General features: G+C 61.0%; 107 protein-coding genes and 8 pseudogenes (1 of these 115 only partly in view). 54 read left to right on the top strand and 61 right to left on the bottom strand.

The window, feature by feature from the left end; genetic code table 11:
- From M6D32_RS02675 to M6D32_RS02660, 4 genes and pseudogenes are all read right to left on the bottom strand, one after another.
- Positions 1 to 510 (bottom strand): annotated as a pseudogene (locus tag M6D32_RS02675) (beta-ketoacyl-ACP synthase) (it extends 763 nt beyond the left edge of the window).
- Positions 511 to 566: 56 nt separating this feature from the next.
- Entirely contained in the window at positions 567 to 1757 is a 1191-nt protein-coding gene (locus M6D32_RS02670) for a beta-ketoacyl-ACP synthase (RefSeq protein WP_298253064.1), read from the bottom strand.
- Positions 1757 to 2530 (bottom strand): class I SAM-dependent methyltransferase, encoded by a 774-nt coding sequence (locus M6D32_RS02665; RefSeq protein WP_298253062.1) that lies wholly within the window; start codon positions 2528 to 2530, stop codon positions 1757 to 1759. Before M6D32_RS02665 ends, M6D32_RS02670 begins: the two co-directional genes overlap by 1 nt.
- A gap of 73 nt (positions 2531 to 2603) precedes the next feature.
- The gene (locus M6D32_RS02660; RefSeq protein ID WP_298253060.1) at positions 2604 to 2921 is read right to left on the bottom strand and encodes a hypothetical protein; all 318 of its coding nucleotides are present in this window, start codon (positions 2919 to 2921) and stop codon (positions 2604 to 2606) included.
- A gap of 331 nt (positions 2922 to 3252) precedes the next feature.
- Here M6D32_RS02660 and M6D32_RS02655 point away from each other — a divergent pair, with 331 nt between their 5' ends.
- From M6D32_RS02655 to M6D32_RS02645, 3 genes are read left to right on the top strand one after another with little or no spacing between them, the layout of a single operon-like run.
- Complete coding sequence (locus M6D32_RS02655; protein WP_298253058.1) at positions 3253 to 3573, top strand: helix-turn-helix transcriptional regulator; 321 nt, start codon at positions 3253 to 3255, stop codon at positions 3571 to 3573.
- 42 nt (positions 3574 to 3615) lie between these two features.
- Complete coding sequence (locus M6D32_RS02650) at positions 3616 to 4491, top strand: SMP-30/gluconolactonase/LRE family protein (RefSeq protein WP_298253056.1); 876 nt, start codon at positions 3616 to 3618, stop codon at positions 4489 to 4491.
- A 54-nt stretch (positions 4492 to 4545) separates the two neighbouring features.
- The gene (locus M6D32_RS02645) at positions 4546 to 4944 is read left to right on the top strand and encodes a DUF983 domain-containing protein (protein WP_298253054.1); all 399 of its coding nucleotides are present in this window, start codon (positions 4546 to 4548) and stop codon (positions 4942 to 4944) included.
- Between the two features lie 113 nt (positions 4945 to 5057).
- Here M6D32_RS02645 and M6D32_RS02640 read toward each other — a convergent pair whose 3' ends face one another.
- The 11 genes from M6D32_RS02640 to M6D32_RS02590 all read right to left on the bottom strand — a co-directional run bounded on the left by M6D32_RS02640 (position 5058) and on the right by M6D32_RS02590 (position 16364).
- Positions 5058 to 5549 (bottom strand): hypothetical protein, encoded by a 492-nt coding sequence (locus tag M6D32_RS02640; RefSeq protein ID WP_298253051.1) that lies wholly within the window; start codon positions 5547 to 5549, stop codon positions 5058 to 5060.
- 329 nt (positions 5550 to 5878) lie between these two features.
- Complete coding sequence (locus M6D32_RS02635) at positions 5879 to 7477, bottom strand: phosphoenolpyruvate carboxykinase (protein ID WP_298253266.1); 1599 nt, start codon at positions 7475 to 7477, stop codon at positions 5879 to 5881.
- Positions 7478 to 7502: 25 nt separating this feature from the next.
- Entirely contained in the window at positions 7503 to 8255 is a 753-nt protein-coding gene (locus tag M6D32_RS02630) for a methyltransferase domain-containing protein (RefSeq protein ID WP_298253046.1), read from the bottom strand.
- Positions 8256 to 8394: 139 nt separating this feature from the next.
- Positions 8395 to 8745 (bottom strand): hypothetical protein, encoded by a 351-nt coding sequence (locus tag M6D32_RS02625; RefSeq protein ID WP_298253044.1) that lies wholly within the window; start codon positions 8743 to 8745, stop codon positions 8395 to 8397.
- A gap of 143 nt (positions 8746 to 8888) precedes the next feature.
- Positions 8889 to 9422 carry an NADH-quinone oxidoreductase subunit B family protein gene (locus M6D32_RS02620; RefSeq protein ID WP_298253042.1) on the bottom strand — a complete coding sequence of 178 codons (534 nt, stop codon included), beginning with the start codon at positions 9420 to 9422 and terminating at the stop codon, positions 8889 to 8891.
- A 12-nt stretch (positions 9423 to 9434) separates the two neighbouring features.
- On the bottom strand, positions 9435 to 10946 hold the full coding sequence (locus M6D32_RS02615; RefSeq protein ID WP_298253040.1) for an NADH-quinone oxidoreductase subunit C: 1512 nt from the start codon (positions 10944 to 10946) through the stop codon (positions 9435 to 9437).
- 19 nt (positions 10947 to 10965) lie between these two features.
- Positions 10966 to 12417: a hydrogenase 4 subunit F gene (locus M6D32_RS02610; RefSeq protein ID WP_298253038.1), complete on the bottom strand. Its 1452-nt coding sequence runs from the start codon at positions 12415 to 12417 to the stop codon at positions 10966 to 10968.
- A complete protein-coding gene (locus M6D32_RS02605; RefSeq protein ID WP_298253264.1) occupies positions 12414 to 13076 on the bottom strand; it encodes a hydrogenase-4 component E in 663 nt (220 codons plus the stop codon). Before M6D32_RS02605 ends, M6D32_RS02610 begins: the two co-directional genes overlap by 4 nt.
- A 5-nt stretch (positions 13077 to 13081) precedes the next feature.
- Positions 13082 to 14038 carry an NADH-quinone oxidoreductase subunit H gene (locus M6D32_RS02600; protein ID WP_298253036.1) on the bottom strand — a complete coding sequence of 319 codons (957 nt, stop codon included), beginning with the start codon at positions 14036 to 14038 and terminating at the stop codon, positions 13082 to 13084.
- Positions 14029 to 16044: a hydrogenase 4 subunit B gene (gene hyfB, locus M6D32_RS02595; protein WP_298253034.1), complete on the bottom strand. Its 2016-nt coding sequence runs from the start codon at positions 16042 to 16044 to the stop codon at positions 14029 to 14031. Before hyfB ends, M6D32_RS02600 begins: the two co-directional genes overlap by 10 nt.
- Positions 16044 to 16364: a helix-turn-helix transcriptional regulator gene (locus tag M6D32_RS02590; protein ID WP_298253032.1), complete on the bottom strand. Its 321-nt coding sequence runs from the start codon at positions 16362 to 16364 to the stop codon at positions 16044 to 16046. The genes hyfB and M6D32_RS02590 overlap by 1 nt, the downstream gene beginning before the upstream one ends.
- A gap of 154 nt (positions 16365 to 16518) precedes the next feature.
- Between M6D32_RS02590 and sdhA the strand changes: the two genes are divergently transcribed.
- From sdhA to M6D32_RS02575, 3 genes are all read left to right on the top strand, one after another.
- Positions 16519 to 18312, top strand: a complete 1794-nt coding sequence (gene sdhA, locus M6D32_RS02585) for a succinate dehydrogenase flavoprotein subunit (protein ID WP_298253030.1) — start codon at positions 16519 to 16521, stop codon at positions 18310 to 18312.
- Between the two features lie 209 nt (positions 18313 to 18521).
- Positions 18522 to 19997: an amidase gene (locus tag M6D32_RS02580; protein WP_298253028.1), complete on the top strand. Its 1476-nt coding sequence runs from the start codon at positions 18522 to 18524 to the stop codon at positions 19995 to 19997.
- Positions 19998 to 21162: 1165 nt separating this feature from the next.
- On the top strand, positions 21163 to 21321 hold the full coding sequence (locus tag M6D32_RS02575; RefSeq protein WP_298253026.1) for a hypothetical protein: 159 nt from the start codon (positions 21163 to 21165) through the stop codon (positions 21319 to 21321).
- Between the two features lie 348 nt (positions 21322 to 21669).
- On the opposite strand, the gene M6D32_RS02570 is transcribed toward M6D32_RS02575, so the two are convergent.
- The 13 genes from M6D32_RS02570 to M6D32_RS02510 all read right to left on the bottom strand — a co-directional run bounded on the left by M6D32_RS02570 (position 21670) and on the right by M6D32_RS02510 (position 35871).
- A complete protein-coding gene (locus M6D32_RS02570; RefSeq protein ID WP_298253024.1) occupies positions 21670 to 21888 on the bottom strand; it encodes a hypothetical protein in 219 nt (72 codons plus the stop codon).
- 121 nt (positions 21889 to 22009) lie between these two features.
- A complete protein-coding gene (locus tag M6D32_RS02565) occupies positions 22010 to 22729 on the bottom strand; it encodes a peptidylprolyl isomerase (RefSeq protein WP_298253022.1) in 720 nt (239 codons plus the stop codon).
- Positions 22726 to 23445, bottom strand: a complete 720-nt coding sequence (narI, locus tag M6D32_RS02560; RefSeq protein ID WP_298253020.1) for a respiratory nitrate reductase subunit gamma — start codon at positions 23443 to 23445, stop codon at positions 22726 to 22728. The genes M6D32_RS02565 and narI overlap by 4 nt, the downstream gene beginning before the upstream one ends.
- Before the next feature lie 16 nt (positions 23446 to 23461).
- The gene (gene narJ / locus M6D32_RS02555; protein ID WP_298253018.1) at positions 23462 to 24097 is read right to left on the bottom strand and encodes a nitrate reductase molybdenum cofactor assembly chaperone; all 636 of its coding nucleotides are present in this window, start codon (positions 24095 to 24097) and stop codon (positions 23462 to 23464) included.
- Positions 24098 to 24107: 10 nt separating this feature from the next.
- Positions 24108 to 25640, bottom strand: coding sequence for a nitrate reductase subunit beta (gene narH / locus M6D32_RS02550; protein ID WP_298253016.1), 1533 nt, complete (start codon positions 25638 to 25640; stop codon positions 24108 to 24110).
- The gene (locus tag M6D32_RS02545; protein ID WP_298253014.1) at positions 25637 to 29419 is read right to left on the bottom strand and encodes a nitrate reductase subunit alpha; all 3783 of its coding nucleotides are present in this window, start codon (positions 29417 to 29419) and stop codon (positions 25637 to 25639) included. Before M6D32_RS02545 ends, narH begins: the two co-directional genes overlap by 4 nt.
- Positions 29420 to 29440: 21 nt before the next feature.
- On the bottom strand, positions 29441 to 30667 hold the full coding sequence (locus tag M6D32_RS02540; RefSeq protein ID WP_298253012.1) for a nitrate/nitrite transporter: 1227 nt from the start codon (positions 30665 to 30667) through the stop codon (positions 29441 to 29443).
- A 61-nt stretch (positions 30668 to 30728) separates the two neighbouring features.
- A complete protein-coding gene (locus M6D32_RS02535) occupies positions 30729 to 31547 on the bottom strand; it encodes a c-type cytochrome (protein WP_298253010.1) in 819 nt (272 codons plus the stop codon).
- A complete protein-coding gene (locus tag M6D32_RS02530) occupies positions 31547 to 33169 on the bottom strand; it encodes a b(o/a)3-type cytochrome-c oxidase subunit 1 (RefSeq protein ID WP_298253008.1) in 1623 nt (540 codons plus the stop codon). Before M6D32_RS02530 ends, M6D32_RS02535 begins: the two co-directional genes overlap by 1 nt.
- Positions 33156 to 33716: a cytochrome C oxidase subunit II gene (locus tag M6D32_RS02525; protein ID WP_298253006.1), complete on the bottom strand. Its 561-nt coding sequence runs from the start codon at positions 33714 to 33716 to the stop codon at positions 33156 to 33158. Before M6D32_RS02525 ends, M6D32_RS02530 begins: the two co-directional genes overlap by 14 nt.
- Positions 33713 to 33892: a hypothetical protein gene (locus tag M6D32_RS02520; protein ID WP_298253004.1), complete on the bottom strand. Its 180-nt coding sequence runs from the start codon at positions 33890 to 33892 to the stop codon at positions 33713 to 33715. Before M6D32_RS02520 ends, M6D32_RS02525 begins: the two co-directional genes overlap by 4 nt.
- Before the next feature lie 7 nt (positions 33893 to 33899).
- Entirely contained in the window at positions 33900 to 35159 is a 1260-nt protein-coding gene (locus M6D32_RS02515; protein WP_298253002.1) for a cytochrome c, read from the bottom strand.
- Between the two features lie 10 nt (positions 35160 to 35169).
- Positions 35170 to 35871 carry a c-type cytochrome gene (locus tag M6D32_RS02510; protein WP_298253000.1) on the bottom strand — a complete coding sequence of 234 codons (702 nt, stop codon included), beginning with the start codon at positions 35869 to 35871 and terminating at the stop codon, positions 35170 to 35172.
- Between the two features lie 276 nt (positions 35872 to 36147).
- Here M6D32_RS02510 and M6D32_RS02505 point away from each other — a divergent pair, with 276 nt between their 5' ends.
- Positions 36148 to 36621: a hypothetical protein gene (locus tag M6D32_RS02505; RefSeq protein ID WP_298252998.1), complete on the top strand. Its 474-nt coding sequence runs from the start codon at positions 36148 to 36150 to the stop codon at positions 36619 to 36621.
- A 174-nt stretch (positions 36622 to 36795) separates the two neighbouring features.
- On the opposite strand, the gene M6D32_RS02500 is transcribed toward M6D32_RS02505, so the two are convergent.
- The 6 genes from M6D32_RS02500 to M6D32_RS02475 all read right to left on the bottom strand — a co-directional run bounded on the left by M6D32_RS02500 (position 36796) and on the right by M6D32_RS02475 (position 41336).
- Complete coding sequence (locus M6D32_RS02500; protein ID WP_298252996.1) at positions 36796 to 37329, bottom strand: TetR-like C-terminal domain-containing protein; 534 nt, start codon at positions 37327 to 37329, stop codon at positions 36796 to 36798.
- A gap of 260 nt (positions 37330 to 37589) precedes the next feature.
- Entirely contained in the window at positions 37590 to 38450 is an 861-nt protein-coding gene (locus tag M6D32_RS02495; protein WP_298252994.1) for an SUMF1/EgtB/PvdO family nonheme iron enzyme, read from the bottom strand.
- Positions 38451 to 38506: 56 nt separating this feature from the next.
- On the bottom strand, positions 38507 to 39634 hold the full coding sequence (gene nirK, locus M6D32_RS02490; RefSeq protein ID WP_298252992.1) for a copper-containing nitrite reductase: 1128 nt from the start codon (positions 39632 to 39634) through the stop codon (positions 38507 to 38509).
- 228 nt (positions 39635 to 39862) lie between these two features.
- Positions 39863 to 40060 carry a hypothetical protein gene (locus M6D32_RS26900; RefSeq protein WP_366145804.1) on the bottom strand — a complete coding sequence of 66 codons (198 nt, stop codon included), beginning with the start codon at positions 40058 to 40060 and terminating at the stop codon, positions 39863 to 39865.
- A gap of 497 nt (positions 40061 to 40557) precedes the next feature.
- Positions 40558 to 40839 (bottom strand): DUF2249 domain-containing protein, encoded by a 282-nt coding sequence (locus M6D32_RS02480; RefSeq protein WP_298252990.1) that lies wholly within the window; start codon positions 40837 to 40839, stop codon positions 40558 to 40560.
- Positions 40836 to 41336, bottom strand: coding sequence for a hypothetical protein (locus M6D32_RS02475; RefSeq protein ID WP_298252978.1), 501 nt, complete (start codon positions 41334 to 41336; stop codon positions 40836 to 40838). The genes M6D32_RS02480 and M6D32_RS02475 overlap by 4 nt, the downstream gene beginning before the upstream one ends.
- Before the next feature lie 70 nt (positions 41337 to 41406).
- Between M6D32_RS02475 and M6D32_RS02470 the strand changes: the two genes are divergently transcribed.
- From M6D32_RS02470 to metB, 4 genes and pseudogenes are all read left to right on the top strand, one after another.
- Entirely contained in the window at positions 41407 to 41766 is a 360-nt protein-coding gene (locus tag M6D32_RS02470) for a DUF6522 family protein (protein ID WP_298252976.1), read from the top strand.
- Between the two features lie 16 nt (positions 41767 to 41782).
- Positions 41783 to 42601 carry a class I SAM-dependent methyltransferase gene (locus M6D32_RS02465; protein WP_298252975.1) on the top strand — a complete coding sequence of 273 codons (819 nt, stop codon included), beginning with the start codon at positions 41783 to 41785 and terminating at the stop codon, positions 42599 to 42601.
- 50 nt (positions 42602 to 42651) lie between these two features.
- Positions 42652 to 43026, top strand: a complete 375-nt coding sequence (locus M6D32_RS02460) for a PAS domain S-box protein (RefSeq protein WP_298252974.1) — start codon at positions 42652 to 42654, stop codon at positions 43024 to 43026.
- Between the two features lie 162 nt (positions 43027 to 43188).
- Positions 43189 to 44350: pseudogene (gene metB, locus M6D32_RS02455) on the top strand (cystathionine gamma-synthase).
- A gap of 38 nt (positions 44351 to 44388) precedes the next feature.
- On the opposite strand, the gene M6D32_RS02450 reads toward metB, so the two are convergent.
- Positions 44389 to 45111, bottom strand: coding sequence for a Crp/Fnr family transcriptional regulator (locus M6D32_RS02450; protein WP_298252973.1), 723 nt, complete (start codon positions 45109 to 45111; stop codon positions 44389 to 44391).
- Positions 45112 to 45640: 529 nt separating this feature from the next.
- On the opposite strand from M6D32_RS02450, the gene M6D32_RS02445 reads away from it, so the two are divergent.
- The 17 genes and pseudogenes from M6D32_RS02445 to fixJ all read left to right on the top strand — a co-directional run bounded on the left by M6D32_RS02445 (position 45641) and on the right by fixJ (position 64349).
- The gene (locus tag M6D32_RS02445; RefSeq protein WP_298252972.1) at positions 45641 to 46819 is read left to right on the top strand and encodes an NnrS family protein; all 1179 of its coding nucleotides are present in this window, start codon (positions 45641 to 45643) and stop codon (positions 46817 to 46819) included.
- 10 nt (positions 46820 to 46829) lie between these two features.
- Positions 46830 to 48173 carry a hypothetical protein gene (locus M6D32_RS02440; protein ID WP_298252971.1) on the top strand — a complete coding sequence of 448 codons (1344 nt, stop codon included), beginning with the start codon at positions 46830 to 46832 and terminating at the stop codon, positions 48171 to 48173.
- Positions 48174 to 48196: 23 nt separating this feature from the next.
- Positions 48197 to 48700, top strand: a complete 504-nt coding sequence (locus M6D32_RS02435) for a DUF2249 domain-containing protein (RefSeq protein ID WP_298252970.1) — start codon at positions 48197 to 48199, stop codon at positions 48698 to 48700.
- Positions 48697 to 49011 carry a metal-sulfur cluster assembly factor gene (locus M6D32_RS02430; RefSeq protein ID WP_298252969.1) on the top strand — a complete coding sequence of 105 codons (315 nt, stop codon included), beginning with the start codon at positions 48697 to 48699 and terminating at the stop codon, positions 49009 to 49011. Before M6D32_RS02435 ends, M6D32_RS02430 begins: the two co-directional genes overlap by 4 nt.
- 9 nt (positions 49012 to 49020) lie before the next feature.
- A complete protein-coding gene (locus tag M6D32_RS02425) occupies positions 49021 to 49326 on the top strand; it encodes a hypothetical protein (RefSeq protein WP_298253286.1) in 306 nt (101 codons plus the stop codon).
- Positions 49269 to 50447 carry a cytochrome c oxidase accessory protein CcoG gene (gene ccoG, locus M6D32_RS02420; RefSeq protein WP_298253262.1) on the top strand — a complete coding sequence of 393 codons (1179 nt, stop codon included), beginning with the start codon at positions 49269 to 49271 and terminating at the stop codon, positions 50445 to 50447. Before M6D32_RS02425 ends, ccoG (M6D32_RS02420) begins: the two co-directional genes overlap by 58 nt.
- 130 nt (positions 50448 to 50577) lie before the next feature.
- Positions 50578 to 51423: a copper chaperone PCu(A)C gene (locus M6D32_RS02415; protein WP_298252968.1), complete on the top strand. Its 846-nt coding sequence runs from the start codon at positions 50578 to 50580 to the stop codon at positions 51421 to 51423.
- 571 nt (positions 51424 to 51994) lie between these two features.
- Positions 51995 to 52270, top strand: coding sequence for a hypothetical protein (locus M6D32_RS02410; RefSeq protein ID WP_298252967.1), 276 nt, complete (start codon positions 51995 to 51997; stop codon positions 52268 to 52270).
- 236 nt (positions 52271 to 52506) lie between these two features.
- Positions 52507 to 52707 (top strand): annotated as a pseudogene (locus M6D32_RS02405) (helix-turn-helix domain-containing protein); the annotation flags it as partial.
- Between the two features lie 1490 nt (positions 52708 to 54197).
- On the top strand, positions 54198 to 55244 hold the full coding sequence (locus M6D32_RS02400) for a helix-turn-helix domain-containing protein (RefSeq protein WP_298252966.1): 1047 nt from the start codon (positions 54198 to 54200) through the stop codon (positions 55242 to 55244).
- A gap of 98 nt (positions 55245 to 55342) precedes the next feature.
- Positions 55343 to 56860, top strand: coding sequence for an aldehyde dehydrogenase (gene adh / locus M6D32_RS02395; RefSeq protein WP_298252965.1), 1518 nt, complete (start codon positions 55343 to 55345; stop codon positions 56858 to 56860).
- Positions 56861 to 56933: 73 nt separating this feature from the next.
- The gene (locus tag M6D32_RS02390) at positions 56934 to 57284 is read left to right on the top strand and encodes a DUF779 domain-containing protein (RefSeq protein ID WP_298253260.1); all 351 of its coding nucleotides are present in this window, start codon (positions 56934 to 56936) and stop codon (positions 57282 to 57284) included.
- 147 nt (positions 57285 to 57431) lie between these two features.
- Positions 57432 to 59380: pseudogene (gene acs, locus M6D32_RS02385) on the top strand (acetate--CoA ligase).
- A gap of 24 nt (positions 59381 to 59404) precedes the next feature.
- On the top strand, positions 59405 to 59992 hold the full coding sequence (locus M6D32_RS02380) for an adenylate kinase (RefSeq protein ID WP_298252964.1): 588 nt from the start codon (positions 59405 to 59407) through the stop codon (positions 59990 to 59992).
- A gap of 1243 nt (positions 59993 to 61235) precedes the next feature.
- Positions 61236 to 61845, top strand: a pseudogene (locus M6D32_RS02375) (response regulator).
- A 463-nt stretch (positions 61846 to 62308) separates the two neighbouring features.
- Positions 62309 to 63751, top strand: a complete 1443-nt coding sequence (locus M6D32_RS02370; RefSeq protein WP_298252963.1) for a PAS domain-containing sensor histidine kinase — start codon at positions 62309 to 62311, stop codon at positions 63749 to 63751.
- Positions 63741 to 64349 carry a response regulator FixJ gene (gene fixJ, locus M6D32_RS02365; protein WP_298252962.1) on the top strand — a complete coding sequence of 203 codons (609 nt, stop codon included), beginning with the start codon at positions 63741 to 63743 and terminating at the stop codon, positions 64347 to 64349. The genes M6D32_RS02370 and fixJ overlap by 11 nt, the downstream gene beginning before the upstream one ends.
- Before the next feature lie 7 nt (positions 64350 to 64356).
- Here fixJ and M6D32_RS02360 read toward each other — a convergent pair whose 3' ends face one another.
- Positions 64357 to 64842, bottom strand: a complete 486-nt coding sequence (locus M6D32_RS02360) for a CBS domain-containing protein (protein ID WP_298252961.1) — start codon at positions 64840 to 64842, stop codon at positions 64357 to 64359.
- Positions 64843 to 65003: 161 nt separating this feature from the next.
- Between M6D32_RS02360 and M6D32_RS02355 the strand changes: the two genes are divergently transcribed.
- On the top strand, positions 65004 to 65219 hold the full coding sequence (locus tag M6D32_RS02355; RefSeq protein ID WP_298252960.1) for a DUF2892 domain-containing protein: 216 nt from the start codon (positions 65004 to 65006) through the stop codon (positions 65217 to 65219).
- 26 nt (positions 65220 to 65245) lie between these two features.
- Positions 65246 to 66454 (top strand): cyclic nucleotide-gated ion channel, encoded by a 1209-nt coding sequence (locus M6D32_RS02350; protein ID WP_298252959.1) that lies wholly within the window; start codon positions 65246 to 65248, stop codon positions 66452 to 66454.
- A gap of 19 nt (positions 66455 to 66473) precedes the next feature.
- Here the strand turns inward: M6D32_RS02350 and M6D32_RS02345 are convergent, their stop codons facing one another.
- Together M6D32_RS02345 and M6D32_RS02340 are read right to left on the bottom strand one after the other, a co-directional pair.
- Positions 66474 to 66722 carry a hypothetical protein gene (locus M6D32_RS02345; RefSeq protein WP_298252958.1) on the bottom strand — a complete coding sequence of 83 codons (249 nt, stop codon included), beginning with the start codon at positions 66720 to 66722 and terminating at the stop codon, positions 66474 to 66476.
- Between the two features lie 210 nt (positions 66723 to 66932).
- Positions 66933 to 67690, bottom strand: a pseudogene (locus tag M6D32_RS02340) (IS5 family transposase).
- A gap of 246 nt (positions 67691 to 67936) precedes the next feature.
- On the opposite strand from M6D32_RS02340, the gene M6D32_RS02335 reads away from it, so the two are divergent.
- From M6D32_RS02335 to M6D32_RS02270, 14 genes are all read left to right on the top strand, one after another.
- Positions 67937 to 68083, top strand: coding sequence for a hypothetical protein (locus M6D32_RS02335; protein ID WP_298252957.1), 147 nt, complete (start codon positions 67937 to 67939; stop codon positions 68081 to 68083).
- A gap of 22 nt (positions 68084 to 68105) precedes the next feature.
- Positions 68106 to 68333 carry a hypothetical protein gene (locus tag M6D32_RS02330; protein WP_298252956.1) on the top strand — a complete coding sequence of 76 codons (228 nt, stop codon included), beginning with the start codon at positions 68106 to 68108 and terminating at the stop codon, positions 68331 to 68333.
- A 13-nt stretch (positions 68334 to 68346) separates the two neighbouring features.
- Positions 68347 to 69681 carry an oxygen-independent coproporphyrinogen III oxidase gene (hemN, locus tag M6D32_RS02325; RefSeq protein ID WP_298252955.1) on the top strand — a complete coding sequence of 445 codons (1335 nt, stop codon included), beginning with the start codon at positions 68347 to 68349 and terminating at the stop codon, positions 69679 to 69681.
- A gap of 63 nt (positions 69682 to 69744) precedes the next feature.
- Positions 69745 to 70194, top strand: coding sequence for a DUF6455 family protein (locus tag M6D32_RS02320; protein ID WP_298252954.1), 450 nt, complete (start codon positions 69745 to 69747; stop codon positions 70192 to 70194).
- A 70-nt stretch (positions 70195 to 70264) separates the two neighbouring features.
- The gene (ccoN, locus tag M6D32_RS02315; protein ID WP_298252953.1) at positions 70265 to 71920 is read left to right on the top strand and encodes a cytochrome-c oxidase, cbb3-type subunit I; all 1656 of its coding nucleotides are present in this window, start codon (positions 70265 to 70267) and stop codon (positions 71918 to 71920) included.
- 8 nt (positions 71921 to 71928) lie between these two features.
- On the top strand, positions 71929 to 72663 hold the full coding sequence (gene ccoO, locus M6D32_RS02310) for a cytochrome-c oxidase, cbb3-type subunit II (protein WP_298252952.1): 735 nt from the start codon (positions 71929 to 71931) through the stop codon (positions 72661 to 72663).
- Between the two features lie 11 nt (positions 72664 to 72674).
- Positions 72675 to 72839, top strand: a complete 165-nt coding sequence (locus M6D32_RS02305) for a cbb3-type cytochrome c oxidase subunit 3 (protein ID WP_298252950.1) — start codon at positions 72675 to 72677, stop codon at positions 72837 to 72839.
- A 3-nt stretch (positions 72840 to 72842) separates the two neighbouring features.
- Positions 72843 to 73715, top strand: a complete 873-nt coding sequence (ccoP, locus tag M6D32_RS02300; protein ID WP_298252948.1) for a cytochrome-c oxidase, cbb3-type subunit III — start codon at positions 72843 to 72845, stop codon at positions 73713 to 73715.
- Positions 73716 to 73805: 90 nt separating this feature from the next.
- A complete protein-coding gene (gene ccoG / locus M6D32_RS02295; protein ID WP_298253258.1) occupies positions 73806 to 75266 on the top strand; it encodes a cytochrome c oxidase accessory protein CcoG in 1461 nt (486 codons plus the stop codon).
- 19 nt (positions 75267 to 75285) lie between these two features.
- Positions 75286 to 75783: a FixH family protein gene (locus M6D32_RS02290; RefSeq protein WP_298252946.1), complete on the top strand. Its 498-nt coding sequence runs from the start codon at positions 75286 to 75288 to the stop codon at positions 75781 to 75783.
- Positions 75784 to 75794: 11 nt separating this feature from the next.
- Positions 75795 to 77984 carry a heavy metal translocating P-type ATPase gene (locus M6D32_RS02285; protein ID WP_298252944.1) on the top strand — a complete coding sequence of 730 codons (2190 nt, stop codon included), beginning with the start codon at positions 75795 to 75797 and terminating at the stop codon, positions 77982 to 77984.
- Complete coding sequence (gene ccoS, locus M6D32_RS02280) at positions 77984 to 78151, top strand: cbb3-type cytochrome oxidase assembly protein CcoS (protein ID WP_298252942.1); 168 nt, start codon at positions 77984 to 77986, stop codon at positions 78149 to 78151. Before M6D32_RS02285 ends, ccoS begins: the two co-directional genes overlap by 1 nt.
- A 544-nt stretch (positions 78152 to 78695) precedes the next feature.
- Positions 78696 to 79268 (top strand): hemerythrin domain-containing protein, encoded by a 573-nt coding sequence (locus M6D32_RS02275; RefSeq protein WP_298252940.1) that lies wholly within the window; start codon positions 78696 to 78698, stop codon positions 79266 to 79268.
- A gap of 143 nt (positions 79269 to 79411) precedes the next feature.
- Complete coding sequence (locus M6D32_RS02270) at positions 79412 to 79828, top strand: hypothetical protein (RefSeq protein WP_298252938.1); 417 nt, start codon at positions 79412 to 79414, stop codon at positions 79826 to 79828.
- Between the two features lie 88 nt (positions 79829 to 79916).
- Here the strand turns inward: M6D32_RS02270 and M6D32_RS02265 are convergent, their stop codons facing one another.
- The 4 genes from M6D32_RS02265 to M6D32_RS02250 form a co-directional block, all read right to left on the bottom strand.
- Positions 79917 to 80528, bottom strand: a complete 612-nt coding sequence (locus M6D32_RS02265; protein ID WP_298252936.1) for a c-type cytochrome — start codon at positions 80526 to 80528, stop codon at positions 79917 to 79919.
- A 55-nt stretch (positions 80529 to 80583) separates the two neighbouring features.
- Positions 80584 to 81003, bottom strand: a complete 420-nt coding sequence (locus M6D32_RS02260) for a c-type cytochrome (RefSeq protein WP_298252934.1) — start codon at positions 81001 to 81003, stop codon at positions 80584 to 80586.
- Between the two features lie 24 nt (positions 81004 to 81027).
- Complete coding sequence (locus tag M6D32_RS02255; protein ID WP_298252932.1) at positions 81028 to 81561, bottom strand: cyclic nucleotide-binding domain-containing protein; 534 nt, start codon at positions 81559 to 81561, stop codon at positions 81028 to 81030.
- 255 nt (positions 81562 to 81816) lie between these two features.
- Positions 81817 to 84114, bottom strand: a complete 2298-nt coding sequence (locus tag M6D32_RS02250) for a heavy metal translocating P-type ATPase (protein WP_298252930.1) — start codon at positions 84112 to 84114, stop codon at positions 81817 to 81819.
- Positions 84115 to 85481: 1367 nt separating this feature from the next.
- On the opposite strand from M6D32_RS02250, the gene M6D32_RS02245 reads away from it, so the two are divergent.
- Complete coding sequence (locus M6D32_RS02245) at positions 85482 to 85889, top strand: hypothetical protein (protein ID WP_298252928.1); 408 nt, start codon at positions 85482 to 85484, stop codon at positions 85887 to 85889.
- 59 nt (positions 85890 to 85948) lie between these two features.
- Here the strand turns inward: M6D32_RS02245 and M6D32_RS02240 are convergent, their stop codons facing one another.
- From M6D32_RS02240 to M6D32_RS02205, 8 genes and pseudogenes are all read right to left on the bottom strand, one after another.
- Complete coding sequence (locus M6D32_RS02240) at positions 85949 to 86338, bottom strand: cytochrome c family protein (protein WP_298252927.1); 390 nt, start codon at positions 86336 to 86338, stop codon at positions 85949 to 85951.
- A 36-nt stretch (positions 86339 to 86374) separates the two neighbouring features.
- On the bottom strand, positions 86375 to 87370 hold the full coding sequence (locus M6D32_RS02235) for an FAD:protein FMN transferase (protein WP_298252925.1): 996 nt from the start codon (positions 87368 to 87370) through the stop codon (positions 86375 to 86377).
- 10 nt (positions 87371 to 87380) lie between these two features.
- Positions 87381 to 87932, bottom strand: coding sequence for a nitrous oxide reductase accessory protein NosL (locus tag M6D32_RS02230; RefSeq protein ID WP_298252924.1), 552 nt, complete (start codon positions 87930 to 87932; stop codon positions 87381 to 87383).
- Positions 87929 to 88759, bottom strand: a pseudogene (locus M6D32_RS02225) (ABC transporter permease). Before M6D32_RS02225 ends, M6D32_RS02230 begins: the two are co-directional and overlap by 4 nt.
- Complete coding sequence (locus M6D32_RS02220; RefSeq protein ID WP_298252922.1) at positions 88756 to 89676, bottom strand: ABC transporter ATP-binding protein; 921 nt, start codon at positions 89674 to 89676, stop codon at positions 88756 to 88758. Before M6D32_RS02220 ends, M6D32_RS02225 begins: the two are co-directional and overlap by 4 nt.
- Positions 89673 to 91058, bottom strand: coding sequence for a nitrous oxide reductase family maturation protein NosD (locus M6D32_RS02215; protein ID WP_298252919.1), 1386 nt, complete (start codon positions 91056 to 91058; stop codon positions 89673 to 89675). The genes M6D32_RS02220 and M6D32_RS02215 overlap by 4 nt, the downstream gene beginning before the upstream one ends.
- A gap of 2 nt (positions 91059 to 91060) precedes the next feature.
- Positions 91061 to 92986: a TAT-dependent nitrous-oxide reductase gene (nosZ, locus tag M6D32_RS02210; RefSeq protein ID WP_298252917.1), complete on the bottom strand. Its 1926-nt coding sequence runs from the start codon at positions 92984 to 92986 to the stop codon at positions 91061 to 91063.
- Positions 92987 to 93002: 16 nt separating this feature from the next.
- Positions 93003 to 95228 (bottom strand): NosR/NirI family protein, encoded by a 2226-nt coding sequence (locus M6D32_RS02205; protein WP_298252915.1) that lies wholly within the window; start codon positions 95226 to 95228, stop codon positions 93003 to 93005.
- A 256-nt stretch (positions 95229 to 95484) separates the two neighbouring features.
- Between M6D32_RS02205 and M6D32_RS02200 the strand changes: the two genes are divergently transcribed.
- Both M6D32_RS02200 and M6D32_RS02195 read left to right on the top strand, forming a co-directional pair.
- Positions 95485 to 96363, top strand: coding sequence for a ferritin family protein (locus tag M6D32_RS02200; protein WP_298252913.1), 879 nt, complete (start codon positions 95485 to 95487; stop codon positions 96361 to 96363).
- 690 nt (positions 96364 to 97053) lie between these two features.
- Entirely contained in the window at positions 97054 to 97296 is a 243-nt protein-coding gene (locus M6D32_RS02195) for a hypothetical protein (protein WP_298252911.1), read from the top strand.
- 68 nt (positions 97297 to 97364) lie between these two features.
- Here the strand turns inward: M6D32_RS02195 and M6D32_RS02190 are convergent, their stop codons facing one another.
- The 4 genes from M6D32_RS02190 to M6D32_RS02175 form a co-directional block, all read right to left on the bottom strand.
- Positions 97365 to 97973, bottom strand: a complete 609-nt coding sequence (locus M6D32_RS02190) for a cytochrome b/b6 domain-containing protein (RefSeq protein ID WP_298252909.1) — start codon at positions 97971 to 97973, stop codon at positions 97365 to 97367.
- Positions 97974 to 98122: 149 nt separating this feature from the next.
- Positions 98123 to 98335, bottom strand: coding sequence for a hypothetical protein (locus tag M6D32_RS02185; RefSeq protein WP_366145803.1), 213 nt, complete (start codon positions 98333 to 98335; stop codon positions 98123 to 98125).
- A gap of 140 nt (positions 98336 to 98475) precedes the next feature.
- Positions 98476 to 99696 carry an acetate/propionate family kinase gene (locus tag M6D32_RS02180; RefSeq protein ID WP_298252907.1) on the bottom strand — a complete coding sequence of 407 codons (1221 nt, stop codon included), beginning with the start codon at positions 99694 to 99696 and terminating at the stop codon, positions 98476 to 98478.
- Positions 99697 to 99731: 35 nt separating this feature from the next.
- On the bottom strand, positions 99732 to 102152 hold the full coding sequence (locus M6D32_RS02175; RefSeq protein ID WP_298252905.1) for a phosphoketolase: 2421 nt from the start codon (positions 102150 to 102152) through the stop codon (positions 99732 to 99734).
- Positions 102153 to 102476: 324 nt separating this feature from the next.
- Here M6D32_RS02175 and M6D32_RS02170 point away from each other — a divergent pair, with 324 nt between their 5' ends.
- Positions 102477 to 102815 carry an anion permease gene (locus tag M6D32_RS02170; RefSeq protein ID WP_298252903.1) on the top strand — a complete coding sequence of 113 codons (339 nt, stop codon included), beginning with the start codon at positions 102477 to 102479 and terminating at the stop codon, positions 102813 to 102815.
- Between the two features lie 385 nt (positions 102816 to 103200).
- A pseudogene (locus tag M6D32_RS02165) lies at positions 103201 to 103549 on the top strand (copper-translocating P-type ATPase); the annotation flags it as partial.
- Positions 103550 to 103626: 77 nt separating this feature from the next.
- On the opposite strand, the gene M6D32_RS02160 reads toward M6D32_RS02165, so the two are convergent.
- Entirely contained in the window at positions 103627 to 103764 is a 138-nt protein-coding gene (locus M6D32_RS02160) for a hypothetical protein (protein ID WP_298252901.1), read from the bottom strand.
- 15 nt (positions 103765 to 103779) lie between these two features.
- Complete coding sequence (locus tag M6D32_RS02155) at positions 103780 to 104022, bottom strand: hypothetical protein (RefSeq protein WP_298252899.1); 243 nt, start codon at positions 104020 to 104022, stop codon at positions 103780 to 103782.
- Positions 104023 to 104231: 209 nt separating this feature from the next.
- Between M6D32_RS02155 and M6D32_RS02150 the strand changes: the two genes are divergently transcribed.
- Together M6D32_RS02150 and M6D32_RS02145 are read left to right on the top strand one after the other, a co-directional pair.
- On the top strand, positions 104232 to 104909 hold the full coding sequence (locus M6D32_RS02150; RefSeq protein ID WP_298252897.1) for a helix-turn-helix domain-containing protein: 678 nt from the start codon (positions 104232 to 104234) through the stop codon (positions 104907 to 104909).
- 32 nt (positions 104910 to 104941) lie between these two features.
- Positions 104942 to 105139, top strand: coding sequence for a hypothetical protein (locus tag M6D32_RS02145; RefSeq protein ID WP_298252895.1), 198 nt, complete (start codon positions 104942 to 104944; stop codon positions 105137 to 105139).
- 355 nt (positions 105140 to 105494) lie between these two features.
- Here the strand turns inward: M6D32_RS02145 and M6D32_RS02140 are convergent, their stop codons facing one another.
- The 3 genes from M6D32_RS02140 to M6D32_RS02130 all read right to left on the bottom strand — a co-directional run bounded on the left by M6D32_RS02140 (position 105495) and on the right by M6D32_RS02130 (position 107608).
- Entirely contained in the window at positions 105495 to 106247 is a 753-nt protein-coding gene (locus M6D32_RS02140; RefSeq protein WP_298253256.1) for a CBS domain-containing protein, read from the bottom strand.
- An 86-nt stretch (positions 106248 to 106333) separates the two neighbouring features.
- Complete coding sequence (locus tag M6D32_RS02135; RefSeq protein ID WP_298253254.1) at positions 106334 to 106600, bottom strand: cytochrome c; 267 nt, start codon at positions 106598 to 106600, stop codon at positions 106334 to 106336.
- An 81-nt stretch (positions 106601 to 106681) separates the two neighbouring features.
- A complete protein-coding gene (locus M6D32_RS02130) occupies positions 106682 to 107608 on the bottom strand; it encodes a universal stress protein (RefSeq protein WP_366145802.1) in 927 nt (308 codons plus the stop codon).
- A gap of 52 nt (positions 107609 to 107660) precedes the next feature.
- Between M6D32_RS02130 and phbB the strand changes: the two genes are divergently transcribed.
- The gene (phbB, locus tag M6D32_RS02125; RefSeq protein WP_298253250.1) at positions 107661 to 108386 is read left to right on the top strand and encodes an acetoacetyl-CoA reductase; all 726 of its coding nucleotides are present in this window, start codon (positions 107661 to 107663) and stop codon (positions 108384 to 108386) included.
- 31 nt (positions 108387 to 108417) lie between these two features.
- Positions 108418 to 108831: a hypothetical protein gene (locus M6D32_RS02120; protein ID WP_298252893.1), complete on the top strand. Its 414-nt coding sequence runs from the start codon at positions 108418 to 108420 to the stop codon at positions 108829 to 108831.
- A gap of 101 nt (positions 108832 to 108932) precedes the next feature.
- Here the strand turns inward: M6D32_RS02120 and mgtA are convergent, their stop codons facing one another.
- Entirely contained in the window at positions 108933 to 111695 is a 2763-nt protein-coding gene (gene mgtA / locus M6D32_RS02115) for a magnesium-translocating P-type ATPase (protein ID WP_298252891.1), read from the bottom strand.
- 120 nt (positions 111696 to 111815) lie between these two features.
- Here mgtA and M6D32_RS02110 point away from each other — a divergent pair, with 120 nt between their 5' ends.
- Entirely contained in the window at positions 111816 to 113570 is a 1755-nt protein-coding gene (locus M6D32_RS02110; RefSeq protein ID WP_298252889.1) for an alpha/beta fold hydrolase, read from the top strand.
- 127 nt (positions 113571 to 113697) lie between these two features.
- Here the strand turns inward: M6D32_RS02110 and M6D32_RS02105 are convergent.
- The coding region (locus M6D32_RS02105; protein ID WP_298252887.1) for a hypothetical protein at positions 113698 to 114042 on the bottom strand (345 nt) is incomplete at its 5' end.

Raw genomic sequence — 114042 nt, 5'->3', positions numbered from 1 at the left:
TGACACCGAGATGGGCGATCCCTTTGTGCCGAAGGTCGCGCAGAGATGGTCCGCAACCGAGCCGAACAGATAGCGGGCGTGGACCTGCGTGAAACGGCCGCCGCCGCTGGTTCGCAGCAGGATGTCGTAATCCATCGAGCCCGCTTCGCCGGAGGCCCGTGCGATTTCTTCGCGCTGCGGCCACTCGACTTCGACCGGCGCCAGACCGAGAAACAACGGGCCTGGAAAATCGCCCTTTCGTCCAATTCCCGATTGGCCGACAGCCTCTTCGATGACGATATCTGCCAGACGCTCGGCCAGCGTTGTCGAGGAGAACGGCTTCACCTCAACGAAGTCGATGGTGCCGGCGATGCGCGTCTTTAGTCCGTGGGTGGAGAAGCGCCGGATCGCGCTTATTCCAGACTCTCCGGCGGTAATTTTCGTCCAATTCTCAGTTTTGCCCTCACCAAGCGACGTGATCACGCCCATGCCGGTAACGACGACGACAGGACGATTGTGGCCGTCACGCATTGTCGTCTTCGCGTTACGCAGCTTTGTGGATGCCGAGCCGGTTTCAAGGAGCGTCGTCATGAGACAGCCTCTACGAGCGCCATTCCTTCGCCGCGCCAATGACCGACGCCGACGGCCACTATCTGGGCCGGTATCGCGTCGATCTCGGTCTCTCGACCGGATGTATCGTTTGGAGGGACCAACGCACCGCTGGATAGGCTCAACGAAGCAAGAGCCAATGTTAACGGGAATTGCGCTTCACTGAGATGTCCGAAGGACGTGCCGACTGCCCGGACGGGGATATCGCCGTGTGCCGACAGAAAGGCAGCCTCTTCCCTGGTGGCAACCGCAGCGCCTGTCGCTGCAGTGTAGATCGCGGTTGTATTCTCGGTGACCCCTAGCGATTCCCAGAGACCTCCCAGCGCTCTTTCAACTCCGCCCGGCGCAGTTCTGGAGGAATGACCGGAAACGACGTTGACGAGCCGTGCAAACGGCTTGGCGCCTCGGCGCTCCGCATGAGGTCTCGACTCAAGCACCAGGAACACGCCACCCGACCCCAAAGCAAAGCCACCGCCGTTGCGCGACCAGACCGATGCGAAGTCCTTCTTGAGATTGAAGCCGCCACATTCGTAGAGCATCAGCATTTCCTTGCGCTCGCCGTTGTGCGCGGCGCCGACCAAAACAATCTCGCTCTGGCCGGAGGCGATCTTCACCCACGCAATCCGAACGGCGTCCACGCCGGCGGCTTCCTCGCCCATAAAGGTCCGTGACGATCCGGACACGCCATGGACGATCGATATGTTGCCGGCGAGCATATTGGATAGCTGCGCGAGGAACAGGGTCGGGCGCAGGCCGTTCATCAGCCGCTCATTGAGAGCCCCCGACCTTCCGTCCGCACGCGCGGTCAAAATCGCGGCGTCGACATCGAGATCGCGCTCACCGCCGCCCGCAGCGACGATCATGTCGGTCCGAGCCAGGATTTCCTTGTCGTGCTTGATGCCGGCCGAATCCAGGGCAAGGCCGGCTGCGTAGGCGCCGATGCGCTGCCATGCTTCCATCTGACGCTGGTCGCCCTTTTTCGGAATCTGGCTGTCCAGGTTAAGCGGCACCAATGGGTGGATCATCCACGGTGCATATCTCTCCAGGTCGATGTTTACACGGCCACTGCGGAGAGCGTCCCAATTTCCTTCCAACCCGTCCCCCAGCGAGGAGACGAGCCCGATGCCGGTTACCCACGTCTCGCGTCGATCTGCCGGAAGCCGCACCATTAGCGCAATCCAACGGCGAGATCCCGGCTTCGCGATCTTCCGCGGCGGATCGCCCACCGTTCGTGGCTATGGCGCATCACGCGATCAAGTGCCGCCCGGGAACGCAACGTCCTTTCGGGCATGCATGTGATGACGGCGTTGCGATCCTCGATCCCTTGTTCGTCGATGATCCACGTCCGCATATCCTCACCGGCGAGTCTGGCCGCAATCCGGTCAGGGGTCGGATCAATGTCGTTTGCCACCATCACATTCATTACGATCCGGCCGCCCGGTGCCAAACGGGCGCGGATAGCGTCGCAGGTTACCGCATCAAACTCCTCCGTGAAACGGAATCCCGGTCCACCGACGTCGATCGCAATGCCGTCGTAGTATGCGCGGTCATCGAACACGAATTTTCGAAAATCAGAGACGATGCAAGTCAGTTCATCCGGCAGATCGAAATACCTTTGCGCGAGCACGAAACTGATCGGATTAATGTCGACTATGGTCAGTCTCTTGCCGAGACGCGACAGCCGTGTCGCAAGATTCCCGCCACCACAGCCCAGGACAAGGACTTGGTCGGAGCGAGACAGGAGCTCGTCCATGAGCTTAACGTAGGTAAATACGCTTTCGCCGTCTGGCGTCGCCTGGCTCTGTCTTATCCCCTCTTCGAAATATACGCGTGTACCGTCCCAAGAACACTCGACGATATCGATCTGTCCGTTCCTTCCTTGATAACGCCCCAAAAGTTTCAAGGTCGAATACTCCAACATCCAGTTGAGACTAGAAAACATGCTTCATCCGTGAGTTTCGCGGAGAGGATTTGCCCCGACAACAGGAGCGCCGATACCGCCGATCACTAGAGGCTCAACGCCTCGGTCGGTCGTCGCGGACGCCAGGGACATTGTCTTTCACCAGCGCGCAAACGGTTATCAGAATTGCCCCGCCGATGAATGCGCCGATGATGCTGCCCAGGATGCCGCCCAACGAGCCTTTGGTGATTGCGTTCGCAAGATCCGGCAAGGTGTTGTGCAGCAGATAGCCAACCGTGACTCCGCCCACGAGTCCAATGATGGAATTAACGGGGTTGCCGAAACTAGAGCCGTTCAGGCTTCTTCCGATGATTATTCCGCCAATGGCGCCAGCGATTGCTTCCCCAATTATGAGAACACTTGACACGCCCATTAGGCAGCTCCTCACGGGCCGCAGAGTAGATGTGGCGTTAAAGGCCCTTACCGTGCGCAGCGCAGCGCTAAGACCGAACGCCGCCAAACATAATATGAAAAAGCTAAGGCTAAAAGTGGAAAATGCATGCTAGTCGTTGGTTTCATAATTTTAGCATTGCTGTACTGATGTTTGATACTTCATTTTTCATTCCCTACATAGAGGATTCCGGTGCACCATTATCTCGACGGCAGTGCATCGATGATATCTTGTGCATTTAAGTTGATGCTTGATACCATAGTTCATATGGTGTAGATGTATTTGTGCGTGTCGCATTGGAGCTTGCCGATTCATGATTTCCGCTAATCAACTCAGGGCTGCCCGCGCGCTCCTGAATATCGATCAACGGCAAACAGCTGAACTGGCCGACCTTTCAGTCCCGACCATTCAACGCATGGAAGCAAGCGACGGCGTCATCCGCGGCAATGTCGATTCCCTGATGAAGCTGGTTTCGGCTCTGGAGAATGCGGGAATCGAGTTGATCAATCCGGATGGTCAGAGCTTGGCTGGCGGTCGAGGCGTCCGGCTCAAGGAACACGTCACGAAACCAAAGATGAAGAATATAAAGCAAACTAAGCCTTCGTCGTCGCGGACCCTGGAACGAGCTCGATGAATACAAGGGTTTTCGGGACGATGGATTTCCCGATCGAAGGTGATGAAAACGCTGAAGACAAATGTTCTTGCAAGCGGATTCTGGCGTCTTAAGGCGCCTAGATGGCATTTGGGTGCCCTATGGGTATCCGACGTGCGCGCTGGAAAGGTCTTCCGCATCGATCTGGACGGCAAGGTTATGATCGTTGCCGACGTACCGGGTCGACCGTTCGGTTTGGGCTTTTTGCCTGACGGGGATTTATTGGTCGCCTCGATGACCCAACGGCTGATCCTGAAATTCAGTGCCGAGAAGCCGGCGATCCATGCCGACATGGCCGACGTCGCATCGGGATATCTACGGGAATTGGCCGTCGCTCGCGATGGAAGCGCCTATGTGACTTCATTCGACGCGGACACTTCCGGACCCGACTGCTTCGCGTCGGCTCGCGTTCTTCTGGCAACCCCGGATGGCAACATTCGATCGGTTGCCGACAACGTCGCGCATCCGAACGGGTTGGCAATCACAAGTTCGCATGACCTGCTGGTTGCGGAAACGCTCGGCAACCGGCTTCTCGCATTCGAGATCGACAGCGACGGAACATTGCGGCATCGAAAGGTCTTCGCAAACTTCGAGGGAATGAGCCCGCTCGGCATCTGTGCGGACTCCGAAGGCGCCGTCTGGGCAGCGGCTGCCCGACAGCCGCTTTTTGTGCGTGTGCAACAGGGCGGGCGCGTCACACATCGGGTTCACGTACCCGGTCGTCATGCGGTCGCGTGTCAGTTGGGCGGACAAGACGGTCGGACGCTTTTCTGTCTGACGGTAGCCGCCAATCTTGACGACTATCCCAACCGCGAGCAGACGGCCCGCGTCGAGATAATGACGGTCGACGTACCGGGAGCCGTGAGTTCGATACGGTTGGCGGAAATTGGCTCGCACTAGCGTTTCGAGTTGGCTTGGTCGGTCGCCACACAATCGAAGCGCAGAAAGCTAAAGATGGAACTCTCGGACAAGAATATCTCAAAAAAAGCGCCATCGCCATATATCGCTGGCCTTCTGTGTCGATGTCCGCGTTGCGGCAAGGGAAAGCTGTTTGAGGGGTTCTTGACCCTGAGATCCAGGTGCGACGTGTGCGGCCTAGATTTCAGCTTTGCCGACGCCGGCGACGGGCCTGCTGTATTCGTCATCATGATCGCTGGCGCTATTGTCGTAGGAGCCGCCCTGGTAACGGAGGTCAGATATCAACCGCCGTACTGGGTCCACGCGGCACTGTGGATTCCGTTGATCCTGATAGTCACGCTATGGCCCTTACGAGGCCTGAAAAGTCTTTTGATCGCGTTGCAGTACCATCACAAGGCATCGCAGGGAAAACTTGTTCCGCGAGCCAAGGAATAAGCCGCCTTTGCAGATCATGCGTCGGCCGGCGGCAACTCACGCGCGGCAAGCCATATATGCTCGGCCGCACTCTCGTTCACATATAGAATACCAAGGGCGGCGAGCAGATCCGGTCACATGGTTCCTGATGCCCAGGTCAAAAACGCGGCCAGAACGATGACCGTGTTCATGATCGCATGATTGCGAACGTCGGAGAGCGACTCGGCCAGATGCGGGAACCTGCCGTGCCTTAGCAAGACAAGACAGGCGATGTTGGTCAGCAGGAGTGCCGCGCCGGTTGCGGCCAGCGGCGTCGCGGACGGGATCGCCGCGCCGTAATAGTTCGCCGCGATCATCCAAGACAGAAAGCAGGTCGGAATGAGGATGATCGTCCTGGAGAATCGCACAAATGCCTCCCGGCCCGGCGTGCTCCCGTTGCGTCCGGACGACAACAGAACGCTCACACTCGCTGCTTCGAGAAAGGCGATACTGTCCGCAAACAACGACGCGGATCGAGCTTCGATGGCCAATATGAATTCGAGGCAGAAAAACAAGAGATTGGCCGCAGCCAGAAGCGGAAAAGAACCTAAGACACTCCTTTGCTTGCCGTCCATGTCATCGGCCATGTCGAGCAGACCTTAAAGCTTGCTTGTTTCAGCTGGGACCCGCTGTCAAAACGCTCAAGCGAGATTTTTGAGAGACAGGCAGCAAATGCAGAAGCAGCGAATACGCTGCTCGACAATCCTCCCCTCGAACCACGATCCGACGAGTTTTATGCTTTCAGGCGCATCATTCGAAATCCGGAGCCTTCGTCGCTCAGATTGCTGCGATGAACGCCCCTTTTTTCGGCAGCATAGCCAACATCAACGCCATCAGCGGCAAGACCGTTATGCTCACTCCGAGGGCCTGCCGAAAACCGTCTCGGCATCCAATGTCCACGGTCCTACCATCGAACCTAGGCGGACATTGCGGCTGCCCCGATGTCCGCCTGGACGACGCTCTTGAACTTTGCAAAATTGTCCTGAAACATCTGCACAAGCTTGGCCGCAGCGGCGTCGTAGGCCTCCTTGTCGCTCCATGTCTCCCGGGGCGTCAAGATGCGGCTGTCGACGCCCTTGACCGATGCGGGTACCTGAAAGCCGAAATGCTTATCGATGTAGAATTCGCCGTCGTTGAGCGTGCCATCGAGTGCGGCCGTCAGGAGAGTACGGGTCACCTTGATGGGCATCCGTTGTCCGACCCCGTATTTTCCCCCGGTCCAACCGGTATTTACCAGCCAGCAGTTGACGTTGTGCTTTGCAATGAGCGAGCGCAACAGATCGCCGTAGACCGCGGGCGGCCGGGGCATGAACGGGGCACCAAAACAGGTCGAGAAGGTGGCTTCGGGTTCGACCACGCCCTTCTCCGTTCCGGCAACCTTGGCGGTGTACCCCGACAGGAAATGAAACATGGCTTCCGCCGCTGTCAGCTTGGCAATGGGCGGCATTACGCCGAAGGCGTCCGCGGTCAGCATGACGAGATTTTTCGGGTGCCCAGCGCGCCCGGTCTTTGAAGCGTTGGGAATGAAATGCATCGGATACGCAGCGCGCGTATTCTCCGTTTTCGAGCTATCGTCGAAATCGCAGATCCGCGTGATCGGGTCGAAGGCGACGTTCTCCAGCACCGTTCCGAAACGCTGGGTGGTCGCATATATGGCCGGCTCGGCTTCAGCACTGAGCTTAATGGCTTTCGCGTAGCAACCGCCCTCGAAATTGAAGATGCCCTTGGAGCCCCAACCGTGCTCGTCGTCGCCGATCAGCGTGCGCCCCGGATCGGCAGACAGAGTTGTTTTCCCCGTTCCAGACAAACCGAAGAAGATGGCCGCGTCGTCCTGCGGGCCGACATTTGCAGAACAATGCATCGGCATGACGTTTTGAGCGGGAAGAAAGTAATTCAACGTCGTAAACACAGCCTTCTTGATCTCGCCTGCGTACGAAGTTCCCCCGATCAAGACGATCTTTCGCGAAAAATCGATCGCAATCACCGTATCGCTGCGCACGCCGTGGCGCTTGGGATCCGCCTTGAAGGTCGGGCAGCAGTAGATCGTGAGTTCCGGCAGGAATGTCGAGAGTTCGCTGCGGTTGGGTCTGAGCAACAGAGTACGGATGAAAAGCGAATGCCATGCAAGCGCCGTGAAGACGCGCGTACGCATTCCGAATTCCGGATCAGCGCCGGCGTATAGATCCTGAGCATACAAGGTCTTGCCGGCGGAGTGAACAATGAAGTCCTGATACAATCGCGCAAATTGCGCGGGGGTCATTTTGCCGTTGTTTGCCCACCAAACGGTCTGCTCCGTCTGGTCATCACAGACGATATATTTGTCTTTTGGACTGCGGCCGGTGTGCACGCCGGTTTCGGCGCAGAGCGCACCGCCGGACGTGACCTGCGCTTCGCCGTCCTTGAGGGCGCATTCGTACAGTTCGGGTTCGAGGAAATTCCAGTTCACCCGTCTGAGATCTCTGAATCCGAATTTGTCTGCCCCGAAATCCGGGTTGCGTGTGCCTTGTTCCAACATTTCGTTTCTCCCTGGGCGCGGCGGGTTAGGACGTGCAAGTGTCGACGACGACGGGTTTATTGCCATGCGAAGGCTGACGCGGGCGCCGCAACGCCCAACCACAGCCGACGGTCTTGGAAAATTTCGCCATGCAACGCCGGTTAGCGGCCCGGCGCAGCCTCGGCAGGCAGGCGATGAGGACATTTCGGTTTAGACGACCCGGATGGTCGAATATCCAAGAAGTCATGTGACCATCGGAAAGATCGCCACCGATCATGTCAGGCGCCGCGTCGAAATCGGTCGCGACAAGCATGTTCAGGATTGCGCGCCCGCTGGGTTTCAGCCGTGCCGTGATCGACTGACAGGTTGCCGGATCGAACTGCTCCTCGAAGCAAAATCCGGGTCCGCCGACGTCGATCGCCATACCGTCGAAAATACGTGTCTCGGCCAAGAGATATTCCCTAAAATCCGCGACTATGCAGAGAATTTCCTTTGGCAATCCGAAGAAGCGCTTGGCGAGGTCGAAGCTGACTGGGTTGTGGTCGACGACGGTTACGCTCTTGCCTTGGCGTGCCAGCATCGTCGCGAGGTTACCTCCGCCACATCCGAGGAGCAGGACACTGTTGGCGTCGCTTAAAAACGCTTCCATTATCTTTACGTATGGGAATCGACTCTCCCCGGACGCCGAGCTTTGGCTCTGGAAAATTTCGCCTTCGCGATAGAAGCGGTCGCCCGTCTGTTCGCTTTCCCAGATCGCGATCTCACCCAGCCTGCCTTTGTATTTGCCGATGATCTTCAATGCTACTCTCGTTAGATGTGATGTATTGAACATCAGTAGCGATCTTCCATAGATGTATGCCTAACGATCATGTTTTAGTCTAGCCGCATCTCCGAGGCGACGAACCGCTTAGTTCCGAGATTAAGCGCCACCCTCAGGATCAGTGCGTGGCGTCGACGGCGGCATGCGCGTTTGCTCCGAAACTGGCCACGCAGACGCTCAATACTGCCGACCACAATATGGGTGCAGCCGCGTGGGAGCCGAGATGCCAGTTCATCGAAGCCAGGATGGCGGGAGGCGGCTGCAGGGCAAGCGATGCGCACCCGATGGAAGCAAAAAAGAGACAGACGGCGAGCGTACTGGCTGTTCGATCAGGCTCGGAGGTCGACATCAGCCGCGATGCGTGGCGGATTCGCGTGCTCGTCAACGTAACGTAGCGGTGCTTTGTCAGAGCCACCCCCGCTGCGAGCACCAGATAGATCAATGGCAGCAACGAGACCACTGACAGCATTGGATCGCGACTAGACGTGCTGGAATCATCGTCCCGATATTGTGCGAAAAGGATTACCAACGGCGTCACCGCAAGGACTACTCCGGTTTGAACGCACCCAGCGATCAAGCCGGCTTGGAAGAGCCGAAGGCGTCCCCAGAGCCTCAAATGGAGCTGGCGTTTTTGGCCGCTCGATCGAGCAGGGCGAGAAGGCCCTGCAAGATCATGGTGGGCGGCGGAGGACAGCCGGGAATATGAAGATCGACGGGAATTACCTGCGAGACCCCTCCTACCACTGCATAGCTGCCGGCAAAACAGCCGCCATCCCGGGCGCAATCTCCCACGGCGACGACCCATTTCGGGTTGGGGATCGCATGATAGGTGCGCTCCAACGCCTCGCGCATGTTCTTCGTCACCGGTCCGGTCACCATCAACACATCAGCATGACGCGGCGACGCAACGAACCGGAGGCCGAAGCGCTCGACATCGTAGTAGGCGTTGTTAAGCGCGTGGATTTCAAGTTCGCATCCGTTGCAGGAGCCTGCGTCGACCTCGCGTATTGAGAGGCTTCGGCCGAGACGCCGCCGGACCGCGCGACCGACGGCCGTGGCGAGTTCGGTTACCGCGATGTCGTGCGGCGACGGTGCCTGTTCTGTGAAGGGCCGGCGAAACAGACTTTCCAAAAGCAGCTTGCGCATCTTGTGCCGTCCTTAGAGATCGTGACCCGAGTAGGAGCAATTGAACGACTTGTTGCAGAGCGGAAAATCCGCAACGATATTACCCTCGATCGCTGCCTCTAGAAGCGGCCATTGAAACCACGACGGGTCGCGCAGATGGCATCGTTCGACCCGGCCATCCCGCAAGCGGAGCCAAACCAGAATGTCGCCGCGAAATCCCTCGACGATCGCCATGCCTTCCCGCGGCTCACGAAGTTGGCCCGCCCTTGCCCGCGGTGGGCCTTCGGGAATCCGGTCCAGTATCTGGTCGATCAGGGAGAGGCTCTGCTCAACTTCACGCACTCGGATCCAGATGCGCGCATTGACATCACCCTCATTCAGGACGGGTACCTCAAAGCGCAAGTCATCATACGGCGGATAGGCAAGGGTCCGGCGCGCGTCGAAGGATCGGCCGGAGGCGCGGCCGACGTAGCCGCCCGCGGCATATTGTTTGGCCAATGCGGGGTTGAGCACACCGGTATCGACGGTGCGATCCTGGAGCGATGCTGTGTTGTCATAGAGTTCGACCAAAGCCGGAAAGCGGAGGCGGACATTATCCAGTGCCATCTGGATAATTTCTTTGCCTTCGTCGCTGAGGTCGTGGGTCACCCCACCGGGCACGATAATATCCCGCATCAAGCGATGACCGAATGCCGTATTGGATGCACGCAGCACGCTCTCGCGCAACACGCTGCAGTGCGCGTGCATCAACGCGAAAGAGGCATCGTTGCAGATCGCCCCGACGTCGCCGAGATGATTGGCGAGCCGCTCAAGCTCCGCAAGGAGAGCACGCAGCCAGATTCCGCGATCCGGCACGACAAGCTGTAAGGCCGCTTCGGCCGCCCGCGAAAAGGCAAAAGCATAGGCGACGGTGCTGTCGCCTGACACGCGTCCGGCGAGTTGGGCAGCACTTTCGACGCTGGCGCCAATCATGAGCCCCTCGATACCCTTGTGGGTATATCCGAGCCGCTCTTCCAAGCGGACCACGGTCTCTCCGCTTGCCGCAAACCGGAAATGCCCAGGCTCGATCGTTCCCGCATGCACCGGACCGACCGCGACCTGGTGCAGGCCGCCGCCTTCCGCCGGCAGGAAGCGATACGGCGGCGCCTTCGGCAATGCGTTGATACGGTTGCCCAAGGGGAAGCGGACGCCCCAACGATTGTGATCAAGCCACGGGCGAGTGTCGGGCAAGCCTTCCGCCGACAATCCAAACAGATCGTTGATGGTGCGCTCCAATCGAAGCGCCGGCGGGTGGTGCTTGCCGACTGACGGGTAAACGCAGTCGGGACAATCCAGGCTGACAACAACGATATCTGCCGCATATCCGTCCATGATCGCCATGTGCACCGTGGAGGGTTCTCCCCAGAGGCCGAGTAGGCTCCAGCGTCCCTGTGCCAGCTCGCTTGCCGCAAATGTCCAAACCGAAGCATCGACTGTAGCTCGCGGCCACGGCCTGTGTTGCTGGACCTGACGGCCCTCAAGCATGACGTCGATTAGCGATGGCATATCCGGCTAATTCCCCCAACTATCCCAAAAGGCGAGCCACATGCTGGAACCAGACGACGAGCGGCGCGGGAAGATAGATTCCCGCAACCAGAACCAGCGAGAGATGGGCAAACATCGGCACATAGGAAGCCTCGGCTGACTTGGTGCTGCCGCGAGGCTCACCGAATGCGACGCTGGTCATGCGCAAGGTCAATGCGCCAAAGGCAAGCAGAAGCCCGAACACCAGCACGATAGCAAGCAAGGGAGCCCGGGCGAAGGTGGAGCTGACGACGAGAAATTCGCTCATGAAGATGCCGAGCGGCGGCAAGCCGGAGATCGCGACGACGCCCATCACCAGACCCCAGCCCAGCGCCGGATGGGTCACCGTCAAGCCCCGGATCCTGGAGATCCGCTGCGTGCTCTTGATCTGCGAAATATGGCCGACCGCATAGAAAATCGCCGATTTGGTCAAGCTGTGCATCACCATGTGCAACAGCCCGGCAAAATTGGCGAGCGGGCCGCCCATGCCGAACGCGAACACGATGATGCCCATGTGCTCGATCGAGGAATAGGCGAACAGCCGTTTGATGTCGCGCCGGCGGTAGAGCATGAACGCTGCAAAAACCAAGGACACGAGGCCGATCGTCACCATCAGGGGGCCGGGCGCAATCGCTGCCGGATTGGCGGCCAACAATATCTTGAAGCGCAATAGCGCATAGAGCGCGACATTCAGCAGCAGCCCCGACAGCACCGCCGATATCGGCGTCGGACCTTCGGCGTGGGCATCGGGCAGCCATGCGTGCAGCGGCGCGAGACCGACCTTGGTGCCGTAGCCGAGCAGAAGGAATATGAAAGCGACGTTGAGAAGCGCAGGATCGAAATTCGCGGCATGTTGGATCAGAAGCGTCCAGACCATGCCGTCCTGCCCTTCGCCTACGACCGGGCGCGCCGCCATGTAGACCAGGATCGTGCCAAACAGGGCGAATGCGATGCCGACACTGCCCAGAATGAAATATTTCCACGCAGCTTCGAGGGCGGCGTGCGTCCGATAGATCCCGACCATCAGCACCGTGGTCAGGGTAGCGATTTCCAGCGCGACCCACATCAAGCCGATATTGTTCGACACGAAGGCGAGGTTCATGCCGAACATCATGGTCTGATACATGGCGTGGTAGAAACGCAGGTACACCGGGGTCAACCGCCCGGTCTCGAGTTCGTGCGCGATATAGCTTGCGCTGAAGATGCTGGTCGTGAAGCCCACGAAGGTGTTGAGCACGATGAAGACGATGTTCAAGTCGTCGACCAGCACATACGGCCCCGGCAGCGGACGTTCGACCACGAACAATGAGAGCGCCGACAGGAATGTCGCGAGACTAGCTACAACATTTAGCCGCGCCGTCAGCCGGTAACCTGGCAGTATGGCCAGCAACGCTGCCGAGCCGATCGGAATTAGCAGGACAGCCGCCACTGGATCGAAGGAAGGCACGTTCATCGCCGTTCGCCCCGGAAATCGTCGAGTGCGGACACGTCCACGGAGTCGAAGCGTTCGCGGATTCGGAACAGGAAGATGCCGATGACGATGAACGCGATCAGGATCGAGAAGGCGACACTGATCTCAACGACGAGCGGCATTCCTTTAGCGCCGGTAGCTGCCAGCACTAGTCCGTTCTCGAGCGACATGAATCCCACGACCTGACTGACGGCATTGCGGCGCGTTACCATGACCAAAAGTCCGAGCAGCACAACCGACAGGGCGAAGGCGAGGTCCTCGCGCGCCAGCGGGTCGGCATCGGCGGTCACCCTCAGCATCAGGACCATGGAGAGGGCGACCAGTGCCATCCCGGCCAGCATGGTTGGCCCGATACCGACGGCCGACTCGATGTCGCGATGAATGCCAAGCTGCTTGATGATGCGATGCAGCGCCACCGGAATGACGATCGCCTTGAAGATGAGGGCGATTGCTGCCGTGATGTAGAGATGGGGCGCGTTCTGGACATAGGCTTGCCAGGCGACGGAAAGCGCGAGCACTACGGCATGGAGCGCAAAGACGTTGAGCAGCGAATAAAGCCGGTCCTGGTACAGCATCATGAAGCTGATCAGGACGAGCCCGCCTGCGAGCGTATGCGAGATATCGAAGTCGAGGCTGTGCATCTGCATCAGAAGCTCTTTGATACGAACAGCAGGAGGGTGCCGAGCAGACCCAGCATGAGAGCCGCACCGAGAAATTGCGGAACGCGAAAGACCCGCATTTTCGCCGTGGCGGTCTCGAACAGTGCAAGGAAAAAGCCCGCAGCCGCGAGCTTGACGAGGTAGGCGACGGCGCCGATGGCGTAGGACAATGGGCCGGCACCGAAGACTGCTATCTTCCAGGGTAGGAACACGCACGCGATCAGCGAGATATAGAGCAATAGTTTTAGGAAAACGCCGAATTCGATCATTGCGAGGTGGCGACCGGAATATTCGAGAACCATCGCTTCATGCACCATGGTGAGCTCCAGGTGCGTGGCCGGATTGTCGACCGGAATTCGCGCGTTCTCCGCGAGTGCCACCATGATGAGCGCGATCATCGCCATTCCCAGCGACACCCGTAAGCCGACATAGGACGAGGCCATGAAATTTGCGACCGTCGAAAGTTGGGTCGAGCCGGCAACCAGCGCTATGCAAAATACAAACAGGAGCATCGCCGGCTCCGCGAGAGCGGCGATCATGACTTCGCGGCTCGAGCCGATGCCGCCAAAACTGGTGCCGACGTCCATTCCGGCAAGCGCTAGAAAAAAGCGTGCACTTCCGAGCAGCGCCACGATGGCAATCAGATCCGCAGTCCAGTTGAAGAGGAGGCCGGTGGCGAACGTCGGCACCAGGGCGGCGGCAACCCAGATCGCGGCAAAGGTCACATAGGGCGTCACGCGGAACAGCCAGGAGGCGTTGTCCGCCAGTACCACTTCCTTGCGGAGCAATCGCAGGAGATCGCGATACGGTTGAAAGACCGACGCTCCCTGGCGACGCACCAGGCGGGCCTTCATCTTGCGCACAAAGCCGGTCAGCAGCGGCGCCAGCAGCAACACCAGAAGCATCTGCCCGCCTTGCACAAGAATGTCCGATATCAAGACCATATCGCGAGGACCAGAAGGAGCGCGACGAGGGTCGCAAAAACCAGGCTGAGATACCGCCGGATGGTTAGGAACTGCAGGCGGTTAAGCCATGCGGAGGAGAGGCCGACTGCACCTGCGATCGGCTGATACATTCCCTCCCAGATCAGATCGTGCAATTCGATTCGCAGGCGCGCCGGCCTGATATCTCCGGGGGTCGGCATCTCGACATGATCGCGGGCGTGGAACACGAGCGTACCGAAAACGCGGCGAATAGGCTGAGCGAAGCTTCCGCCCGAATATTGAGCCGCGGGTGTCGGATCGGAAAAGCCGCAGCCCCAGGCCGGACCCCGCCGTAACGCACGAGAGGCAAAGCGATGAATAAAGACGACGGCCGATGAGGCGGAAATCGTAATGAACACCATCACAAGCAATCCATTGTATGAACTGCGACTCTCAGCAATCGGCGCGATTGAAAGCCAGGGCTCGTTGATCTGAATCGGCATGCGGCCACCGAGGATCTGGAGCGTGATCGGCGAAAGCGCGTCGATGACCAGCCCAGGCAGAATTCCGGCCAGCAAGCAAAGCGCGGCGAGGACGAACATTGCCGAAAGCGAGTAGCGGTCGACTTCCTCTGCGGTTTCTGCCGCCACGCCGCGCGGCCGCCCGAGAAAGGTCACGCCGTATGCCTTGACGAAACACGCCGCTGCCAACGCAGCAGCCAAGGCCAATAGAGCGCCGACCGCAGGCACGGTGACCTTCAACGCCCATTGCGGCAACTCCGGACTGTGCAGCACGGCCTGAAACATGAGCCATTCCGAGACGAAGCCGTTGAAGGGTGGAAGCGCAGAGATCGCGACACAACCCATGAGAACGGCGAAACTTGTAAAAGGCATGCGGTGAATGAGGCCGCCCAGTTTGTCCATGTCCCGCTCGCCGGTCGCAGTCAGGACGGCGCCGGCGCCGAAGAAAAGCAGGCTCTTGAAGAAGGAGTGATTGAGAACATGAAACAACGCCGCGGTGAAGGCGAGCGCTGCCAGTAGTTTCAGCCCGTTGGCCTGGAAAGCCAATGCAAGGCCGAGGCTCGCGAAGATAACGCCGACATTTTCGATCGTACTGTAAGCGAGCAGGCGTTTGAGGTCATTTTCCATCATGGCGTACAAAATCCCCATGACGGCGGTGATACCGCCAAGGATGAGGACGACTACGCTTGCCGGCCATAACGGCTGTCCCAGCAGATCGAACACGACGCGAATGAAGCCGTAGATCGCGACCTTGGTCATGACGCCGCTCATCAGCGCCGAGACGTGGCTCGGAGCAGCTGGATGAGCGAGCGGCAGCCAGACATGCAACGGCACCAGGCCGGCCTTTGAACCGGCTCCGAGCAACATCAGGATCAACACCAACGTAGCCACGTAGGGCGTATGTTGAGCCGTGCGAATGGCTGCAAATCCGTAATCGCCAGCCGGTCCCGCCAGCAGGCCGAAGGCCAGCAGGAGTGCGAGCGTGCCGAAACTCGCCATCACCAGGTAGACGTAGCCAGCCTTTGCGTTGCCCGCTTCACGGTGGTGCGCCATCACCAGCGCCCAAGAGACCAGCGACATGAATTCCCAGCACAGTAGATAGGAAAACGCATCATCCGCTAGCACCACGAGATTCATTCCTGCTAGGAAAGCGGGGAAGAAGGGCAGCACGCGCTGCGGCGCCTCCTCGTGATGACCGTAGCCGAGACCATAAAGGCTTGCTGTGGCTCCCCCGAGATTGACGACAACAAGGAAAAACGAGGCCAGCGCGTCGAGTCGGAAATGGGCGCCAAGCCATGGCAGTCCGATCGGGAAGGTCAGATCGGTGGCGTTCGCCGTATCGCCGAGCAACCAGTGGATGGACGCAATTAACGCAATCGCAGACGCGGCCAACGTCGCGCTATAGATGATGGGCGTGGCGATCTTTGAGCGGCTCAGAACAATCGCCAGAACTGCCGATCCAAGCAATCCAGCGACACAAAGCATTTGCAAAACGATAGCCGGCATTACGTGCGTGCCTTCGTTCCGCTTGATGCTTGGTTTTCTATCCGATTGTTCAAATAGATTTTTGCCGATCCGGAATTGTGTTTCAGCCGCACCCCGCGTCCCTCGGCGCTACTGACAGCCCCTTCGTCTATCAATTCAATGCCGGCGGCGGCGAGAGCAGCAATCAACTTCACGAGCGAATCGACATTGCCCCGAACCATGGCCTCACTCGCCTCCATACGCTGGATCGTTGGCACAGAAAGCCCGGACAGTTCTGCGAGTCGGCGCTGATCGAGGCCGAGGAGCACCCTGGCCGCCCGCAATTGAGCTGCTGTGATCATCGGATTGCCCCACCACCCAGATTCGAACGACTACTAAACATCATCCTTGCATCCTAATTAATCATGTTATATTGTCAATAAGTGATATCTAAAACATCTAATCTAAGTATCGCGATGAATTGTCGGCATCCAATCCGAGGCGTCGAGGGACAACGTGAGTTCGACACGCGCTTACGAATTCATCGACCATACGTTTGATGTGGTCGTCGTCGGCGCGGGCGGTGCCGGTTTGCGGGCCACCCAGGGCGCCGTCGAAGCTGGTTTAACGACTGCCTGCATCACGAAGGTGTTTCCGACACGCAGCCATACGGTCGCAGCCCAGGGCGGCATTGCAGCCAGTCTCGGCAACATCGGCGAAGACAGTTGGCAATGGCATATGTACGACACGGTCAAAGGGTCCGACTGGCTCGGCGACCAAGATGCCATCGAATATATGTGCCGGCAGGCCGTCCCCACCGTCATCGAACTGGAACATGCGGGGATGCCCTTCTCCCGTACTGATGATGGAAAAATCTATCAGAGGCCGTTCGGTGGTCACATGAGTGACTTCGGCAAAAATCCGGTCCCCCGCGCATGCGCTGCGGCGGATCGAACGGGACACGCCTTGATTCACACGCTTTATGGGCAAGCCCTGCGCGTCGGTGCCGAGTTCTTCGTCGAATATTTTGTCCTCGACCTCATGATGGTGGAGGGCGAGTGCCGCGGCGTCATTGCCTGGTCGCTGATGGATGGAACGCTGCATCGCTTCCGTGCACAGACCGTCATCCTGGCGACTGGTGGTTACGGCAGAATCTATTTTTCCTGCACGTCTGCGCACACCTGCACCGGCGACGGAGGCGGTTTGGTCTTGCGCGCCGGCCTGCCATTGCAGGACATGGAGTTCATGCAGTTTCATCCGACCGGAATCTATGGGGCAGGCTGCCTGATCACGGAAGGTGCGCGCGGAGAAGGCGGCTTTCTCGTGAATTCCGAGGGCGAACGCTTCATGGAACGCTACGCTCCTTCCGCCCGGGATCTCGCGTCACGCGACGTCGTCTCTCGGGCCATGACGATGGAAATCCGCGAAGGGCGCGGCGTCGGTCCGAAAAAAGATCACATCTACCTGCATCTTGATCACCTGGACCCGGTGATGCTGCATGAACGGCTGCCGGGCATATCTGAATCGGCGCGCGTTTTCTCCGGCGTGGACGTCACGCGACAACCGATCCCTGTGCTACCGACCGCCCACTACTGCATGGGCGGCATCCCCACGAACTATCACGGAGAGGCGGTCCAGCCTTCCGACAGCAATCCTGACGCGATTGTGCCCGGCTTGATGGCTGTCGGGGAAGCCGCCTGCGTTTCTGTGCATGGAGCTAACAGGCTTGGCTGCAACTCACTTCTCGATATCGTCGTCTTCGGTCGAGCCGCCGCGCTGCGCTGCGCCGAAACATTGATCGGCAAAGCTGCGCAGCCCAAGCTGCCACCCGATGCCGGAGAAGCGACGTTGGTCAGGTTCGATAAGCTGCGCAACGCGAAGGGCGGAACGCCCACCCCCGCTCTCCGGCTCCGGATGCAGCGCGCGATGCAAACTTACGCAACGGTGTTCCGGACTGGAAACATCTTACAGGAGGGCCAAGGAGCTTTGCGCGAAGTCTGGAACGGCCTGTCCGACATCGCCGTGTCGGACAGATCGATGATCTGGAATTCCGATTTGGTCGAAACCCTTGAATTCGAAAATCTCCTTCTTCAGGCGACAGCTCTGGTGGATTCGGCCATCGCCCGCACCGAGAGCCGCGGGGCTCACGCGCGCGAGGATTTCTCCAGGCGCGATGACCAAAATTGGATGAAGCACACGCTCGCCTGGGTGGATCAAAATGGAGATGTCCGCTTGGACTATCGGCCCGTCCATACCTTCACCTTGAGCAAGGACATTCAATATATCGAGCCGACGGCCCGCGTGTACTGAATCGCCTAGCCGTGTTTGAGCTTGGAGACTCGATCAACGAATTGACAAGACCGGTCGAGACCGACGAACCTTGGCACCGATGGTTAGGAAGCTCGGTTGAGCATCGTGCCGGCCTGAGGCCATGCCTTCTACAATCGTGGCGCTATCGCCTTTGAGCGCCCGGCCTGTCGCGAAACTAAGGTGTCGTCGCACCGAAGGAAATGAATTGCATGACTTCGTCGATGAGCTGGGACGAATGGGAGCAGCACGACGGTGTAGCGCTGGCTGAGCACGTCAAAAATGGCGAACTGACGGCAGCTGAACTGGCGCGCCAGGCTGCCACGGGCATTGCGAAGGTCAACCCAAGCCTGTCGGGCGTCGTCGAGGTGTTTGAGGATGCAATCTCCGATCCCGGCGCGGACGGTGCGAATCTCGCAGGACCGTTCGCCGGCCTACCCTTCCTGATGAAGGATCTGGGCCCGACGATGAAGGGGCGCCTACAGGAAATGGGCTCGCTCTTGATGCGCGGCAATCGCGCGACCGCCGATGCGTTCCTGACGACGAAGATGCGCCAGGCGGGACTGAACCTGATTGGGCGGACGACGACGCCGGAGTTCGGCGTTTGCAGTTCGGCCGACAATCCTGCCGTCTACGTCACGCGCAACCCCTGGAATACGGACTACACCACTTGCGGTTCATCGGCTGGCAGCGCGGCCATGGTCGCCGCCGGCGTCGTGCCGATCGCCCATGCGACCGACGGCGGAGGCTCGATCCGCATTCCGGCCGGTGTCAACGGCAACATCGGCCTGAAGGTCTCGCGCGGCGTGTTCTCACTCGCGCCGCATCTGTCGGATCTGACTGGGCTCGTATCGATACAAGGCTGCCAATCGCGTTCAGTGCGCGATACCGCGGCCTTCGTCGATCATTGCCGAGGCCCAGCGCCCGGTGAATTCATGCCGTTCTGGACGTCCGCCGATCCCTACACCGAGACCATCAACCGCGATCCGCGACAGCTCAGAATCGCGCTCTCACCACAGTGCGGCGACTATCGTGCGACGCTGCACATTGCGGCAGAACTCACGAGAGTTGGGCGCTTCCTCGAAGGTCTCGGCCATTATGTGGACTATGCGTTTCCCGCGATCGATTGTCGCGCGGCCTTTGACGCCCAGACCACGTGCTACATAAGCAATTTCGCAATCGTGATCGACAATATGCTCGCGGCGCGCGGGCTGGAGAGGCCGCCTTCGGATCTCGTCGAACCCGTCAATATCAGGATCTGGGAAGCCGGCCGGCACACGAGCTTTGCCGAGCGGGCGCGCATGCAGGCGGTCTTCAACACTACCTCGCGCGGCTTCGGGGCGTTTTTCGAGGAATGGGATATCATCCTGACGCCGGTCACCGCGCTGCCAACCCCGAAAGTCGGCACGAAGGAATTCCTGACGATATCAGACAATCCGTCGGTACTGGATTGGTTCGGCAATCTATGGCGCAACTTCGCCTTTACACCGCTCGCCAACCTCTGCGGTGTCCCAGCGATCTCGCTGCCGCTTGCCGAACATGAAAATGGGCTGCCGCTCGGCATCCAGGCGATCGCCAGGCAGGCCAATGATGGGCTGCTGCTGCAATTCGCAGCCCAGATCGAGCGGGCGATCAACGGCAAATGGAACGCGGGACGGAAGCCGAAGGTGCGCGTGACGAACGGCTGAACGACGATCTCGCTCGTTTTTCTGCTATGCAGACGTTGTTGACACCGGCACACTTTTCCCCTTCCCCAGGGCCCGGTCTGTCGAACATCCGGGGCCGTTTTGTTTTTTTTGGAGCGGCAGGCCTGCAAAAAAACACCGGAGGGAGCCACGCTTTCTTGACCATGTTTGCCACCGAGTACTTTGATCAGCCAGCTTGTCACAATTAACTGCGCGACGATAGCGGCTTAGTTGTTTGTTCGACACTAGCCCTAGCAACCGACATGACCAGTTAGATTTCTTCGGTACGGGTGACATTCGAAATGAGAGAGGCCGCCAACTGAGCCAGCCCTATCGGCACGTATCGACGCTAGTCAGATTATTGCAGCCGTCCGTGCGATATTCGATACCGAAGCGGCGTGAACTCCAAAACGCCCTCGACGGGCTCGCCCCAAAACACCTCATCAGCGCTCTTGTTCGGTTCAAGCCTCTCGATTCTGGAAGATCGATGCCCCTACGCCTTGGCGCGAAGGATGGAGCACAGCTCCGCTACGGAGCCCCTTCCTATGAATGGCTGCCTACGTCGCGGCGTGTGGAACTCTTCGGCGTGATGTTCGCCAATAGTTCAACTGTTGCGCGCGCGGCTGAGTTGTTAACCTTCCAGCGCGGGACGGAAACCAGACGATGAAGCAATCGCTAGCTTACTTGGCGACCGCTGCGGCAATCGCACTTGGCGTTTGGGCAATAGCGGGCGCGCCAATGCCTTCGCATCCTGACTCACGCGTCGCACAAAGCACCGCTCATCATTGACCGCGCACACCGGCCGTCAGCGTGTGCCGTTCCGAAATTAACCTCCGTCGCAGACATCAAGCTTAACAAGCGACTTCAATTGCTAGGCAGCGCGTCCGCCTTAGAGCCACGCGGGGTCAAAAGCTTTGAGAGGTTTGTTGAAAACGGGCGTATTATCTTCAGCCTGTACTTCCGGCGACTTAGCGAGCCGCGCAGGTCGGCGAGGAAAAAACCGCGCGAGAGAGAGCAGCGACGCTGCACGCTGTCTTTCTGCCAGGACTATCTCAATCAGTTAAGTGTTTCGCGGTATGCGCATGTCGTGCCACTTATGTTGGGAAAGACCATGCGGGCGTTGGGGCAGGTGCTATTCCGAGGCGGTGTCACCTTCGGGATCTGCGCCGTGACCGCGCTCTGCATCGCCGGGTTCCTTTCCCTGATTGCGACCAGTTTTCAGCCGAAGAAGCAAGTCGCCGCCGCATCGATCCCGACCGGCTGCATCCCCAGTCACTGCCATGCAAAGATCAGCGGCCGGCAGGTTGTCGCCACCAAGCTCCAATAGGCTCGGTTCCGCGCTGCAGCAACGCTACGGCAGGCCATAAAGATGCTTCCCAGCGATCCTAGACTGCCCGCCAATAACAAAACAGGGGCTTCCCGCCAAGTGGGTTTTCGCGACGTAGCGAACCTCCGGACAACGTGCCAAGCACTCACGCCACCATACCAAGGACAAACAGCGGTTCGTCGTGTCGGTGGTTGCGTATGATTCCCTCCGCCGGAGCGGATTCGGGGCATCTCTTCGTACCGGTAAGCTGCCCAAGTTTCTCACGCGGACGCTTTGTCTCCGGTTCGGTCGACAGAGTGGAACTTTCTCTAATCCGGCCTCACCGATGCATTCTTTGGAACGCTCCGACTATCGCTCCGTGACGGCCCACGTCAAAATCGTCTGCACGGCGGAAAGCCCAGGATCGCTGGATTTCCGGATGATCGTGAGTAGTTGAAACCACAGATCATCGTCGGCACTTTCGAGGAATTCACGAACCGCACCTGCCACAAAATCCGTCACCGGCATGCACGCCACGGTTGCCCGACGCTCGATCTGCCGTGCGACATCAAAATGAAGCGTCGCCATGACGCCCTTTGCGACGTCAGGACGGTCAAGTTGCGCGATTAGCTCTCCAAGCACGGTGCACCGATTCTCCTGAGCGACTTCCGCAATAGCCGGGCCCTACCAGGCCGAGCGACGCAAGCTCTTATTGAACCAGGGGTATCTCCGTTCCATTGAGGTCGGCGCCCTGTATGTCGGCCTTTCCTGCCAGAACGCTGATGTATTGCCGGAGCGCCTTTTCTTCGACCATGGCGCGGAGGCGTTCGGCGATTTCGTCCCGTACCACGTCGAATGGCAGCCGCTTTCCAGGGATGCGTTGATCGATGGCCACGATGTGGAAGCCATGACGAGTTTTTACCAACTCCCGCAGCAGGCCGGTTAGCCCCAACCGAAAAATCGCCCTCTCGAACTCCGGCACCGTGTCACCACGGCCGATCTGCCCCAGATTGCCCCCGTGCTGACCAGAAGGGCAGTTTGACATTTCGGCCGCCACGGATGCGAAGCGCTCGGGCTCCCGCAACAACTCGTTCAGCGTCTGTTCCGCGCGCTCGCGAATCTCGGGGATGCTCACCGCAGGGGTCACCTGGAATAGAATGTGGCGGGCATGCACCAAATCACCGCTTTCGAAATCCCGCGGATATGCGTCGTAATAGCGTCGGCATTCCTCATCCATCGGAGTCGGCGTCACGATCTCGCGTGCGAGCAGCTCTTCGATTGCTTGATCGATGGTCCCTTCGTCGGTCGATGTGGCATCGAGAATGCCGACAGCGACCGCCCGTTGTCTGAGCAATTCCCGTGCCGCGCTGAGCTCGCTGGTAGTTTCAGCAGCCGCGGCTACGTCGACGCCATTCACCGAGACGCTCATGACCGGATCGGCTCCTTCGCACGCGTCTTCGGCGTCCGCACGACCTGGTAGGGCCTGAACAGATAGGCGAGTGCGCCGGCGCCGCTCCAGATATGGATCATGCGCGTGAAGGGCGAGACGAGGAAGAGCGTGAAGCCGAGTAGGATGTGCAGCTTGTAGGTGAGCGGCACGTCGACCATGAGTGCCGCAGACCCGGCATTGAGCGTCACGACGCCCTTGACGTAACTGCACAGCGTTTCGAACAACCCGCCATCCATATGATAGGCCGAGAGCGGCACAGTAAGAAGGCCGAGCAAAAGCTGTAGCCACAGCATGAAGGTGATGGCGATGTCCCATTTGCGGCTGTTCAGCCGGATGCGCGGGTCGGCGAGCCGCCGGTGAATTAAAATAGTCAAGCCAATGATGGCGACGAGACCGGCGATGCCGCCGACCACCATCGCCAGCAGCTGGTGCGCAACAGGCGACAGGGCCCAGTCGACCGCCCAGTTGGGCGCGAGGAATCCAGCAAAATGACCGAGGATGACGATGATGACGCCGTAATGGAAAAAGTTGGAGCCGAGGCGCAGTTCGCGCTTGCGCAGCATCTGCGAGGAATCGCTTTTCCATGTATATGGCTCACGGTCGAAGCGGATCAGACTGCCGATCAGGAGCACCACGAGGCAGATATAGGGATAGACCCCGAAGAGGAGCGTATTCACGTAGGAATTGGTGAGCATCAGAAAATCTCCCCTCTCAGGATAGACGCCCGCGGGAGGCAGGCGTCGATATCTCGGGCGCTCCAGCGAAGGCCGGTTGCTCGACCCAATCGCGGTCGAGGGCCTCGGGTTCTTCGCGGACGAACTTGATATCAGACGCGTCGATCGGCTTTTCCCCAGCGATAACCAGAAGTGCCTGCGGCACGGCCGCGTAGCGACTTTGTCTGGCGATCAGCGAGCGCGCGATGGAGTTGAGGATGTGGGCGCAATCGGCGAGCATGTCGCGCGCCTCTGCCACGGCGCGCTGGCTGAGATATTCCAATACGACCGGCAGGTAGTCCGGCAGTTCAGATGTCGCGAGATCGAAGCCGGCGGCGGCATAGAGCGCCTTCAGCTCGACCATGGCCGCGCCGCGGTCGCGTCCGTCGCCATGTAGATGCTCGAACAAATGTAGAGACAGCGCCCGCCCCCTGTCAAACAAATCAACATAGCGTTCCTCCGCCGCCAGCAAATCACCTTCGCGGAGTTCGGCGATCAGATCGATAAGCTGCTGCCGCTCTCCTGCCGCGACCAGCGGCGAACTGGTTATGACAGCGGAAATCTCCGGCAGCGCCTGACGCATCTCTACGCTCGGATAGGAAAGCAGCGCGCTAAAAGCCCTGAAGATCAGCATGGTACAGCCCTCACGTGTCGAGCGGCCGCATCGGGTTCAGCTTGCGCCGCCCCATCTTGCCGCCGAAAAGGGTCGAATGCGGTGGCCCGAAGTCGCAGCCATTGCCGAAGGTGAAGCCGCACGAGCCCTTCAGGCCATAGGCGTCCTCTGCCTCTTCGCGGTGGCTGGTTGGAATGACGAAGCGGTCCTCATAGTTGGCGATGGAGAGATAGCGGTGCATCTCCTCCACCTGCGCCTTCGACAGTCCCGCCTGCGCCAGCGCCGCCTCGCCGTCGCCCTCGCCGAGCTGACGCTGGCGGTAGTAGATGCGCATGGCCAACATCCGCTCCAGCGCCAAGACGATCGGCGCTTCGGCGCCGGCGGTGAGTAGGTTGGCGAGATAGCGCACCGGGATGCGCAGCGAGCGCACATCGGGGATTTCGCCGACCGTCTCGATCGCGCCGGCGTTGGCGTGGGACTGGATGGGCGAGAGCGGCGGCACGTACCAGACCATCGGCAGTGTGCGGTATTCGGGATGGAGCGGGAAGGCGATCTTCCAGTCTACCGCCATCTTGTAAGTGGGTGAGCGCCTGGCAGCCTCGATCCAGTTGTCAGCAATGCCGTCGGCACGTGCCTGCTCCACTACGGCGGGATCGTTCGGATCGAGGAAAAGCTTTAGCTGGGCCTCGTAAAGGTCCTGCTCGTCTTCGACGGAAGCCGCCTTCTCGATGCTGTCGGCATCGTAGAGCAGCACGCCGAGATAGCGGATGCGGCCGACGCAGGTTTCCGAACAAACCGTCGGCTGCCCGGCCTCGATGCGTGGATAGCAGAAGATGCACTTCTCCGCCTTGCCGGAGGTCCAGTTGTAATAGATCTTCTTGTAGGGGCAGCCCGATACGCACATGCGCCAGCCGCGGCACTTGTCCTGGTCGATGAGGACGATACCGTCCTCCTCGCGCTTGTAGATGGAGCCGGAGGGGCAGGAGGCGACGCAGGCCGGGTTGAGGCAATGCTCGCAGAGCCGCGGCAGATACATCATGAAAGTGTTTTCGAACTGCCCGTAAATGTCCTTCTGAACGGCTTCGAAATTGTAGTCCTTCGAGCGCTTGTCGAATTCGCCGCCGAGGATTTCCTCCCAGTTCGGGCCCCACTCGATCTTTTCCATTGGCCGGCCGGTAACGAGCGAAAGCGGCCGCGCGACAGGCGCGGTTTCAAGTTCAGGCGCCTTCTGCAAATGTTCATAGTCGAAGGTGAACGGTTCGTAATAGTCGTCGATTTCCGGCAGGTTCGGATTGGCGAATATTTTCGAAAGCAGCGCGAGCCGGCCGCCCTGCTTCGGCACGATTTTGCCGTTCTTCTTGCGCTTCCAGCCGCCGTTCCAGCGCTCCTGGTTTTCCCAATCCTTGGGGTAGCCAATGCCGGGCTTGGTCTCGACGTTGTTGAACCAAGCGTATTCCATCCCTTGGCGGGAGGTCCACACTTGCTTGCAGGTGACGGAGCAGGTGTGGCACCCGATGCATTTGTCCAGATTCATCACCATTGCGATCTGAGCACGGATTTTCATGATACGGGCTCCTGCTGGCGAGCCCGGTCCACCGGGTTCGAGTGATCAAGCCACTTGATCTCGTTGAGCTTGCGCACGATGACAAACTCGTCGCGGTTCGAACCCACCGTGCCGTAATAGTTGAAGCCGTAGGAGAGCTGGGCGTAACCGCCGATCATGTGGGTCGGCTTCAGCAACGTGCGGGTGACGGAATTGTGGATGCCGCCGCGCTGACCGGTGATCTGCGAGCCCGGCACGTTCACAATCTTCTCCTGTGCGTGATACATCAGGCACATGCCCTCCTTGACGCGTTGGCTGACGACGGCGCGGGCGGAGATGGCGCCATTTACGTTGAAGAGTTCGATCCAATCATTGTCGACGATGCCGGCCTTCTTCGCGTCCACCTCGGAAATCCAGACGATCGGCCCGCCGCGCGACAACGTCAGCATGATCAGATTGTCGGTATAGGTGGAGTGGATGCCCCATTTCTGGTGCGGCGTGATGAAGTTGAGGACGATTTCCTTCTCGCCGTTGGAGTGCTTGCCGAGCATGGCGTTGACGGTCTGGGTGTCGACCGGCGGCCGGTAGAGCGCGAAAGCTTCGCCGAAATCGCGCATCCATTGGTGGTCCTGGTAGAACTGCTGGCGGCCGGTGAGCGTGCGCCAGGGGATCAGTTCGGTGCGGTTCAGATAGCCCGCATTATAGGTCTGCTCCTCGCTCTGGATGCCTGACCAGGTGTGTGATGTGATGACCTTGCGGGGTTGGGCGACGATGTCGCGGAAGCGGATCTTTTCGTCCTCGCGCTGCTTCGCCAGATGGGTGTGGTCGCGGCCGGTCTTTTCGCCGAGCGCCTCCCACCCCTTCACGGCAACCTCGCCATTTGTCTCTGGAGCGAGATAAAGAATGGTTTCGGCCGCATCGATGTCGGTATCGATGCGCGGCCGCCCCTTTGTCGGCCCGTCTTCTGTTACCGTGCGGTTCAGTTCGCGCAGCCCCGCGACCTCTGCTTCCGTCTCCCACTCGACGCCCTTTTCCTCGTTCCCGAGAGTGTCGATCAGCGGCCCGAGCGCTGTGAAGCGTCGCCAGGTATTGGGATAATCCCGCTCGACTATCGTCACCTGCGGAGCGGTCACACCCGGGATCGGGTCGCATTCGCCCTTCTTCCAGTCCTTGACGCCGAAGGGTTGGGCAAGCTCGCCCGGCGTGTCGTGCTTGATCGGGCTCAGCACGAGATCGCGCTCGACGCCGAGATGACCCTCGGCGAGTTCGGAAAAGCGTTTGGCGATCGCCTTGTAGGTTTCCCAGTCGCTCTTCGATTCCCAGACCGGATCTACTGCTGCCGACAGCGGATGAATGAAAGTATGCATGTCGGTGGTGTTAAGATCGTTCTTCTCATACCAAGATGCCGTCGGCAGCACGATATCGGAATAGAGGCAGCTTGACGACATGCGGAAGTCGAGCGTCACCACCAGATCGAGCTTGCCTTCCGGTACCGGATCGCGCCAGACGATCTCCTCGGGCTTGACCGCGCCCGTCTCGCCGAGATCCTTGCCCTGCAGCCCGTGCCTGGTGCCAAGGAAATGCTTTAGGAAATATTCGTGACCCTTGCCGGACGAGCCGAAGAGGTTCGAGCGCCAGATGAACAGGTTGCGCGGGAAATTGACGGGATTGTCCGGATCCTCGCAGGAAAGTTTCAACGCGCCCGATTTGAGGCCATCGGCGACGAATTCGCGTGGCTCGAGCCCGGCCTTTTCCGCCTCGGCCGCAAGCCCCAGCGGGTTGGATGCCAATTGCGGCGCCGAAGGTAGCCAGCCCATGCGCTCGGCGCGTACATTGAGGTCGATGAAGCTGCCCTTGTAGTTGTCCGGATCGGCGAGCGGCGAAAGAAGGCCGGACACATCGAGCTTCTCATAGCGCCACTGGTCGGAATGGGAGTAGAAGAACGACGTGCCGTTCATCTGGCGCACCGGCCGCACCCAGTCCCGCGCAAAGGCGAGTGTCATCCAACCGGCAAGCGGGCGCAGCGCCTCCTGGCCGACATAATGCGCCCAGCCGCCGCCGGAGACGCCGATCGTGCCGCACAGCATCAGGACATTGATGATGGAACGATAGGTCATGTCCTGGTGATACCAATGGTTCACACCCGCACCGATGATCACCATAGAACGGCCATTGGTCTTTTCCGCATTGTGGGCAAACTCGCGCGCGACGCGGATGGCACATTCGGCGGGGACGCCGGTGATTGTCTCCTGCCAGGCCGGCGTATAGGGCACGTCGTCGTCATAACCCGATGCGCAGGCGCCGCCGAGCCCGCGGTCGAGCCCGTAATGGGCGCACATCAGGTCGAAGACGCTCGCAACGATCCCCTCGCCATCGACCAGCGCCAGCCGTCGCACCGGCACGTTGCGGACGAGTATGTCGCCGCCCTGGTCGTTCTCGGCGAAACGCTCATGCAGTTGACCGCCGAAATAGGGGAAAGCCGCCGGAACGATGTCGTCACATCGGTCGAGGGCGCTCAGTGCCAGCCGTATGGGCTCGCCGCTCTCGCCATCTTTTTCCTCGAGGTTCCAGCGGCTCTGCGGCTCGCCGTCCTTAGGCCAGCGATAGCCCATCGAACCCTGCGGAACCACCGGCTCACCTGTCTCCTCTGAAAAGGCAATCGTCTTCCAGTCGGCGCTGTCGGATTTTGCCGTCTTAGCGCGCGATTTAGTTCCGCCGGCGAGATCGCTCTGGCGCAGATAGCGATCGGGGACCCATCGATCACCGTCCTTCTTCAGCTTTACCAGCATTGGCAGATCGGTATAGCGGCGCGCGTAATCCTCGAAATAGGGCACCTTGCGGTCGATGAAGAACTCCTTCAACACGACATGGCCAAGCGCCATGCCGAGGGCCGAGTCGGTTCCCTGCTTGGGATGCAGCCACAGATCGGAGAGCTTCGCGACCTCGGAATAGTCGGGCGTGACCGCTACCACCTTGGTGCCGTTATAGCGGGCCTCGGTGAAAAAATGCGCGTCCGGCGTGCGCGTCTGCGGCACGTTGGAACCCCAGGCGATGATGTAGCCGGAATTGTACCAGTCGGCCGATTCCGGCACGTCGGTCTGCTCGCCCCAGGTCTGGGGAGAGGATGGCGGCAGGTCGCAATACCAGTCGTAGAAGGACAAAAGCGTGCCACCGATCAGACTGAGATAGCGCGCGCCGGAAGCATAGGAGACCATCGACATGGCCGGAATCGGCGAGAAGCCGACGACCCGGTCCGGCCCCCAGTTTTTGATGGTGTGCACATTGGCGGCGGCAATGATCTCGGTGGCTTCATCCCAACTCGCGCGCACGAAGCCGCCGCGCCCGCGTATTGCCTTGTAGCTTGTCGCCTTCTCCTGATCGCCGACGATCGAGGCCCATGCCTCGACCGGCTCTAAAGTCTGGCGCGCTTCCCGCCATGCCTTGATCAGCCTGCCGCGTACCAATGGGTATTTGATGCGGCTGGCGCTGTAGAGGTACCAGCTGTAGGAGGCGCCGCGCGAGCAGCCGCGCGGCTCGTGGTTGGGGATGCCGGGGCGGGTGCGCGGATAGTCGGTCTGCTGCGTCTCCCAGGTGACGACGCCGCTCTTGACGTAGATTTTCCAGCTACAGCCGCCGGTGCAGTTCACGCCGTGGGTGGAGCGCACGATTTTATCGTGCTGCCAGCGCTGTCGGTATCCTTCCTCCCACATGCGGTCCTCGTCGCGCAATTCGCCGAGGCCGTCGGCGAAAGGTTCGCGCCGCCGGGAAAGGTAGGTGAGGCGTTCGAGGAAATGGCTCATTTGGCAGTTCCTTCCCAGATTCTATCGCAACATCTTGGTGATGGTCGTTCCCGTTACTTCGCCCATCACGGGTGCGCGCCGCACCTCGGTCAGGTAGCTCAGCGTCAACGACACCCAGACAATGCCGTAAAGCAGCATGAAGCAGCTCGAGTTCACGCCCAACCGATCCAGGATCGCGCCGAACATGATCGGCAGGAGGAACCCACCAAGGCCGCCGGCCATACCAACAATACCGGAGACTGCGCCCATGCTTTCCGGAAAATCGTCCCCGATGTACTTGAAGGTAGATGCCATACCGCACGCGAAGGCGATACCGAGCACCATTAACAACCCGGTGAACAGCCAAGCAGGCAGCGCGATGCCAAAACTGGCTGGCCCATTGACGGTATGCACGATCAGCTCGGTTCTCGGGTAGGACAGCAGGAACAAAGCGATCCAGGCCGCCCATAGCACCCACCAGGTGACGCCGTGAGCGCCAAAGCGATCCGACAACCAGCCGCCGACCGCACGAAACGCACCGCCTGGAAGGGAAAAGCAAGCCGCGAGCAGCGAGGCCTGAGCGATCGAGAAGCCGTATTCGTTCTTGAAGTATTGCGGCATCCAGATCGACAGGGCTGTGAAGCCTCCAAACACAATGGAATAGTATTGGCAGTATTTCCAGACTCGAGGATCGCGCAATACCGACAACTGCTGTCGCATCGAAGGCGCGCTGCCCGCACCCGTCCCAGGATCAGGGGCAGATAGGAACCAAAACAATACCGCCGTCACAAGAAGAGCGACCGCATAGACCTTCGGCACGGACTGCCAGCCGTAGCTGCCCACCAGAAACGGGGCGACGAACATGTTCAGCGCGGCCCCTGTGGTGCCCGCGCCAAAAAATCCCATGGCGAACCCGCGTCTCTCTTTTGGAAAGAAGCGCGCCACATAGGGCGTTCCGACGGAGAAGGAAGCGCCGACCAGCCCGAGAGCGAGGCCGAGCAACAGGAACTGCCACAGCATTGTCGCATACGACGAGATCCACAGCGGGATAGCGCAACCTACCAGCAAGAGCAGCATGATGGCTCGTCCGCCGAAGCGATCTGTCCAGATACCGAGTGGCAGGCGGAACAGTGCCCCGGTCAAGACTGGCGTGGCCGTGAGAAGCCCCACCTGGGTTGAATCCAAATTGAGCTGAGCACGGATTGGGATGCCCGTGACTCCGAACATCGTCCACACTGCGAAACAGGCGGTGAATGCCCAAGTGGTCACGAGCAAGACCAAAAGATTTCTAGACTTCGGCATTTCCAGCATCCTCAGGATGGTCCGCCCGTCAATCCGTCGTCTTGATGATGTCGGGCGGCTGCGAGGCGTAGTAGGCTGCAGCCTGGTCGATCTCCTGGGACGTCAGTGCGCGCGCGACGTTTCGCATCTGCTGACTGATGTCGTTCGTGCGCTGACCGGCCGCGAATGCCTGAAGCTGCGCCTTAAGATACGCTTCGGATTGCCCTTCCAGCCATGGACTGCCGGCCTTGTTGTCGAGGCTGCCGTGGCAGGAGCCGCAGGGCGCGATGCCGCGCATCGGCGCGCCATAGATGACCACCCGCGGCCTCGGAAGCTGCTCCTGCGGGTGATAGGCCGGTAGGCGAGGCAGGTACGCATAGTAGGCGGCGAGATCCTTGATGTCTTGGTCGGACAGGTTTGCTGCGAACGGCGACATCACGGCGTTGGTCCGCGCGCCCGAACGGAAGTCCAAAAGCTCCTTGTAGATGACGCTTGCGTACTGACCCGCCAGATTGGGGGAGTCAGCCCTGCTGATACCCGTCGGCCCGTGGCAGATTGCGCAGCGCTGGGCGAGTGTCGCCCCGCGGCCGATCGATTCCTGGGTCGGACGGGCAAGCGTTGTCGGCGTAAGGACCGCCTCGGACAACCGGTGCGGGGATTTTGGTATTTCTCCGGAGGAGACGCTCCGCCGCGGCAGGCCGGCCGCGCTGCAAAAGGCGTCCCAGAGGTCCGCGTATTTCAATTCCGGCTGCAGACGGGGCAGGAGGACGAATCCGGTGATGGCAGCCAGCGCGAACACGCCGGCAGCCACTCCCACGCCTATCGAGAAGTAGGTGTTGCGGAACGTGAAGAGTTCGCGGGCGCTCATCACTGCGCCCCCACATAGACCGCCGGCACCGACGTGTCTTGGCGCGCGGCCAGCATCAGGATCGGGTAGCCGTAGTTCGTGACGGTCAACCCGATCATCAGAGCAACCCAGATGCCGAAGCTATTCAACGCGAGCGGCACCGAGCGGACGGGATGCACGGGCATGCTGAAGCGGTATTCGCCCGCCTCGGTCGCCGGCTGCGCGTGTGCGCGCGCCAGGATGAATAGGAAGAGAAGACCAGAGATCAGAAGGATGAGTGCGCCGAACGCCGACAGGCTGACGTAGAGCGCTTCCGGGGCAATCGCCGGATTCGAGTAGTCGTAATAGGCCATCCGGCGCGGCATGCCGAGAATGCCGACCCAGTGCCAGGGGAAGGTCGTCACGATCATGCCGATGAACCATAGCCACAACTGCGTTCGTGCCAGAGCAAGATTGGGCAACGCACGGCCGGTCAGATGCGGCCAGAGGTCATAGGCAATGGCGAAATACATGATGACGATGGCGCCACCGAAGATCAGGTGGAAATGGCCGGTGATCCACTGCGTGTTGTGGATGGTCGTATCGAGTTGATAGCTCATATTGATCAGACCGCCGGCGCCGCCGAATCCGAGCATCACGAAGGAGAATGCGACTGCCAGCATGATCGGATTTTGCCACGGCAGCGCTCGGATCCAACCAAGCGCGCCACGGCCGCCGCGCAGGCGAGCGGCGATCTCGACGGATGCGCAGATCGTGAAGACGGTCAGCAGTGTCGGCAATGCGACCAGCGCGGTGAACGTCGAGTGGATGAATTTGAAGCCGGCGCCGACCTGCGGGTCGGCGAAAGTGTGGTGGATGCCGATCGGCATCGCGACAACGAGGAACAGGATGAAGGAGAGGCGGGCCATCGTGTCGCTGTAGAGCCGGCCGCCGATCGCACGCGGCACGATGGTGTAATAGGCGATGTAGGTCGGAATCAGCCAGAAATAGACGATGGCGTGCAGTGTCCACGAGAAGAAGACGCGCGCCAGGCCGGCGTCGATCGTTGTCTTCAGGCCGAGCGCGACGGGAATGATCTGCAGCAGCAGTTCGAGCGCGGCGCCTACTGCTGTCCAAGCCCAGAGATACGATCCCGCTACGTTCGCGAACATCGCAAGCGGCACCGGTTCACCGGGGTGAGCGCGTCTCCAGACCCGCAGGTTGATGGACATCAACGCGACCCAGATCCAGGAGCCAACCACGACCAGCACGACGCCGATGTAATAAAAGGCATTGCCGATCAGCGGGGGATAGAACGTGTAGAGCACCGACGCGCGGCCAAGCGCCACCGGGACCATCGCCATGATCGCGCCGATGACGATCAGCCAGAATCCCGCCCAAGCCCAGCGCACTCCGACTAAACGCTGCTGCAGCGCGGACTCGGTGATCGCATAACCGAAGCCCATCGCGACCAGCGTCGGGAAGACGTAACCCATCACCGTGCCGTGCGCGGTCAGCGAGCGATAGTACCATTCCGGATTGCTGATCCAGGTATAGAGCGGGCTGCGCACGAACATCTGCCAGGCGCCGAGACACAGGGCGAGCCCGAACACGACGAAGGCCAGCCAGAAGTGCGCGAGGATGAGCTTCCTATTCACCAACACAGCTCAACCTCCCACCATTTTTTGCGCGCGATGCGAACTCGGCCTTGTCGATCACCCTGACCTTGCCCCACATGCCTTCATGGCCGAAGCTGCAGAACTCCTGGCATGGCATCAGATGGTCGCCCGTCTTCTCGAAGCGCATGAACTGCTCTGAAACGTAGCCGGGTACCAGCATGGTGTTGACGTTAGTACCCTGGATGAGGATCCCGTGGACCACGTCTGCGCTGGTGGCTCGCAGCTTGATCGGCGTGTCGACCGGCACGAGGATGCAGGCCGGCGTGAACGAGTATTGCTGGCCGATCGCCCGGACCGTGACGGTCCCGTCGGCCTCGTTCGCCGTGCCCAGATTGGATTCGACGAACTCGCCGGAGAGGTGCAGCCGGGTCGGATCGATGGTCTCGACGCGTCCCTGCGGCATGGTCGCCTGGTGGATGCCGGCGAACGCCGCCAACAGGATGAGAACAACGATGATGACGACCGAGATCGTTGCCCAGCGGCGTTCGGTGCGGACGATCGTGGCGTCATCGTGAGCATCCTCCGCGGTCATTGCAGAGCACCGCGGGGGAGAAACACGAAGAAGTAGAACGCCAGCCAGAGTGCGATCACCATTGCCGTCGTGATGCCCGCAAGGGTCAGCGCCCCTCTCGGGCCGCCGGCGACGATCCTGTCGACGCGCTCATCGAGCCGTTCAGCCGCCTGTTCGGGCAGGTCCGAGTTTATCATGTTCACCTCAATCGAGCGGCGCTGAGCGCAGCTCGTTCGCCTCGCGCGCACTGACGGCCGTGCCGCGATTACCCCAGGCAGTGCGGATGTAACTTACGACCGCCGCGACCTCGTTGTCGGAGAGCTGACCGGCGAAGGGTGGCATGCCGTAGGGTTTCGGGTTGCCTGCAGTTCCCGGCGGATAGCCGCCGTTCAGCACCATACGGATCGGGTTCACGGCGGATTCCATCTCGATCGACTGGTTTCCCGCGAGTGGGGGCCAGCCAGGCGTTTTGCCCTCGCCTTGCGCGCCGTGGCAGGTCGCGCATTTGTTGTCGTAGACCGTCTTGCCGAGACTGATGAGTAGACTACTCTCGGTCGATGGAAGTGTCGTGGCGGCGGGCGGCCTCGGTGCCGGTTCGGCGATTCCCTTCAGATACACCGCCATTGCCCGTGTATCTTCGTCCGTCAGGTATTGCAGGCTATTGAAGACGACCTCCGCCATGGGGCCGTAGACGACGCCGCGCGCTGAGACGCCCGTTTTCAGAAGATCGACGATCTCCTGGATGCTCCAGTCGCCGAGCCCCGCCTCGCGATTGGAGGTGAGCGAGGGCGCGTACCAGTTCTGCATCGGGATCAGGCCGCCCTTGAACGCATCCGACTGGGACGTCCCGCCGAGCGCATTGATCGGCGAGTGGCACATGCCGCAATGGCCCAGGCCCTCGACCAGGTAGGCGCCGCGATTCCATTCCGCCGATTTCCCAGGATCGGGCTTGAACTCGCCTTCGGTGAAGAACAGCGTGCGCCAGCCAAGGATCAGTTCGCGGTTGTTGTAGGGGAAGCGGAGGTCGTGCTCCCGGTTCTTCTGGTTCACCGGCGGAATCGACTTGAGGTAGGCGAAGATCGCGTCGCTGTCGGCACGCGTGACCTTGGTGTAGGACGCGAACGGCATCGCCGGATAAATCAGGCCGCCATCGGGAAAGCGGCCTCTGTGCATGGTGACGTAGAAGTCATCGGCGGTCCACTTGCCAACCCCGGTCTCGCGGTCTGGCGTGATGTTGGACGAGTAGAGCGTTCCGAATGGCGTCGGCATGGCCCGACCGCCGGCGAAGGTGCGTCCCTCGGGCGCCGTGTGGCAGGCGATGCAGTCGCCCGCGCGAGCGAGGTACTCGCCGCGTTTGACGATATCGCTCGGGCCGGTCGCGGAGTTCTGTTGCTGCGCGTACGCGGCTGATCCCGCGAGGAACGAAAGCAGGAGCAAGCCAAGGATTCGTGCACGTGATCGCATGACCGTCTCCTCAGTCCGGCTCGCTTCCGCATGCGAAGGGCAATACGTAGGAGCCCTTCGGGGCGGGGGCGGCGTTGATGGGGACGGGTCGGCTCGCAAGATATGCAGCCACTGCAGTGACGTCGGCTTCGGTAAGACGCGCGGCCACCTGTTGCATGCAGTCCGGACCCTTCGCCGTTCGGGTGCCGTAGCGCCACGCGCCCAATTGCGCGCTCACGTAATTCGGCCGAAGACCGAGGAGCCCAGGGATGCCTGGCTCCATGCCCGTGAGGCCCGGCCCGTGACAACTGCCGCAAGCCGGGATCTGTCGCGCAGGGTCGCCGCGGCTGACCAAAGCTTGGCCCTGCTGCAAGATCTGGGGGCTGACGTCGCTCGCGGCAGGAGCCGGAAACGGTGGACGCTGTTCGGCGAAATACCCGGCCATGTCCTGCAAGTATGGATCGGAGAGATACTCCAGCAGATAGTTCATCGGGGGGTACTTCCGCCGCCCGTTCTTGAAGGCGAGGAGCTGATTATAGAGGTACCCTGCCGGCTTGCCGGCCAGACGCGGGAAGTAGACGTCGCTGGTGCCTTGGCCCTCCTTGCCATGGCAAGGGGTGCAGGCCTCCACCCGAGCCGCCATCGTGTCCGGTGGCTGGCCAGATGTCTGAGCAGAAACGGGAAAAGCCTGGATGGAGAGCCCCCACGCTAACCCGACGATCGCGCTTCTCATCCGCACGCGGCGCCCCAATGCTGCGCAAAGAACGGACACAACTCCGATTGCCACCATTTTGTTCCAAGGCCGACGCCGAGCTGCGATTCGAGATCGTCCTTCGGAATTGATCAAGCTCATTGCCTCGGACTCGCAGCGCGCGGTGCATGCGATCCAACCATGTTGTCACTACTCCATCAACAGGCGATTTCAAGCGAGTGTTTGTCGCAAGACAAAGTCCGGGCGTACTCATTTTGAGTAGGTTCGTTCCGTTCTTGGACGGCGCGGACGACGGTGATGATTTCAGACAGAAAAAGAGGCGATCTGGCGAGGGCAGTGTCGAGACACATTCTCGCGTACGGGCTGTACTCCATAAGCGAGCTGCTCAGGCATTACGACTTCGATCCGGTCGATCTGTTGCTGGTGCACGCGGTGATGAATGCGAACGTCGCCGCGATAATGAAGGATCCAGCTCTGGACCGGAGGTTCGCCAGCCTCGAGGCGAGCGAACCGGATTCCTTCAAAAAAGGGATATCGCGGGCGGCACTTGCTCGTTTCTTGAATCTGCCTTTCGAAACCGTGCGGCGGCGGGTCGCCCGATTGAAGAAACGCGCGATACTGTTCGAGCGGACGGACGGTCTGATCGTGACGCAAGGAAACGAATTCCGATTCGGCGACAATAGGCTGCTTCAGCGGACCAACGTCATTCTGTTGAGCAGGCTGCTGCGCGATTTGGCGCGCGTGGGCGTGAGAAAGGCCGAAGATCTTTGAAGCGCAAGGCTGGCACTGAAGGACCGCGTTTGCAGCGCGCCGAATCGACGCTGCCTTGCGCAGCGGCAAGGCTGCCGCGACTTGTGTTTCGAATTCGTGCCGCGACGGATCGACGGTTCGGGCGACAGAGATGCGGATGAGGCTGCTGGCCCGCAACGCTTACCTGAACAAGCCTCAAAGCCTGGTTCCCGGGCGCGGTCCGCCCAAGGCCGGGAGACCGGCGACAAACACCCGAATCGCGCTGTCGAAAGAGTCTTCGTACGAATAAACTCCGATCAAACAGTGCATCATTTCGTTCAGGACGAAACCGCGAACCAGGCTTCTGAGCATGTTGAGCGCATCCTCTGCTCCTTCGCCGGCCACACCGCAGTCGCCCAGAACGTCGATCATAAACGAATGCAGCTCATCGTGCGCGGCGCGCCATTGCGGGCAGTCGACGGCCGCGCTGCGGAAGGCAGCCGCTGAGAGTGCCGGTCGTTGCAGCGCGTATTTGCGCATCTCATGCGCGATGGCACGGAGGGCCTCTTCGGAGTCCTTGCCGTCGCGCGCGGTCCGGAGGCACTGCAGCAGCTCCCGATAACCCTTCACGGCCAGAAATCGGCGCATTTCCTCGACGGTCTCGCGCTTGTCGCCGGTGCAGGCCTCGATTTCGGCGGCCAAATCCTTCGAAAGCTTCCGGTCCCAGGAACTGGCCAGAATCTCGTCCACGGAGAAGTCGCGTGAATGTCCAAGCTCGATTACGTTCGTGTTCAAACGAGCCTCCCGAGCCCGCGAAGTCTTCGATGCACATTGCAATTTCAAAACTACTCGTTTCGTCGCAAGTCGACGTTGTCGCGGCGCAAGCAAGTCGGAGCAATCTTTCGGTCGACAGATTCGGCGGTAGCGTCTCCTAACGGAATGGAAGAGACCGTAAGCGACAAGTCTGCGGCCTTTCGGCCGCTTGACCTCGATTCCTTCGACCCTGCTCGTCAGCCGCGAGGAATAAGCCTTAGCGCGCCTTGGAAGATGGCGACTGCCGGGGAGGCGCCCTCGACCACCAGTCTGAAGCCGAGATTGGACGGCGGCACACCGGCGGCGCAGCCGCCCACCTTCGGATCGCGGATGAAGTCCGTCATGTAGGTGCGGTGGGCGCCTTCGACGACGCGGACTCCGCAATTGACGTTGCTGACGCGCTCCGCACCCCCGTCGAGCGAGACCCGCAGAAAGCAGGAGTTTGTCCATTCCCAGACGTTGCCGCCGACGTCGGCAAGCCCGTTGCTGTTGGTGCCGAAAGTGCCGGGCGGCTGGGGCGTCGCGATCGCAGGGCGTCCGCGCGCGGTTTCTGCTTCGTAACGCGCGATCCAGGCCTGCGCCGGATCCGCGGGGTCGACCAAGGGAAGGGCCTCGTCCCGTGCCCTCTCGGCCGCGGCGAAAGACCATTCCTCGTCGGTGGGAAGGCGGTAGCGGAAGCCGGTCTTGCGCGAGATCCACTCCGCGTAGGCCGTGGCGTCATGCCATGAAATGCCGACCATCGGCACGTCCTGCGATCCGGCCGGCATCGCGACGCGCGGGCAGGCACCCTCGGCCGCGCAGTGCGCGTACTCGGCAGCCGTCACCTGGTTCTTCATGACAACGAGAGTGCCTGTCAGACGGACCTCCCGCAGCGGAGCCGAAACCGGCCGGCCTTCGCGAGAGAAGTCGCCGGCGACCCGGTAGCTGAAGGAGGAGGCCGGAAGTGAGACCGTGCCGCCCACCGCCGGTGGGGACGATGGCGCAAGCGACGCGGCAAGGAGGGGACCTGCCACGGCCGCCCCGAGAGCAGCGGCCTTCAGTTTCAGCGCGATCAGCATGGCTCTCGACTCCCAAAATGGAAGAGCCCGCCTGCGGCGGGCCCCCGTCAGGATTTCTATCGCGTAATCACGGCATCAGCCGGCGCCGCGGCGCCGAGCTTCTGCGGCGGGATCGGGCCGGGAGGCGAGATCGACTTCATCAGATCCTCGTTCCACTTCCCCTCGACCTTGATGTGCGCGGTCGCGCCGAGCTCCACCGCCTCGATCAGGTTGTGGTTGACGTAGGCGTAAACGCCGGGTTCGCGGAAGGTATAGAGCGCCGCGCCTGCCGAACCGCCGCGGACGAACCAGGTCTCGAGATCGAGCTCCGGCGGGTTGTTGAACTTGCCGGTCTCCCAGACGTAGTCGCCATGGCCGCCGATGATGTGCGGGCGGGTGTCGCGGTTGGCCTCCGAATGGACGATCAGCACGGTCTCGCCGACGTTGGCAGTGAGCGCGTTCTTGCCGGTCAGCGCCCCGACTCGTCCCTCGAACACGACGTGGCTCGGGACGAGCTTGCGCATGACATCCATGGTGTCGCTGTAGGATTCGCCGACGGAGTCGTAGGTCTTGTACTTGCCGTTCTCGTCCTTCGGCACGTAGAGATCGTTCTCGCCGATGTAGAAAACCTTGTCGTAGTGCAGCGGCTTGCCGCTACCGTCCTTCAGCCCGTCGCGCGGCAACACCATGACGACGCCGTGCATGCCGGAGACGACGTGCCAGGGGATCATACCCTCCGGCGCGCAGTGATAGATGAACACGCCGGGCCTGGTCGCCTTGAAGCGCAGCACCGTCTGCTCGCCCGGATTGACGTGGGTCAGCGCGCCGCCACCGAGACCCCCGGTCGCGGCGTGCAGGTCGATGTTGTGCGGCATCGTGTTGGTCTCGGGATTGACCAGCGTCAGCTCGACGTAGTCGCCCTCATGAACGACCATCATCGGGCCCGGCATCGAACCGTTGTAGGTCATTGCCCACATCTTGGTGCCGGCGTCGTCGATCACGACCTGCTTCTCCTGCACCGTGAGCTTGAACTCCACGATCTTCGGGCCGGCCTTGGTCGCCTGTTCGTGCGGATGGACGAAGGGCGGCGCGACCAGGTCGACCTTCTCGCGCGGCAGCTTCAGATCGTCGGCGAACGCCGCCGGCGCCATCGCCACCATCGCCGCGATTGCGGCGCCCATTAAAGCGGTCCTGCGCGTAAGCATGGTGCTCTCCACTCGTTTGCTTTGATGGGGAGATCATGCTGCGGTGCCACACAAATCTCTTTGCGCTGCAACAAAGTTGGTCGGTACTAGAACTGCAGAGTTTGCTCTGACGCAAGGAAGAAGGATGAGAGCGTCTCGCGCGGCTTTCAGGAGCTAGTGAACTGAGAGGCCGGGTCTGGAGGCTTGACCTTAATTAACGTTACTCAAAGCCTGCTGTGATCGGTTTCGTTACGTCGCGGGCCATACGCCGAAGTCCTTGGGTCGCAGCATCAGGTCCGCCAGCGTGTACTTGTCGAGCCCGGCGTCGAACGCGTCCAGTCCTTCGTGGAGAATTCCGCGCAGGCGGCAGGAACGCGTGATGACGCACTCGCCGCTGGCGCCGAAGCATTCGACGAGGGCGAAATCCGGCTCGGACGCGCGGATCACCTCGCCGAGTCCGATCTCGCCCGGGGGTCTTGGCCAGCATCAAACCGCCGGACCGGCCGCGTACCGCCTTGAGGTAACCGGCCCTGGTCACCGTGTTGGCGACATTCATCAGATGGCCGCGCGAGACATCGTGATCTCGAAACCTCCTCGATCGTGATCAGACGATCTTTCCTCGCGGCCGCGTAGATCAGGAGCCGGAGGCAATAGTCGTAGAAATTTGTCAATGCATGATGGTACCTGATTGCCTGATATTCAGGATTCGGCCGCGACTCGGCGATTCGCCGAAGCGCTCGTTGCTTGATGCCTCGCGACACGACCGGCCGCAACCGCCATCCAGTCCCGAAGCAGTCCCTTGTCCTCCTTCGAGAAAGCGGCCCGGCGCCTGAGGTCTTCCAGCGTCTCGCCAGGATGACACCTCGCGAAATCCTCGCGGATCAGCGCTTCAAGAGATGCCCATTCCGCCTCACCGTCAGACAGAACGTGGTAATGCGAGTTGCTTAACATTCCGGCTTCCCTTCCTCGCGAGCGTCTCCGTGCGCAAGCAGGCGCAAGCGAACGCGCCAAAGATCGGGGCCCTGCTCCAGATAAGACCAGCCGCAGCGCGACCCATGAAGCGCCTCGAGCTGCAGGCGGAGCCGCCTCGGATCGTGATCCACGACGATCTGCAACGATTCATTCGGCGCGAGATGCTCGAAGAGGCGAAAGAGGATCGCATGACGATGTTGCGGATCGATGTCGGCAACGTTGATCACGCGCTCGTCAACGCGGGACTCGGTCATGCCGTCTCCTTGGAGGGGGCACACGAAGCGGTCGCCGGCGCCGGCTGCTCGGCCTTCCTTTCGAGCTCAGGAGGAAGCGCTTCGATGTGGCGGATCAATCGTTCTGCTTCCACCGATCCAAGCAGCCGGTGTAAAGCTGCGTGGAAGTAAGGTTTGAGGATCTTCCCGGTGATACCACGCTCGGCGCACATCAGATCGATGATGTTGTGCGCCAGCGGGGAAAGTTCGTCGGTGGTCGCCGTCGGATCGAGAATGACGTTGAGCGCGCGTTCCACCTGGGTCCAGTTCGAGCGCGAAATGTGCGTCAAAACGTTGTTGATGTGCGGGTGAGCGCGAAAGGTCGCAAAGATTCGGAATGCGAGATCGGCGGTGGAAAGATGAACGGACGTTTCGAAGGTGCGACCAATCGTCGTCCGGAGCGGAAGCGCCTGGTAGAGGGAAGGGCTCTGCGTGGGACGTGAGTTCGCCTGGACTTCCATTCGAACGGGAATGGTCATGGGTTGACCTCCGAGTTAAAAGATATATTCTATATATATCTTTTATCGTGCCTCGACAAGGAGAATTGCGATGATCGAGAGCCAGGACATCAGCTCGGCGGCAGCCACCCGACGCGCGGTCGATATCCGCGACGATACGTTCATGGTGGACGCAGCGCTCGTCGGCGAGCTGCTGCATGTTCCTGCTTCGCACGTGCGGAGGCTGATGCGCTTGGGAAGGATCACCAGCGCTTGCGAACGCGGGGTCGACGAGCACGCCGGAAAATTCCGTCTCAGCTTCTTCTACCGCAATCGCCGTGCGCGCCTGAGCACGGATACGGAAGGCCGCATCCTGCGCAAGTCAACCATCGATTTCGGCGACCGTCCGATGCCGGACGCGCGAGGTCGAGCGATGACCGCAGACGAGGATCCGATGGACCAGGACACGTAAATTGAGGAGACCGCAGATGAGCGATGTTCATTCGACGCAAGGCTTGGACTTGCCGGGCACGGAGCTCGATGTCACAAAAATGCCGGGACACTGGCTGCTCGCCCGTCTCGGCAAGCGCGTGCTGCGTCCGGGCGGGCTTAAGCTCACGCGCGCGTTGCTTGACGGCCTGGCTATCGGGCCGGACGATAACGTGGTGGAGTTCGCGCCAGGCCTCGGCGTGACCGCCCGTATGATCCTGCTGCGTGGGCCTCGGCGCTACACCGGGGTCGAACGGGATGCGAGGGCGGCGCAATGGACAAGCGGGCAGCTTCCGTCCGATTCTCGGATCACGGTTGCGGTCGGACGAGCCGATCGAACGACGCTTCCCGCGGAATCGGCGTCGGTGGTCATCGGCGAGGCGATGTTGAGCATGCAAACTGCCGAGCACAAGCGCTCGATTGTGGCCGAGGCGTTCCGGCTGCTGCGGCCCGGCGGCCGCTACGGCATCCACGAACTCGCGGTCGTGCCCGGCGACATGGCGGCCGACCGTCAGCGCGAAATCGACCGGGCGCTCTCTTCGGTGATTCACGTCGGCGCGCGTCCGCTCCCGACTCGAGAATGGAAATCGCTGCTGGAAGAGGTTGGTTTCCGTGTCGTCGCCATTGATCACGCACCGATGCATCTTCTTCGTCCATTGCGGTTGCTTCAGGATGAAGGCATCGTAGGCGCGTTGCGGCTCGGGAAGAACCTCGTTCTCGACGGCCCGGCTCGGCGGAGGGTTCTCGCGATGCGGCAGGTATTCGAGCGGTATCAGCGGAATCTGAGCGCAATCTACATTGTTGCGCAGAAGGACTAGCCGCACGAAAAGGTGAATCCGTGGGAGAACGCTCGCAATTGGCGGAACGAATGCTTGATGACGCGGGCGATGCGATCATCTATGCCGATCGCTCTGGCAGGATAGAGCGCTGGAATGCCGCAGCATCCGAGTTGTTCGGCTACTCGTCGGAGGAGGCGCTTGGCCAACGTCTCGATCTGATCATTCCCGAACATCTGCGCGCCGCGCACTGGCGCGGCTTCGACGCCGCGATGACCAACTGCATAATGAAACTCCAGGGCCGCCCCACGCTGACCCGCGCATCGCACAAGAGCGGACGAAAGCTTTACGTCGAGATGACGTTCGCGATCGTCAAGGACAGCGGTGAAGTGCTTGGCTCGGTTGCCGTCGCGCGAGACGTGACCGAACGCGTCGAACGGGAACGAGCCGCGGCCCAGCGCTCTTGATAGCCGGGAGGTGCGTCTCCCGCTCCGCAGGCTGTGTCGATGCATTCGTGAAATCGATGTTCCTTGTTGGCGGGTCCGGTGGCGCGACGGTCGGTTGCGGCATAAGCAGGGGAGTTCGCTTGCGCGTGACGCTGAGCCTTCTTCCAATCGAGGATGACGATAATGCCGGATTCTAGAGCACCTCAGACCATTGCCGCGGCGAATGGCGTTGCCGCCGACGACGCGTTCGGCGCGGTTGTGCCGCCTATCCACCTGTCGAGCACCTTTGCTTTCGCCGGGTTCGAGCGGCCCCGAGCCTACGAATATGGTCGTGCTGGAAATCCGAGCCGGGACCCTGCTTGGAGACACGCTTGCCAAACTCGAGGGGGGCGTCGGTGCCATCATGGTGGCGTCGGGGATGGCCGCGGTCGATCTGGTATTGTCGCGGCTGACACCGGGCGATCTGGTCGTTGCCCCGCATGATTGCTACGGAGGCACATATCGACTGCTCGCCGCGCGGCGTGACCGGGGGCAGTTCAAACTGTCCTATGTCGATCAAGGCGACGAGGACGCACTGTCTGCGGCGTTCGACCGAAGGCCGGCTCTGGTACTGATTGAGACGCCGAGCAATCCGCTCATGCGCGTGGTGGATATCCGCGCCATCGCCGATCGCGCCAAAGCCGTCGGCGCCAAGACGGCCGTCGACAACACGTTTCTGTCGCCCGCGCTGCAGCGACCGGTCGCGCTTGGCGCCGATTTCGTCATTCATTCGACCACGAAGTATCTCAATGGGCATTCGGACGTCGTGGGAGGCGCCGTCATTGCTGCCGACCGCGCCGACCTCGACGTGCTTTCCGACTGGGCTAACCTCACCGGCGTCACGGGCGCTCCCTTCGACGCCTATCTGACGCTGCGGGGCCTGCGCACACTGTTTCCTCGCATCGAGCGGCAGCAGGTGACCGCGTTCGCCGTGTCAAAGGTCCTGCAAGCGGACCCGCGCGTGCGGGTCGTCCATTATCCCGGACTGAACTCGCATCCCGGTCATGCGACCGCAAAAGCCCAGCAGGCGGGATTTGGCGCTATGTTGAGCTTCGAGTTGGTCGGCGGAGTCGCCGCCGTCCGCCGGTTCTTGGAAGCGCTTCATATTATTACGCTTGCCGACTCCCTCGGAGGCGTCGAAACCTTGATCGCTCATCCGGCGACCATGACACACGCGGGAATGGGCATCGAGGCGCGCCATGCTGCTGGCATCGACGACGGTCTGTTGCGGCTCTCGGTCGGCCTGGAGGCAGAGGCGGATCTGATCGCCGATCTAAAAGTCGGTCTCGCGGCGGCTGATGAATGACCGGCCTTGTTTTCTATCGGATTTCGCGACGGCTCGGCTCAGGGTTTCGGAGCGCGAGGGCGGTTCTCCTCGGCGCCTTCTGCCAGAAGATGAAGTCGGTGCGGGTCCCGCAGCACGATGCGCTGTCGTCCGCCTTCGACGAGGCCTTGCGTTTCCCACGCACTTAAGATGCGGCTCACCGTGTGCAGCGTGGTCCCCGTCATCTCGGCGACGTCTTGCCGGCTGATCGGGAAGTCGATCTCGATGCCGGCCTCCACCTTGCGGCCTGCCTGCTTGGCGAGACGCAGCAGCGCATGGGCGACGCGCTGCTCGACCTGCTCGTTGGATATCTCGATGACGCGTGCCTGGGTGTCCTGGAGCCGGCTGCCCACCGTCTGCAGGGCGCTACTGGCGAGGCTCGGATACTTGGCGATAAGCCTGGCCCACGACGACGACGGCCAGGCGAGCGCGACGCTGTCGACGGCGGCGACGGCCGTCGCCGGATAGTGCGACAGGTTCATGGCCTGCGCGACGCCGAACAGTTCGCCGGCCGACACGTAACGTACGACGGTCTGCTGGCCTTGGGGTGTCGTCTTTTCGACCCGCAGGTGGCCGTGCAGCAGCACGAAGAAGCGGTCGGCCTCGGCGCCCTGCTCGAACACGGCCGAGTCTTTGGGATAGCGGACCGAACGGGCCTCGCGCAGCAGTTCCTCCTGTTCGGCGGGAGCGAGCCCCGCGAACATGGAAAGATTGGCGACCAGGGAGCGGTCGACGGCGGCCATGGATTCCTCTCCTCGAAGCGCAGCGGGACACTACCTGCGGCGATTGCTTGTCACAACCACCGATCTCTGCGCGCCCGCGCGAGCCTGCATGCTTGTTGCGCTGGCGCAAGGTCGAAGCTGGCCTCTCCGAGATGACGGGAACCAAGGTTTGGGCATTTGCCAGCTTGCAGAGGAGCAGGAATAGACGAAGCTGATCCGGCCTGTCGCGCCCGCGATGGCATGCCGCCTTACGTCCGCGGGTCTGGCCCGATAGAGCAGAAGGGGCAGCTGTCAGCGCGGTCCTCTGCCAAAAGTTCGTACTCGGCTCCCTCTTGCGCCTCTTTTTCGTGTGCAGTTCCATGAGCTGCCAGAGTGGGTGCCGCAGTGCGGCTGCGCTCCCGTAGCCGTTCGAAAATCCTCATCTCCCGTACTCCGCTATCTGCTCGATGAGGATTTATCGCGCCTTGGAACCTCGCGGTCTTTGCGGCATCACAAAGACGTCGATGGCTCGCCCGCTTAGCTTATCAGAAATGAAATTCGAGGAGTTCTCATGGGAACGATGACACGGGCGCGCGCGTATCGCGGGCCGGCGCTGTTCTCCTACGGCTTCAGGCCGTTCTTCCTGTTCGGTGCCATTCAAGCCGGCGTCATGATCCCGCTTTGGCTTGCCGTGTTCGCCGGCGAAATCTCGCTGCCGACCGCCTTCGCGCCGCTAGACTGGCACGTCCACGAAATGCTGTTCGGCTACGTCGCCGCCGTGATCGCGGGCTTCTTGCTGACGGCAGTCCCGAACTGGACGGGGCGGCTGCCGATCCAGGGACTGAGGCTCGCGGTCCTGTTCTCCACATGGTTCGTCGGACGCCTTGCTGTGGCTTTTTCGGGTGAAATCGGATGGAGCACGGCGATGGCGGCGGATTCGCTGTTCCTCCTGCTGCTCGCCGGCGCGGCCGCCCGCGAGATCGTGGCGGGCCGCAAATGGGGCAACCTGAAGGTCGTCGGCATCGTCATCCTGCTCGCGCTGGTCAACATCGCGTTTCACCTGGAGTCCCATCTGGCCGGCGTGGCGGCCTACTCGGCGCGTGCCGGCATCGCGCTCGTCGTCACTCTGATCGGCGTCATCGGCGGCCGGATCGTGCCGAGTTTCACTCGTAATTGGCTGGCTCGCCAAGGGGAAGGACGGATGCCGGTTCCGTTCGGGAGATTCGACGCGGTTGCGATGGCGGTCGGCATCGTGGCGCTTGTGTCCTGGATCGTCATGCCGTCGGCTCGCATCGTAGCGGCTGCGCTCGGGCTTGCCGGCGCCCTGCACCTAGTCCGTCTCGCAAGGTGGGCTGGCGAGCGGACCCTTTCGGATCGGTTGGTCCTGATCCTTCACGTCGCCTATGCTTTCGTTCCCGCCGGCTTTTTTCTTGCGGCGCTTTCCGCGCTTGATCTGGTCGCGCCAGGGGCCGGCGTGCATGCGTGGACCGGAGGCGCCATCGGGACAATGACGGTCGCGGTCATGACCCGCGCGACGCTCGGGCACACTGGCAAGCCGCTGGCGGCCTCGCCCGCAACACAAGCACTTTACCTCGCGGTTGTGACCGCGGCGCTCACACGAGTCTGCGCGGCGCTCGAGCCATCGCATGCGGACATCCTGCTGCCGATCGCGGGCGCGGCCTGGACCGTCGCGTTTCTCGGCTTCGCGCTGACCTATGGGCCGCTGCTCTGCGCGGCGCGCAAAGGATGACGAGGCGATCATGATTGGCGGCACTCTCTCGAAATGGACGATGAGCTACTTCGCGATCGCGATCACCTGGCTGATCGCGGCCGAAGCGCTGATGGCGGCCGGCTTCGGCTTTCCGGCTGCCGACGTTGCGGCCGCGGATACCCTGGTCATTGTGCACATGGTCTGCATCGGTTGGCTCAGCATGGCAATGTGCGGAGCCCTGTTCCAGTTCGTCCCGGTCCTCGTCGGCAAGCCGCTATTCGACGAGCGATGGGAGCTGCCTGCGCTGGTGCTGCTCACGGCAGGCCTCACGGCGCTTCTCGCGGGCTTTCTGGTCCTGGGCGGGCGCCTTCCGGCAGGGTTGTGGCTGCTGCCCCTTGCAGCGACCCTTCTGGCCGCGGGCTTCGCCCTTGTGGTCGCCGATCTCGGTCTGACGGTCTGGCGCGCCCGTCCGCCGGTCGGACCCGCTCACTTCGTGCTCGCGGGTCTCGTCTCGCTCTGTGCGACGGTCGCGCTCGGGACCGGATTCGCCTGGTCGCTGTCCGGCCACGGTGGTGAAGAGCTAGGCAAGGTACTTGCGACTGGCGTGCCTCTTCACGCCATCGCCGGGCTCGGCGGCTGGTTGACGCTCACGGCGATGGGCGTGAGCTATCGGCTGCTCTCGATGTTCATGCTGGCACCGGACGTCGACGGCAAGAAGAGTCGGTTGACGCTCGCCGCGGGATCGGCCGCGATAGGCGTCGCGGTGGCCGGGGGCCTGTTCGCCATCGAGGCGGAAGCGGGCCTCGGGATCGTGCTCGCCGCCGCTGCGGCTTTTGGCCTTGCGACGTTCGCTCTCTACGGCCGCGACGTCGCCGCGCTCTACCGAAACCGCAAACGGCGTCAGCTCGAACTCAACACCAAGATGGCGGCCTACGGCTTCGCGAGCCTCGCCGCCGCGGCCCTGCTCGGGATCGCGCTCGTGGCCACCGGTTCGTTCGCTGCGCATGTCGGGGCCTTCGCTTTTCTGGTTGCGTTCGGATGGCTCTCCGGCCTCGTTCTCGCGAAACTCTACAAGATCGTCGCCTTCCTCACCTGGCTCGAAACCTACGGTCCGGCCATGGGGCGGCTGCCGACGCCGCGCGTCCAGGATCTCGTCGCGGAAGGGCGGGCGTCGAAGTGGTTCGCGGTCTACTTCGTCAGCGTCTGGGGCGGTACGGCGTCACTGCTCTTCGGCCAGGCATCGGTGTTCCGCGGCGCTGCCGCCGTTATGACGCTCGCGACTGCCGGCATCGTTCAGGAGTTGATCCGGACGCGACGACTCGCGGACGTCGCCGAGCCGCTGCGGCTGCCGAACGGAACGCAGCCACCGTGTCTTTTGTATTCGCGGACATGAACTAACGAAAGGAAGAATATCCGATGATCCACTACATCGACGTCGACGTCCGTCCGATCCTCCGTTCCGGAGGCGAGCCGTTCTCCGTCATCATGGCCGCGCTCGGGCGCCTTGAGCCGGGTCAGGGGCTTCGCCTCTACGCGACCTTTAAGCCGATTCCGCTGTTCGCCGTGATGGCCGAGAAGGGTTTCGCGCACTCGGCCAACGAGCTCGACGGCGGTGAATGGGAGGTCCTGTTCACGCCGGCGGGGGCGACGCCGCCCGCGCCTTCGCCGCTCGCGCAGCCGACGGATGCGTGGCCGGAGCCCGTCGTCCATCTCGACAACCGCGATCTTGATCCTCCGGAGCCCATGGTCCGGATTCTGGGTGCCGCCGAGCAGCTTGCTCCTGGGCAAACCTTGTCGGCGCTGCTGCGCCGCGAGCCTGTCTTCTTATTTCCGCATCTCGAGAAGCGCGGCTTCCGCTGGCTCGGCGGCTTCACGCCAGATGGATCGACTTACGAACTGACGGTGAGGGCGCTGTCATGACCGACGATCTCGTCGCGCGGATAAGGGAGGCGCTTCGGGTCGTCATCGATCCCGAACTCGGCCACAACGTCGTCGACCTTGGCTTTCTCTACCGGATCACGGTGGATCAGGGCGATGTGCGCATCGTGATGACGGCGACGACCAAGGGATGCCCGGCCGCCGCCTTCCTGAGGGAGGGCGTCGCCGCGAGTACTGCTCAGGTGGAGGGCGTTCGGTCGGTCGATGTGGAGATGACGTTCGACCCGCCTTGGACTCCGTCCTGTATCGAGCCGGCCGTGCGGAGTTCGCTCGGCTTCGCGAACGTCAACTGACGGCGCGTCATGGCCGTCACGATCGAGATCGATCACGCAAAGACACGCGCGAAGGGCGCAGCGGCGGGCGGTCTGCCGGTGGTGCCTCAGTCCGTTAGGGGCCCGATCCGGCGCCTCAAATGGGGCATCCTGATGCTGACGCTCTCGGTCTACTACGTGACGCCGTTCCTCCGCTGGGATCGCTGCCCCAATGCCCCGGACCAGGCGGTCCTGCTCGGTTTCGCGAACGGGCGGCTCTATGCCTTCTTCGTCGAGGTCTGGCCGCAGGATCTCTATCTGGTCACGGACTACTGGTCCTCGCTTGGACCATTCTGATCCTTACCAATGCGCTCGCTGGTCGGCTGTGGTGCGGCTTCGCCTGTCCGCAGACGGTCTGGACCGATCTGTTCCTCCTCGTCGAGAGACTGATCGAGGGCGACCGGCGAAAACGACTGAAGAACATCGGTGCGTCTTTGACGACGAAGCGGGCAGTCCAGATCGTCGCCAAGCATGCCACCTGGTTGCTGATTTCGCTGGCGACCGGCGGCACGCTGATCTTCTACTTCACCGATGCGCCGGCGCTTCTGCTCGGCATCGCAGCCGGCGATGTGTCGGCAAACGCGCCAACCTGGATCGTCGTCTTCACAGGAACGACTTACGGCCTGGCCGGCTTCGCGCGCGAGCAGGTCTGCACGTTCATGTGCCCGTGGCCGCGCCTCCAAGGCGCGATCTGGGATCCGGAAGCGTACACCGTGAACTACCGCGACTATCGCGGCGAGCAACGGACGTCGGCTAAAAAAGCCGTGGAGCTGCGACTTCAGGGCAAATCGGCGGGCGATTGCGTCGACTGCGGCCAGTGCGCAGCGGTCTGTCCGAACGGCATCGACATCCGCGAAGGGCCGAACTTCGCCTGCATCAATTGTGGCCTCTGCGTTGATGCCTGCGACGGTGTGATGTTGAAGCTCGGCCGACAGCGTGGCCTGATCGACTATGAAAGCTGGAAGAACATTGAGCGTGGCCACCGGAATGAGGCGCCAGTCAACCGATTGGTGCGGCCGAAGACCATCGGCCTGACGGCCGCATGCCTGGCTCTTGCCGGCACGATCACGGTCGCCTTCGCGACCAAAACGACAGCCACGCTTTCGGTCCAGCACGATCGGGATCCCGTCGCCGTGCGGCTGTCCGACGGCTTGCTGCGCAATGCCTACACTGTAAAGCTGCTCAACAAGTCGTCGAGCCCTCATTCGTACACGCTGTCCATTACCGACGTCGACGCCAGGATGGCCGTCATCGGTAACGACGGCGTGGCGCCGATTGAGGTAGCTCCCGATAGCTCAGAGTCGCTGCGGGTCACGCTCACGGCGCCCGCGCTCGCGCAAGGTGATGTCGTGTTCACGGCACGGGACGAAACCGGCGCCACCGTCCTTGCTGCAAGGGACAGATTCGTCGACCGATAGGTAGGACTTTTTCGCGCTCGAAGTTTGCGCCCCAGCAACGTCGGAAGGGCGCATAGATGGGACATTTGCGAAGCAGGCGCCGGTGAGACCTCCCGCTCGTTCCGGCCAGCATGATCGGAGAGCTTAGGCCATGTTTAATCGTTTGGGAAAAGTTGCAATGATCGCCGCTGCTTTCGGAATCCTTCTCGGCGTCACGCCGGCCGTAGCCCGTGACCTTTCGGTAGCCCAAGCCTGGAGCCGCGCCACTCCCAAAGGCGCGAAAGTGGCTGGTGGCTATCTCACCATCGAAAACCGCGGCACCGAGCCTGACCGTCTCCTTTCGGCATCGAGTACGGCCGCGACCAAGGTCGAGATCCACCAGGTGTCCACACAGGATGGCATCATGACCATGCGTCCTCTCGACGTTGGTCTGACGATCCCGCCTGAAGCTATGGTGACGCTCGCACCGGGCGCCCACCACATCATGTTCATCGGCCTTGCTGCGCCTTTCGAGGAAGGTCAGCGCATCCCGGTCTCGCTGAATTTCGAGCGCGCTGGCAGGATTGACACCGACTTCGAAGTCGGTCCCGTCGGCGCCAAAGGCCCGAGATTGCAGATCGCGTCGACCGAGCCTTCGGCTTCAGCCGCATCACCGGCGAAACTCGCTTCGGCTGACGAGCCGTTCTTCACGCACATCTGCGGAACGCGGGTGATGGCCGACGTGACCGTTACGCCCGGCCGCAGCGGCCCGGTCGAGATCGTGGTGAAGCTAGAGGACGGCGATGAGAAGCCTCTGACGGTCGATGCGCTGTCGGTGACGCTGGCCAATCCGGACAAAGGCATTGCGCCCGTAACCGGGAAAGCCGAGCGGGTCGGGGCCTATACCTGGCGCGTCCGGATGACGGCCGGCTCGAGCGGAAAATGGTCCCTGTCGCTCGGCATCGACATGAAGACGGACGACAGGATCGATGTCGCCGCTCCGATTCTTATCGAGTGAGTGAAAACGGCAATAAGAGGCCGCCGACCGGCCGCGGACGGAGCCCGTGACGAGGGTGCCCCCTGGTTCCTCCAACCTAGACTGAAATGCGTTTGCGGTGGCGCAACGAGCGGCTTCTGAGCGGGGCTATCGTGGAGTTTCCAAAAACGTGGAGCGCGCGATGACATCCCGTTCAAACTTGGCCATCCGCACGGCCGTCGATAAACTTACGGTATGGCGCAGACACCGTCGAGATCTGCGGGATCTGGCTGGCCTCGACAGCGGGGCATTCTCTGCGATTGCGCGGGATCTATGCCTCTCGTCTGTCGATCTCGAATTATTGGCAAAAGCGGGGGAACGCCGAACCGCAAACCTCGGTAGACTCCTCGACGCTCTCGGGATCGAGGACGGGGTGATTTCCCGGGCCGAGCCGGCCGTGATGCGCGACATGCAGCGCGTGTGCGCTTTGTGCCCCGCGAAAGCAAGGTGCGACCGAGACCTCCGTGCAGCGACTTCCCGGCGGACGTACAAGGAATATTGCCCAAACGGTCCCACGATCAATTCGCTTTGAGGTTGCCGTCAGGAGGCCGACATGTCCGAGCAGAATCACTCGGAAGACCTGAATTCGGCTGTCCGCTACGCGCTTGATACGACCCACGCGGTAGCGGTATGCCCCTTCCACCTGAACGTTGTCGTGCGTGTAGGCGACGATGCCGCTGAAACCCATGCCTTTCTGCGCGCGAAGAACCTGCGCAGAAGCAACGGCAGGCCATGGAGCGGGCAGGCTCTGAGGAGGGAGTTCAAAAGACAACTCGGCGAAGCCGCCGACCATCACTGCCCGCTTTGCTTTGGATCGAAATATCCCTGATGGCGACCGAGAGCCGATCCGTCCGCGGAAAAGGCCGTTGCAGATCCCGCGTGCGGCTCGGACCGGATAGCGGGCAGGGTTCTCCATCGGTAGACGCCTATCCACTCAAAGAGCGATCGCTTGCGTTGACCAATTATTCCGAAATGAGTGTGATCCAAAAAGAAGCACGGTTCCGCGTCGGAAAGCCCGCAGCCGGTCTGACCTGCGCCGCCTCGGCTGCCGGAACGCCGCTCTCGTTCGAGGAAAGCGAATTTCTCATCCAACTTGGCGGCCGCCTGCGAGGCATACGCGCGCTCCGCGAGATGTCACGCCGAGAGCTCGCGCGCTGATCGGGCATTTCCGAGCGCTATCTCGCGCAGATCGAAGCGGGCAGGGGCAATGTATCTATTGTGCTGCTCTTGCGAATCGCTCAGGCAATCCGCCGCCGGGCAGAATAGACATCGTCGAGCGTTGTCATGTGAAGTTGCGCCTCCTCAAGGAGGAACCGCTTTTCCAAGCGTAAATTGCCAACGTAGCCGAGCGGTGTGCCGCAACATCGTTCGGTTGCAGGCCCGGGCTCCTAGGTAACCCCGGGCCTTTTTCATGAGCGCGTGTTCCCTGAGGGGCGAACCGGAAACCATATGCGCCCGACGTACAGCGGGGTCGACGAGACGCCGGGCCTTCAAAAGCGTTCGCTGACGATTCTGGGCGTGTCAAACTGAGCTATGGGAGTTGTGATATCCGGATAACCAGAGACGACGTGCTGACGACCGTAGCCGTAATCGTCATTGCGGCTGGCGTCATCTATCTTGTGAGCTTCTTCGAAGCGTGAATGTGCAAGGCGGGCGCCCCTGCCACGGCGCGCGCCAGCCTCCCGACGGAGGAAGAAGGAAGGATGTCATGCCCCGCGACCTTACGTTTGAAGAGGCTGCGATGGTTGTGATTTGCATGACCATCGGACTGATCTGCGGTTTAGGCGGCCTGATCTACCTTGTTCAGTTTGGTTGGCTCTGAGTTTAGACGAGATTGACGCGGAGTCGGGGGGCAGCGATCGGTCTTGCCGTGCGTTGCCTCAAGCCGTCCGATTTGAATCTGCACTATACTCGCCGCCTGGAGTCGGCGATCGAAGAGGATCGAGGTCTGACCCTTCACTCCGACGTGGTATCGCTTGTCCGCGCTATCGATATCGTCAATCTCCAGGTGCCACTTTACCCATCAACCGGCATCTGCTGGACACGCCCGAGCAATTCCAAGCTCTCGACGGAACAGATGGGGCGGTTTTGGACGACCCCAAACAGGGAGTTGTTCCGACCGGCTTCGTCGGGCGCAATCCCACGAAAATCTTCGAAGTTTGATCCGCGACAAAAAGGCGGGATGCCTTTCATCTATTGTGAACCCTAACCAAAAAGCAGCGGCCACGATGGGCATCAACCTGTCTGCTGCATCGCGGTCGGCTGGCTGCTTCCGGCCGAAGCATTGATTGTCGCCGGGTTCGGCTTTCCGGGTGCTGCGATCGAGACTGCGGACACGCCCGTCGTGGTCCGTCGCCGGTTCAGTCCGCGTTGGTGCTCCGCGAACATCGTTTTCGGATAGCTGCTCCGAAGCGCCTGATGGAGGGAGGAACATCGTCATGACTTCGGATTTCGATCATCGGAAATGCCCGAACTGCGAGGGCAGCACCATGCGTCTAACGCGCGTCGAGCCCCACCGCGCTGACGTCGAAGACGGCTATGAGCGGCACGTTTACCGTTGCGCGGAATGTACGAACGTCAGCCGGTTCGTCTTCGAAGTGTGGCCGAGGCAAGGAAGGGCGGTGGGTGTCATCAAATCGCCTGTGGATCTCCAAGGGTCGAATGCAGGAGTCACACAACGCATTTGACTTCCATAGGTTGATCCAGATCAAAATCTCTACGCCGGATCATCATAACCTTTCGTGACGGAGGACGACATGGGAGGCACGAAAGAACAACTGCTCGCGCGTCACGCGGATCGCGTCGAGGCAGCGATCGCGTCCGGGCAGGCGGCAAAATCCGCGCTTGTTGCATCCTGGCGACGCTCTTCCCGATTGCATCAGCTCGCCCCCTCGGGCAATCGGCCGCCGCTACGGCTAACGGAAACCGAGTTGCGGCTAACGATCGAAAGGATTGAACCGTTAATCCGCGCCGCGCGGTCCCCGATGGACCGCCTTTATCAGGCCTTGAGCGCCGTCGGTTGCTGCGTGCTGCTGGCTGGTTGCGACGGCGTGCCGGTCAATCGTCGCGGAGCTCCGGCAGACGACGCCATGTTCGAGACATGGGGGCTGTGGACCGGCACTCTATGGAGCGAGGAGCACGAGGGCACCAATGGCATCGGCACCTGTCTGGTCGAACAGCGCGGGTTGACTATCGCCCGCGATCAGCATTTCTTCACCCGCAACACGCTGCTCAGTTGCACGGCAGTTCCGATCTACGACGAGCAAGCAAGGCTTGCCGGCGTGCTCGACGTCTCCTCTTGCCGCGCCGACATCACCGATGAATTCGCCAATCTCATCTTGCTGGCCGCCGGCGAAGCGGCGCGACGGATCGAGGCCGACCTATTTCGTTGCGCTTTTGCAAAGGCGCGGATCATGCTGACGCCATCGACCGAAGCGCACGGCGGCGGACTGCTGGCGATCGATGGCGACGACCTCGTCATAGGAGCCACGCGCGCCGCCCGCCTGGTGTTGGGCCTCCCGTCCGACAGAGCGTTGCGGCCCGTTCCGGCTGCCGACCTGCTCTGTGGGCTCGGAGCCCAGGAACATCTCGGTGATGCGCAGCGTGCCGCGGTACAGCGGGCACTCACCCGCGCGCAAGGTAATGTCTCGGCGGCGGCGAAGGCTCTTGGCATCAGCCGTGCGACTCTGCACCGCAAGCTGAAGCGCTTCGACCTCAAGCGGCATTCATCCGCCGCAGGGCCCAGCGGGGAATGTCGCAGTTTTGCGACAGGTTGCAGTCGCGATTTCAAGCCGTCCGGCTGACATTTTTCATGACTTGCGACATGGTTTGCGCGACGTCGCGCAAAGGACTGCGACGTTCTCCAACAGCGCAATAGTAACACCAACAGCGGGAGTGAATCATGAACAAGCCTGAATTCCTCACGACGTCAAAAAATCCCTTTGCCGAGCGCTATGACAATTTTATCGGCGGCAAGTGGGTCGAGCCCCGATCGGGCAGATATTTCGAAAATGCTTCGCCAGTGACTGGTCAACTGATCTGCAAGATCGCGCGCTCCGAAGCGCCGGACGTGGAAGCGGCGCTCGACGCAGCACATGCGGCCAAGGACGCTTGGGGCCGCACCAGCGTCGCCGAACGCGCGATCATTCTCAACCGGATCGCGGACAGGATGGAAGAAAATCTCGAGCGCCTTGCGATCGCCGAAACCTGGGACAACGGCAAGCCGATCCGCGAAACCCGCGCGGCCGATCTGCCGCTGGCGATCGACCATTTCCGCTACTTCGCAGGCGCCATTCGCGGACAGGAAGGTAGTCTTTCCGAGATCGACCACGACACGGTCGCCTATCATTTTCACGAACCGCTGGGTGTCGTGGGTCAGATCATTCCGTGGAACTTCCCGTTGCTCATGGCCTGCTGGAAGCTGGCGCCTGCGATTGCGGCCGGTAACTGCGTGGTGCTGAAACCGGCCGAGCAAACCCCGGCTTCAATCATGGTATGGATCGATCTGATCGGCGATCTCCTGCCACCTGGGGTGCTCAACATTGTCAATGGCTTCGGTCTCGAGGCTGGCAAGCCACTGGCGTCCTCGCCGCGCATCGCCAAGATTGCTTTCACAGGCGAGACGACGACAGGCCGGTTGATCATGCAATACGCCAGCCAGAATCTGATCCCGGTGACGCTGGAACTCGGCGGCAAATCTCCCAACATCTTCTTCAAGGATGTCGTTGCCGAGGACGACGATTTCTTTGATAAGGCGATCGAGGGCTTTGTGATGTTCGCGCTCAATCAGGGCGAGGTCTGCACCTGCCCGAGCCGAGCGCTGATCCACGAAACGATCTACGACAGGTTCATGGAGCGAGCGCTAAAGCGGGTCGAGGCGATCGTTCAGGGCGATCCATTAGACCCCGCCACCATGATTGGCGCGCAGGCCTCAAGCGAACAGCTCGAAAAGATTCTGTCCTACATTGATATAGGCCGGCAGGAGGGCGCGCAGGTCTTGACCGGTGGAGCCCGTAACCTGCTGCCGGGCCATCTTGCCGGCGGCTACTATGTCAAGCCGACCGTATTCAAGGGTCACAACAAGATGCGCATCTTCCAGGAGGAGATCTTCGGACCGGTGGTTTCGGTAACGACCTTCAAGGATGACGAGGAGGCATTGTCGATCGCCAACGACACGCTCTATGGCCTCGGTGCGGGCATCTGGAGCCGTGACGCCAACCGGCTTTACCGCTTCGGCCGCGCGATCCAGGCAGGCCGCGTCTGGACCAATTGCTACCACGCCTATCCCGCGCATGCGGCGTTTGGGGGGTACAAGCAATCGGGGATCGGCCGCGAGACCCACAAAATGATGCTCGATCACTACCAGCAGACCAAGAATATGCTGGTCAGCTACAGTCCCAAGAGGCTCGGCTTCTTCTGAGTTCTCCCCAGACTTGCCGGCGCGGACATTGTTCATCCGCGTCGGTAACTTTTCCGCGCATACGGAGGCACGTTTGGAAGAGAAGGTATCAGCGACGCCGGCAGCTCTCCGGCTCATCGAAGAAATTGTCCGGGAGCACGGTCCAGTCTTGTTTCATCAGTCGGGAGGCTGCTGCGATGGGTCGTCGCCGATGTGTTATCCGAAGGACGGATTCATTATCGGGGACACCGACGTTCTGCTGGGTCATATCGGCGGTGCTCCGGTCTACATCAGCGCCTCGCAGTTCGAAGCGTGGAAGCACACCGACCTCATCATCGATGTCGTTCCCGGTCGGGGTGGGATGTTCTCCCTCGATAACGGCCGAGAAGTGCGGTTCTTGACGCGCTCGCAGGTATGTTTGCCGGCTCGGGCTGCGATCCCGTGATCAGCATGACTTTCGGCCGTGGTCCCGACCACTTTGATGTAGGCATCGGTTCGCGAAGGAATGACGGCGGCTGGATGAAATAGAAAATGAGGCGCCTTGCAGGCCACAGAGAGAGTGTGGGTCAAGGGATGGAAGGATGGATATCCGATGAGCACTCAAGTGACGCTGGAAGAGTTTGACTACAAAGTGCCGGAGGCTTGGGGGGAGCGGGCCCACGTGGTCGCTTCAAAGTACAAGGAGATGTATGAGTTCTCCGCTGCCGCACCAGACAAGTTCTGGGAATATCATGGCAGGCGAATAAACTGGATCAAGCCGTACACGAAAGTGAAGAATACCTGCTTCGACCCGGGCAAGGTCTCGATCAAATGGTTTGAGGACGGAACCACCAACGTATCGATGAATTGCACCGACCGGCATCTTGCGGAGCGCGCCGACCAGATCGCGATCGTCTGGGAAGGGGACGATCCCAACGACTCGAAGCTCATCAGCTACCGACAACTGCACGAGTACGTCTGCCGTCTCGCTAATGTGCTGAAGAGCCGCGGGGTGGCGAAGGGCGACACCGTCACGATCTATCTGCCTATGATCCCGGAGGCTGCCTACGCCATGCTGGCGTGTGCTCGCATCGGGGCCGTCCATTCGATCGTGTTCGGAGGCTTCTCGCCAGACGCGCTCGCCGGGCGGATCGAGGGATGTGGTTCGAAAGTCGTGATAACGGCGGACGAGGGTCTACGCGGCGGGCGAAAAGTCCCATTGAAAGCCAATGCCGACGCAGCGGTAAAGAAGGCTCCGGATATCGTGAAGACGATGATCGTCGTCAAGCGCACCGGCGGCCCGGTCGATTGGGTCGATGGACGCGACCTCTGGTACGAGGACGAGGTGGTGAAGGCGTCAACCGATTGCGCGCCGGCAGAGATGAACGCCGAGGATCCGCTGTTCATCCTCTACACGTCGGGATCGACAGGAGCGCCGAAGGGGGTCGTCCACACGACGGGTGGATATCTCGTCTACGCTTCGATGACGCATCAATATGTGTTCGATTACCACGATGGCGATGTCTATTGGTGCACGGCCGATGTCGGCTGGGTTACCGGCCACAGCTACATCGTTTACGGGCCGCTGGCCAATGGCGCGACCACGCTGATGTTCGAGGGTATCCCCAACTATCCGTCAACGTCGCGGTTTTGGGAGGTAATCGATAAGTACAAGGTCAACATCTTCTATACTGCGCCCACTGCAATCCGTTCGCTGATGGCGGCGGGTGAGGGGCCGGTCAAGCGGACCAGCCGCGCCTCGCTGCGCCTGCTTGGGTCTGTCGGCGAGCCTATCAATCCAGAGGCTTGGGGGTGGTATCATCGCGTCGTCGGGGATCAGCGTTGTCCGATCGTGGATACCTGGTGGCAGACCGAAACCGGCGGCATCATGATCACGCCGCTTCCGGGCGCCACCGTGTTGAAGCCCGGTTCGGCAACGCTTCCGTTCTTCGGGGTCGTACCGGAAGTCGTGGATGGCAGTGGCGCGGTGTTGACGGGCGCCTGCGAAGGAAACCTCGTGATTGCCGATTCCTGGCCGGGCCAAATGCGAACGGTCTATGGCGATCACGAGCTCTTCATGCAAACGTATTTCTCTACCTTTCCAACCAAATATTTCACCGGGGACGGCTGCCGACGCGACAGCGATGGCTACTACTGGATCACTGGCCGCGTCGATGATGTCATCAACGTCTCCGGCCACCGGATGGGCACCGCCGAGGTAGAGAGTGCGCTCGTTGCGCACAAGGATGTCTCCGAAGCGGCTGTCGTTGGCTTTCCGCACGAGATCAAGGGACAGGGCATCTACGCCTACGTGACCTTGATGAGGGTACGGTTCCGACCGCGGAGCTGCGCAAGGAGCTTGTCGCCTGGGTACGGAAGGAGATCGGGCCGATCGCCGCTCCCGACGTCATCCAGTTCGCGCCTGGATTGCCGAAGACCCGCTCCGGAAAAATCATGCGCCGTATCCTACGCAAGATCGCGGAGAACGAATTTGGTGCGCTTGGCGATACGTCGACGCTCGCCGATCCGGCGGTGGTCGATGATTTGATCAAGAATCGGTAGGCTGATTGCATAGGGGAGATAGTGATGAGACTGGTTCTGTTGGGGCCGCCGGGCGCGGGAAAAGGGACGCAGGCCACCAGAATGGCCAAACGCTTTGCCATTCCACAACTCTCGACCGGGGACATGTTGCGCGAAGCGGTAGCCGCAGGCTCGGCGCTCGGAGCGCGTGTCAAAGATATCATGGCGCGCGGGGATCTCGTGCCTGACGATGTCGTCATTGCGGTCGTTGCCGCTCGAATGGACCATTCGGAAGCCGCCAGCGGCTTTATCCTCGATGGGTTTCCCCGGACGGTGGCGCAAGCTGAAGCCCTCGATCGGGAACTGGAAGCCAGGGCAATCGGACTCGACGCAGTTCTTGAACTAGAGGTCGATGAAGACGTGCTTCTGGTCCGCATCAAAGGCCGTGCCGAGGAAGCGGAAAACAACGGCCAGCCGGTGCGCCGCGACGATAACCCCGAAGTCTTCAAGACCCGCCTAAAAGCATACCGCGCGCAGACCGCTCCAGTCACCGAATACTATCGGTCGCAAGGTTTACTCCATATTGTGGACGGGCTGCAGCCGATCGACGTGGTAACCGATGGTCTCGCGGCGGTCCTCTCGGCGTTCGCCTGACATTGTATAGGAGTGATAACCTAGTCCCGCATCTCTTATGGGGTGCCGGAAATCATGGTGCAGGATCCTCACGCCAAATTTGCAGCAAGAGGAGTTGTCAGTGTTCGGACCTGGATCACCATCGCGATGCTGGCACTGGAGTCGAGTGAGGTCGATCGGCCTCCGCGTCGCAAAACTTGCGCGGGGGAGGTGCCGATGCATAGAAGGAAGCTCATCTCCTGGTGAATGAAAAGATTGTCGCGGTATTTGACATCGGCGTGAGGCTCGTGTGCAGCGCGACCAGCAACCACGTGATCGATGGATTCCGGGAGAAGGTCGCGGCGAATGCTCTACGTCTCTCGACCGAACGCCGGCAGGGAATGGTCAAGAGTAAATTGAGTATATACTAATCGCGAAATTCGATCATTTCAGGCGGCTCAAGCGAAAAGAATGAAATGCGAGCGGTGAGCTTTGGCCTGTTCGAGCACCGTGCCCCAGATAACACGCTGCAGATCGTCATGGATCGCGATGCGAGGCGCCTCCCTCCCGGAGCAGCCGCATCAGTTCGGCTTTGTGTTTGATCTGACGCAATGAAGGTGGCGTCTGTGGGTCGATACTGGACCTCAAACAACCTGCGGGAGGATGCGATGGCATCGGCAGCGTCAATCAGAGACCAGTTCATTGCGAGGCTTTCAGATTGGTTAGGTCGGCTCCGTGACGTGGCTGACATCCGCAGTCTCAGCGCATGCGACGTTGAGGCTATCGCCCAGGAGCTCCGCATCTCGCGGACAGAGCTCGAGACCCTCGCAGCTCGTGGTCGGCAAGGCGCTGGCGAACTTCCAAAACTACTGGCGGCGCTCGGCCTCGACGGGACGAGCATTGCGCGCGAGGAGCCGGGTGTCATGCGTGACATGGCGGTGGTATGCGCGCTGTGCGTCGCAAAGCGACGCTGTCACCGGGAGCTCGACGCGGGGACGGCGGTGCTTAATCATCGGGAATACTGCGCTAATAGCTATACAATCGATGCGCTTGGGGCGCCGTCAAAGCTCAATGTTGCTCCCGATCGCGGACCCTGTTGCTGACAAATATAAATTCGATTTCGCGGCAGCCGCTCTGGCGACGTCCCGGCCGACTATGCCCAGCTTGCCAATCCGGGCTTCCGCCTCGTCGTCGACATGGGATCTCCGGGGCCACGAGGGATCGCCTCTAATTTTGTCAGCACCTGGCGCAACGGCTAACGTTCCGTCCAATTTGAAGAACAATCATGCGAAACGAGCCAGCGGGGCACGCCGAAATCTACGTCGTTGACGATGACGCTGCCGTGCGCGACGTGCTGTCCCTTGTTCTCTCCAAAGAGGGTTACAAAGTCGTCTGCTTCGCGGACAGCGTCTCTTTGATGGCCTCGGCTCGTAACAGAGGCCTGCTTGCATCTTCCTCGATCTGCAGATTTCGGACGGCGCTGGCCTCGATATCCTCAATGAGCTTCGCACAGAGGATTACTCTGCGCCGATTTTAATGATTTCGGGCACAGGAGATATCGCGACGGCGGTCAAAGCAATGAAACATGGTGCTTTCGATATTGTTGAAAAGCCGTTCTGTGGCAGCGATGTCGTCTCCAGGTTGAAGGATGCGATTAGTTCGCGCCCGCCCATGCGGCGAGGAGAGCCGGTCGACTTTCCCGACCGTGAACATCTGACGTCTCGAGAGCGCGAAACACTGCAACGAAGCATATTCGGTGCATCGAGCAAGGAAATAAGCAAGTAGCTCAGCATCAGCCCTCGCACGGTCGAAGATCATCGCTACAACATCTTGCGAAAGCTCGGGGCAAGAATACCGCGGAACTGATCCGCATCGTCATGGCCGCCCCAGATTAATTTTGTGCCGGGGCCGCGAGGCTTGACATACCGCAGTGCCTGCAAGCCGCTTGTCTCTAGTGTTGTTTCCTTACAGGGGCGGTCGTCGAACGATCGCAATGCTGATCGAAGCCCCCGCCTTGCGGCGCCGGCGAGATCGAGACGATGGACCAGCAATCGGTGTGACAAGGCGTTTCAACCGCCCCTTATGACCGCGACTTTGAACTTGCTGTCGTTGAGGGAAATGATCTGCATCCGCTGGTTTTCGCCGGCCGCCGTACTGCCAGTAGATGGGTCAGAGCGGCGAGCCATGAACGTGTCGTGATCAACCCGACGCATTGGCGCCTCTGGTCCGCCAAGAACCAGCCGTCGTCAAGAGTGGCTTTCTGCGTAAGCCCCTTGCCGGCCGGACCGCCCAGTATGCTATGAGGAACCGGTAGCACAACTATTGGCAAAGCGCATTCGCATCGGATCGGGTCATTAAATGGCGACACAACGCCGACTGTGGTTTCGCTATGGGTCGACTGCGGCGGCGGCGGCTTTCATATTCGTCGTCCGCCTGATGCCGCATCGCTACTTCGAGGACCGTACTTTCACCGTCATTTATGTGCCGGTCGTGGTCTTCGCGGCCTTCGTCGGCGGGCAGGGGCCCGCGATCTTCGCCACCGTGCTCTGTCTTGCGAGCAGCGCCTATTTCCTGGGAGCAAGCCTTTATAACAACCCGGCGAACCTGATCGATGTCTCCTTCTTTGCAGTAATGGGACCGATCCTTGGCGTGATCGGCAACCGCCTTCTGCGCGAAACGGAAGATGCCCGTTACCGTCAGGCGCAGCTGCAATCGATCCTGGACACGGTGCCGGAAGCGATGGTCTTGATCGACGATCGCGGCATCATGCGTTCCTTCAGCGTCACCGCGGAACGTCTGTTTGGCTGGTCGGCCGCCGAGGTGCTCGGAAAGAACGTCTCGATTTTGATGCCGTCACCCTATCGGCAGGAGCATGACGGCTATCTCGACCGCTATCGCATGACCGGCGAACGCCGCATCATCGGTATCGGACGGATCGTGGTCGGCGAGCGCAAGGACGGCTCGACATTTCCGATGGAGCTTGCAGTCGGTGAGGCCAAGGCCGGCTCCGAGCGGTACTTCACCGGCTTTGTCCGAGACCTGACCGAACGCCGGACCCAGGAACGCCGCATGCAGGAACTGCAGTCGGAGCTCGTTCACGTCTCGCGACTGACCGCCATGGGCGAGATGGCTTCCTCGCTCGCGCACGAGCTCAATCAGCCGCTATCGGCGATCACGAACTATCTGCGCGGTGCCTCGACGCTGCTGAAAGCGAAAGAAGTCGACAAGGATCGCGTGCGCGAGGCGATGGATCGCAGCGCCGACCAGGCGTTGCGGGCTGGCGATATCATCAAGCGGCTACGCGAGTTCGTGGCCAAGGGAGAGACCGAGCATACGATCGAGAGCCCCGCGACGCTGCTTGAGGAAGCCGCAGCGCTGGCGCTGGTCGGCGCCAGGGAACAGGGCGTGCGCGTATCGCTTCGCTGCGACCACGATCTTCCCGACATCGTGGCCGACAAGGTCCAGATCCAGCAGGTCGCGCTCAATCTGATCAGAAACGGCATCGAGGCGATGGAGACGACGGGCCGGCGCGAGATGACCATCGGCGTCACCGGCAACGACGGCTTCGCATTCTTCTCGATCGCCGATACCGGCACCGGAATCGCGCCGGAGATCGCGGAAAAGCTGTTCCAACCATTCGTAACCAGCAAGGTAAATGGCATGGGAGTGGGCCTTTCAATCTGCCGAACCATCATCGAGGCGCATGGCGGCCGCATCGCGGCGCATGCCAATAGCGGCGGCGGCACCGTGTTCGAATTCACGCTCCCTTTCGCCGAAATGGAGGCGCATGATGGACGATAAGACGATCATTTACGTCATCGACGATGACTCGGCGATGCGGGATTCCCTTGCATTTCTGCTCGACGTCAATGGATACAGGCCGCAGGCCTATGAGACGGCTGACGCCTTCCTCGCTGGCGTGAACGCCGCGCGACCGACCTGCGTGATATCGGACATCCGGATGCCTGGAATGAACGGGATCGAGCTGGTCAGAAAGCTGAAAGGTGACGGATCATCCTGCCCCGTGATTCTGATCACCGGCCACGGCGACGTAGCGCTCGCCGTTGAGGCGATGAAGGCGGGCGCCGTGGATTTCATCGAAAAGCCGTTCGACGATACTGCGCTGCTCGAGTCGATCCGTGCAGCCCTTGAGACGAGGCCGGCGGCGGCAGACGAAAGTTCGTCGAGGAAGGAGGCCGAGGCGCGGTTGGCGGAGCTGTCACCGCGCGAGCGCGATGTGCTGCAAGGGCTGGTGGCGGGGAAGATCAATAAGGTTATCGCGCACGATCTCAGTATCAGTCCACGTACGGTCGAGGTTTATCGTGCCAATCTCATGGCGAAGACCGCTGCACGCAGCATGTCAGAATTGATGCGAATTGCGCTGGCTGCAGGCCTGTGAGGCGAGGCTAGGCGATCGCTTGTGACCGACAGGCGGGGCGACAAGTGGTAGGGGCCTGTGCCGAAGGCTGGCGCCGGTTGCAGCGTGCGAGGGCCCGGATAACGTTCTCACGTGCGATCAGACCCAGGAGCCGGTTGCCGGCGTCGACAACAGGCAGGCTCTTGATGCGGTGCTTTTCCATCAGGTGCAGCACGCACTGTAACTTGGTCTCGGCATCGACTGTCATCACATGGCGCGACATGATCTGTTCGACGGTCGTGCCCATCGCATCATCGTAGTGCGGCGGGATGCCGGCCCGTCCAGGAGCGAAAGCCCTCACTGCATCGCCCTTCGAGACGATCCCGCACAGTCGGCCATTGCTCTCGACCGGATAGGCATCCACGTTGTCGGCGGTGAACAGACGCAAGAGATCACCTAGCGTAATCTCCGCCGCGACCGCCCTGGCCGGTTGCATCATGTCGTGTTGAACCGTCTCCTCGAGAAATTCATACATGGCGGCCTCTCCGATCACAGGTCTAGTGGCGCAAATCATGTGGCAAACTGCGATACCGTCATTGAGCTGGATCAAGTCTGTCGCCGGTTGATCGAGATCAACGCACGCCAAGGCATATCGGGGTTAGAAATGTTTTCGTGATCTTAACCAGGAGACTGGAAATGCCCCGCAACATCGGAATTGTCGATCAAGTAGTTCGCGCGATGCTGGGACTTGCAGTCGTTGCTTATTTTCTCAAGGATGGAATTTCCGCCGACGGCCTCTTCCTAGCGGGATTGTTCGGCGCTTACTTGCTGGCCACTGCTCTTTTCCTCTATTGCCCGCTCTATGGCGTCCTTGGTCTTTCCACCTACGGGCGGCTCGATCGCTCCGCCTGACTGGCTCGAGCAAGTGGAAACAGAACGTGTCGCGACTTCACCGCCTCGGCCAACTGCGCCCAAGGCTCTACAATGTGTTTGAGTCAGGGCCGGCGGCCGGCCGGCTCAGCGCGACGGTTAACTGGATCCTGATCGGTCTGATCGTTGTCACGCTTGCAGCGACCGTTCTGGAATCAGTGCCGAGGCTGACCAACGTGTATGGCTCGTTGTTCGAAATCATCGAGTTCGTCGCGCTGGCGACCTTCTCTTTCGAATACCTGGTGCGGCTATGGACCGCGATTGAACACCCGCCATGGCGGCGTCAGGGCGCCATCCAATCCCGTCTGCGTTTCGCGGCGAGTCCGGCCGGGATCGTCGATCTTGCAGCCGTCTTGCCCTTTTGGCTCTCATTCGCCGTAGCCGCCGATTTTAAGGCGCTCCTGGTGCTGCGGCTAATTCGCTTCTTCAAGCTGACGCGCTATTCGCCTGCGATGCGCTCGTTGCTTGAGGCACTTTATGCCGAGCGCCGCGCTCTGCTCGGCTGCTTCGTGATCCTTTGCGGAGCCACTCTGATCGCTGCCGCGCTCATGCATCTGGCCGAAGGCGCCGCGCAGCCTGACAAATTCGGCACCATTCCCGACGCGATGTGGTGGGCGATCGTGACGCTTGGCACGATCGGTTACGGTGACGCGGTGCCGATCACGGTGACGGGCCGTCTCATCGCCTCGTTGGCGATCTTCGTGGGTCTTCTGATGGTCGCATTGCCGGTCGGCATTGTCGCGACCGCCTTTGCCAATGAGGTTCACCGCCGGGATTTCGTCGTCACCTGGGGGCTGGTCGCGCGGATCCCGCTATTCGGCGAACTGACCGCTGTGCAGATCGCCGATGTGATGAAACTGTTGCGCGCACAAAAAGTCGACAAGGGAACAATTATTGCCAGGCGTGGCGAGCCCGCTCATTCGATGTATTTAATCGTGGATGGCGAGGTCGAAATTAAACTGCGTCACCAGCATGTTCGCCTTGGTGGCGGAGATTTCTTCGGTGAGGTCGCGGCTCTGCGGCAATCGCGACGCTCGGCGACGGTTGTCGCGCTGTGTCATACACGATTGCTCGCGCTGGACGCGGCTGATCTGCATAGTCTGATGGACCGTGAGCCGCAGATTGCGGCCCGCATTTGGGATGCGGCGCGCGAGAGGTTGGGTCGCGAGCTGGAGACTGCGGCGGGCGATCTAGTCACGAGCGAACTCTCAGCATAGTCGATTTCCAGCCACCCCTTCAGTCTTCGGGCGCGGACTCTACTGGTACACCCGGCACATTGCCAAATCGCCGGAGAAGGGTGGTCCTCGTCACCGGATAGTCAAAGCGCACGAAGGCTACCGCGCCGGCGTGGCCCAACGTGTTCCAATAGCCTTTGGCGCGCTCGATCGCGGCTCCTGGACTGGCGCATTTGAACGGTTCGCCTGCGACGAGGCCGCGATCGGTGAGGTCAAACGGCATTGCAAGAAATTGAACTATATCGCTCATTATCTGCCTTTCGAGATCCGAAATCCGAGGCGACGCAGATTGAACTAGAAAGGCCGCTTCTTGTGAGGCCTTGTTGCTTTGCTTGCAATCGCGGGGTGCCGTGTTTGCAGTTGGATCCATGCGAGCGTGCTGGCGAAGGCAGCGACCGCGCCGAAAAGCACGATGACGTTTGAAACGGGCATATATCGTCTCCTGTTCTAGGGCCTGTCCTCAATTGAGCCAGATGATAGCAGCCGCGAGGTGAATTGCGGCGAGGAAATTTCTGGCGGTTTTGTCGTAGCGGGTGGCGATGGCGCGGTATTCCTTGAGCTTGCAGAAGAAGTTCTCGATGAGATGACGTGCCTTGTAGGCGTCTCTGTCGAAATCGCGTTGGACCTTGCGGTTTCTCTTGGGCGGGATCACGAACGACTTCCCTCGTGCAAGCAACGGCTCGATCACCCGTTCGTCGGCATCGAAGGCCTTGTCTGCCAGCAAGAGGTCGGCCGCCATATCCGGCAGCAGCGCGTCGGCGCCTTCCAGATCATGGGCTTGGCCCGGCGTCAGCAGAAACCGCAGCGGATTGCCCAGTGCATCGACAAGGGCATGAATCTTGGTGCTCAGCCCGCCTTTGCTGCGTCCGATCGCCTGGTCTTCGCCGTCTTTTTTTGGGCGCCGGCACTGTGCTGATGCGCCCGTACGATCGTGCTGTCGATCATGGCGTACTCATTGTCCGCTTCGCTCGCCAGCATCTCGAACAGCTTCTTCCACACCCCGCTTTTGGCCCAGCGCGAGAAGCGCGTATGGATCTTGATCGGATCGCCAAAGCGTTCAGGCAAGTCCCGCCAAGGGATGCCGGCCCGATAACGATAGATCACCGCTTCTACAAACAGCCGGTTGTCCTTGGCCGTTACCCCCACATGCCCTTCGCGTCCGGGCAAAATATCCTTGATCCTGTCCCATTGATCGTCCCGAAGGGCGTAGCGGCGCATCTGTCAGCTCCGAATCAGCTGACCTCCTATGAATCACGCGATAATATCCTTGGGAATCCTCTAATTGAGGACAGGCCCTAGTCGAGACAATCTTTGCGACCATTTTTCCGGCGACGCCTTGACCTGCATCAAATTGCGCGGCTCGCGAAAATTATATGGTTGAATCTGCCTCCAATGTGGAAGGCTGCAAGAGACCAACATGTGCACACCAGCGCCGACTGTCGAAGCAAGTCCATGATGTGGATATTGAGACTCCTTCTCACGTTGCCGGCCTTGATTGCGACGGGCTGGGCCCATGACACGCTGGGCCCCGTCCTAACTGTCGTCGGCGTGATCGCGATCACGGGCTTTGCCGTCGTTGCGACCGGCTGGACGATTCGGCGTGCCCCCTAATTGAACCACCAGGATAGATACCATGGCGTCATTCGATGTACGTTTTATCAAGACCGTCTGCGACGACACCGGGCACGAGCACCGCGCCTGCCAGGCCGCTTTCACCGTCGAGGCCCCGTCGCTGACGGAAGCGGTTCGGCGTGCCGAGGCGGACTTCTGCAGGCAGAAGCATGTTCACGATTGGACGATCTTCGCGGATGCCGTTGAATTCCGGGCACCGACCGCGCTGGAACGGGCCTGGGCGTCCTAGCGAGGCTGATGTCTTGGACAACGTCGTTCGCCGTTACGCCGGCTACAATGTGCCGCGCTATACGTCATATCCGACTGCCGCCGATTTCACGCCAGCGGTTACGGCGGATGAACACGCGGCCTGGCTCGGCAGCCTGGACGGGCGCGAGAGCGTCTCGCTCTATCTGCACGTGCCTTATTGCCGCGAGATATGCTTTTATTGCGGCTGCAACACCAAGATGGCGGTGCGAGATGACGTGATCGACGCCTATCGCCGCGCGCTGGAGGTCGAGATCAATCTCGTCGCCGGTCTCATGAGGCAGAGACCGAGGATTGCCCGATTGCATTGGGGCGGCGGTACGCCCAGCATTCTTGGACCTCGCGGCTTGCGGTCGGTCGCGACGGCGCTTCGTCGTCAATTCTCGTTTGATATCGGTTTTGAGCACGCTATCGAGCTCGACCCGCGGCGCGTCACGCCCGCATTGGCAAAGGCGCTAAGCGAACTTGGCGTGACCCGAGCGAGCCTCGGCGTGCAGGACGTCAATCCATTGGTTCAGGCTGCGATCGGCCGGCTTCAGCCATTGGCCGTGATCGAGACGGCGATCGAGCACCTGCGGTCGGTGGGCATCACCAATCTGAACTTCGACCTCATCTATGGCCTGCCGCTGCAGACCGTCGAATCGGTCCGCAAGACCTGTAATCTGGTCGCTGCGATGGCGCCGGACCGTATCGCCTGCTTCGGCTATGCCCATCTGCCACACCTCAAGGCCAACCAGCGGCGGATTGATGAAGCCAAGCTGCCGTCGCAGGATCAGCGTATCGATCAGGCCGAGGCGATGTCTGAGGAGCTGACCCGCGCCGGCTACACGAAAGTCGGCCTCGATCATTTTGCCAGGCCCGGCGATGCGCTTCCACAGGCTGCGGCCAGCGGAAAGCTTCATCGCAACTTCCAGGGCTATACGGACGATGCCAGCCGTGTCCTGCTCGGACTTGGTGCCTCGTCGATCTCAACCTTCGCGGATGGTTTCGTCCAGAACATCGCGGACGTTCCCAGATATATCCGCAGCATCGAGGCGGGCTCACTCGCTTCAGCGAGGGGATGCTGGCTCGATGAGAGAGACCGGCAGCGCGCGCTGATCATCGAGCGCCTGATGTGCGACTTCGCCGTCGATCTCGATGCCGTCGCACCAAATGCTGGCTTTCGCGATGAAATGGCGATTCTGGCGCCGATGCAATGGGACCGATTGGTCGAGATCGACGGCGCGAAATTGACGGTGACGCAAGCCGGCCGAGCCGTGGTTCGCGTCATCGCCGCAGCCTTCGACACGTACAGGCGGGGAGAGCCAGCACAGTTCAGCAGGGCAATTTGATCTGCGTCAACGACGAAGCTCCTCCCGGCATTTAGGGCAAATACGCGAAAGAGGGGCATAACAATGTCGATTGAAGCAGGCGTCGCGAAGCGCAGTTCAGTTTTCAGAGGCCTTCTAAACCGCTTCGGAGGCGTCGTAGCCCGATGGAACGAGCTGCAGCGGCTGGACTCGCAGGAGATGGAAGCTATTGCCCGCGAGCTCAATCTGTCGAAGGCGGAGCTTTGTGCATTGACTTTTAGGCCCTCGGGCTCGCTTCAGTCACTGAGCAGGCGTCTCTGCCATGCCGGCCTGTTCGAGGACGAGCTGGCAGCCGCTCACGGCGACGTGCTCCGCGACATGCGGCGGGTATGCGGCCAGTGCCAGTCGAAAGCACGCTGCGCCAGAGACCTGAAGCACGAGCGGCGGGCGACCCCGGCAAAATACTGCCCAAATGAGCAGACCCTGCGGGCGTTGGCGGACGAGATGCATCAGGCCGCCGCTCGGATCCTGCCACTTCCTGCCGCTCGCAATTGATGTCGATCAAACCGCGCGCGCCGCGCGTGTGTTTCCCTGCCTGCATTCCAGTCCCGAAGGAAGCCGCATCATGACGAACGCCTCCGCCAGCGTAAAATCAATGACGTTTGGAGAAGCGGTATTATGGCCGCTGTTCGCGGTGCTCGCATTTCTGTGTCTGATCGGTGCAGGATTTGCTCATGATACACCGTTCGCCTTTCATGCTTCGCTCGCATGCGTCGCCAGCATCGCCGCGTCCTTCGTAATTCTCAACCGCTATTACGATCGTCCAGCAGAGTTGCCGCCGCAGGAGATCAATGGGCGCCCCAACTACAGTCTGGGGCCGATCAAGTTTGCGTCGGTCGCGGCGATCTTCTGGGGCATCGCGGGCTTTACCGTGGGGCTTATCATCGCTTCCCAGCTCGCATGGCCGTCGCTGAATTTCGATTTGCCCTGGACAACCTTCGGTCGCCTGAGGCCCCTTCACACATCAGCGGTCATCTTCGCCTTCGGAGGCAATGTCTTGATCGCCACTTCGTTTTACGTTGTGCAAAAGACCTGCCGCACGCGACTCTCCGGAGATCTCGCACCCTGGTTCGTCGTGCTCGGTTACAATTTCTTCATCGTCATCGCCGGCACCGGCTATCTGCTCGGCGTCACGCAGTCAAAGGAATATGCGGAGCCGGAGTGGTACGCGGATCTATGGCTGACCATCGTCTGGGTCACCTATCTCTTGGTGTTCCTGATGACGCTGGTCAAGCGCAAGGAACCGCACATCTTTGTCGCCAACTGGTTCTATCTGGCGTTCATTGTCACCATCGCCGTGCTCCATCTCGGGAACAATCCCGCGCTGCCGGTATCGGTGTTCGGCTCAAAGTCCTACATCGCGTGGGGCGGCGTGCAGGATGCCATGTTCCAATGGTGGTACGGCCACAATGCGGTCGGCTTCTTCCTCACTGCCGGCTTCCTTGCCATCATGTACTACTTCATCCCGAAGCGAGCAGAGCGTCCGATCTATTCTTACCGGCTCTCCATCATCCACTTCTGGGCCCTGATCTTCCTCTATATCTGGGCCGGCCCGCACCACCTTCATTATACGGCGCTGCCTGACTGGGCGCAGACGCTTGGCATGACCTTCTCCATCATGCTCTGGATGCCGTCCTGGGGCGGCATGATCAACGGCCTGATGACGCTGTCGGGTGCCTGGGACAAGCTGCGCACCGATCCCGTGCTGCGCATGCTCGTGGTTTCCGTGGCTTTCTACGGGATGGCGACCTTCGAGGGGCCGATGATGTCGGTCAAGGTGGTCAATTCGCTGAGTCACTATACCGACTGGACGATTGGTCACGTTCATTCCGGCGCACTTGGCTGGGTCGGCTTCGTTTCCTTCGGCGCACTCTATTGCCTGGTGCCCTGGCTCTGGAATCGCAAGGGGCTCTACAGCCTGAAGCTGGTGAACTGGCACTTCTGGATATCGACCATCGGCATCGTCCTCTACATCTCCGCGATGTGGGTATCGGGCATCCTGCAGGGGCTAATGTGGCGCGCCTACACCTCGCTTGGCTTCCTGGAATATTCCTTCATCGAGTCGGTCGAGGCCATGCATCCCTTCTACATCATCCGCGCAGCCGGTGGCGCCTTGTTCCTGATCGGCGCGCTGATCATGGCCTTCAATCTCTGGATGACGGTTAACGCGGGTGAAGCTGAAGAAACGCAAGCCGCCGGCCTGCTCCAGCCTGCCGAATAGGTCTTCCCATGTCTCTCTGGAATCGACACAAGATATTCGAGAAGAATTCGATCATCCTGATCGCGGGCATTCTCGCGGTCATCGCGGTCGGCGGCTTGGTGGAGATCACCCCGCTCTTCTACCTGAAAAGCACTATCGAGGTGGTCGACGGCGTGCGTCCGTATACGCCGCTGGAGCTAACCGGCCGCAACATCTATGTCCGCGAGGGATGTTACCTCTGCCATTCGCAGATGATCCGCCCGCTGCGTGACGAAGTCGAGCGCTACGGTCATTATTCACTCGCCGCCGAGAGCATGTACGACCATCCCTTCCAGTGGGGATCGAAGCGGACGGGTCCAGACCTCGCCCGGGTCGGCGCGAAATATTCCGATGACTGGCACGTTCGACACCTGACCGATCCCAGAGCGATTGTGCCGCAGTCGGTGATGCCCGGCTATCCGGCACTCGCTGCGACCGAGGTCAATATTGATGATATTGCCGCGCATCTTCGCACCAGCCGCGCCGTCGGCGTTCCCTATACCGACGATCAGATCGCCAACGCCAAGGCCGATCTGCTGGCGCAGGCCGATCCCGACAATGCCGGTATAGACGCATTTCAGAAGCGTTATCCGAAGGCCGCCGTGCGCAACTTCGACGGCAAGGGCGGCAATCCCACCGAGCTCGATGCGCTGGTCGCCTATCTGCAGATGCTGGGCACGCTTGTCGACTTCAAACTCTACGACGAAAAAGCGAATTTGCGCTGAAGAGGTCGGACATGAAAGCAATCGTTTCCATCGAGAACCTGGCTTCGCATCTCGTCCTCTCATTTTGGACGCCGGTCTTCGTTGCCATTTTTGCTGCCATCGTCATTTACGCGCTGCGCCCCCGCAACAAAGCGCTGTTCGATGCCGCGGCCAAGATGCCGCTGCGGGAGGATTGATAGATGAGTGAGCATGGCGATATCGATCACGTTTCGGGCCACGCGACCACGGGCCACGAATGGGACGGCATCAAGGAGTTGAATACGCCCTTGCCGCGGTGGTGGATTCTCACCTTCTACGCCACCATCATCTGGGCGATCGGCTATTGGGTGGTCTACCCGGCGTGGCCGCTGGTGACGGGCTATACGAGCGGGCTGTTTCATTATTCGACGCGCGCAAGCGTTGCTGACGAGCTCGCCAATCTCGAAGCCTTGCGCGGCGAGAAGATGAAAGCGCTCGGCACCGCGTCTCTTGCCGACATCGAGAAGGACCCGACGCTGCTGGCGCTCGCGCGGGCGCGCGGCAAGACCGTGTTCGGCGATAATTGCGCACCCTGCCACGGCAGCGGCGCGGCGGGTGCGAAGGGCTATCCGAACCTGAATGATGACGATTGGCTGTGGGGCGGGTCGCTCGACCAGATCATGCAGACCATCGAGTTCGGTGCGCGTTCCGGACACACCAAGGCGCACGAGGGCCAGATGCTCGCCTTCGGACGCGATGAGATCCTGAAGAGGGACGAAATCGTCACCGTCACCAACTATGTGCGCTCGCTGTCCGACCTCTCGACGGCGCCGGGCTATGACGCTGCGGCCGGCAAGAAGATCTTTGCGGAAAACTGCGCGAGCTGCCATGGCGAGGCGGGCAAAGGCAACCAGGAAATGGGGGCGCCGAACCTGACCGACAAGATTTGGCTCTATGGATCGGACGAAGCCACCCTCGTCGAGACCATCACAAACGGCCGCGCCGGCGTGATGCCGGCCTGGAGCGGACGCCTTGATCCGGTGACGATCAAGGCGCTGACGGTCTATGTGCACTCGCTGGGCGGCGGCAAATAAGTGCGGCAGGGGCTAGACCGGTTGACGCAGGTCAAGTCCAGCCATCGTGGCGAGGTGTAGCGCTATCGGAGGATTTCGATGAGCCTTCCGATGAACAAGAACGTCACACCGAACGAGCTCTTGAGCGCCGACGATGACATGCCGCTCTACGAGCCGCACAAGAAGGTCTATCCGCAGCGCGTTTCCGGCACTTTCCGCCGCATCAAATGGGGGCTGATGGCGTTCTGCCTCGGCGTCTATTACCTCCTGCCGTTCGTGCGCTGGAATCGCGGTCTTGGCGCGCCCGATCAGGCCGTGCTGATCGACTTTCCCAACGAACGCTTCTATTTCTTCTTCATCGAGCTTTGGCCGCAAGAGGTCTATTACTTCACCGGGCTGTTGATCCTCGCCGCCTTTACGCTGTTCCTGATGAATGCGCTCGGTGGCCGCATCTGGTGCGGCTACTTTTGTCCACAGACGGTCTGGACCGACCTGTTCTACGCGGTCGAGCGCTGGACCGAGGGCGACCGCCGCGAGCGGATCAAGGCCGATGCCGGTCCGATGACCGCCAATCGCCTGGCGCTGCGCTCGTTGAAACACGTCATCTGGCTCATGATCGCCTGGTGGACGGGCGGCGCCTGGGTCCTCTATTTCTCCGACGCGCCGACCCTGGTGAAGGATCTCGCCACCTTCCAGGCGCCGGCGCTCGCCTATATCTGGATCGGCATTCTCACGGCCTCCACCTATCTCTTGGCCGGCCATGCGCGGGAGCAGGTCTGCCTCTACATGTGTCCGTGGCCGCGCATCCAGGCCGCGCTGACCGACGAGTGGGCGCTCAACGTCACCTACAAATACGATCGCGGCGAGCCGCGCTGCTCGATGAAAAAGGCGATCGACCTGCGCTCGCTTGGCGAGAAGGTCGGCGACTGCGTCGACTGCAACCAGTGTGTGGCGGTCTGTCCGACCGGCATCGACATCCGCGACGGCGCGCAGCTCGGTTGTATCCAGTGTGGTCTCTGCATCGACGCCTGCGATACCGTGATGAAGAAGATCGGCCGCCCCACAAGGCTGATCGGTTACGACAACGACATCAACGTCCAGCGCCGGATTGCAGGCAAAGAGGAAATCTTCAAGCCGGTCCGCGCCAGGACGATCGTCTATGCGGCGCTGATCGCCGTGGTTTGTTCGGTGATGCTGTATGCGCTGCTGACGCGGTCGCTGCTGGACCTCAACGTGCTCCACGACCGCAATCCCGTGGCAGTCAGGCTCAGCGACGGCTCGATCCGCAACGGCTATACCTTGCGCTTCCTCAACAAGCGCGGCTTCGACCGTGTTATCGCAATCGATATCGATGGCCCAGCTAACGCGCAAATCCACGTCATCGGCGTCGATTCCGTCACACCCGATAGGCCCATGATCATCCTCGCCCGCGACACGACCACCGAACTGCGCGTGCTGGTGACCGCACCCTTCGACGAGAAGGCGGAGAAGACGACGCCCGTCAAATTCCGCGTCACCGACATCGGGCTCGGCGAGGTTGCCTCCGCCGTCGACCATTTCGTGATGCCCTGATCCCAGAGGAACAGTCATAATGGCTCGCTCATCCGCTCCACGACAGATTACCGGCCGATTTGTGCTGATCGCGGTGGTTTCGTTCTTTGCCGTCGTCATCAGCGTCAACGCGGTGATGATGCGGCTTGCCATCGCGACGCTGCCCGGAACCGAAGTCGACAGCGCCTATAGCGCGAGCCTTGCCTATCAGCGGGAGATTCGGGCTGCGCATCAGCAGAGCGAACGCAATTGGAAGGTCGATGCTCACGTCGAGCGCAGCGCCGACGGGACGACCCGGTTGAACGTGGATGCAAAAGCCCAGGACGGATCGTCGCTTGCGGGATTGTCGGTCTTTGGGCGGCTCGAACGCCCGACCGACCGCAGGGCCGATCATGTGTTCGAAGTGTCGGAGAGTGGCGGTGGTGGTTATCGCGGCATGGCGCACGGCGTTACTGCCGGGCAGTGGGATCTGGTGATCGAAGCCGATCGCGCCGGGAAGCGCCTTTTCTTGTCGCGCAACCGCGTAGTCCTGAATTGAGAGGCGCGGCGATGCAATCGACCATCGATTTCTCGCATTACCTGAAGAAGGCCGGTTCGGACCTGCTGCATCTCGATTTGGCGGTCGAAGGCATCAATTGCGCGGGCTGCATGGCCAAGATCGAGCGCAATCTGTCGAAGATCCCGGATGTCACCTCGGCGCGAGTCAATCTGACCGATCGTCGCCTGGCGCTGGAGTGGAAGGAGGGCGCGGTCGATCCGGCGCTGTTCGTCGATCGTCTCGCCGAACTTGGTTACAGGGCCTATCCGTTCGAGCCTGCCGGCGCCGAGACGCGCGAAGCCGAGCGCGCAAGCGCGCTGCTGCGGCGCCTCGGAGTTGCGGCCTTTGCGGCGATGAATGTGATGATGCTGTCGGTGCCGGTCTGGTCCGGCAATGACAGCGACATGCTGCCCGAGCAGCGTGACTTCTTCCATTGGCTCTCGGCGCTGATCGTGCTGCCGGCCGCTGCTTATTCGGCCCAACCCTTCTTCTCCTCCGCCTATGCAGCGCTCCGTGCCCGCGGCGTTAATATGGATGTGCCGATCTCGATCGGCATCATTCTGGCATTGGCGATGTCGCTGTTCGAAACCGCTACCCACGCCGACCACGCTTATTTCGATGCGGCTATCATGCTGATCGCCTTCCTGCTGGCCGGCCGTTATCTCGACCAGAACATGCGGCGGCGCACCCGCGCCTTTGCCGGTAACCTGGCGGCGCTGAAGGCCGAGACGGCGACCAAGTTCATCAATGACGACGAGATTCGCACCGTTCCCGTCGCGGCGATCCGTCCCGGCGACATCGTTCTGCTCCGCCCCGGCGAACGTTCGGCGGTCGACGGCAGCGTCATCAGCGGACGGTCCGAGATCGACCAGAGCCTGATCACCGGCGAGACGCTGCCAACCACGGCCGTGGCGGGAAGCGCGATTTATGCAGGGACACTGGTGCGATCCGGTGCGTTGCGCGTCAGGGTATCGGCGGCCTCCGAAGGCACGCTGTTGTCCGAAATCTCGCGGTTGCTCGAAAGTGCCGTGCAGTCGCGTTCGCGCTATCTGCGCCTGGCCGAACGCGCTTCGAGGCTCTACGCCCCAGCCGTCCATGCTACCGCCCTGTTGACCATGATCGGATGGCTGATTGCTGGTGCCGGGCTGCATGATTCGATCGTGATCGCGATCGCGGTGCTCATCATCACTTGCCCTTGTGCGCTTGGCCTTGCCATCCCCGCAGTGCAGACGGTCGCTTCCGGTGCACTGTTCGGCTCGGGCGTATTGCTCAATTCGGGCGATGCGATTGAGCGTATCGCGGAGATCGACCGGGTGATTTTCGACAAGACGGGCACGCTGACCTTGCCGGAGCTCGATGTCGCGAATGCGGCTGCCATTCCCGCATGCGTCTTCGAACTCGCAGGCCGCCTAGCGCTGTCGAGCCGCCATCCAGTGGCCGCTGCAGTGGCGCGCGCGGCTGGTGCCAAAGCGCCGCTGCCCGGCATCGAGGAGGAGCCGGGGCAGGGCGTCTACGGCGTAATGGATGGTCTTGAAGTCAGGCTCGGCCGTCCCTCCTGGTGTGGTGCCGATAAATCCGCCAACGAAATTCTGCAAGGCGACCCGGAGGCATCCGTCGTCGCGTTCCGGCATGGTGAGAGGCATTATGTCTTCGCCGTCCGCCAGCGGATCCGCGCTGATGCCGCAAAGGTCATCTCGGCACTGCATCGGACGGGCCTGACCGTCGAGATGCTTTCCGGTGACCGCGAGCCGGCTGTGAGGGAAGCGGCGCTGGCACTCGGCATTCACCGATGGCGTGCGGAAGTGACCCCAGTCGACAAGATCGAGCGCATCGAGCAGATCAAGCGCGATGGGCGCAAGGTGCTCATGGTCGGCGACGGCCTGAACGATGCACCCGCGCTGGCAGCCGCCCATGCCTCGATGTCGCCGGTCACCGCGACGCATATGAGTCAGGCTGTCGCCGATGCCGTGTTTCTCGGCGAGCGGCTTGCGCCTGTCGAGGCCGCGATTACTGTTTCGCGCAAGGCGCTGCGGCTGATGCGGCAGAATTTGTGGCTTGCAGTCATCTATAATGTGCTCGCCGTGCCGATCGCCATTGCCGGATTCGTGACGCCGCTGATCGCGGCGGCTGCGATGTCCGGTTCATCGCTGCTCGTGATGCTCAACGCCCTGCGCGCGCGCCAGCACAGGGAAACGATCTGATGGAAGTCCTGGTCTATCTGGTTCCGCTTGCGATCACGCTCGGCGCGCTCGGCCTTGCGGCTTTCCTTTGGTCGCTGAAGAATGGCCAGTACGACGATCTCGACGGCGCGGCATGGCGGGCGATCGCCGACGATGAGCCGTCCGACAAGTCTTCCTCTGTGCTCTAACTAAGATGAACTACGAAAGTGTCGACTTCCGAGTCTAGTCCGACCGTCAGCGCGGGCCGTTGTTGTGCGAGCAGGACGTTAAGCCGGATCCACAAGATCAATAAGGGCCAACTCGGACTCATGCACCGCAGCAAAGTGAGCCTCAGGTGGATGCGAAATCTGCCAGGTGATCCGGTCTTATCGGCTGTTCCGGACGTAGCGGCTTCGCGCAAGCTTCAAATTCGAGACGAGGGGTTGGACGGTATGCTAGATCGGTTCGAGATGAGCTCCTGGAAACTGAGCTACTCGACACCACACTTGCTTCGATCTTCGCGCTGCCGGTCAGTAATCACAATGATGATTTCGGGTAGCGCTTCCTCAGCGGCTTGATAGCTTGAGCCGATCATCCACTAGCTAGTTCTGCTCAATCGGACCCGCGCCTCAGATGTCATGCTCCCAGATCCCCCGCCAAACTGCGCCGCTGTCATCTTATTGATCTATCGCAATGTCTCACGACGCGACATCTGCGACTATTGCGACAAATCTATCTTTAGGGAGGGCGCAAATGGTCATTGAAATCTTGCGCCAAGAGCATCGCAACATCGAAAATTTGCTTATCGTTCTTGAGCGGGAGCTGGACGTTTTCGCGCGGGGAGGCCATCCCGACTATGAGGTCGTCCATGCAGTTATCGGATATTTCCAAGTCTATCCCGATGTCTATCACCATCCGCTGGAGGACAGGGTATTCGAGAAACTGAAGGTGCGCGATTCCGCCGTGGCCGCGAAGATCGGCGATCTCGCGGCCGATCACCGGCGGTGCGCCGAACGTTTGCGTAAGGTCGCCCAAGCAGTCGAGAATGTACTCGCTGATCGGGAACTCCTTCGCCAAACCATCAACGACATTATTCGCGACTTTATCGAGCAGGAGCGGCGTCATATGGCCATGGAAGAGCGAGTTTTCTTTCCGGCCGCGATCAACGCTCTGCAACCTGCGGACTGGGCGGAGATCGCTTCGAGATTGACGGATCAGAGTGATCCGCTTTTCAGTGAAGTTGTCGAAGAGAAATTCGAGGTCGTGCGACGGCATATCTTGCAGCTGGAGCAGGAGGCAGAGGCGGAACGATCGACGCATTTCTGATGCCATGTTTTACGAGAGGCCAATGCTTCGCGACAGCTCGTTGTTGTTGCTGGCGTGCAAGAATCCCCTCGCGCTCATGTATCATAGCAACCGACCTGCCGGCGCAACTGGCCAGAATTTAACGTTAGAGAATGGAGGCTGCGATGACGACAACCCAGCATGAATCTTATCCTTTTGTCACGAAGGTCATCGATCTGTTTGGCGATTGGCTCAAGCAGCGTCGAGAGTTGAACGAGCTGATGGAGTTCGCAGCCGATCCGGGCGAGCTGGAGCGGGTTGCGCGTGAGCTCAACGTGATGCCCGCCGATCTCGAGATGCTGGTGCGGCAGGGTTCGCAGGCCGCGAACGAGTTGCCGTACACGCTCACGGCACTGGGTATCGATGAAACGGCCTTGTGGCGTGCGCAGCCGGCCTTATTGCGCGATATGGAGCGCGTTTGCTCGTTCTGTACACACAAGCGCCGGTGCCATGAGGAGCTCGCGGCCGGTACTGCTGCGACGAACTATGTAGAGTATTGCGAAAATGCGGATACAATTGACACGTTGAGGTTCAAGAGTTGAAGATCATGAACTGATCAAGACCCGGCCGCCGCGCGATCTGAGGGGCGCACGGAGGCGGGCGACGCCACCAGAGCTTTGGAGCGAGCTATTACGACGACGGCTTACTTGACGAAGTTGAGGTAGGAAGTGAGCGCCTCGATTTCAGCTGGCCCCAACGAACGAGCGACGATAGGCATCGGAGTGCCCACGCCCGAATGATTCCTTGGCCCCACTGCTCGAGCCGCGCTTTCAGATAGGTATAGGCCAGACCTCCGAGACGCGGGATATCCCGCAGGCCCTCGCCATTGGGACCGTGACAGGCATAGCAGGACGCGATACTGGCCTCGGGAATTCCGTCCATGTAGATGGCTTTGCCCTTGGCAGCGATATCCCTGTCACCGTCATTGGCGGCCTTGGGCGGGATGGTTGCAAAATAGTCGGCAAGCTCGCGCGCAGCCTGCGGTCCGAGTGCCGCCACCGCACTCCACATATATTGCCTTGAATACGGATTGTCCCGGGTGTGCTCGCGAAAATCTCTGATCTGGTTGAGCAGATAGAGCGGCCGCTGGCCCGCCAGCCGTGGGGCGCCCATGTATCCCTGTGCTCCCGTTCCGTGGCACCAAGTGCAATTGCGGACGACCGCGGCCTGTTCTCCGGCAACAAGAGGCGTGATCGAGACAACGAGCGTCGAGAGCGCGATTTTCCAGGCGATGCGCTTCATGACCTCATGCTCTCGCACAGTACATTCGACCGAGGCCGATTGAAGACCGTGATGCTCATGGGAGGGTGCTCACATAGGCGGCGACGGCTTCAATCTCTGATCTCGTCAGATTGTGCGCGGTCGGCGCCATGATCGCCGATGTGTCGACCGCTGTCCCCTGGCCTCGCAGCTTGCTCCAGCCGGCGAGCTGACTAACGGTGTATTCATAGAGTTGGCCGGCCAGCCGCGGAATCTCATTCTGGCCCTTGGCCTCGCTGCCATGACAGGCGGAGCAGGCTGGCACGTTGGATTCAGGCAATCCCTCGTCGAAGATTTTCCTGCCCAATCCCAGGGATACTCTCGGCGCCCCTCCGATCGGTCGTGGATCGAGATGCCTGAAATGGTCAGCCAGCGCCGAAATCATCGAGTGACTCAACACGTGCGCGACATTCTGCATCACCGGATTGGTACGCCGGCGCTCGACGAAGGCCCGCAACTGATTTTCGATGTATTGCGGCTGCTACCCGGCCAGTCGCGGCATCGGAAGCCAGCCGCGATAACCCTGGCCCGCCAGGCCGTGGCACGTCTTGCAATATTCCAGCTTGGCCTCGATGCCGCCTCTGGCCGCGACTGGAACGATGCTTTCGTCCGCGCGACTTCCGACCGAGAAGACCGCAGGCAAAACCACCGGCAGCAAAGCTGCACAGACGCCTAGCACGCGCCCTGTTCTTCTGGTCACGAGCGTCGTTTGTTCCAGCCCGGTCAAGAGCCGCCAGATATTGGGACTGGATTGAACGAAGCGTTTGAGCTCTTCGCGCGGAAACCGGCACACACTGACCTCGCCAATAGCATCGGCCGAGATGCTGAAATGATCGGCAAGCGGCATCGCAAGAAAATCGCCGGGTAGTGCGAACGCTACTACTTGTCGACGCCTATCGGGCAGCAGTTTGTAAAGCCGCACCTCGCCATACGAGAGCCCGAATGCATTGCGGTCACCTTCCGATAAAATCCTATGTCCTCCGTCGAAACGAACGTGGGTTGCAAGCCGCTTCATCTCCGCGAGCTCGCGCCTGTCACAGGACTCGCCGCAAAATAGAATTGGAAAGAATGTCGATGTCCGAGGCATGGCTCCGCCTCGTGATCGGAATTATTATCAAACCGCCGCTCGACTCCCGAGCCAGCGTCTCTTGCTTACACGGCCTTGTCGAGATTCGTGTTGATGCAGGTCAACCGGTCGGTTGAAGGCGGATCAACGGTGCCGCGCGATATAAGCATGGGTTCACCGCGGCTTGGCCTTATGCGATCCGTCTCACGCCGCCGTGCGTGCGGCGACCGCCTCGTAAATGTCCTCCTCCTGCGCCGTGTGCATCCGCACCAGCGTCTCGATCGCCTCGATCACCCGCTGTGCGTCGCGGATAAGATATCGGTCGACTTCCTCGGACGGCAAATCTTCCGCCACGCGCGCGAGCAATCTTGCCAGATGCAATATCTCGCGATGCGCCCGGCTCATCGCGGAGAGGCTATGGCTCTCCTGCAGGATCTTGGCAAGGCGCGGATAGATCTGGCCCTCATCGTCGCGCTCGTGCGTGACCACCTGTTGCTGGACCAGGCGATTGGCTTCTGCAATCAAGCTCGCACCATCGCCGGGCTCTACTTCGTCGAGCGCGTCGACGATCGATCGCAGCCGATCGAGCTCTCTCAGCAGCGCGAGATGGTCGCGATGCAATTCTCGCCCATCCTCGACGCCGATGCGCCTTCCGGTGCGGCCAAGCCCAGGCGAAAGTGCCCTCAGCGCATTGAGGATCACGCCGACGTCGATCACCTCTTGCACGATCGCCGCCGGCACCGGCGCGAGCCAGCCGGCGGTCGCCGCCGCCATGGCGAGCAGCGACAATCCCATGCCTGCGACAATGCTTTGTATGGCAATCCTACGCGCACGCTTCGCAATCATGATCGCTTCACCGACCCGCTCCAGCCGGTCGGGGACGATCACGACGTCCGCAGCCTCGGAGGAAGCGCTGGCGCCGCGTGCGCCGAGTGCAATCCCGATATCAGCCGTCGCAAGCGCCGGTGCATCGTTGATGCCGTCTCCGACCATGATCGTTGGAGTGCGCCGCTGCTCGCTGCGCACCGCCTCGACCTTGTCGGCGGGAACGCGGTCGGCAAGTACCGCATCGAGATCGAGCGCCGCTCCGATCGCCTGCGCGGCGGCGGCGCGATCGCCGGTTACCATGACGATGCGCGTGATGCCGGAATCACGCAGCAGGCGGATCGCGCGCGGCGTATCGGAACGCAGTTCGTCGGCGAGCAGCAACGCGCCGATCGCGCGGCCCTCGACCGCGACAAAGACGATCAGCGCCGACCGCCAGGAGGCCCGGCGGATGGCACGCGCCGCCCATGGCGCCACTTGGCCCGCCGCCATGACCAGATCGCGCGAACCGGCGCTGACGTACTTGCCGTCGATAATGCCGGAGAGGCCCGCACCCATGGTCTCCTGGACCTGCTCCGGTACTTTGAACTTCAGCGCGCGCTCGACGCCGGCCTGAACGATGGCCTTGGCAAGCACGTGATGGGATGCCTGCTCGAGCGAAGCGCCAAGGGTCAGCACGCGCTCGACGGTCTCGCCCGGCGCCACCTCGACCGATAGCAGGCGCGCCCCACCAACCGTCAGCGTGCCGGTCTTGTCGAACAGTACGGTATGCGCCCGCGCCAGCGTTTCCAGCGCGGCGCTACCCTTGACCAGAATGCCCCGCCGCGCCGCTTGTGCGACGCCCGCAATGAAAGCCACCGGCGCCGCCAGGATCAACGGACATGGCGTCGCGGCGACCAGGACCGCCAGGCTGCGGATGAGGTCACCCGAGATCAGCCAGGCGAGTAGCGCAATGGCCAACGTGACGGGCAGGAAGATCAGCGCGTAGCGGTCAGCGAGCCGGACGAACGGCGCCTTGGCGGCCTGTGCCGCGGTCACCAGCCGCACGATGCCGGCATAAGTGCTTTCGCCGGCCGGGGCGCTCGCCGTCATTTCAAACGTCTCACCCATATTCAAGGCACCCGACAGCACGGCGCCACCGCGCGTTTTCACGACCGAGATGGGCTCCCCCGTCAATGCCGAATCATCAATTGTTGCGGCGGCCGAGGCGACCGCGCCGTCGACAGGAACAATCTCGCCCGCTCGTACCATGAGCTGGTCACCCACTTGAACTGCCGCGATTGGCACATCCTCGATGCGATCGTCAATCCTTCGATGGGCCTCGCGCGGGGCGCGGTCGACCAGCGAGCGTAAATCATGCTCGGCGCGCGCAACCGCGATATCCTCAAGCACATTGCCGCCGGAATACATCAGCGCCACCACAGCGCCGGCAAGCGGCTGATGCAGCGCGATCGCCGCACTCATCGACACCAGCGCGACCGCGTCAACCCCCAGCCGGCCGGCGAGGAGATCCCGCAGTATCGATGCCGCCAGCCCCCCGGTGATTGGAAGCGTCGCCAACGTAAAGCAGAGATCGGCGAGATCGCTCCTGTGCCCGGCATAAGCGACGCCACCCACCGCCAGTCCGAGAACCGCGATCGAGACGAGTGTCCATCGCAGGATACGTTCAAACGACATCGGCTTCATTCACCCTTGTAGCGACGAATCAAGTTTGACCGAGATTGCGCATCCTAAGTTGAGGGAGATCAATCGGAGACCTTGCGGAGGTGCACCTGTAATTAGACACGCGGTTATACCCGAGGGTCCGAAGCAACCTTGGCTAACAGCCCGGTCTGACTGAGGCGTAACAATGAAAACATTGGCCGAGACGCCTTGTTGCACCAAAAGTGTCCGCACGGATGTCGCAGATGGGTCAAGGCACAAAGTCGCTGCGCTCCAGCCCGCTGCGCGGGAGCAGGAGCCGATAAGCCGGTAGCCGGTCGAGAGGGTAAGGATAGCGCTGGAGAACTCCGTCCTGAGAATCGAGGTGCGTCAACCTCAACTCAGAATGGAACTCCCCATGAGTGAGACTAACAGTGTCAGTCCGCTGCGTCAGCGTATGATCGAAGACATGGCTGCGCGCAAGCTCACCCCGCATACGGGCGCTTGCGGGGCGAGTTCCCGAGCCGCGCCGCAAGCCCGCGATTGAAATCATTGATGTAGATCATTTCCGAGCCTGCTAGGCGGCGCATGCTGCACACGGAAAAATCAGGGATGTTCCACATGAAATCGATCTCGACGCCACATCACGAAAAATGTCCTCGGTGCGGTTCCGGGTTAGTCAATCTCGAGTGGGATGAACATATCAGTCCGCGGGAAGTCCAGGATCTTTGGCACTGTTGGAACTGCAAGAACGAATTTATCACCACGATCACGTCTGACGAGGAGGGCCCGTCAGTCACTGAGATCACCGAGCCATTCTTTACGAGTCTGGTGATGGAATGATGATTTGCGGATCGCCACGAGGTGACATCATTCGGTCACTCGATGAGCCGTCGCGACTAAGGCTGGCTGGGGTCCGGCGAGCAGTCGGCGATGCAGCTTGGGACGACGCGGGGGCTCACGCGGCCCAATAATCTTTGGAGTTTTTTACGGCGATTACGATGATGCCGACGGCGCCGCCAGTACAAAGCGACAGGTATCAGACGGCGGGCATGTCCGAGTTGGTCCAAAACGCGACCGCGACTCGCCTTCTATATCGGCTCCTGGGCGGCATCGGACGTTCGCGGCGAGTGGGGCGGCCGATCGCCGGCGCCACCGACTCGCTCCTGGCTTAAACCGACTCGTTTTGGCTCTAAGGGCAAGTCTGCCTAGAGCGCGATGGAATTGGGTTGAATCGCCGTCGCGCTCTAGATTCTTGTTTGAGCATGATCTTTTCGGAAAACCGCTTCACACTTTTCCGGATCATACTCCAGGCAGCGGGTAGAAACCTCTCCTCGATGATGGCGTTTTCCCAGGCGACGTCGCTTCGTGCAACGCGCGGAGCGTCTTTCAGGAGGTATGCCATGAACAGACTTGCTATCATCGTGCTGGCGGCGGCGGCCGTTTCGTCTTCCGCGAGCGCCCAATATGGCGCTCCCCCGACGACCGGCGCCGCGCAGCCTTCTCGGGATGACGCGGATGGAACCATGCTGAACGGCAAGGATCGCATCGGGCTCACCGCCACCCAACGGCAGATGATCGCCTGGAGCATTGCCGGTATCGCCGAAATGCAGCCGGTCCCGCCGGATTTCCGGCCGCAGCCGGGAACGAAAGTCCCCAGCCAAGTGAACCTCTCGCAGGTGCCTGCGATGGTCGAGGGGGTGGCACCGCCGGCAGCGGGATACGAATACGCCATGTTCGACGACAAGATCCTGCTACTACTGCAGGACGGTACCATCGCCGATGTGATCCACCTGAACCGCCGGCTCTAGATTAGGCGGCTGGGCTGCGCAGCCGGCTCCTTCGGACCGGCTGCGCAGTCGTCAGCTGATCATTCCGCGAGCTTGACGGGCGCCTTGTCGAAGGTGTGCAGGTAGGCGATCAGATCCTTGATCTTCTGCGGGTCCTTGATCCCAGCGAACGCCATCTTGGTGCCGGGCACGACGCCCTTCGGATCCTGTATGTACTTGGTGAATTCCTCGTCGGTCCAGGTGATGCCCGACTTCTTGTTGGCGTCGGAGTAGTTGTAGCCCTCGACCGATCCGGCCTTTCGTCCGATCAGCCCGTTGAGCACTGGGCCGACGGCGTTCTTGGCGTTGTCGCCAACCTGGTGGCAGGCCTTGCAGACGGCGAAGACCTTTTCGCCCGCGGCGGCATCCTGGGCGCTGGCCTGGCCGAGCCCGGCCGCCACGAGCAGGGCTGCAAGTACGATTCGTTTCATCCAGTTCTCCTTACTTCAGTTTCAAAAGTGACAGCTTCAGGCGACGAGGTCGACGGAGCTTCCCGTGGCGTCGATAAGATGAACGCGATCGATGTCGACGTGCGGCAACAGCGCTCGGATCTGATCTTCCGGCATCAGGCTGAACGCGGTGGACAACGCATCCGCGGCGGTCGCGTTGCGAGACACTGTCGTGACGCTACGGTAGCGGTCGGCGCAGCCGCCCGTCCGGGGATCGAACAGATGATTGAAACGACCCGCCGGGTCGAACTCAAAGCCGTACGCGCCCGACGTCGACACCGCGCGGTCGATGATCGGAAGCACGGTTTGGGTTCGCCTCACGACGTCCGGATCGGCGACGCCGACTTCCCAAGGACGTCCGTCCGGACGCGATCCGATGGCCCGCGTTTCTCCCATGTCGACCAGGCTGTGGCCGACACCCTGGGCCCGCAGCAGATCGACAACCTTGTCGGTGACGTAGCCTTGCGCGATCCCGTTCAGGGTCACGGCCATGCCGCGCGGCATCGCGATCCGGTCGCGACCGATCGACAGCCGACCGCAGCCGACGCTCGCGAGCGCTGCCTGGATCGTCGCCGGCGTCGGTCCGGCCGGATCCGGATCCTCTTGAGAGAAGTGGCCGGCGTAGAGGTCCCACAGCGGCTGCACGGTCAAATCGAACAGGCCGTCCGTCAGCTTGGCGTAATGCTGCGAGATCGACAGCAGTTCGACCATTTCGACGGCAGGGTCGACCAGGATGCCGGTCCGGTTCAGTTCGACGAGTGCGGAATCCTCCAGGTAGAGGCTGAACAGGCGCTCCAGCCGTCGCGCTTCTGCGCAAGCCGCCGAGATCAGCCGTTCCGCCTGAGCCCGGTCCTCGTGGTATATCTCCATCGTCGCTACCGCCCCCAGCATGGTGCCGCGCCAGATGAGAGGAGCCGCGCCAGCACGGGCGTGTGTCCCGGCGGGCACAAGGCCGAAACCTGCCGCCGCGGCACTGATCCGGACGAAGCGCCGGCGCGAGATCGTACGCGTCATCGTGTCCTCCTCAATCGCTTGGTCGGTGCCGCGGTTCGCCATCGTCGTCGGCAGGAACAGCTTCCTTGGCACCATCCGACGCTAGGACGTAGTCTCGCGGCACCTGGTCGAATGCGACGATCCTGCCCCCGTTTTCACCGACGAACTTCTCGGCGGCCGTTCGGTCCGAGAACGGGACGGCCTCGTCGCCGCCCATGCCACCCTTGAGCCGGCTGCCGATCACGAACAGCGCCTTGCGGGCCTCGACCCAGTTTTCGGCCCCCGGTTTGTCCCAACCCGCAGCCTTGCCCATGTCGGAGACGTAGATCGCCTGGACGTCCTTCGGCTCGTCCGGCAGCATCGTGAAGGCGATGGTGTCGCGCACCGACGAGAACCAGACCGGCTCGATCAGGCTCGCGGCGAAGATCTGCCCCTTCGGCCCCGGATGCTCGAACAGGTTCATGCCGCAGTAGTGGCCGATCGCCTCGGCGGTCATCTTGTGCGGGGCAGGAATGTGGGCCGCCTCTTTCTGGCATGCCGTGAGCGCAACCAGAAGCGCAAATGTGAGGGCAGAGCGTCTCATAGCTCCCTCCTCGAGAAAGCGAGTGCGGCGAAGCTCAGCGGCACCAGAGTCCACAACGTCAACGCCAGCAGCAGCGCTTGGACGGACAGCGACGTGCTCTGGGCAAGGCCGGCCATCCCTGCGAAAGCGCTGACGTTGGCAAAGCCGGTCAGATTGAACAGCCGGTAGACGTCGGTCGGGTTGAACAGAAGCATCGTGTTGAGCGCGGTCGCGGAGATGTTGCGGCCTTGGTCGAGCGCAAGCAGGCCGAGCAGCGCCATGTCATAGATCAGGACGAGAAGCAGCCAGAGCCCGATGGAGATACCGGCGGCCGTGCCACGATCACGCACCAGCGCGCTAACGAGATAACCGATCGCGACGAAGACGGCGCCGAGCAGCACCGACGAGCCGATCATCGCAACGAAAGCTGCGAGGCTGTCATGATCGACGCGGCTGCCGGTCGCGATCAGCGCCGCGGCGGCCAAGCCGTAACCGAGTCAGGTCGCGAAGGCGAGCACGGCGAGATGCCCGAGAAACTTGCCGAGCAGCACCTGCCAGCGGGCGACGGGATAGCTGAGCAGCAGGAGCATGGTTCCGCGCTCCATGTCGCCGACGATGGCGTCGTGCGAGATTAGGAGCGCGATCAGCGGAATGAGGAAAATCGTCAGGCTCGAGAGACTGACGATGACGACGTCAAGTGCGCGAACGCCGACAGTTCCGGTAGGCGCGCTGCCGAGGAAGGTCAACGAAAGCGCGAGAGCGGCGAGAAGGAGCGTCGACGCAAGCACCCAGCGGTTCCGGACGGCCTGGCGGATCTCCTTCCGCGCTACGGTGAGAACCCCGTTCATGGCGTCCCCTCCGCTTGCCTCAGAAAATGCGCATAGAGTTCGTCGAGATTGGGCGCCACGACGTCGAGGTCCTCGAGCGCCGTCCCCGCCGCTGTGGCGCAGCGCAGCAGCTCGATCTTCCGCTCCGGCGCAGCGTCGATCTCGACGATATGGCCGTTCAGCCTCCGGCAAGGCGCGCTCGCGGGCAGCCAGGACGGCACCTCGCCGGGCGCGAGGCCCGCGACCTTGAGCCTGATCTTGGTTGGCAACCGTGCGATGTTGCGCAGTCGCTCGATCGAACCATCCGCGACCTTGATGCCACGGTTCATGATAATGACCCGTCCCGCTCGCTCTTCGAGCTCCGTCAGCGCGTGCGACGATAGGAGGACGGTCGTGCCTCCGGCGGCGAGTCGCTGGATCACCTCGTAGAAGGTCTGGCGCAGCTCCGGATCGAGACCCGTGGTTGGCTCGTCCAGCAGCAGCACCCGCGGCCGCCCGATGAGTGCCTGTGCGAGCCCTAAGCGTTGCCGCATGCCCTTGGAATAGGTGCCCACCCGCCGGCCCGCAGCGGCACCGAGGCCGACGACATCGAGGAGCTCGCGCGCCTTCGCGACCGGCTCCCGCTTCAATCTGGCGTAGAAGGTCTGCGTCTCCCGACCGGTGAGAGCGGCATCGAAGGAGACGTTTTCCGGCAGGTAGCCAAGTTGACGTCTCCCCGCGAACTCGCCGGCGGCGGGATTGTCGCCGAGCACCTCGATCGAACCGCCTGTTGGACGGATCAGGCCCAGCATCAGTTTCATCAACGTGGTCTTGCCGGCGCCGTTGTGACCGATCAGCGCCACCGTCTCGCCCTCGGAGAGATCGAATGAGACATCCGTTACGGCCTCGATGCGACCATAGCGCTTGGTGACGTTGCCGATGCGAACCGTGGCGCTCATGGCCCGCCCCCGGCCGGATTGCGCCGCGCCGGCGGCGACATCAGCGGATGGCTGTCGACGACGCCTCCCGGCAGCAGCGCCGGAAACTGCGCCTGCGCCCAGCGGATCACCTGCACGGCGGGGCTGTTGATCAGGACCTTCGCGGCAGGAGCTGTCCAAAGCACGCGATCGATGAGGTCGTTTGGGCGGTACGCCGTGTCAGCGATGCCGTCGCCGTTGAGATCGAATGCCGGATTATCGCTCCAAAAGTTGCCGCGGCCGCCCTTCGACCAATCGAGGTGCCGAGTGCCGACATATTTGACCTGGTTGGCGTTGTTGACGAAGGCGTTGCCCATGATGTCGTTGCCCTCGGAGCCGGCGGTGAAATGTACGCCGATCTCGCAGCCTTCAAACCAGTTGTTATCGATCCGGTTCTTGTTGGTGTTGTAGATGAACACGCACTTCTCCGGGCCAATTCGTTGACCGCGAGCCGATGCCGGCGAACCGGCCTCCGTTTGCGGCACGCCTTCCTCGGCGACACGGTTGTACGATGTCGCCCAACGTTCGGCCGACTGCGGGCCACCGATCACTGTGTTGCCTGAAATATCGCCGTAATTGGTCCCATTGAAGAGAATGCCGCGATCACGGTCGTGGTCGGAGACATTGTCGCGTATGACAAGGTGCTTGGAGAACATCAGCGCGTAGCCGATGAGATTGTTCTTGGAGACGTTACCGCTGATCTCACCGTCGTTGGTGTACATGTAGTGGACGGCAAAGCGAAGATCGCTGAAGTGATTCCCGCTCACCACATTGTTGCGGCTGGTGATCGCAAAGATACCGTCCCGTCCGTATCTGAAGTCGTTGTCCAGCACCTTGGCGCCAGGGGCGTTCCAGACGGTGATCCCGTTGCCGGTCTCGCTGTTGCGGGCCTGGCGCAGCCCGACAACGCTATTGTGGCGGACGAGCGCGTCGGGTGCTCCGTGCAGATACATGCCGAAGAGGTTGTCCTCGAGGTGGTTGTCCTCCACCACGGCGCCGCGGGCTGACTGCTCGATGAATATTCCGGAATCCATCGTCTCGCCCAACCTGCCGGACCCGCGCACCTCGAGCCCGCGAACAACGGCGCCTGGAGCCGATACTGTGATCACGCTACCTTTGCCGAATCCCACGACGACGGCGCCTTTCGCGCCCGAGAGCGTGACGCGATGGTCGATCCGCAGCGGACCATTATAGGTACCGGGCGTGAGCGAAATGTCGTCGCCGTCGGCGGCGCGATCTAGCACCGCCTGTAGGTCGCCCTGCTCGGGTGTGACTTCAAGCTGCGCCGCCCCCACGCGCGCGCCAAGGCTGGCTGCGGCGACCGCTGCCAACCCAAGCTGCGCGATATGGCGTAACGGACCCATCGTCAGACGTTCTGCGGTTCGACCATCATGCGCCCTCGCATCTCCATGTGCATGGCGTGGCAGAACCAGGTGCAGAAATACCAGTAGACGCCCGGCTTGTCGGCGATGAACGTTACCGAGGAGGTCTGCTGCGGACCGATCTCCATGTTGACCCCGTAGTTCACGATGCAGAAGCCATGGGTGAGGTCCTCCACGTCGTCGATGTTGGTGATGTAGACCGTCACCTCGTCGCCCTGCTTGACCGTGAAGCTTTCCAGGCCGTAGGCGGGCGCGCTGGAGAACGAATAGACCCGAACCTTCTTGCCGTCGCGGATCACCTTGGCATCACTCTCGAGCGTAACGCCGTCGGCCTTGGCCTGCTTGACCGCGTCCGCGAACATCGGATCGTCGCGCTTGTAGATGCTTGTGATTTTCCCCTCCAGCTTCGAGCGGTGAACGATCACCGCATCGTGCGGCTCGGCGAAGCTCGGACCGTCGTGCACGAGCTCCATTTTGTCTCCGGAGATATCGATCAACTGGTCGTTTTCCGGCTTGAGCGGACCGACGTTGAGGAAGCGGTCCTTGGAGAACTTGTTGAGCGAAATGAGCCATTTGCCGTCCGCCTCCTTGGTCTCGCCCATCGAGGAGTGGTTGTGACCGGGTTGGTAGTGGACGTCGAGCTTCTGGATGATCGGATTGACCTTCTCGCCCTTGAAGGCGCGCTTGGCCGTGTCGATGTTCCACTTGCAGACCTGGCTGTCGAGGAACAGCGTCGTGTAGGCGTTGCCCTTGCCGTCGAACGCCGTGTGCAGCGGCCCCAAGCCCAGTTCGGGCTCCGCGACCACCGTGTCGCGCGGCTTGATCTTGTCGTCGAACAGATCGTCGAACTTGCGGACGTCGAAGACCGAGACCGTCGGCGACAGCTTGCCGTTCGCGACCACGTGGATGCCGTCAGGCGCGGTGTTGATGCCGTGCGGGCTGTTGGGAATCGGAACGTAGCGGGTGTAGGGCGAGCCATGCCGGCCGTCGATCACCGGCACCCCGTTCATCTCCTTGAAGTCGCCCTTCTTGACGGCGTCCTCGATGCGCTTGAGGTTGAAGATGGTGATCCAGTCCGTTTCGCTCGCGGTCATCTCGGTGAGGGTCACGCCCTTTTCCGAATTGTAGCAGGTCGAGAAGGCGTACTTGCCCTGATAGTCGGCGTCGGTGTTGTCGAGGTTGCCGTCGACGATCACCTGCCAGGCGATCTTCATGGTGTCGCCGTCGACGGCGGAGAACATCGACCAGTATTTGGTCTTGTCGTCGAGGATCTTGCCGTCGTTGGGCAGGGGGACCTCATACTCGCCGTTGCAGAAGACGTATCCGGTGCGCGGATATTTCTGCGGCCGCATGCCGTGGATCGTGTACTGGTTCGGCAGCTCGATGATCTTGTCGCATTTCATGATGTCGGTGCGGATACGGCCGAGGCGCGTGTTCGCCTTGTCGTTGATGAAGATATACCGCCCGTCGTAGGTGCCGTCTGTGAACGACATGTGCGGATGGTGGCAGTCGCCGTTCTGCCAGACACCGTTCAAGCGCCCCTTGAGCCGGTCGCGCGTCTCCTGCGTCAATCCTTCGGCCAGGATCTTCAGCGACTCGTTGGTCTGGCCCCACCCGGTCGCGCTGTCGCGGTTGAACACCGGGATTCGCATCAGCTCGCGCATCGACGGCATGCCGATGATCCGGATCTCGCCGGTCTGCCCCGAGGAGAAGAAGACGTAGTATTCGTCGAGCTCGCCGGGGGCAACCTCGGTCTTCCGGGCGCCGGAAGGCGCCGCCTGGGCCGCGGCGGGGGTGGGCGCCACCGCCTTCCCGAGACCGAGCCCGCCGGCGATGCCGGCGGCGCCGATCGCTGCTGTTCCTACGACCTGTCGGCGGCTGATCGTGTTCTTGTCGTCCTCATGGGCCATTTTTGCCTCCTCGGCGTTATGAAGAACTCGGTGGATTGGTTGGAACTCCTGCCGGGATTGGCTTTCCGGCGTGGGTGATGACTGTCTTCGGGCCGGTCCCGCCGGATCGCATCGAAGGCGACGACATGGCTGCGAACTTCTCGCGCTTGAGTCGCACCTGGATCATGTGCGGACAGCGGTGGTCGTCGTAGTAGAGCTCTTGGCAATGCATGCAGTAGATGCACTCGTTGACGTTGATGTGACCCTCGGGATGGATCGACTGCACCGGGCATTCCTTGGCGCAGCGCTGACAGGGAGAGCCGCATTCCTGCCAGCGGCGTAGCCATTCGAAGGTCCTCATCCGGCCGGGGATCGCGAGCGCCGCGCCGAGCGGACACATGTAACGGCAGAAGAAGCGCTCGACGAACAGCCCGATCACCAGCAGCGCGACGGCATAGAGCACGAACGGCCAGGTGCGCGAGAACTTGAGGATGATGGCGGTCTTGAACGGTTCGACCTCCGCGAACCTCTCGGCCATGTCGACCGAGTAGAGCGAGAGCCCGAACAGCCCGAGGAAGATGATGTACTTGACCGGCCACAGCCGCTCATGCAGACCCCACGGCACCGTGATCTGCGGCACCTTGAGCCATTTCGCGACCGTGTTCGTCAGCTCCTGCAGCGCGCCGAACGGACACAGCCAGCCGCAGAACGGTCCCCGCCCCCAGAACAGTAGCCCCGCTGCGATCGCTCCCCACAACACGAAGATCAGGGGGGCTGCGAGGAAGAACTCCCAGTGGAAGCCGGTGATCAAGGCGTTGGTGAAAGTCACCACGTTCACGACCGAGAGCTGCGCGTTGGCGTACCAGCCGAGCCAGACCAATACGAACAGCAGGTAGGCCCGCCGCACCCATGTGTACAACACGGGTCTGCGCACCAGGAGGTTCTGGAAGAAGAAGATCGCCGTCAGCGCCGCCAGCGCCAGCGCGACGATGCCGATCTTGACCGTCTGCGCGCGCCACATCCGCATCCAGAGCGCCTCTTCGCCCTCGGCGGTCGGCTCCTGCGGAGCCGCAGCGGGGGCTTGCGCTGCTGGGGCCGGCGCGTTGGCCGCCACCGTCACCGCCTGCTGCTCGCGCTTCAGATACTGGTCCGGCAAAGTGTAATCGACGTCAAAGGTCAGGAAGGCCTTGTCGCGTGCGCCGGTGGCGCGTTGCACCAAGAGCTGCAATTGCCATGGCTGCGTCGGATCGAGCGTGAACTCGGGTGGGGTGACGAACAGGCCGATTTCCTTGAATTCGGGAGCGCCAGCGGCGTGAAGGTCGCCGAGGCGGGTGTGATTCCGGTCGCGAAAGCGGGTGCTGTTTCCCTCCTGCAGGATCTCGATACGATCGAAGATGCCGCCGCGCACGTAGGCCGAGCCCTTGAAGGAATAAGCGCCATTGCCGGCAACGACGATGGCCTGCTGTCCCGGCTTCAGGCTGTCCTTGAGACGCTGATAACCGTCGTCGCCCAGCAAACTGCGGCCGATGGTCGGCGCAGTGACGAGCGCGACGTAGAGGTCGACGAACGTGTCGCCGGCATCGCCTGGCTCCGGATTTTGGGCCGCGGCCGTGTTGCCGGCCTTGGCGAAGGCGTCGTTGACGTCCCCGATGGTCAGGTGAAGGCGGCGCACCGAGCCGTCGCCGACGAGGCTCGTCCAGTCCTTGATTTCGCTGTGCTCGAGATCGATGGTCTTGGTGACGGGCGGCATCGCAGCCGTGGCCATGGCGGCCTGTCCTCCGCCGATCCGCCCCGTGCGGATCAGGCGGACGGCCGAGCGCACGATGCTGTCGCTCATCACAAGCACGGTCACGGTCGCGCCGCTGACGATGTTGACCTGGGGTGGATTCTGGGTGCCCTGAGCGACCGGCTTCATGTCCTTGCCGATCAGCGAATTGACGGCGCCGACGATGCGTGGCTCCGGGATTCCGATCAGCACGATCGGCTCGTGATGATCCACGAGCTTGAAGCTCTTGACGATGCCCTTCGGATCGATCCCCACAAGGATGTGTATCGGCTTGCCCGAGTACCCGATGGCGTTCGCAAGATCGGAGTTGAGGTAGACGAAGCCCTGCAACTGGTCGCCGCGATAGACCGGTGCGATGGGCGGATCGCCCTGCGGCGGTCCGAAGCGATCCGCTCCGGGAAAGAAGTCGGCAGGCGCGATCTTCGGAAGGTACGTTTTCAGATCGCTGGCAGCTTGCGCTGCGTCTGCCCACGCCATGACGCAAAAAAGCGCCAAGGCAACCAACGCCTTTGCCAGTCGCCTTCGCAGGTCGGGTGTATAAGGCGACGACCAACTCATGAGAGCCCCAAATGCCATTGGCGCGACCAACCGGGTCGCGCGTTGCGTGGATCGGCTTATTGGCTGCAGTCGTCGTTGACCTAGCGCAAATTCAACCCGAGTTTCCCGGCTGTCAACCTCAAATAAACGTCGTATAAGGAAACTCATCGCGTTCATCATTGCTCGGTTTCGTGTCATGCCGTTGCTGCGAGCGTCGCTCCTGAAATCAGAGCCGGCGGGTACACTCCGCTCGCTGGACGAATTGTTCGCGCTTGCGCACGCCATGGAGAATGAGGCGGCGAACAGATATGGCGAACTCGCCGAAGAGATGCGACGACAGAACAAGGACGATCTGGCGAGCGTATTCACCCAACTCGCGGCGGCCGAGCGCGAACATGTCGAAAGCGTGGCAAGATGGTCGCAATCGCGGCGTGGCAAGGCGCCGGATTCAGCATTAGTGCGGTGGGAAGGACCCGAAACCTTCGACGAGAACACTGCGACCGAGGTGAAGACCTCAGGACTGATGACGCCGTACCGCGCGCTCGCCATGGCCGTCCGCAACGAGGAGCGGGCCTTCGCATTCTGGTCCTACTTGGCGGCCTACTCCAAGGATCCAGAAATCAAGAAGGCCTCCGAGACGATGGCAAAGGAGGAACTCGGCCACGTCGCCACGCTGCGGAAGGAAAGGCGTCGCGCCTACCATCGCGAGCACGATCAGAGAAGCGGAGAGGGCCCCAGTGGGGCGCCGCAGTCCCGGGTGGATGCGCGGAGGCTCGAGCTTCAACTTGCTGCGCAGCTCGCGGATATCGAGCGTCGCCTGGCGGGACCTGCTGCCGTCCGCGCGAAGGAATTGCTCGATCAGACGATGGGGATGGCGGAACAAGCCGGCGATTTCGGAAGCTTCCCGCGCGCGCTTGAGCAACGGGACGCGCAGGCGATCGCAGAGGCGCTGGCGGACGCCTATCTCGAAGGTGCGGAGGCTTCCAACGACGAGACCCGCGTGGATGCGCTTCAGGAGCTGGCCGCGAAAGCCATCGCCAGGCTTGCCTGGCTGCGCTCGCTCGCCGCCGGGTGAAATCCGGCGGCCGCATCCTCAGGTATCCGGATCGATCCGACTGCAGCGTGGGCAGTAGGTGTCGGCGGCGGCGCCGAGTTGTCGGCCGAACTCTTCCGTGAGAGCTTTTCCTTCCCACGGCCTTCCATCGCTCCTGCGACTCTCTTGGCGCGTTCGAACATGGCTCTCGCCGGCGTCATCGCACACGCGGATGATCACCTCGTCTTGGAAAGGGCAAACGATCGTGGCGCGGGTGGTGTCCAGCGCGTAGCGCACTGACCGCGGTCAGATCTTCGGCGTGAACCTTGACGGAATTCTGGCCCTCCTTGTCGATCTGGTGGAGCCGACTGCAAATCAGCCCCGGCTTCCAAAGGATCGCCGAGGCCGATCGTTCGCTTGAGTCCGTTATCCAAAGGCTACAACGAGCAACCCGCGGTTCCGACTTTCATTCCATCGAACTCGTCGGCGGGGCTGCTCTCCGGAGCCGGCCCCTTGGTCGCGGTCGCTTGAGCCCTAGCACGAAGCGGCGCCTGAAGTGCCTAGGAGTCCGGGCTCCGCCTCGTCGCGGCATCGGGGCCAAGCCACCCGATGCGAGCGAAATCATAAGGCCGCTTCGTGCGCTCCGCCTTGACCCATCTCAAAGGTCGGGCGAGGCCCTTAAGTAGCTATCCGGAATTTCGCCGAGGCGCATTCCGGAGCATATAGAGAAGCATGCAGCGCCAGATCGTTTTCAAGTGCCCACGCACGGGGATGAGCGTGCAGCATCGGCTCGATGACTCCTCGCCGGAGCTTTCGGAAGCCGAGGACGTCCACGTTGCGCTCGTGCCGCCCTTAATGGAGGTGCTGGCGGAGCTTCTTGACGGATTTCCCACAGACCTTCTGCGAAGGTGCGACGGCTTCGGCTTTTGCGGTTCCTCGATCGGGCGTGTCTTGTCTGGTAGCTTCATATGCTGACGCGCTCGCTCGCGTGAAGGGGCTGGGCAAGTGACGCCACGCGCGAGAGAGGCCGTCAGTCCGCAACATCACGGCATCATACGCTCAAGCAGGTGGTCCCTCCACACGTATTGATGTACGAGGGCTGCCGCCGCATGCGCGAGAGCGACTAAGGCAGTCAAATTAGCCGCGAGCTCGTGCCATTCATTGATACTGCGCCGAGTCGCAGCATCACTCATCCCGAACTGCGGCACGGACCACACCCCGAACAGATTGAAGCCGCGATACGACGCGTCAATGAGGCCCAGCAGGACGACGGTGGCAAGCAGACCATAGAGCAGATAATGCGTCGCCTTTGCAACCGCGTGCAAGGCGCCTGTATCAATGGGCGGCAGGTCGCGCCCAAAATGCGCGCGCCAAGCGACCCGCGTCAGAAGCACGAAGCCTGTGATAAAGCCGAGCACCACATGCACCGACCATGCGCCGGTGCGAAACGGGCCGCGCGGCACCCAGTCGGCGGTCTGGCCAATCACCCACAGAACAGCGATCAAGCCGACCGTTGCCCAGTGTAGCCAAATCGTCGTCCGGTCGTAGCTTTCGTCACGTGCATCGCTGCATTGCATTTCCATGTTTCTTCTCCGCGGCATGCGTGAGATCAAATAAAGAAACAACCCGCCCAGGTCGTTGATGTGCGTCAACAACCGGTGCAATCGGATCGACGAATAAACCGAGACCGACCGTCGTCACCACGTTTGGTGCGCTGAAAAGATAGCTTTGATAGCAATTGCGGGGCAGAAGAGAAATTCGGGTCGGTTCCCTAAGGGGAGATACGGAGATGGGAATCAATCTAACCGGCGCCGGCGACGTATACCGGGCTCTCGATGAATTTCCGTTCCTGATCCATCGGTAACGACGATAGTGAGGTTGCGGTCGCGCTTTTCCGCTTGCCCGCGGCCAGCCTTTTGCTGTGCTTAATGGCCTCAGAGGCTCTCGTAAAGTCCATCCCCTTGTTGTCGCGCACAGGAAAGCCGTCCTTTGTGTCAAAGTAATAGGTCCGCATCGTCGGCCTCCAAAAGTGTCCAAGCGATTCGTCGGGCCAGAAGCCCCGCGTGTGTTCAATCTCATCCATACGAGAAGCTTTGTCGAAAGCTCTTGATCCAGAGCAATTTGCGGAAATCGCCGTCTTGCGCCCGCCGGTCGCTAACGGTCAACCGCAGGCAGCGGCTCTGAACCGGACGAAGTTCTTGAATTAAGTAGCGCGCGGCAGTGCCGTGCAATCGTCGTCTCCTCGCTGGTGGCTATGACCAGAACGACTACCTTGCTGTCCGGCGCTGCGATACTCCACTGTCCCCTTGCATTGGCCGCTGCGTTAAGGCCGACACCGAGCCAAGCAAGGCGATCGCAGATCTGCTGCCTGATCTCGGCGGCATGCTCGCCAATGCCGCCGGTGAATACCAAGCCGTCCAATCCGCCGAGCGTGTTGGCCATCACAGCGACGTCCGCGGCGGCGCGGAAGGTGAAGAGATCGATAGCCTCACGGGCAGCCGCCTCCCGGCTTGCCAGCAATGCGCGCATGTCGGCCGACACGCCAGAGACGCCAAGCAGGCCGGACTTTTCGTACAGCAGATGCTGTACCTCGTTGGCCGACATCCCCTCTTCCTGCATCAGATATAGTAGCACGCCGGGATCGATCGTCCCGCAACGCGTTCCCATCACGAGGCCGTCGAGCGGGGTCAGCCCCATGCTAGTGTCGAGGCTCTTTCCCTCATGCATAGCGCAGAGGCTCGCGCCATTGCCAAGATGTGCCACCACTGTTCGTTTTTGTATCCACTCAGACCCGAGCACGGCGAGGCGGCTCGCGATGTATTCGAAAGAGAGCCCGTGAAAACCGTAGCGGCGGATGCCGCGCTCTTCAAAATGCCGGGGGATGGCAAAGCGCCCTGCAGGCGGCCTCAAGCTGTGATGGAAGGCCGTATCGAAGCTGGCGATTTGCGGCAGGCTTGGCTGCAGGGATTTCACGGCCCGGACCGGTGCCAGACAGCGGGGCTGGTGCAAGGGAGCAAGCGGCGTCAATGCTTCTAGCGCTGCAAGTGTCTGGTCGGCGATCATCACGGGACCGGTAAAATCGCGTCCGCCATGGACGATGCGATGGCCCACCGCGGCAAGTCTACCTCCCTCGAGATAATCCTCAATCCAGGCGAATATATCCGCGAGCAGGCCGGTGCCTGCTACCTCATCGGCCGGACGGCTCTTCTCGAACAGTTGCTTGCCCGAAGTATCGGTTACGACGATACGCGGTGTCTTCTCCTGCTCGTCCAGCAGGCCCTTGCATCTCAACGTCGGTTCGGCCGGGCTAATGTCGAACAGGCCGAGCTTGATGCTGGAGGAACCGGCGTTGAGCACCAGGACTGCTTCGGACATGGGCGGCCTCTCTCGTTCGCCGCTAGGATTGCAGTTTAGTCGCCGGCCTCGCGAGGTGTTCTTCCGCCTGTGCTGTTCGACCAGACCCAGTCGCGGATTTGCGGCATGTCCTCGCCGTGCTCGCGGACATAGCGCGAATGCTCGATCAATGCATCGCGAAAGCCCTGCTTGACGTGAGCGGCCGGGATATCGAGCCCGGGAACGCGCTCGATCGCCTCGATGGCGAGATGGAAACGGTCGAGCTGGTTCAATACGACCATATCGAACGGCGTAGTGGTCGTACCTTCCTCCGCAAAGCCGCGCACATGCATACCGGCGTGGTTGGTGCGGCTATAGGTCAGGCGATGGATCAGATAAGGGTAGCCGTGATAAGCGAAGATCACCGGCTTGTCGCGGGTAAAGAGGCTGTCGAAATCGCGATCGGACAGACCATGCGGATGCTGCTCCCTCGGCTGCAACGTCATCAGATCGACGACGTTGACCACACGGATCTTCAAATCCGGCAGCGCCTTTCGCAGCAGATCAACCGCCGCTAGGGTCTCCAGCGTCGGAATATCGCCGGCGCAGGCCAAGACTACGTCGGGCTCGGCATTGGGGACCTCGGTGCCCGCCCACTTCCAGATGCCGATGCCGGCCTCGCAATGGGTGATGGCCTCACGCATCGAGAGCCATTGCGGCGAGGGCTGCTTGCCTGCGACGATCACGTTGATGCGGTCATAGGTGCGCAGGCAATGATCGGCGACCCAAAGCAGGGTGTTGGCGTCTGGCGGCAGATAGACGCGGACGATATCGGCTTTTTTGTTGGTGACGAGATCGATAAAGCCGGGATCTTGATGGCTGAAGCCGTTGTGATCCTGGCGCCAGACATGCGAGGTGAGGAGATAATTGAACGAGGCGATCGGTCGCCGCCACGATAGTGCGCGCGAGACCTTCAACCACTTGGCATGCTGGTTGAACATCGAATCCACGATATGGACGAAAGCCTCGTAGCAGGAGAAAAAGCCGTGCCGGCCCGTAAGCAAGTAGCCTTCGAGCCAACCTTGGCAAAGATGCTCGCTCAACACCTCCATCACCCGCCCGTCACGGGCGAGATGGACGTCATATGGCTCGATCCCCTCCATCCAGATGCGGTCCGTTGCCTCGAACACCGCGTCCAGCCGGTTGGATGAGGTTTCGTCCGGCCCCATGATGCGGAAGTTACGCGCGTCCGCGTTGAGCGTCACGACCTCGCGCAGGAGCTTGCCCAGCTCGCGCGTGGCCTCGGCGACAACGCCGCCGGGGCAGGGGACGTCGACAGCATAGGAACGGAAATCGGGCAGTTTGAGCTCGCGTTTGAGCAGTCCGCCATTGGCGTGCGGGTTCGCTCCCATCCGGTGGTTGCCTATTGGCGCAAGCGCCTGCAGTTCCGGGAGAAGCCTGCCGCTCGCGTCAAATAGCTCTTCGGGCTTGTAGCTCCTCATCCACTGCTCAAGCAGCTTTAAATGATCGGGATTGCCGCGCGGATTGGCAATCGGCACCTGGTGCGCGCGCCAGAATCCTTCGACTTTCAGCCCGTCGACCTCCTTCGGTCCCGTCCAGCCTTTTGGGCTCCGTAGCACGATCATGGGCCATTTCGGCCGGTGGAAGCCGGCAGACTGGTTACGCGCGCTTTGTTGGATCGAGCGGATGCTGGCAAGCGCCACGTCCAGCGCATCGGCCATTAGCCGATGCATAACCTGCGGATCATCGCCTTCGACGAACAGCGGCTCATAACCATAGCCGATGAAAAGGCTGCGAATTTCCTCATCGGCCATGCGCCCCAGCACGGTGGGATTGGCGATCTTGTATCCGTTGAGGTGCAGGATCGGCAGCGTTGCGCCGTCATGGACGGGATTGAGGAATTTGTTGGAATGCCAGGATGCTGCAAGTGGGCCCGTCTCGGCCTCGCCGTCGCCAACCACGCAAGCCACGATCAAATCAGGGTTATCAAACGCGGCGCCGTAGGCATGCACAAGCGCGTAGCCGAGCTCGCCGCCCTCGTGGATCGAACCCGGCGTTTCCGGCGCCGCATGGCTTGGAATGCCGCCGGGAAAGGAGAACTGGCGAAACAGCTTTCGCAAGCCATCCGCATCCCGTGTTACGTCGGGATAGACTTCCGTGTAGGTGCCTTCGAGATAGGTGTTGGCGACCATGCCGGGGCCGCCATGGCCGGGGCCGCAGACATATATGACGTTGAGATCAGAAGCCCGGATCGCGCGATTGAGGTGGGCATAGATGAAGTTGAGCCCCGGCGTGGTTCCCCAATGCCCAAGCAGGCGGGGCTTGATATGTTCGGACTTAAGCGGCTCTTTCAGCAGCGGATTGTCGAGTAGATAGATCTGTCCGACGGAGAGATAGTTGGCGGCAAGCCAGTAACGGTCGAGAAGTTCCATGTCATCAGCGCGTGCGGGCTCGCTTGGGGTTGTCATCAACTGCATGCCGACCTCCTGGGAAGCTACGGATAACGACCCCTAAGCCCACGATCCGTTCCGTCACGCCAAAATAGAATGCGAATTTGACGATAGCTTGAGCCAGGTCAAAAGCGCGTCCCCGAAATTCACTGCGGCGTGCTTTTCGATTGATCCACCGCAATTGCGGGTCGGCGAACTCTGCATGATTTGTCTGCAGAGGAGGAACGACCATGACGATCGCAGACCACGCCTCAACCAGTCTTTCGGTGCCGTCGAGCAAGCAGCAGAACTGTATCGGAGCGAATTGGGGATTAATGTTAGCGGCCGTCGTGCTTCTTCGCAGGCCAGCGCATGCTGGCAGTCTTCGGCTTCGCGGTGGTCGTCTGGGTCACTGACGCACTCGACTATGCCGTTAGCGCCATCGTGATTGCTGCGTTGATGGCTTTTCTTCTCGGCATATCGCCGAACATCGCAAATCCCAATATGCCGATCGGTACGGTTCAGGGCCTCACCACCGCGATGAGCGGCTTTGGTAACACCGCTCTGACGCTGGTGGCCGCTGCCCTAGGCCAGCCACACCAGGAGAGCCCGCGGAATCAGGACGCTTCAGGAAAGCGTTTCATCCGAAGCGGCCGAGCGATCAGCGCCGCGGTCCTCGAAGAGCTTTGTCGTGGGCCGATCCAGCGATGATCAACCCAGATAATATGCCAACCAAAATTTTCCATGAATTCTGATGTCGAGAGTTGACCTGCGTCAATCGAACACTGTGGTTAGCAGCTATCGTTTATGACTTCAGCGCATCACTGTAGCGCGTTCGAGGCGCCGACCGATCGATTCACGGCAAGGACGCCTGTTAGGTTAAAGCGATGGACGAATCGTCAGTATGGGAAGATATCTCGACAGCGCCGTATGACTGTGATCTTGAAGTTGCGGTGATTGACGGGAACCGTGTTCATCCGTTGATCTTCGCCTGCCGTCGGACCACCAGTGGGTGGGCTAAGGCTTCCACACGTGAACGGGTCTTGGTCAGTCCAACGCATTGGCGTCTCTGGTCCGCCAAGGTCTGACAAGGGGCTTACTGTCTGAAATATCGCGGCTGCTCGAGAGCGCCGCGCAGTGGCGTTCGCGCTATCTCCGTTTGGCCGAGCGTGCCTCGAGGCTCCACGCCCTGCGATCGCGGTGCTGATCATCACGTGTCCTTGCGCGCTTGGCCTTGCCATTCTTGCGGTGCAGACAGTGGCCTCCGGTGCATTCGACCGAGTGATTTTCGACAAGTCTCGCACGCTGACCCTGCCGGATTTCGATGTCGCCAAAGCGGAGGCGATTCCTGCCGAGGTTTTCGATCTGGCGGGTCGCGTCGCGCTTTCGAGCCGCCATCCTGTCGCGCCGCGGTCGCCCGCGCGGCCGGTGCAAAAGCGCCGGTGCGGATATCGAGGAGAAGCCGGGGCAAGGCGGCGGGCTATTGCCGACGACGAGCCGGTCGACGAATCCTCTGCCTAGCCTAGTGCGCCCAGCGAAGCACGATCATCAGCAGCGCCATCGCGATCCCCGCGAAAACCATCAGCAGAGTCCAGTCAGGACGCTTGCGGGGCGAGCCGAACAGAGATTCGACAAACCAGACGATTGCCATCCGCTTCATAAATGGCGTCCTCTCTCAACAGCAACTCATCGCCAGCATCGCCGGCTGCCGGTAGCGCCAATGCGTGGCGGCGATTTCGACCGGCCTCAGCGTTTCGGCGTCAAGCCAACCGTCACCATGACGCAGGCATGAGCCACCACAGACGCTGATATTCTCATCGATGAAGGCAACCTCGATCTCGCGATCGAAGGGAGCGCTGGCGATATCGCGCCATTCATTGCGCAAGAGGCGCGATAGGAAGGCCATTACCCGGTCCATGGCTGCAATCCGTCATCGTGAATACCAGCGGACATTCGGGCGAAACTGGTCAAGCTGCCTTGAGCTGTATCAAGGACGCATGAATCGGCCCTGAAGACCCCTAAATTCCGCAGGGCCTCCGGATTTATACTTAGGGGAACGACACGAATTTCGAAATTTGAGGAAACGGGCAGACTACCCCCATCAACGATCGAAACCGGAGTTCTGCCATGCTCACCGCCGCCGCAACCGCCAAGTCCTCGATCCATGCTCGCCTATCCGTTCCGGTTCGGTCGGGGCCGATTCCCGAAGGTCCGTTGGGCCTGATGGGTGCTCCGATGCGCTTTGCGCGGAACATCGAAATCTACGGCGAGGATGAGCCGGCGGACTATCTCTACCAGGTCATCTCCGGTGCGGTGCGGACTTACCGCACACTGGACGACGGTCGCCGTCAGATTGGGGCCTTTTATCTACCCGGCGATGTCTTCGGCGTCGAAGCCGGCGACGTTCATCTGTCGTCGGCGGAGGCGATCTGCGATGCACAGGTTCTAGTCATCAAGCGGAGCGCGGTGATGGCCCGCGCCGAACACGAGAAGGATTTGGCGAAGCAGCTATGGACGCTGACGGTGCGCGAGTTGCAGCGCGTCCAGGAGCATTCGCTGGTGCTGATCAAGAGCGCCGAGGAGCGCGTCGCCGGTTTCCTGCTCGAGATGGCAGGTCGCAAATTCAGCGCAGGGGCCATCGAACTGCCAATGTCGCGTCAGGACATCGCTGACTATCTCGGCCTCACGATCGAGACGGTGTCGCGGACTTTCACTCAACTGGCGCAGTCCGGAACGATCGCCTTGGAGAGTTCGCGACGCGTCGTGTTCCGTAATCACGCGGCTCTGAATCGGCTCAATGGATAATAACCCGCCGACCGTCGTACCTGGAGTGAATAATGGCTGACCGTCAGCGCTGGCGTCCCGTCCTGTTCAGTTGCCCGCGGACGGGCAGCAAGGTTCAGGCGCTGCTTGCCGAGGAGGCAATTGGCCTAGGCACGTATGAAACCGTATCGTGCTTGGCCTGCTCCGGCGTTCATCTCGTCGATCCGACGGATGGCAGGGTGCTCGGAGCGACATTCGACGGTACAAGATGAAGGCGTTGAGACGATCGTTCGGCCGTCGCCCCTCCAGCCTCGACTTTGCCTATCGTCAATTTGGCTATCATCGGCTGACTGCCGCCGGCGTCAGTCGATCGGCCTCATGAGCCCACCACTGAACTCACGTCGATTTGTATGTTTGTGCAGGTCAATTTTTGATGCGCCCTTTTTCTTCACGGGCGAGCATGAGGCCCCCGCGCGGACCATGCCGCAGCCAAGCCGACGAAGCCAACCAACAGAAACATGGCCACAAAGGTCTGAACCAAGCCGAAATTCAGTTCATCGCGCGATACCAGCAGCGCCGCTATTGGCGCCGCCAGTATGAAAAGGATGCGGACGATCCATCCTAACATCACCGCCCCCACGCCTGATTGGCCTTCTTCAATCGATCGCTGGCATCGTCTTCTGGCGATTCGACATAAAAGCCGGACCAGGTATCGACAAAGCAGAGATGGTCGTGCACCTCCTTGACGCCGGCGGTGTTTTCGGCCGCGACGATGGTGGCCTGACGGGCCTCATCAGTGGTGATGATGCCATGCAGATGCACGATCCCGTTGCGGACCGTGACCTCAAAACCAATCGGCCGCCAATCGGTCCCGTTTACGGTACGGATAATGCGATCACGAATGTGATCGTCGTTAGCAGTAGGATCCGGAATCTCGTGTGCCATGCTGGCAACTGCTTGGAGGAGGTTCGAACGCGTGACAATTCCCTTCAGAGTTCCGCCGCTCATCACCGGAAGCCGTTTGATGTCGTTCTTCTCCATCAAGCGAACCAAGTCCTCGAGCGGCGTCTCCTCGTCGACTGTGACCGGATCCGGCGTCATTACGTCGGCAACCTTGCGACCACGCTCGCGAACGAATTCCGACGCCACCTTTCCCGCGCCCAGGATGAATTGGAGCCAGGAGGGGCGCTTACGACCGGTGCCGATTTCACTCCGTCGCAGGAAATCGCTTTCCGAGACGACCCCGACAAGCCGACCGGCATCGGTTAAAACGGGCAGGCCGCTGATGTGGGTCCGTAGCATGATCTTCGCCGCTTCCTCGATCGTGGTGTGCGGCGTGACGGTGATGACGTCCTTGGTCATGATTTGATGAGCGCGCATGACATGCCTCCATTGATTTTGTTGATACAAGAATAGGGAACCCCCGCGACCTCCGCTTTGACGTGCCTCAATTATCGCGGAGATCCTCACTCCAAAGATTTCAGGAAGGCGATGAAGTCACCGACCTGGTCGGCATCAAAACTGAATTGCGGCATGGTCGGATGCCCGGTGACGATTCCTTCCGCCAGCGCTTCCTGCAGCGTCTCAACGGGATAGCGTTCGTGCAGGGTCCGGAAGGGCGGGGCGATTTTGAGGGGGCTGGGGCCTGCCTTGTCGATGGAATGACACCTCGCGCAGTACATCAGCGCGAGGCGCTTGCCCTGCTGGGGATTTGCCGCTGTGGTCGGCGACATGCCGGACAGCAGCGCAAAGGCAATGGCAGTCCCGCAAGCAGCAGTTTGACGGATCAGAGACATAGCGGCGTCGCTTCGTGCTTAGTGTGACATCAGAACTGGGATCGTCATGCTCCGAAACATTTCGCGCGTTACACCGCCGAACACGGTTTCCTGCATGCGGGCATGGCCGTATCCGCCCATGACCAGGAGATCGAGGCTTTCGTCAGCCGCGACCGACAGGATGCTCGCTTGAACCTGGCCTCGATCGGCGTTCAGGGAGATGGTCCTCACGGGCAATCCGCTGCGCGCCATATTTTTCGCCAGCTGGATCGGCGAAGCCTCCGCTGGCACTTCCGAAATATTCAATGTGATGGCCGTCAAAGTATCGGCCTGGGCAAGAAGCGGCATCGCGTCATGTAGCGCGCGAGCGGCAAGGCGGCTGCCATCCCAGCAGATGCCGATGCGCGCCGCCTTGAACGCGCCACGAAAGGTGTAGGGGAACACCAGCAGCGGTCCGCCAGTCTGCAGCAGCAGTTCCTGCGGTAGTTGGTTATCGAAGCCGCCCCGATCTGGCTCTCCCTGCGAGACCACCATCAAGTCATAGAGGCGAGCCGAGGCTGAAACCGTCGCTACGACATCGCCCAAAGTGCCTACCAGGGCGCGGGCATTGTAGCTAATTTCCGCCCCTTTGGCCTCGACTTCAAAGACCTCAAGAGCGCCCTGGGCCCGCTCCATCGCGCGTTCATACTCAAGCTCAATGATCGAAGCGACGGCCGCACCGCCCTCCGCGACAAAGGGGACGTTGTTGACGCGTTCAAATCCGATGGCGATGGCGTCGAGATGGGCGCCAGAGGACATGGCGAGTGAAATCGAACCATCGACCGCAGGGCGCGCGGAGCGCTCGGTCGGGATATGGACCAGCAGATTCTTGTACATCGTGGCTCTCCCATTTCTTCGCAGAAAGCAGATGATTGATGAAAGCACGCGCCGTCGTTCCCCAGTTTGATGCACGTCAAGGTTCGCCAAGTTGATGTCGGATATCGATCCAGCGCTGATTGCGGTGAAAGAGGGGATGCATATGGCGCGCGTGGCATTGGTGACGGGCGGCACGAGAGGTATCGGCGCCGCGGTTTCGCGGGCGCTTCAGATGGCGGGCTACACCGTCGCCGCGACCTACGCCGGCAACACCAAGGCGGCGGAGGCCTTCGCGAGCAAAACTGGTATCCATGTCCATCAATGGGACATTGGGGACTTCGACGCCTGTGCTCGCGGTGTGCAAGCAGTCGAAGCATCGCTCGGGCCGATTGACATCTTGGTGAACAACGCCGGCATCGTCCGCGATGCTGCGCTCCACAAGATGAGCAGGACGCAATGGGACGCCGTCATCCGCACCAACCTCAGTGGCCTATTCAACATGTGTCGTCAGGTGATCGAAGGTATGCGCGCGCGAAAATTCGGCCGCATCATCACGATCTCATCGATCAACGGCCAGAGGGGGCAGCTCGGCCAGACAAATTATTCCGCGGCGAAAGCGGGCGAACTCGGGTTCACCAAGGCGCTGGCGCTCGAAACCGCGCGTCTGGGAATCACCGTCAACGCAATCTGCCCGGGCTACATTCACACCGAGATGCTGGATGCCGTGCCGCCGGACGTCATGGAGAAGAACATCCTGCCGCAAATTCCGGTCGGCCGGCTCGGCAAGCCCGAAGAGATCGCGCGCGTCGTCTTGTTTCTCGCTGCTGAGGAGGCCGGGTTCATCACGGGATCGACACTGTCGATCAACGGCGGCCAGTATATGAGTTAAGTCGGCGCCAGCCGCCACCCCGGAGTACAACATGAAGAATTCGGCAGAAACACAAGTCGGCCAGACGCATAGCCGGGCGGTGATCTGGATTGATCATCTGATTGCAAAGGTGTTCTCGATGGGAATGACGGGTGTCACCCCAAGCGTCGTGCATGCTCACCTTGCTTCGCAGCACCTTCACCATAAGGCCAACACCGTCGGCTCAGGCCGAGTAGAGGAAGATCCATCATTCCTTGAGCAGGTCGCGAAGGCCGTCGCTCTCTGTCGGGAGGTCCTGATCGTGGGACCGGGCACGGAAAAAACGGCTCTGCTGCATCATTTGCAGTCTGTCTATTCGCAGATGGTCCTTCGGTTGGACGCCTGCGATCATCCCACCGATGCAGAGATCATTGCTCTCGGTCGCAAGCATTTTCATATCGATCAAGTCAGCGTCGATCGAGCCTAAGTCCGAGGCAGCGCGACGTTTTATCGCTTGTGGGCGGCTTGAAGCCGTGCCTTTTGCCGCCCGGTGGCCGCGCCCGCACGCCAGCATGTATGCCCTGACTTTCATGTCCGGTTCGGCGGATATGGAACCGCCACGCGCTTGGCGACTTCTGCCGCCGCGAGATAAGTCGCGGTTATAGCCACAATTGTGGCCATCAGTGTCATGGGAGGCGTTGTAAAGCCGAACAATCGTCCCCACGGACCGAGCGCAAGTGCCACTCCGGCGGCCAGGGCGCCCAGCGAGGTGGCGATCAGTGTGGCGTGCGGCCGGTTCGCGCGCCACGGCATCCGGCGCGAGCGGATCAGGAAAATGACCAGGATTTGGGTGGCGATCGATTCAACAAACCAGCCTGTTTGAAACAGTGTCGCCTCTGCGTGGAAGACCTTAAGAAGGACCACGAACGTGATGGCGTCGAACAGCGATGAGACCGCGCCCATGAGGATGGTAAAGCGAAGAATGCCTCGCATATCCCAAGCCTGAGGCCGCTCGACGTCCTCCTGGTCGACTTCATCGAAGGGGATGCCCACTTCCGAAAGATCGTAAAGCAGATTGTTCAGAAGAATCTGCAAGGGCAGGAGCGGTAGGAACGGCAGTACGATCGATGCCAGGGCCATCGAGAGCATGTTGCCAAAATTCGAGCTCGTTCCCATGCGGACATATTTCAGGATATTCGCAAATGTTCGCCGGCCCTCGCGTACTCCGGCTGCCAACACCGAAAGATCGGGGGCCAGCAGGATCATATCGGCGGCAGCGCGCGCGACTTCGGTTGCACCGGTGACGGAGATGCCGACATGGGCTGTATGGATGGCCGGCGCATCGTTGACGCCGTCTCCCATGAAGCCCACCACGTGGTTGCGATGGCGGAGTGCCGTGATGATCCGTCGCTTTTGATCGGGATCGATACGCGCAAAAAGATCGATATCATCGACCTGTGCAGCGAGTGCAGCATCTGTGAGTTCGGAAATGTCGCTGCCGGTCATGATACGATCTGATGGAAGCCCGACTGATCCCGCAACATGGGCAACCACCGCAGCGTGGTCCCCCGAGAGGATCTTTATCCTCACACCTAGCGAGGCGAGGCTCGCGATGGCGTCAGCCGCATCCTGCTTCGGCGGATCGGCGAAGACACAGAAGCCAATCAGTGTAAGATCAACCTCATCGCCGACGGCAACCGTCTCTTGCGCCGGGGGCATCAATCTCGTCGCAACCGCGAGCAGGCGGAAGCCGTCGCGCGCGTAGCGATCCTGTATGGCTGTCAGCTTTTGTTGCCAGGCTTCATCGAACGGATGGGCGAGCCCGTCGATTTCAACAGCGGCACACCGCGCGAGAATGGATTCAGGGGCCCCTTTTGAGATCAGGACGTGTTCGCAGTTGCGTGCGGCGAGCACTGACAGGCAACGTCGTTCGAAGTCAAAGGGCACTTCCGAGAGCCGTACCCAATTATCGACGCCATCATGGCTCGCCGCGAGTATCGCTTCATCCAGGGGACTTCTGAAGCCGGCCTGGAACGTGCTGTTCATGTACGCAAGACTGAGAACAGGATCGCTATCACGCCCCTCGGAATCGACATGCGCTGCCAGCGTGATCCTGGCTTCTGTGAGCGTACCGGTCTTGTCGACGCAAAGCGTGTCCATGGCGCCGAGGTCGTGAATCGCGGACAGCCGCTTGACGATCACCTTTCGGGCCGCCATGCGCAGTGCTCCGCGCGCCAGCGTCACCGTCATCACCATCGGCAGCAGCTCCGGTGTCAGGCCGACGGCCAGCGCGACCGCGAACAGGAACGATTCCATCGCGGGGCGTTGCGCGACAAGATGAGCCATCAGCACGAACAAGGTAAGAAGCAGCGTAAGCCGAAGAATCAATAGGCCAAGCCGCCGCACACCCAGTTCAAGAGCAGTCGGCGGCGCGTTCGCCGCCAGCGCCGCGGTGATCGCGCCGAATCGGGTGCGGCTTCCGGTTTCCGCGATCAACATCTTGCCGCTCCCACCGACCGTGCTTGTTCCAGCGAACAGGGCGTTCGTGGCTTCAGCCGGCGATTTCGAGGAGCAGGGCGCGCTGGTCTTGAGTGCGGGGAAAGGCTCACCCGTCATCAAGGCCTCGTTGACCTGCAATTCTCGGGATTCAAGGACGATGCCGTCGGCCGGTATGAGGTCGCCCGTGCGGAGCCTGACAATGTCGCCGGGGACCAGCGCTTTGACGGGTAGTGATATCTCGACGCCGTCGCGTACGACGTCGGCCTGAATAGCGACCGAATCCCGCAAAGCCTCGGCAGTGAGCTCGGCGCGATGTTCCTGAACGATGTCGAGCGTCAGAGACAACGACAGGACGGCAACGATGATTACAAAGCTTCCAAGGTCACCGCTCAGTCCGGATACGGCCGCGGCCACCAACAACATGGCGACAAGTGGATTTAAGACGCGACGGCCGATCTTTTCAAGGATCGACCGGCTCTTGGAGGCTTCAACGCGGTTCGCTCCAAAAATCGCAAGACGCCTCTCGGCCTCGCTTTGAGAGAGTCCGTTTGTATCAGAGTCGAGTTTGCAGAAAAGGATGTCCTCAGGCAGTTGCCAAAACTCCGCGGGCAACGTCCCGATGGTATGAGAATCTTGGATCATCGCAGGCGCTCTCTTCTTTGCGTTGCTCGAATGAAACCGAGTGAACATAGGGCGGGCTTCGAATAGCAGGTTGATGCAGCTCAACCTGGTCCTCGTCCGATGATCTGCGCCTCGATGGGAGGCGAGAAACGACCAAAAAAGAAGGCTGCCGATGGGACAGTTCACTACCTGCTCAGGGCTATGCTCCGCCGGGCAATTGATCCAGCGCAATTCGCGGGCTGAGCCGCGCAGTAAGCCGCAAGTAGGAGCTTGCTCATGACACCTTCAGCATCGATCAGCGCTAAGCCAAGAATTGCTAACTCCCCGACGGAACCCGTTGAGCTGCCCGCCATGGACGCGGCGGAGCCAATCGCCGCACATGACCCGGCCGCCGCAGTCGACGCCGTCGACAGGTCCTTCCACGCCGCGTTGGCGCGCTTCACGGGCGGGCTCTCGCCAGCCGCGCTGGCATTGGCTTTTGCCGACTGGCAATTGCATCTTTTGGCATCTCCCGGAAAGCGCGCCGCTCTTGCCGGTCAGGCGATGCAGAATGCAATGCAATTTGTCGACGCCTTAGTGCCGAGGCACGCGGCCTTCCAGCCGTGGTCGTTGATCAAGCTGTCGGAGAACGACCGACGCTTTACGGGCTCGGATTGGGAGCTGCCGTCCTTCAACCTTTTGGCACAGGCCTTCCTGCTGACCGAACAATGGTGGCATTCCACCACGACCGATATTCACGGACTGGCGCACTCGAATGCGGCGATTGCCGACTTCGTGCTTCGCCAATGTCTCGATACCGTGGCGCCGACGAATTTCACCGGCAGCAATCCGGAAGTGTTGCGCAAGATCATGGAGACAGGCGGCGGCAATTTCGTCTCGGGCCTGCATAACTGGATTGAAGATTGGCAGGCTTTGCTCGCAGGCGGAAAGCTGAGAAGCGGTCAGAAATTCGTTGTCGGCAAGGATGTCGCCGTCACGCCCGGCAAGGTTGTCTATCGCAATGAACTAATCGAGCTCATCCAGTATTCCCCCACGACGCAGACAGTCCGTCCGGAGCCGGTGCTGATCGTGCCGGCTTGGATCATGAAATATTACATTCTCGACCTTTCGCCACGCAACTCGCTGGTGCGCTTCCTGGTCGAAAAAGGCTTCACCGTATTCATGATCTCCTGGAGGAATCCGACGTCCGACTTCCGGAATTACAGCCTTGAGGATTATCGCGAGCTTGGAGTGGATGCGGCCATCGGCGCTATCAACGAGATCATGCCAGGGCAGGCCATTCATGCTACGGGCTATTGCCTTGGCGGCACTCTATTATCGATCGCCGCTGCTCGATTGGGCCGGGATCGCCCCGATTGTTTGCGGTCGGTGACGTTGCTCGCCGCTCAGACGGATTTCACGGAAGCTGGCGAGTTGACGCTATTCATCAACGAGAGCCAGGTCGCATTCCTGGAGGATCTGATGTGGCGGCGCGGCTTTCTGGGGACCGCACAGATGGCCGGCGCCTTCCAGATGCTGCGGGCCAACGATCTGCTTTGGTCGCGCGTCATTAGGGATTACCTCGTCGGAGAACGGGCCGCTCCCAACGACCTGATGTCATGGAATGCGGACGCCACTCGCATGCCCTATCGAATGCATTCTGACTATTTGCGCCGGCTTTTCCTCAACAACGATCTCGCCGAAGGCCGCTATCAGGTCGACGGTAAACCGGTCGCCCTTTCTGATCTGCATATGCCGATGTTTGTCGTTGGGACTCAGCGCGACCATGTCGCTCCCTGGAGATCGACCTACAAGATCCATTTCCTCGCCAATGCGGATATCACCTACGTTCTCACCAGCGGCGGACACAATGCCGGCATTGTCGCGCCGGCCGCGGAGGAGAGGCATAGCTATCAGCTGCTCACGAAGAATGCCAATGATCCCTATATCGGCCCGGATGAGTGGATCAAGCGCGCGCCGTCCCACGAAGGTTCGTGGTGGAACGAGTGGACACGGTTCCTGGCTTCGCATTCTGGTCAACCGGTCGCGCCGCCAGGGCCGGGTGGCAGCGAGCAAAAAGGCACGCCGCTGAGCGATGCACCTGGTTCCTATGTCCTTGAGCCGTGAGATGTCGCCAAGTCGAGACATCGTTGCGCACTTTTGGGGACGGCTTAGCTGCTATAGCCAGGTCGCCTAGTGGTGACGTGCAAATCCACTTTCGAAAGCATGCCGAGGCACAGCGGGCATCCGGCCCCTAATTCCTGGTTTTGCGGCTTTTGAGCGCGCGCGGGAGAACCTTCAGCCGATCGATTCCACAGGCGGGCAGCGAGCCACGATTGCGAAAACCCCAGGCGGACGCCGTTATCAAGAACGCTATTTGCCGGCGCCAGGAGGAAGCGTCGTCTTCTCCAGCAGTATAGGGAGCAATATCCGGGAAAGCCAAATGACAGATCATTGCCTGTCCGTAGCGGGTGAAGATGTCGTATTTTTGTAGCTCGTGATCTGTCGCCTTCGTTGTTGAGTTTCGGAGGAGCCGGAAAGCGTGGACGGTTCCGCCAGCCTGGTCATGCCATGGATATTGCTGCCGGGTTAGCCCTCT

It is taken from the genome of Bradyrhizobium sp. (genome assembly GCF_027307225.1).
In the GTDB taxonomy this organism is placed as follows: domain Bacteria; phylum Pseudomonadota; class Alphaproteobacteria; order Rhizobiales; family Xanthobacteraceae; genus Bradyrhizobium.
Note: the sequence above shows the minus strand (reverse complement) of the source record. Positions and strands in the feature narration are given on the sequence as shown.

What these genes read in the sequence shown, in the direction of transcription:
- M6D32_RS02670 (WP_298253064.1), bottom strand. Translation starts at nt 1,757, where the DNA reads ATGGTGCGGCTTCCGGCAGATCGACGCGAGACGTGGGTAACCGGCATC.
- M6D32_RS02665 (WP_298253062.1), bottom strand. Translation starts at nt 2,530, where the DNA reads ATGTTTTCTAGTCTCAACTGGATGTTGGAGTATTCGACCTTGAAACTT.
- M6D32_RS02660 (WP_298253060.1), bottom strand. Translation starts at nt 2,921, where the DNA reads ATGGGCGTGTCAAGTGTTCTCATAATTGGGGAAGCAATCGCTGGCGCC.
- M6D32_RS02655 (WP_298253058.1), top strand. Translation starts at nt 3,253, where the DNA reads ATGATTTCCGCTAATCAACTCAGGGCTGCCCGCGCGCTCCTGAATATC.
- M6D32_RS02650 (WP_298253056.1), top strand. Translation starts at nt 3,616, where the DNA reads ATGAAAACGCTGAAGACAAATGTTCTTGCAAGCGGATTCTGGCGTCTT.
- M6D32_RS02645 (WP_298253054.1), top strand. Translation starts at nt 4,546, where the DNA reads ATGGAACTCTCGGACAAGAATATCTCAAAAAAAGCGCCATCGCCATAT.
- M6D32_RS02640 (WP_298253051.1), bottom strand. Translation starts at nt 5,549, where the DNA reads ATGGCCGATGACATGGACGGCAAGCAAAGGAGTGTCTTAGGTTCTTTT.
- M6D32_RS02635 (WP_298253266.1), bottom strand. Translation starts at nt 7,477, where the DNA reads ATGTTGGAACAAGGCACACGCAACCCGGATTTCGGGGCAGACAAATTC.
- M6D32_RS02625 (WP_298253044.1), bottom strand. Translation starts at nt 8,745, where the DNA reads ATGCTGTCAGTGGTCTCGTTGCTGCCATTGATCTATCTGGTGCTCGCA.
- M6D32_RS02620 (WP_298253042.1), bottom strand. Translation starts at nt 9,422, where the DNA reads ATGCGCAAGCTGCTTTTGGAAAGTCTGTTTCGCCGGCCCTTCACAGAA.
- M6D32_RS02615 (WP_298253040.1), bottom strand. Translation starts at nt 10,946, where the DNA reads ATGCCATCGCTAATCGACGTCATGCTTGAGGGCCGTCAGGTCCAGCAA.
- M6D32_RS02610 (WP_298253038.1), bottom strand. Translation starts at nt 12,417, where the DNA reads ATGAACGTGCCTTCCTTCGATCCAGTGGCGGCTGTCCTGCTAATTCCG.
- M6D32_RS02605 (WP_298253264.1), bottom strand. Translation starts at nt 13,076, where the DNA reads ATGCACAGCCTCGACTTCGATATCTCGCATACGCTCGCAGGCGGGCTC.
- M6D32_RS02600 (WP_298253036.1), bottom strand. Translation starts at nt 14,038, where the DNA reads ATGGTCTTGATATCGGACATTCTTGTGCAAGGCGGGCAGATGCTTCTG.
- hyfB (WP_298253034.1), bottom strand. Translation starts at nt 16,044, where the DNA reads ATGCCGGCTATCGTTTTGCAAATGCTTTGTGTCGCTGGATTGCTTGGA.
- M6D32_RS02590 (WP_298253032.1), bottom strand. Translation starts at nt 16,364, where the DNA reads ATGATCACAGCAGCTCAATTGCGGGCGGCCAGGGTGCTCCTCGGCCTC.
- M6D32_RS02580 (WP_298253028.1), top strand. Translation starts at nt 18,522, where the DNA reads ATGACTTCGTCGATGAGCTGGGACGAATGGGAGCAGCACGACGGTGTA.
- M6D32_RS02570 (WP_298253024.1), bottom strand. Translation starts at nt 21,888, where the DNA reads ATGGCGACGCTTCATTTTGATGTCGCACGGCAGATCGAGCGTCGGGCA.
- M6D32_RS02565 (WP_298253022.1), bottom strand. Translation starts at nt 22,729, where the DNA reads ATGAGCGTCTCGGTGAATGGCGTCGACGTAGCCGCGGCTGCTGAAACT.
- narI (WP_298253020.1), bottom strand. Translation starts at nt 23,445, where the DNA reads ATGCTCACCAATTCCTACGTGAATACGCTCCTCTTCGGGGTCTATCCC.
- narJ (WP_298253018.1), bottom strand. Translation starts at nt 24,097, where the DNA reads ATGCTGATCTTCAGGGCTTTTAGCGCGCTGCTTTCCTATCCGAGCGTA.
- narH (WP_298253016.1), bottom strand. Translation starts at nt 25,640, where the DNA reads ATGAAAATCCGTGCTCAGATCGCAATGGTGATGAATCTGGACAAATGC.
- M6D32_RS02545 (WP_298253014.1), bottom strand. Translation starts at nt 29,419, where the DNA reads ATGAGCCATTTCCTCGAACGCCTCACCTACCTTTCCCGGCGGCGCGAA.
- M6D32_RS02535 (WP_298253010.1), bottom strand. Translation starts at nt 31,547, where the DNA reads ATGAGCGCCCGCGAACTCTTCACGTTCCGCAACACCTACTTCTCGATA.
- M6D32_RS02525 (WP_298253006.1), bottom strand. Translation starts at nt 33,716, where the DNA reads ATGACCGCGGAGGATGCTCACGATGACGCCACGATCGTCCGCACCGAA.
- M6D32_RS02520 (WP_298253004.1), bottom strand. Translation starts at nt 33,892, where the DNA reads ATGATAAACTCGGACCTGCCCGAACAGGCGGCTGAACGGCTCGATGAG.
- M6D32_RS02515 (WP_298253002.1), bottom strand. Translation starts at nt 35,159, where the DNA reads ATGCGATCACGTGCACGAATCCTTGGCTTGCTCCTGCTTTCGTTCCTC.
- M6D32_RS02510 (WP_298253000.1), bottom strand. Translation starts at nt 35,871, where the DNA reads ATGAGAAGCGCGATCGTCGGGTTAGCGTGGGGGCTCTCCATCCAGGCT.
- M6D32_RS02505 (WP_298252998.1), top strand. Translation starts at nt 36,148, where the DNA reads ATGATTTCAGACAGAAAAAGAGGCGATCTGGCGAGGGCAGTGTCGAGA.
- M6D32_RS02495 (WP_298252994.1), bottom strand. Translation starts at nt 38,450, where the DNA reads ATGCTGATCGCGCTGAAACTGAAGGCCGCTGCTCTCGGGGCGGCCGTG.
- nirK (WP_298252992.1), bottom strand. Translation starts at nt 39,634, where the DNA reads ATGCTTACGCGCAGGACCGCTTTAATGGGCGCCGCAATCGCGGCGATG.
- M6D32_RS02480 (WP_298252990.1), bottom strand. Translation starts at nt 40,839, where the DNA reads ATGACCGAGTCCCGCGTTGACGAGCGCGTGATCAACGTTGCCGACATC.
- M6D32_RS02475 (WP_298252978.1), bottom strand. Translation starts at nt 41,336, where the DNA reads ATGACCATTCCCGTTCGAATGGAAGTCCAGGCGAACTCACGTCCCACG.
- M6D32_RS02470 (WP_298252976.1), top strand. Translation starts at nt 41,407, where the DNA reads ATGATCGAGAGCCAGGACATCAGCTCGGCGGCAGCCACCCGACGCGCG.
- M6D32_RS02465 (WP_298252975.1), top strand. Translation starts at nt 41,783, where the DNA reads ATGAGCGATGTTCATTCGACGCAAGGCTTGGACTTGCCGGGCACGGAG.
- M6D32_RS02460 (WP_298252974.1), top strand. Translation starts at nt 42,652, where the DNA reads ATGCTTGATGACGCGGGCGATGCGATCATCTATGCCGATCGCTCTGGC.
- M6D32_RS02450 (WP_298252973.1), bottom strand. Translation starts at nt 45,111, where the DNA reads ATGGCCGCCGTCGACCGCTCCCTGGTCGCCAATCTTTCCATGTTCGCG.
- M6D32_RS02445 (WP_298252972.1), top strand. Translation starts at nt 45,641, where the DNA reads ATGGGAACGATGACACGGGCGCGCGCGTATCGCGGGCCGGCGCTGTTC.
- M6D32_RS02440 (WP_298252971.1), top strand. Translation starts at nt 46,830, where the DNA reads ATGATTGGCGGCACTCTCTCGAAATGGACGATGAGCTACTTCGCGATC.
- M6D32_RS02435 (WP_298252970.1), top strand. Translation starts at nt 48,197, where the DNA reads ATGATCCACTACATCGACGTCGACGTCCGTCCGATCCTCCGTTCCGGA.
- M6D32_RS02430 (WP_298252969.1), top strand. Translation starts at nt 48,697, where the DNA reads ATGACCGACGATCTCGTCGCGCGGATAAGGGAGGCGCTTCGGGTCGTC.
- M6D32_RS02425 (WP_298253286.1), top strand. Translation starts at nt 49,021, where the DNA reads ATGGCCGTCACGATCGAGATCGATCACGCAAAGACACGCGCGAAGGGC.
- M6D32_RS02415 (WP_298252968.1), top strand. Translation starts at nt 50,578, where the DNA reads ATGTTTAATCGTTTGGGAAAAGTTGCAATGATCGCCGCTGCTTTCGGA.
- M6D32_RS02410 (WP_298252967.1), top strand. Translation starts at nt 51,995, where the DNA reads ATGTCCGAGCAGAATCACTCGGAAGACCTGAATTCGGCTGTCCGCTAC.
- M6D32_RS02400 (WP_298252966.1), top strand. Translation starts at nt 54,198, where the DNA reads ATGGGAGGCACGAAAGAACAACTGCTCGCGCGTCACGCGGATCGCGTC.
- adh (WP_298252965.1), top strand. Translation starts at nt 55,343, where the DNA reads ATGAACAAGCCTGAATTCCTCACGACGTCAAAAAATCCCTTTGCCGAG.
- M6D32_RS02380 (WP_298252964.1), top strand. Translation starts at nt 59,405, where the DNA reads ATGAGACTGGTTCTGTTGGGGCCGCCGGGCGCGGGAAAAGGGACGCAG.
- M6D32_RS02370 (WP_298252963.1), top strand. Translation starts at nt 62,309, where the DNA reads ATGGCGACACAACGCCGACTGTGGTTTCGCTATGGGTCGACTGCGGCG.
- fixJ (WP_298252962.1), top strand. Translation starts at nt 63,741, where the DNA reads ATGGACGATAAGACGATCATTTACGTCATCGACGATGACTCGGCGATG.
- M6D32_RS02360 (WP_298252961.1), bottom strand. Translation starts at nt 64,842, where the DNA reads ATGTATGAATTTCTCGAGGAGACGGTTCAACACGACATGATGCAACCG.
- M6D32_RS02355 (WP_298252960.1), top strand. Translation starts at nt 65,004, where the DNA reads ATGCCCCGCAACATCGGAATTGTCGATCAAGTAGTTCGCGCGATGCTG.
- M6D32_RS02345 (WP_298252958.1), bottom strand. Translation starts at nt 66,722, where the DNA reads ATGAGCGATATAGTTCAATTTCTTGCAATGCCGTTTGACCTCACCGAT.
- M6D32_RS02330 (WP_298252956.1), top strand. Translation starts at nt 68,106, where the DNA reads ATGGCGTCATTCGATGTACGTTTTATCAAGACCGTCTGCGACGACACC.
- M6D32_RS02320 (WP_298252954.1), top strand. Translation starts at nt 69,745, where the DNA reads ATGTCGATTGAAGCAGGCGTCGCGAAGCGCAGTTCAGTTTTCAGAGGC.
- ccoN (WP_298252953.1), top strand. Translation starts at nt 70,265, where the DNA reads ATGACGAACGCCTCCGCCAGCGTAAAATCAATGACGTTTGGAGAAGCG.
- ccoO (WP_298252952.1), top strand. Translation starts at nt 71,929, where the DNA reads ATGTCTCTCTGGAATCGACACAAGATATTCGAGAAGAATTCGATCATC.
- M6D32_RS02305 (WP_298252950.1), top strand. Translation starts at nt 72,675, where the DNA reads ATGAAAGCAATCGTTTCCATCGAGAACCTGGCTTCGCATCTCGTCCTC.
- ccoP (WP_298252948.1), top strand. Translation starts at nt 72,843, where the DNA reads ATGAGTGAGCATGGCGATATCGATCACGTTTCGGGCCACGCGACCACG.
- ccoG (WP_298253258.1), top strand. Translation starts at nt 73,806, where the DNA reads ATGAACAAGAACGTCACACCGAACGAGCTCTTGAGCGCCGACGATGAC.
- M6D32_RS02290 (WP_298252946.1), top strand. Translation starts at nt 75,286, where the DNA reads ATGGCTCGCTCATCCGCTCCACGACAGATTACCGGCCGATTTGTGCTG.
- M6D32_RS02285 (WP_298252944.1), top strand. Translation starts at nt 75,795, where the DNA reads ATGCAATCGACCATCGATTTCTCGCATTACCTGAAGAAGGCCGGTTCG.
- ccoS (WP_298252942.1), top strand. Translation starts at nt 77,984, where the DNA reads ATGGAAGTCCTGGTCTATCTGGTTCCGCTTGCGATCACGCTCGGCGCG.
- M6D32_RS02275 (WP_298252940.1), top strand. Translation starts at nt 78,696, where the DNA reads ATGGTCATTGAAATCTTGCGCCAAGAGCATCGCAACATCGAAAATTTG.
- M6D32_RS02270 (WP_298252938.1), top strand. Translation starts at nt 79,412, where the DNA reads ATGACGACAACCCAGCATGAATCTTATCCTTTTGTCACGAAGGTCATC.
- M6D32_RS02265 (WP_298252936.1), bottom strand. Translation starts at nt 80,528, where the DNA reads ATGAAGCGCATCGCCTGGAAAATCGCGCTCTCGACGCTCGTTGTCTCG.
- M6D32_RS02255 (WP_298252932.1), bottom strand. Translation starts at nt 81,561, where the DNA reads ATGAAGCGGCTTGCAACCCACGTTCGTTTCGACGGAGGACATAGGATT.
- M6D32_RS02250 (WP_298252930.1), bottom strand. Translation starts at nt 84,114, where the DNA reads ATGTCGTTTGAACGTATCCTGCGATGGACACTCGTCTCGATCGCGGTT.
- M6D32_RS02245 (WP_298252928.1), top strand. Translation starts at nt 85,482, where the DNA reads ATGAACAGACTTGCTATCATCGTGCTGGCGGCGGCGGCCGTTTCGTCT.
- M6D32_RS02240 (WP_298252927.1), bottom strand. Translation starts at nt 86,338, where the DNA reads ATGAAACGAATCGTACTTGCAGCCCTGCTCGTGGCGGCCGGGCTCGGC.
- M6D32_RS02235 (WP_298252925.1), bottom strand. Translation starts at nt 87,370, where the DNA reads ATGACGCGTACGATCTCGCGCCGGCGCTTCGTCCGGATCAGTGCCGCG.
- M6D32_RS02230 (WP_298252924.1), bottom strand. Translation starts at nt 87,932, where the DNA reads ATGAGACGCTCTGCCCTCACATTTGCGCTTCTGGTTGCGCTCACGGCA.
- M6D32_RS02220 (WP_298252922.1), bottom strand. Translation starts at nt 89,676, where the DNA reads ATGAGCGCCACGGTTCGCATCGGCAACGTCACCAAGCGCTATGGTCGC.
- M6D32_RS02215 (WP_298252919.1), bottom strand. Translation starts at nt 91,058, where the DNA reads ATGGGTCCGTTACGCCATATCGCGCAGCTTGGGTTGGCAGCGGTCGCC.
- nosZ (WP_298252917.1), bottom strand. Translation starts at nt 92,986, where the DNA reads ATGGCCCATGAGGACGACAAGAACACGATCAGCCGCCGACAGGTCGTA.
- M6D32_RS02205 (WP_298252915.1), bottom strand. Translation starts at nt 95,228, where the DNA reads ATGGCGTGGGCAGACGCAGCGCAAGCTGCCAGCGATCTGAAAACGTAC.
- M6D32_RS02200 (WP_298252913.1), top strand. Translation starts at nt 95,485, where the DNA reads ATGCCGTTGCTGCGAGCGTCGCTCCTGAAATCAGAGCCGGCGGGTACA.
- M6D32_RS02195 (WP_298252911.1), top strand. Translation starts at nt 97,054, where the DNA reads ATGCAGCGCCAGATCGTTTTCAAGTGCCCACGCACGGGGATGAGCGTG.
- M6D32_RS02185 (WP_366145803.1), bottom strand. Translation starts at nt 98,335, where the DNA reads ATGCGGACCTATTACTTTGACACAAAGGACGGCTTTCCTGTGCGCGAC.
- M6D32_RS02180 (WP_298252907.1), bottom strand. Translation starts at nt 99,696, where the DNA reads ATGTCCGAAGCAGTCCTGGTGCTCAACGCCGGTTCCTCCAGCATCAAG.
- M6D32_RS02175 (WP_298252905.1), bottom strand. Translation starts at nt 102,152, where the DNA reads ATGCAGTTGATGACAACCCCAAGCGAGCCCGCACGCGCTGATGACATG.
- M6D32_RS02170 (WP_298252903.1), top strand. Translation starts at nt 102,477, where the DNA reads ATGCTGGCAGTCTTCGGCTTCGCGGTGGTCGTCTGGGTCACTGACGCA.
- M6D32_RS02160 (WP_298252901.1), bottom strand. Translation starts at nt 103,764, where the DNA reads ATGAAGCGGATGGCAATCGTCTGGTTTGTCGAATCTCTGTTCGGCTCG.
- M6D32_RS02155 (WP_298252899.1), bottom strand. Translation starts at nt 104,022, where the DNA reads ATGGACCGGGTAATGGCCTTCCTATCGCGCCTCTTGCGCAATGAATGG.
- M6D32_RS02150 (WP_298252897.1), top strand. Translation starts at nt 104,232, where the DNA reads ATGCTCACCGCCGCCGCAACCGCCAAGTCCTCGATCCATGCTCGCCTA.
- M6D32_RS02145 (WP_298252895.1), top strand. Translation starts at nt 104,942, where the DNA reads ATGGCTGACCGTCAGCGCTGGCGTCCCGTCCTGTTCAGTTGCCCGCGG.
- M6D32_RS02140 (WP_298253256.1), bottom strand. Translation starts at nt 106,247, where the DNA reads ATGCGCGCTCATCAAATCATGACCAAGGACGTCATCACCGTCACGCCG.
- M6D32_RS02135 (WP_298253254.1), bottom strand. Translation starts at nt 106,600, where the DNA reads ATGTCGCCGACCACAGCGGCAAATCCCCAGCAGGGCAAGCGCCTCGCG.
- phbB (WP_298253250.1), top strand. Translation starts at nt 107,661, where the DNA reads ATGGCGCGCGTGGCATTGGTGACGGGCGGCACGAGAGGTATCGGCGCC.
- M6D32_RS02120 (WP_298252893.1), top strand. Translation starts at nt 108,418, where the DNA reads ATGAAGAATTCGGCAGAAACACAAGTCGGCCAGACGCATAGCCGGGCG.
- M6D32_RS02110 (WP_298252889.1), top strand. Translation starts at nt 111,816, where the DNA reads ATGGACGCGGCGGAGCCAATCGCCGCACATGACCCGGCCGCCGCAGTC.